General features: G+C 53.7%; 119 protein-coding genes, 3 riboswitches and 2 other annotated features (2 of these 124 cut by a window edge). Of the genes, 41 read left to right on the top strand and 78 right to left on the bottom strand.

Annotated features, from left to right (window positions below; translation table 11 throughout):
* The 4 genes from KNP60_RS00970 to KNP60_RS00955 all read right to left on the bottom strand — a co-directional run.
* Positions 1-883 carry the 5' portion of an NAD(P)/FAD-dependent oxidoreductase gene (locus tag KNP60_RS00970; RefSeq protein WP_483299259.1) on the bottom strand. It extends 314 nt beyond the left edge of the window, so only the first 883 of its 1,197 coding nucleotides appear in the window; its start codon is at positions 881-883; its stop codon lies off the left edge, out of view.
* Between the two features lie 168 nt (positions 884-1,051).
* Complete coding sequence (locus KNP60_RS00965; RefSeq protein ID WP_214796600.1) at positions 1,052-2,161, bottom strand: threonine aldolase family protein; 1,110 nt, start codon at positions 2,159-2,161, stop codon at positions 1,052-1,054.
* Positions 2,162-2,211: 50 nt separating this feature from the next.
* Positions 2,212-3,192 carry a zinc-binding dehydrogenase gene (locus tag KNP60_RS00960; protein ID WP_214764414.1) on the bottom strand — a complete coding sequence of 327 codons (981 nt, stop codon included), beginning with the start codon at positions 3,190-3,192 and terminating at the stop codon, positions 2,212-2,214.
* A 2-nt stretch (positions 3,193-3,194) separates the two neighbouring features.
* The gene (locus tag KNP60_RS00955) at positions 3,195-3,686 is read right to left on the bottom strand and encodes a lactoylglutathione lyase family protein (protein ID WP_021066026.1); all 492 of its coding nucleotides are present in this window, start codon (positions 3,684-3,686) and stop codon (positions 3,195-3,197) included.
* A gap of 117 nt (positions 3,687-3,803) precedes the next feature.
* On the opposite strand from KNP60_RS00955, the gene KNP60_RS00950 reads away from it, so the two are divergent.
* Complete coding sequence (locus KNP60_RS00950; RefSeq protein WP_138858700.1) at positions 3,804-4,109, top strand: winged helix-turn-helix transcriptional regulator; 306 nt, start codon at positions 3,804-3,806, stop codon at positions 4,107-4,109.
* 28 nt (positions 4,110-4,137) lie between these two features.
* Here the strand turns inward: KNP60_RS00950 and KNP60_RS00945 are convergent, their stop codons facing one another.
* On the bottom strand, positions 4,138-4,518 hold the full coding sequence (locus KNP60_RS00945; protein ID WP_034779425.1) for a VOC family protein: 381 nt from the start codon (positions 4,516-4,518) through the stop codon (positions 4,138-4,140).
* 79 nt (positions 4,519-4,597) lie between these two features.
* On the opposite strand from KNP60_RS00945, the gene KNP60_RS00940 reads away from it, so the two are divergent.
* Positions 4,598-5,083: a GNAT family N-acetyltransferase gene (locus tag KNP60_RS00940; RefSeq protein ID WP_214796598.1), complete on the top strand. Its 486-nt coding sequence runs from the start codon at positions 4,598-4,600 to the stop codon at positions 5,081-5,083.
* Between the two features lie 9 nt (positions 5,084-5,092).
* On the opposite strand, the gene KNP60_RS00935 is transcribed toward KNP60_RS00940, so the two are convergent.
* The 5 genes from KNP60_RS00935 to mtnK are packed head-to-tail and all read right to left on the bottom strand — an operon-like array spanning position 5,093 to position 10,723.
* On the bottom strand, positions 5,093-6,094 hold the full coding sequence (locus tag KNP60_RS00935) for an ABC transporter permease (protein ID WP_052090187.1): 1,002 nt from the start codon (positions 6,092-6,094) through the stop codon (positions 5,093-5,095).
* Between the two features lies 1 nt (position 6,095).
* A complete protein-coding gene (locus KNP60_RS00930) occupies positions 6,096-7,469 on the bottom strand; it encodes a sugar ABC transporter ATP-binding protein (protein ID WP_214796596.1) in 1,374 nt (457 codons plus the stop codon).
* Positions 7,469-8,545 carry a sugar ABC transporter substrate-binding protein gene (locus tag KNP60_RS00925; protein ID WP_034779430.1) on the bottom strand — a complete coding sequence of 359 codons (1,077 nt, stop codon included), beginning with the start codon at positions 8,543-8,545 and terminating at the stop codon, positions 7,469-7,471. Before KNP60_RS00925 ends, KNP60_RS00930 begins: the two co-directional genes overlap by 1 nt.
* Positions 8,538-9,572, bottom strand: a complete 1,035-nt coding sequence (mtnA, locus tag KNP60_RS00920; protein ID WP_214796594.1) for an S-methyl-5-thioribose-1-phosphate isomerase — start codon at positions 9,570-9,572, stop codon at positions 8,538-8,540. Before mtnA ends, KNP60_RS00925 begins: the two co-directional genes overlap by 8 nt.
* Complete coding sequence (gene mtnK / locus KNP60_RS00915) at positions 9,569-10,723, bottom strand: S-methyl-5-thioribose kinase (protein WP_214796591.1); 1,155 nt, start codon at positions 10,721-10,723, stop codon at positions 9,569-9,571. Before mtnK ends, mtnA begins: the two co-directional genes overlap by 4 nt.
* An 81-nt stretch (positions 10,724-10,804) precedes the next feature.
* Positions 10,805-10,907: riboswitch (SAM riboswitch) on the bottom strand.
* Between the two features lie 205 nt (positions 10,908-11,112).
* Positions 11,113-11,214, top strand: a riboswitch (SAM riboswitch).
* Between the two features lie 69 nt (positions 11,215-11,283).
* On the opposite strand from mtnK, the gene KNP60_RS00910 reads away from it, so the two are divergent.
* The 4 genes from KNP60_RS00910 to KNP60_RS00895 are packed head-to-tail and all read left to right on the top strand — an operon-like array spanning position 11,284 to position 14,249.
* Positions 11,284-12,441 carry a 2,3-diketo-5-methylthiopentyl-1-phosphate enolase gene (locus KNP60_RS00910; protein ID WP_214796589.1) on the top strand — a complete coding sequence of 386 codons (1,158 nt, stop codon included), beginning with the start codon at positions 11,284-11,286 and terminating at the stop codon, positions 12,439-12,441.
* Complete coding sequence (locus KNP60_RS00905; protein WP_214796587.1) at positions 12,438-13,088, top strand: 2-hydroxy-3-keto-5-methylthiopentenyl-1-phosphate phosphatase; 651 nt, start codon at positions 12,438-12,440, stop codon at positions 13,086-13,088. Before KNP60_RS00910 ends, KNP60_RS00905 begins: the two co-directional genes overlap by 4 nt.
* Complete coding sequence (locus tag KNP60_RS00900) at positions 13,085-13,702, top strand: methylthioribulose 1-phosphate dehydratase (RefSeq protein WP_214796586.1); 618 nt, start codon at positions 13,085-13,087, stop codon at positions 13,700-13,702. Before KNP60_RS00905 ends, KNP60_RS00900 begins: the two co-directional genes overlap by 4 nt.
* 13 nt (positions 13,703-13,715) lie before the next feature.
* A complete protein-coding gene (locus KNP60_RS00895) occupies positions 13,716-14,249 on the top strand; it encodes a 1,2-dihydroxy-3-keto-5-methylthiopentene dioxygenase (protein WP_021066014.1) in 534 nt (177 codons plus the stop codon).
* Positions 14,250-14,285: 36 nt separating this feature from the next.
* Here the strand turns inward: KNP60_RS00895 and KNP60_RS00890 are convergent, their stop codons facing one another.
* A complete protein-coding gene (locus KNP60_RS00890) occupies positions 14,286-15,119 on the bottom strand; it encodes a TerC family protein (protein WP_034779447.1) in 834 nt (277 codons plus the stop codon).
* Between the two features lie 256 nt (positions 15,120-15,375).
* Here KNP60_RS00890 and folE2 point away from each other — a divergent pair, with 256 nt between their 5' ends.
* Complete coding sequence (folE2, locus tag KNP60_RS00885) at positions 15,376-16,284, top strand: GTP cyclohydrolase FolE2 (protein ID WP_021066012.1); 909 nt, start codon at positions 15,376-15,378, stop codon at positions 16,282-16,284.
* Between the two features lie 36 nt (positions 16,285-16,320).
* Here the strand turns inward: folE2 and KNP60_RS00880 are convergent, their stop codons facing one another.
* From KNP60_RS00880 to pta, 4 genes are all read right to left on the bottom strand, one after another.
* Entirely contained in the window at positions 16,321-16,485 is a 165-nt protein-coding gene (locus KNP60_RS00880; protein WP_214796584.1) for a hypothetical protein, read from the bottom strand.
* Positions 16,485-16,784 (bottom strand): rhodanese-like domain-containing protein, encoded by a 300-nt coding sequence (locus KNP60_RS00875; protein WP_034779449.1) that lies wholly within the window; start codon positions 16,782-16,784, stop codon positions 16,485-16,487. Before KNP60_RS00875 ends, KNP60_RS00880 begins: the two co-directional genes overlap by 1 nt.
* 36 nt (positions 16,785-16,820) lie before the next feature.
* A complete protein-coding gene (locus KNP60_RS00870) occupies positions 16,821-17,540 on the bottom strand; it encodes a DUF2711 family protein (RefSeq protein WP_034779452.1) in 720 nt (239 codons plus the stop codon).
* Between the two features lie 77 nt (positions 17,541-17,617).
* Entirely contained in the window at positions 17,618-18,607 is a 990-nt protein-coding gene (gene pta / locus KNP60_RS00865) for a phosphate acetyltransferase (protein ID WP_034779454.1), read from the bottom strand.
* A gap of 338 nt (positions 18,608-18,945) precedes the next feature.
* On the opposite strand from pta, the gene hemQ reads away from it, so the two are divergent.
* Complete coding sequence (hemQ, locus tag KNP60_RS00860; protein ID WP_034779456.1) at positions 18,946-19,725, top strand: hydrogen peroxide-dependent heme synthase; 780 nt, start codon at positions 18,946-18,948, stop codon at positions 19,723-19,725.
* A 239-nt stretch (positions 19,726-19,964) separates the two neighbouring features.
* On the opposite strand, the gene KNP60_RS00855 is transcribed toward hemQ, so the two are convergent.
* The gene (locus KNP60_RS00855) at positions 19,965-20,900 is read right to left on the bottom strand and encodes an ATP-grasp domain-containing protein (protein WP_034779459.1); all 936 of its coding nucleotides are present in this window, start codon (positions 20,898-20,900) and stop codon (positions 19,965-19,967) included.
* Between the two features lie 155 nt (positions 20,901-21,055).
* On the opposite strand from KNP60_RS00855, the gene KNP60_RS00850 reads away from it, so the two are divergent.
* The gene (locus tag KNP60_RS00850) at positions 21,056-22,552 is read left to right on the top strand and encodes a potassium/proton antiporter (protein ID WP_034779461.1); all 1,497 of its coding nucleotides are present in this window, start codon (positions 21,056-21,058) and stop codon (positions 22,550-22,552) included.
* A 113-nt stretch (positions 22,553-22,665) separates the two neighbouring features.
* Positions 22,666-23,109: an Hsp20/alpha crystallin family protein gene (locus tag KNP60_RS00845; RefSeq protein ID WP_214796582.1), complete on the top strand. Its 444-nt coding sequence runs from the start codon at positions 22,666-22,668 to the stop codon at positions 23,107-23,109.
* Between the two features lie 26 nt (positions 23,110-23,135).
* Here KNP60_RS00845 and trpA read toward each other — a convergent pair whose 3' ends face one another.
* Genes trpA through trpD form a run of 5 tightly spaced genes read right to left on the bottom strand, consistent with a single transcriptional unit; the run spans position 23,136 to position 27,370 of the window.
* Positions 23,136-23,912, bottom strand: a complete 777-nt coding sequence (trpA, locus tag KNP60_RS00840) for a tryptophan synthase subunit alpha (protein WP_214753825.1) — start codon at positions 23,910-23,912, stop codon at positions 23,136-23,138.
* Positions 23,912-25,093 carry a tryptophan synthase subunit beta gene (gene trpB / locus KNP60_RS00835; protein WP_214753571.1) on the bottom strand — a complete coding sequence of 394 codons (1,182 nt, stop codon included), beginning with the start codon at positions 25,091-25,093 and terminating at the stop codon, positions 23,912-23,914. Before trpB ends, trpA begins: the two co-directional genes overlap by 1 nt.
* Entirely contained in the window at positions 25,075-25,647 is a 573-nt protein-coding gene (locus KNP60_RS00830) for a phosphoribosylanthranilate isomerase (RefSeq protein ID WP_214753569.1), read from the bottom strand. The genes trpB and KNP60_RS00830 overlap by 19 nt, the downstream gene beginning before the upstream one ends.
* On the bottom strand, positions 25,623-26,384 hold the full coding sequence (gene trpC / locus KNP60_RS00825; protein ID WP_214753567.1) for an indole-3-glycerol phosphate synthase TrpC: 762 nt from the start codon (positions 26,382-26,384) through the stop codon (positions 25,623-25,625). The genes KNP60_RS00830 and trpC overlap by 25 nt, the downstream gene beginning before the upstream one ends.
* Entirely contained in the window at positions 26,381-27,370 is a 990-nt protein-coding gene (gene trpD, locus KNP60_RS00820; protein ID WP_034779475.1) for an anthranilate phosphoribosyltransferase, read from the bottom strand. Before trpD ends, trpC begins: the two co-directional genes overlap by 4 nt.
* A gap of 56 nt (positions 27,371-27,426) precedes the next feature.
* Positions 27,427-27,651, bottom strand: a binding site (T-box leader).
* Positions 27,652-27,701: 50 nt separating this feature from the next.
* Positions 27,702-27,931 (bottom strand) — a binding site (T-box leader).
* A 195-nt stretch (positions 27,932-28,126) separates the two neighbouring features.
* On the opposite strand from trpD, the gene KNP60_RS00815 reads away from it, so the two are divergent.
* Entirely contained in the window at positions 28,127-29,488 is a 1,362-nt protein-coding gene (locus KNP60_RS00815; RefSeq protein ID WP_214796580.1) for an amino acid permease, read from the top strand.
* A 95-nt stretch (positions 29,489-29,583) separates the two neighbouring features.
* On the opposite strand, the gene KNP60_RS00810 is transcribed toward KNP60_RS00815, so the two are convergent.
* The 3 genes from KNP60_RS00810 to KNP60_RS00800 all read right to left on the bottom strand — a co-directional run bounded on the left by KNP60_RS00810 (position 29,584) and on the right by KNP60_RS00800 (position 32,559).
* Positions 29,584-31,113: a murein hydrolase activator EnvC family protein gene (locus tag KNP60_RS00810; RefSeq protein ID WP_214796578.1), complete on the bottom strand. Its 1,530-nt coding sequence runs from the start codon at positions 31,111-31,113 to the stop codon at positions 29,584-29,586.
* 461 nt (positions 31,114-31,574) lie between these two features.
* Entirely contained in the window at positions 31,575-31,940 is a 366-nt protein-coding gene (locus tag KNP60_RS00805; protein ID WP_034779481.1) for a DUF423 domain-containing protein, read from the bottom strand.
* 13 nt (positions 31,941-31,953) lie between these two features.
* Positions 31,954-32,559 (bottom strand): trimeric intracellular cation channel family protein, encoded by a 606-nt coding sequence (locus KNP60_RS00800; protein WP_034779483.1) that lies wholly within the window; start codon positions 32,557-32,559, stop codon positions 31,954-31,956.
* Between the two features lie 94 nt (positions 32,560-32,653).
* Here KNP60_RS00800 and KNP60_RS00795 point away from each other — a divergent pair, with 94 nt between their 5' ends.
* Positions 32,654-34,291, top strand: a complete 1,638-nt coding sequence (locus KNP60_RS00795; RefSeq protein WP_034779485.1) for an ABC1 kinase family protein — start codon at positions 32,654-32,656, stop codon at positions 34,289-34,291.
* On the opposite strand, the gene KNP60_RS00790 is transcribed toward KNP60_RS00795, so the two are convergent.
* A complete protein-coding gene (locus KNP60_RS00790) occupies positions 34,230-35,822 on the bottom strand; it encodes a GNAT family N-acetyltransferase (RefSeq protein ID WP_214796575.1) in 1,593 nt (530 codons plus the stop codon). The genes KNP60_RS00795 and KNP60_RS00790 overlap by 62 nt on opposite strands.
* On the bottom strand, positions 35,815-36,330 hold the full coding sequence (locus KNP60_RS00785) for a glycerol-3-phosphate acyltransferase (RefSeq protein ID WP_214796573.1): 516 nt from the start codon (positions 36,328-36,330) through the stop codon (positions 35,815-35,817). The genes KNP60_RS00790 and KNP60_RS00785 overlap by 8 nt, the downstream gene beginning before the upstream one ends.
* An 88-nt stretch (positions 36,331-36,418) precedes the next feature.
* Between KNP60_RS00785 and KNP60_RS00780 the strand changes: the two genes are divergently transcribed.
* The gene (locus KNP60_RS00780; RefSeq protein WP_214796571.1) at positions 36,419-37,831 is read left to right on the top strand and encodes an NAD-dependent succinate-semialdehyde dehydrogenase; all 1,413 of its coding nucleotides are present in this window, start codon (positions 36,419-36,421) and stop codon (positions 37,829-37,831) included.
* 37 nt (positions 37,832-37,868) lie between these two features.
* Here the strand turns inward: KNP60_RS00780 and KNP60_RS00775 are convergent, their stop codons facing one another.
* From KNP60_RS00775 to KNP60_RS00750, 6 genes are all read right to left on the bottom strand, one after another.
* On the bottom strand, positions 37,869-38,501 hold the full coding sequence (locus tag KNP60_RS00775) for an HAD family hydrolase (protein WP_214796569.1): 633 nt from the start codon (positions 38,499-38,501) through the stop codon (positions 37,869-37,871).
* A 149-nt stretch (positions 38,502-38,650) separates the two neighbouring features.
* Complete coding sequence (locus KNP60_RS00770) at positions 38,651-39,016, bottom strand: rhodanese-like domain-containing protein (RefSeq protein ID WP_035385631.1); 366 nt, start codon at positions 39,014-39,016, stop codon at positions 38,651-38,653.
* A gap of 104 nt (positions 39,017-39,120) precedes the next feature.
* The gene (locus tag KNP60_RS00765; RefSeq protein WP_214796567.1) at positions 39,121-39,393 is read right to left on the bottom strand and encodes a DUF5327 family protein; all 273 of its coding nucleotides are present in this window, start codon (positions 39,391-39,393) and stop codon (positions 39,121-39,123) included.
* 68 nt (positions 39,394-39,461) lie between these two features.
* On the bottom strand, positions 39,462-40,757 hold the full coding sequence (locus KNP60_RS00760) for a DUF2252 domain-containing protein (RefSeq protein WP_029594569.1): 1,296 nt from the start codon (positions 40,755-40,757) through the stop codon (positions 39,462-39,464).
* A 13-nt stretch (positions 40,758-40,770) separates the two neighbouring features.
* Positions 40,771-41,721 (bottom strand): peptide-methionine (S)-S-oxide reductase MsrA, encoded by a 951-nt coding sequence (msrA, locus tag KNP60_RS00755; RefSeq protein ID WP_029594568.1) that lies wholly within the window; start codon positions 41,719-41,721, stop codon positions 40,771-40,773.
* Positions 41,722-41,802: 81 nt separating this feature from the next.
* A complete protein-coding gene (locus KNP60_RS00750) occupies positions 41,803-41,985 on the bottom strand; it encodes a hypothetical protein (RefSeq protein ID WP_029594567.1) in 183 nt (60 codons plus the stop codon).
* Positions 41,986-42,073: 88 nt separating this feature from the next.
* Between KNP60_RS00750 and KNP60_RS00745 the strand changes: the two genes are divergently transcribed.
* The 3 genes from KNP60_RS00745 (at position 42,074) to KNP60_RS00735 (ending at position 44,241) form a co-directional block, all read left to right on the top strand.
* Positions 42,074-42,409, top strand: a complete 336-nt coding sequence (locus KNP60_RS00745) for a hypothetical protein (protein WP_029594566.1) — start codon at positions 42,074-42,076, stop codon at positions 42,407-42,409.
* 90 nt (positions 42,410-42,499) lie between these two features.
* Positions 42,500-43,570 (top strand): GGDEF domain-containing protein, encoded by a 1,071-nt coding sequence (locus tag KNP60_RS00740; RefSeq protein ID WP_214796565.1) that lies wholly within the window; start codon positions 42,500-42,502, stop codon positions 43,568-43,570.
* A 146-nt stretch (positions 43,571-43,716) separates the two neighbouring features.
* Positions 43,717-44,241, top strand: coding sequence for a hypothetical protein (locus KNP60_RS00735; RefSeq protein WP_138858668.1), 525 nt, complete (start codon positions 43,717-43,719; stop codon positions 44,239-44,241).
* 247 nt (positions 44,242-44,488) lie between these two features.
* Here the strand turns inward: KNP60_RS00735 and cydC are convergent, their stop codons facing one another.
* The 8 genes from cydC to arcA all read right to left on the bottom strand — a co-directional run bounded on the left by cydC (position 44,489) and on the right by arcA (position 56,175).
* Positions 44,489-46,204 carry a thiol reductant ABC exporter subunit CydC gene (gene cydC, locus KNP60_RS00730; RefSeq protein WP_214796564.1) on the bottom strand — a complete coding sequence of 572 codons (1,716 nt, stop codon included), beginning with the start codon at positions 46,202-46,204 and terminating at the stop codon, positions 44,489-44,491.
* The gene (gene cydD / locus KNP60_RS00725) at positions 46,201-47,925 is read right to left on the bottom strand and encodes a thiol reductant ABC exporter subunit CydD (RefSeq protein WP_214796563.1); all 1,725 of its coding nucleotides are present in this window, start codon (positions 47,923-47,925) and stop codon (positions 46,201-46,203) included. Before cydD ends, cydC begins: the two co-directional genes overlap by 4 nt.
* A 124-nt stretch (positions 47,926-48,049) precedes the next feature.
* Positions 48,050-48,739, bottom strand: coding sequence for a Crp/Fnr family transcriptional regulator (locus tag KNP60_RS00720; protein WP_214753547.1), 690 nt, complete (start codon positions 48,737-48,739; stop codon positions 48,050-48,052).
* Positions 48,740-48,870: 131 nt separating this feature from the next.
* Entirely contained in the window at positions 48,871-51,213 is a 2,343-nt protein-coding gene (locus KNP60_RS00715) for a glycoside hydrolase family 31 protein (RefSeq protein WP_214753545.1), read from the bottom strand.
* 179 nt (positions 51,214-51,392) lie between these two features.
* Positions 51,393-52,355 (bottom strand): carbamate kinase, encoded by a 963-nt coding sequence (gene arcC / locus KNP60_RS00710; RefSeq protein ID WP_214753543.1) that lies wholly within the window; start codon positions 52,353-52,355, stop codon positions 51,393-51,395.
* Positions 52,356-52,370: 15 nt separating this feature from the next.
* The gene (gene arcD / locus KNP60_RS00705; RefSeq protein ID WP_214753541.1) at positions 52,371-53,846 is read right to left on the bottom strand and encodes an arginine-ornithine antiporter; all 1,476 of its coding nucleotides are present in this window, start codon (positions 53,844-53,846) and stop codon (positions 52,371-52,373) included.
* Between the two features lie 54 nt (positions 53,847-53,900).
* The gene (gene argF / locus KNP60_RS00700) at positions 53,901-54,929 is read right to left on the bottom strand and encodes an ornithine carbamoyltransferase (RefSeq protein ID WP_214796562.1); all 1,029 of its coding nucleotides are present in this window, start codon (positions 54,927-54,929) and stop codon (positions 53,901-53,903) included.
* Positions 54,930-54,945: 16 nt separating this feature from the next.
* Entirely contained in the window at positions 54,946-56,175 is a 1,230-nt protein-coding gene (gene arcA, locus KNP60_RS00695) for an arginine deiminase (RefSeq protein WP_034780161.1), read from the bottom strand.
* Positions 56,176-56,517: 342 nt separating this feature from the next.
* Here arcA and mgtE point away from each other — a divergent pair, with 342 nt between their 5' ends.
* On the top strand, positions 56,518-57,876 hold the full coding sequence (mgtE, locus tag KNP60_RS00690) for a magnesium transporter (protein WP_034779515.1): 1,359 nt from the start codon (positions 56,518-56,520) through the stop codon (positions 57,874-57,876).
* Positions 57,877-58,019: 143 nt separating this feature from the next.
* Positions 58,020-59,801 carry a solute:sodium symporter family transporter gene (locus KNP60_RS00685; RefSeq protein WP_214796561.1) on the top strand — a complete coding sequence of 594 codons (1,782 nt, stop codon included), beginning with the start codon at positions 58,020-58,022 and terminating at the stop codon, positions 59,799-59,801.
* Positions 59,802-59,840: 39 nt separating this feature from the next.
* Here the strand turns inward: KNP60_RS00685 and KNP60_RS00680 are convergent, their stop codons facing one another.
* The gene (locus tag KNP60_RS00680; protein WP_052090191.1) at positions 59,841-60,743 is read right to left on the bottom strand and encodes a sensor domain-containing diguanylate cyclase; all 903 of its coding nucleotides are present in this window, start codon (positions 60,741-60,743) and stop codon (positions 59,841-59,843) included.
* 150 nt (positions 60,744-60,893) lie between these two features.
* On the opposite strand from KNP60_RS00680, the gene KNP60_RS00675 reads away from it, so the two are divergent.
* The 4 genes from KNP60_RS00675 (at position 60,894) to KNP60_RS00660 (ending at position 63,214) form a co-directional block, all read left to right on the top strand.
* Positions 60,894-61,820, top strand: coding sequence for a serine hydrolase domain-containing protein (locus KNP60_RS00675; protein WP_214796560.1), 927 nt, complete (start codon positions 60,894-60,896; stop codon positions 61,818-61,820).
* Complete coding sequence (locus KNP60_RS00670) at positions 61,817-62,203, top strand: GNAT family N-acetyltransferase (RefSeq protein ID WP_138858658.1); 387 nt, start codon at positions 61,817-61,819, stop codon at positions 62,201-62,203. The genes KNP60_RS00675 and KNP60_RS00670 overlap by 4 nt, the downstream gene beginning before the upstream one ends.
* An 11-nt stretch (positions 62,204-62,214) precedes the next feature.
* Positions 62,215-62,919, top strand: a complete 705-nt coding sequence (locus KNP60_RS00665; protein WP_214796559.1) for an SDR family NAD(P)-dependent oxidoreductase — start codon at positions 62,215-62,217, stop codon at positions 62,917-62,919.
* 88 nt (positions 62,920-63,007) lie between these two features.
* Entirely contained in the window at positions 63,008-63,214 is a 207-nt protein-coding gene (locus KNP60_RS00660; protein WP_214796557.1) for a hypothetical protein, read from the top strand.
* Positions 63,215-63,233: 19 nt separating this feature from the next.
* On the opposite strand, the gene KNP60_RS00655 is transcribed toward KNP60_RS00660, so the two are convergent.
* Complete coding sequence (locus KNP60_RS00655; RefSeq protein WP_034779522.1) at positions 63,234-63,665, bottom strand: hypothetical protein; 432 nt, start codon at positions 63,663-63,665, stop codon at positions 63,234-63,236.
* A 146-nt stretch (positions 63,666-63,811) separates the two neighbouring features.
* Here KNP60_RS00655 and KNP60_RS00650 point away from each other — a divergent pair, with 146 nt between their 5' ends.
* On the top strand, positions 63,812-64,807 hold the full coding sequence (locus KNP60_RS00650; RefSeq protein ID WP_138858656.1) for an MDR family oxidoreductase: 996 nt from the start codon (positions 63,812-63,814) through the stop codon (positions 64,805-64,807).
* A 58-nt stretch (positions 64,808-64,865) separates the two neighbouring features.
* Here KNP60_RS00650 and KNP60_RS00645 read toward each other — a convergent pair whose 3' ends face one another.
* The 5 genes from KNP60_RS00645 to KNP60_RS00625 all read right to left on the bottom strand — a co-directional run bounded on the left by KNP60_RS00645 (position 64,866) and on the right by KNP60_RS00625 (position 68,782).
* Positions 64,866-65,210 carry a YflT domain-containing protein gene (locus KNP60_RS00645; RefSeq protein WP_029594538.1) on the bottom strand — a complete coding sequence of 115 codons (345 nt, stop codon included), beginning with the start codon at positions 65,208-65,210 and terminating at the stop codon, positions 64,866-64,868.
* A 143-nt stretch (positions 65,211-65,353) separates the two neighbouring features.
* Positions 65,354-66,490: an RNA-guided endonuclease TnpB family protein gene (locus tag KNP60_RS00640; RefSeq protein WP_214796555.1), complete on the bottom strand. Its 1,137-nt coding sequence runs from the start codon at positions 66,488-66,490 to the stop codon at positions 65,354-65,356.
* A 245-nt stretch (positions 66,491-66,735) separates the two neighbouring features.
* The gene (locus KNP60_RS00635) at positions 66,736-68,196 is read right to left on the bottom strand and encodes a UDP-N-acetylmuramoyl-L-alanyl-D-glutamate--2,6-diaminopimelate ligase (RefSeq protein WP_214796554.1); all 1,461 of its coding nucleotides are present in this window, start codon (positions 68,194-68,196) and stop codon (positions 66,736-66,738) included.
* 155 nt (positions 68,197-68,351) lie between these two features.
* Positions 68,352-68,552 carry a helix-hairpin-helix domain-containing protein gene (locus KNP60_RS00630; protein WP_214796553.1) on the bottom strand — a complete coding sequence of 67 codons (201 nt, stop codon included), beginning with the start codon at positions 68,550-68,552 and terminating at the stop codon, positions 68,352-68,354.
* Entirely contained in the window at positions 68,549-68,782 is a 234-nt protein-coding gene (locus KNP60_RS00625) for a hypothetical protein (RefSeq protein ID WP_029594535.1), read from the bottom strand. The genes KNP60_RS00630 and KNP60_RS00625 overlap by 4 nt, the downstream gene beginning before the upstream one ends.
* Before the next feature lie 129 nt (positions 68,783-68,911).
* Between KNP60_RS00625 and KNP60_RS00620 the strand changes: the two genes are divergently transcribed.
* Together KNP60_RS00620 and KNP60_RS00615 are read left to right on the top strand one after the other, a co-directional pair.
* Positions 68,912-69,127 (top strand): hypothetical protein, encoded by a 216-nt coding sequence (locus tag KNP60_RS00620; RefSeq protein ID WP_235420224.1) that lies wholly within the window; start codon positions 68,912-68,914, stop codon positions 69,125-69,127.
* Between the two features lie 165 nt (positions 69,128-69,292).
* The gene (locus KNP60_RS00615) at positions 69,293-69,565 is read left to right on the top strand and encodes an RNA polymerase sigma factor (RefSeq protein ID WP_214796552.1); all 273 of its coding nucleotides are present in this window, start codon (positions 69,293-69,295) and stop codon (positions 69,563-69,565) included.
* Here KNP60_RS00615 and KNP60_RS00610 read toward each other — a convergent pair.
* Complete coding sequence (locus KNP60_RS00610) at positions 69,548-70,360, bottom strand: HAD-IIB family hydrolase (RefSeq protein WP_214796551.1); 813 nt, start codon at positions 70,358-70,360, stop codon at positions 69,548-69,550. The two genes, KNP60_RS00615 and KNP60_RS00610, sit on opposite strands and share 18 nt — an antisense overlap.
* A 62-nt stretch (positions 70,361-70,422) precedes the next feature.
* Between KNP60_RS00610 and KNP60_RS00605 the strand changes: the two genes are divergently transcribed.
* From KNP60_RS00605 to KNP60_RS00585, 5 genes are all read left to right on the top strand, one after another.
* On the top strand, positions 70,423-70,674 hold the full coding sequence (locus KNP60_RS00605) for a hypothetical protein (RefSeq protein ID WP_214711245.1): 252 nt from the start codon (positions 70,423-70,425) through the stop codon (positions 70,672-70,674).
* A 115-nt stretch (positions 70,675-70,789) separates the two neighbouring features.
* Positions 70,790-71,350: an RNA polymerase sigma factor gene (locus KNP60_RS00600; RefSeq protein WP_214796550.1), complete on the top strand. Its 561-nt coding sequence runs from the start codon at positions 70,790-70,792 to the stop codon at positions 71,348-71,350.
* A complete protein-coding gene (locus KNP60_RS00595) occupies positions 71,347-72,072 on the top strand; it encodes an anti-sigma factor (protein WP_214796549.1) in 726 nt (241 codons plus the stop codon). The genes KNP60_RS00600 and KNP60_RS00595 overlap by 4 nt, the downstream gene beginning before the upstream one ends.
* A gap of 84 nt (positions 72,073-72,156) precedes the next feature.
* Entirely contained in the window at positions 72,157-73,068 is a 912-nt protein-coding gene (locus KNP60_RS00590; protein ID WP_214796547.1) for a Gfo/Idh/MocA family protein, read from the top strand.
* Positions 73,069-73,083: 15 nt separating this feature from the next.
* Positions 73,084-73,269 carry a hypothetical protein gene (locus tag KNP60_RS00585; RefSeq protein WP_021065953.1) on the top strand — a complete coding sequence of 62 codons (186 nt, stop codon included), beginning with the start codon at positions 73,084-73,086 and terminating at the stop codon, positions 73,267-73,269.
* Between the two features lie 37 nt (positions 73,270-73,306).
* Here KNP60_RS00585 and KNP60_RS00580 read toward each other — a convergent pair whose 3' ends face one another.
* Positions 73,307-74,224, bottom strand: a complete 918-nt coding sequence (locus tag KNP60_RS00580) for a DMT family transporter (RefSeq protein WP_214796545.1) — start codon at positions 74,222-74,224, stop codon at positions 73,307-73,309.
* A 326-nt stretch (positions 74,225-74,550) separates the two neighbouring features.
* Here KNP60_RS00580 and abc-f point away from each other — a divergent pair, with 326 nt between their 5' ends.
* Entirely contained in the window at positions 74,551-76,389 is a 1,839-nt protein-coding gene (abc-f, locus tag KNP60_RS00575) for a ribosomal protection-like ABC-F family protein (protein ID WP_214796543.1), read from the top strand.
* A 15-nt stretch (positions 76,390-76,404) separates the two neighbouring features.
* On the opposite strand, the gene KNP60_RS00570 is transcribed toward abc-f, so the two are convergent.
* Positions 76,405-76,566 carry a hypothetical protein gene (locus KNP60_RS00570; protein WP_034779568.1) on the bottom strand — a complete coding sequence of 54 codons (162 nt, stop codon included), beginning with the start codon at positions 76,564-76,566 and terminating at the stop codon, positions 76,405-76,407.
* A 97-nt stretch (positions 76,567-76,663) separates the two neighbouring features.
* On the opposite strand from KNP60_RS00570, the gene KNP60_RS00565 reads away from it, so the two are divergent.
* Positions 76,664-76,996, top strand: coding sequence for a hypothetical protein (locus tag KNP60_RS00565; RefSeq protein WP_214796541.1), 333 nt, complete (start codon positions 76,664-76,666; stop codon positions 76,994-76,996).
* Between the two features lie 558 nt (positions 76,997-77,554).
* Here the strand turns inward: KNP60_RS00565 and KNP60_RS00560 are convergent.
* Positions 77,555-78,409: an HAD family hydrolase gene (locus KNP60_RS00560; protein WP_138858645.1), complete on the bottom strand. Its 855-nt coding sequence runs from the start codon at positions 78,407-78,409 to the stop codon at positions 77,555-77,557.
* A 164-nt stretch (positions 78,410-78,573) separates the two neighbouring features.
* Here KNP60_RS00560 and KNP60_RS00555 point away from each other — a divergent pair, with 164 nt between their 5' ends.
* From KNP60_RS00555 to kynB, 4 genes are all read left to right on the top strand, one after another.
* Complete coding sequence (locus KNP60_RS00555; RefSeq protein WP_034779574.1) at positions 78,574-80,088, top strand: BCCT family transporter; 1,515 nt, start codon at positions 78,574-78,576, stop codon at positions 80,086-80,088.
* Between the two features lie 120 nt (positions 80,089-80,208).
* Complete coding sequence (gene kynU / locus KNP60_RS00550) at positions 80,209-81,486, top strand: kynureninase (protein WP_138858643.1); 1,278 nt, start codon at positions 80,209-80,211, stop codon at positions 81,484-81,486.
* Positions 81,487-81,497: 11 nt separating this feature from the next.
* Positions 81,498-82,337: a tryptophan 2,3-dioxygenase gene (gene kynA / locus KNP60_RS00545; RefSeq protein ID WP_214753495.1), complete on the top strand. Its 840-nt coding sequence runs from the start codon at positions 81,498-81,500 to the stop codon at positions 82,335-82,337.
* A 14-nt stretch (positions 82,338-82,351) separates the two neighbouring features.
* Complete coding sequence (gene kynB, locus KNP60_RS00540; RefSeq protein WP_214796539.1) at positions 82,352-82,975, top strand: arylformamidase; 624 nt, start codon at positions 82,352-82,354, stop codon at positions 82,973-82,975.
* 30 nt (positions 82,976-83,005) lie between these two features.
* Here the strand turns inward: kynB and KNP60_RS00535 are convergent, their stop codons facing one another.
* Positions 83,006-83,875, bottom strand: a complete 870-nt coding sequence (locus tag KNP60_RS00535) for a MurR/RpiR family transcriptional regulator (RefSeq protein WP_214796537.1) — start codon at positions 83,873-83,875, stop codon at positions 83,006-83,008.
* Positions 83,876-84,078: 203 nt separating this feature from the next.
* Between KNP60_RS00535 and KNP60_RS00530 the strand changes: the two genes are divergently transcribed.
* Positions 84,079-85,476 (top strand): 6-phospho-beta-glucosidase, encoded by a 1,398-nt coding sequence (locus tag KNP60_RS00530; RefSeq protein WP_034779585.1) that lies wholly within the window; start codon positions 84,079-84,081, stop codon positions 85,474-85,476.
* A 38-nt stretch (positions 85,477-85,514) separates the two neighbouring features.
* On the opposite strand, the gene rbsB is transcribed toward KNP60_RS00530, so the two are convergent.
* The 7 genes from rbsB to KNP60_RS00495 all read right to left on the bottom strand — a co-directional run bounded on the left by rbsB (position 85,515) and on the right by KNP60_RS00495 (position 91,812).
* Positions 85,515-86,426 carry a ribose ABC transporter substrate-binding protein RbsB gene (gene rbsB / locus KNP60_RS00525; protein ID WP_214796535.1) on the bottom strand — a complete coding sequence of 304 codons (912 nt, stop codon included), beginning with the start codon at positions 86,424-86,426 and terminating at the stop codon, positions 85,515-85,517.
* Between the two features lie 22 nt (positions 86,427-86,448).
* Positions 86,449-87,414: an ABC transporter permease subunit gene (locus KNP60_RS00520; RefSeq protein ID WP_214796533.1), complete on the bottom strand. Its 966-nt coding sequence runs from the start codon at positions 87,412-87,414 to the stop codon at positions 86,449-86,451.
* 1 nt (position 87,415) lies between these two features.
* Entirely contained in the window at positions 87,416-88,894 is a 1,479-nt protein-coding gene (locus KNP60_RS00515; protein WP_214753483.1) for a sugar ABC transporter ATP-binding protein, read from the bottom strand.
* An 11-nt stretch (positions 88,895-88,905) separates the two neighbouring features.
* The gene (gene rbsD, locus KNP60_RS00510; RefSeq protein WP_214796531.1) at positions 88,906-89,295 is read right to left on the bottom strand and encodes a D-ribose pyranase; all 390 of its coding nucleotides are present in this window, start codon (positions 89,293-89,295) and stop codon (positions 88,906-88,908) included.
* Entirely contained in the window at positions 89,292-90,179 is an 888-nt protein-coding gene (gene rbsK, locus KNP60_RS00505) for a ribokinase (protein WP_214796529.1), read from the bottom strand. Before rbsK ends, rbsD begins: the two co-directional genes overlap by 4 nt.
* Positions 90,176-91,159 carry a LacI family DNA-binding transcriptional regulator gene (locus KNP60_RS00500; RefSeq protein WP_214796527.1) on the bottom strand — a complete coding sequence of 328 codons (984 nt, stop codon included), beginning with the start codon at positions 91,157-91,159 and terminating at the stop codon, positions 90,176-90,178. Before KNP60_RS00500 ends, rbsK begins: the two co-directional genes overlap by 4 nt.
* A gap of 101 nt (positions 91,160-91,260) precedes the next feature.
* The gene (locus KNP60_RS00495; protein ID WP_214796525.1) at positions 91,261-91,812 is read right to left on the bottom strand and encodes a GNAT family N-acetyltransferase; all 552 of its coding nucleotides are present in this window, start codon (positions 91,810-91,812) and stop codon (positions 91,261-91,263) included.
* 67 nt (positions 91,813-91,879) lie between these two features.
* Between KNP60_RS00495 and KNP60_RS00490 the strand changes: the two genes are divergently transcribed.
* Positions 91,880-92,326, top strand: a complete 447-nt coding sequence (locus tag KNP60_RS00490) for a DUF4385 domain-containing protein (RefSeq protein ID WP_138858638.1) — start codon at positions 91,880-91,882, stop codon at positions 92,324-92,326.
* Here the strand turns inward: KNP60_RS00490 and KNP60_RS00485 are convergent, their stop codons facing one another.
* From KNP60_RS00485 to KNP60_RS00420, 14 genes are all read right to left on the bottom strand, one after another.
* Positions 92,327-92,764: a GNAT family N-acetyltransferase gene (locus tag KNP60_RS00485; RefSeq protein WP_214753473.1), complete on the bottom strand. Its 438-nt coding sequence runs from the start codon at positions 92,762-92,764 to the stop codon at positions 92,327-92,329. It abuts the gene before it with no gap.
* 87 nt (positions 92,765-92,851) lie between these two features.
* Positions 92,852-93,301, bottom strand: a complete 450-nt coding sequence (locus KNP60_RS00480; protein ID WP_021065934.1) for an OsmC family protein — start codon at positions 93,299-93,301, stop codon at positions 92,852-92,854.
* A 45-nt stretch (positions 93,302-93,346) separates the two neighbouring features.
* Positions 93,347-94,912, bottom strand: a complete 1,566-nt coding sequence (locus KNP60_RS00475; RefSeq protein ID WP_214796523.1) for a diguanylate cyclase domain-containing protein — start codon at positions 94,910-94,912, stop codon at positions 93,347-93,349.
* A 133-nt stretch (positions 94,913-95,045) separates the two neighbouring features.
* Positions 95,046-95,678, bottom strand: a complete 633-nt coding sequence (locus tag KNP60_RS00470) for an SDR family oxidoreductase (protein WP_214796521.1) — start codon at positions 95,676-95,678, stop codon at positions 95,046-95,048.
* Positions 95,679-95,701: 23 nt separating this feature from the next.
* Entirely contained in the window at positions 95,702-96,340 is a 639-nt protein-coding gene (gene thiE / locus KNP60_RS00465; protein ID WP_214796519.1) for a thiamine phosphate synthase, read from the bottom strand.
* The gene (thiD, locus tag KNP60_RS00460) at positions 96,312-97,148 is read right to left on the bottom strand and encodes a bifunctional hydroxymethylpyrimidine kinase/phosphomethylpyrimidine kinase (RefSeq protein WP_214796517.1); all 837 of its coding nucleotides are present in this window, start codon (positions 97,146-97,148) and stop codon (positions 96,312-96,314) included. The genes thiE and thiD overlap by 29 nt, the downstream gene beginning before the upstream one ends.
* A complete protein-coding gene (thiM, locus tag KNP60_RS00455) occupies positions 97,148-97,936 on the bottom strand; it encodes a hydroxyethylthiazole kinase (RefSeq protein ID WP_214796515.1) in 789 nt (262 codons plus the stop codon). The genes thiD and thiM overlap by 1 nt, the downstream gene beginning before the upstream one ends.
* Entirely contained in the window at positions 97,933-98,607 is a 675-nt protein-coding gene (tenA, locus tag KNP60_RS00450) for a thiaminase II (RefSeq protein ID WP_214796513.1), read from the bottom strand. The genes thiM and tenA overlap by 4 nt, the downstream gene beginning before the upstream one ends.
* 82 nt (positions 98,608-98,689) lie before the next feature.
* Positions 98,690-98,794, bottom strand: a riboswitch (TPP riboswitch).
* Positions 98,795-98,855: 61 nt separating this feature from the next.
* A complete protein-coding gene (gene pelG / locus KNP60_RS00445; RefSeq protein ID WP_214796511.1) occupies positions 98,856-100,304 on the bottom strand; it encodes an exopolysaccharide Pel transporter PelG in 1,449 nt (482 codons plus the stop codon).
* On the bottom strand, positions 100,285-101,703 hold the full coding sequence (gene pelF / locus KNP60_RS00440) for a GT4 family glycosyltransferase PelF (RefSeq protein ID WP_214796509.1): 1,419 nt from the start codon (positions 101,701-101,703) through the stop codon (positions 100,285-100,287). Before pelF ends, pelG begins: the two co-directional genes overlap by 20 nt.
* The gene (locus KNP60_RS00435; protein ID WP_214796508.1) at positions 101,700-103,547 is read right to left on the bottom strand and encodes a DUF2194 domain-containing protein; all 1,848 of its coding nucleotides are present in this window, start codon (positions 103,545-103,547) and stop codon (positions 101,700-101,702) included. Before KNP60_RS00435 ends, pelF begins: the two co-directional genes overlap by 4 nt.
* Positions 103,529-104,467, bottom strand: a complete 939-nt coding sequence (locus KNP60_RS00430; protein ID WP_214796491.1) for a tetratricopeptide repeat protein — start codon at positions 104,465-104,467, stop codon at positions 103,529-103,531. Before KNP60_RS00430 ends, KNP60_RS00435 begins: the two co-directional genes overlap by 19 nt.
* A gap of 4 nt (positions 104,468-104,471) precedes the next feature.
* Positions 104,472-105,641: a GAF domain-containing protein gene (locus tag KNP60_RS00425; RefSeq protein WP_034779626.1), complete on the bottom strand. Its 1,170-nt coding sequence runs from the start codon at positions 105,639-105,641 to the stop codon at positions 104,472-104,474.
* Between the two features lie 159 nt (positions 105,642-105,800).
* Positions 105,801-106,628 carry a glycoside hydrolase family 191 protein gene (locus KNP60_RS00420; RefSeq protein WP_235420226.1) on the bottom strand — a complete coding sequence of 276 codons (828 nt, stop codon included), beginning with the start codon at positions 106,626-106,628 and terminating at the stop codon, positions 105,801-105,803.
* A gap of 104 nt (positions 106,629-106,732) precedes the next feature.
* Here KNP60_RS00420 and KNP60_RS00415 point away from each other — a divergent pair, with 104 nt between their 5' ends.
* Positions 106,733-107,134 carry an ion channel gene (locus KNP60_RS00415; RefSeq protein WP_084592883.1) on the top strand — a complete coding sequence of 134 codons (402 nt, stop codon included), beginning with the start codon at positions 106,733-106,735 and terminating at the stop codon, positions 107,132-107,134.
* 12 nt (positions 107,135-107,146) lie between these two features.
* On the opposite strand, the gene KNP60_RS00410 is transcribed toward KNP60_RS00415, so the two are convergent.
* Genes KNP60_RS00410 through KNP60_RS00400 form a run of 3 tightly spaced genes read right to left on the bottom strand, consistent with a single transcriptional unit; the run spans position 107,147 to position 108,786 of the window.
* Positions 107,147-107,299: a hypothetical protein gene (locus tag KNP60_RS00410; RefSeq protein WP_034779628.1), complete on the bottom strand. Its 153-nt coding sequence runs from the start codon at positions 107,297-107,299 to the stop codon at positions 107,147-107,149.
* Between the two features lie 48 nt (positions 107,300-107,347).
* Positions 107,348-108,187: an aminoglycoside 6-adenylyltransferase gene (locus KNP60_RS00405; protein ID WP_034779630.1), complete on the bottom strand. Its 840-nt coding sequence runs from the start codon at positions 108,185-108,187 to the stop codon at positions 107,348-107,350.
* Complete coding sequence (locus KNP60_RS00400; protein WP_029594498.1) at positions 108,184-108,786, bottom strand: pentapeptide repeat-containing protein; 603 nt, start codon at positions 108,784-108,786, stop codon at positions 108,184-108,186. Before KNP60_RS00400 ends, KNP60_RS00405 begins: the two co-directional genes overlap by 4 nt.
* A 53-nt stretch (positions 108,787-108,839) precedes the next feature.
* On the opposite strand from KNP60_RS00400, the gene KNP60_RS00395 reads away from it, so the two are divergent.
* Positions 108,840-109,286, top strand: coding sequence for an NUDIX hydrolase (locus KNP60_RS00395; protein ID WP_021065918.1), 447 nt, complete (start codon positions 108,840-108,842; stop codon positions 109,284-109,286).
* Here KNP60_RS00395 and KNP60_RS00390 read toward each other — a convergent pair.
* The gene (locus KNP60_RS00390; protein WP_034779634.1) at positions 109,257-109,967 is read right to left on the bottom strand and encodes a YjjG family noncanonical pyrimidine nucleotidase; all 711 of its coding nucleotides are present in this window, start codon (positions 109,965-109,967) and stop codon (positions 109,257-109,259) included. The two genes, KNP60_RS00395 and KNP60_RS00390, sit on opposite strands and share 30 nt — an antisense overlap.
* Positions 109,968-110,039: 72 nt before the next feature.
* Between KNP60_RS00390 and KNP60_RS00385 the strand changes: the two genes are divergently transcribed.
* Positions 110,040-110,882: a GNAT family N-acetyltransferase gene (locus KNP60_RS00385; RefSeq protein WP_034779636.1), complete on the top strand. Its 843-nt coding sequence runs from the start codon at positions 110,040-110,042 to the stop codon at positions 110,880-110,882.
* 11 nt (positions 110,883-110,893) lie between these two features.
* Here the strand turns inward: KNP60_RS00385 and KNP60_RS00380 are convergent, their stop codons facing one another.
* Positions 110,894-111,288: the 3' portion of an alpha/beta hydrolase gene (locus KNP60_RS00380; RefSeq protein WP_034779639.1), read on the bottom strand. Its footprint extends 550 nt past the window's final position; only the last 395 of its 945 coding nucleotides appear in the window; the start codon falls outside the window, past its right edge; it ends in the stop codon at positions 110,894-110,896.

Raw genomic sequence — 111,288 nt, 5'->3', positions numbered from 1 at the left:
AGACGTTTTTATATTGTTTATGTTGAAGCGTGTACATATCGACATCGACCCATCCACCCGCGTCTGCAAGCTTGCTCTCTCGAATGAATGCCGGTGCTTGCATCGGTGGCGTGACATGAATCATGTCATAGCGCACTTCGAACGTTTCACCACTATCCAAATTCTCGAAGACGGCCAGTTTGTCATCCGCTTGAATCTCGATCAGATTGACGCGGAAATGTGTATCAATCCGTTTTCGTTCGAGTACTTTTTCGAGCGCCTCCCGATACTTAACAACGTCAAAGATGGCCGGGTTGGCCGACCCGAAGACGATTTTACTGTGATCACGGACACCTGTTTTCACAAAATAGTCTTCTGCCAAGTACATGATTTTTTGTGGGGCTCCGCCACACTTCACGGGTGATGCCGGGTGCGTGAACAACGCGGTACCGCCCTCAAAACCCCTAAGGGTATCCCACGTGTAGTCGACGTGTTTATACGAGTAGTTGCTGCATACTTGTTTCGTGCCGAGCGCTGCTTCTAACCCTTTGATTCGACCCCAATCGATCTCAATCCCCGACGCGACGACCAAGTAATCGTAGTGAATCGTCCCATTGACGGCGGTTTCGACCTGATTGGTTTCTGGGTCGAAGCTGACCACCTTGTCCTGAAGCCACTTCGCACCTTTTGGGATAAGTGTCGCCATGTCCCGCTCCGACTCTTCTTTTTCTACTGCGCCTGCTCCGACGAGCGTCCAAAGCGGCTGATAGTAGTGTTTCGTTTCAGGATCAATCAACAAAACTTCATCGACTAAATGATGTTTTTCGCGAAGCAGGCGAGCGGCGACGCTGATCCCTCCGGTACCGGCTCCGACGATGACGACTCGATAATGTGTACGCATCATGCAGTTCCCCTTTCATTTCTATAAATGATAACCAGTGAATTCCCCCACATCTTCACCCGAATTGAAAGCGCATACATTTAATAAGATAAATCTTTCCACGGACGATATGGATTAACCCTATTATACCATAGGGGGTATAATAGGGTTAATGATTCTCACTCTGCCTCTCTATTTTTTATCTGTACTCGAAAAATCGTTCCTCGATGGGAGGTTGTTATTGTTGATGGAAAGTACCTCGAACAATCTGTCGAGCCGCGCCGTGTCAACCTCTAAAAAGCCGTCACCGATACTGATCTCGGTCGAACAATATCCGTCATGAGGCACGACATAACCAGTGATGCCGATGCCTGTCTCCGTCTGGACACGTTCGATCCAACTTGAAACAGCTTCCGTACTGCCGTTCATATGAAGATGGAACATATTCGTCACTGGCACGTCCGGTGTCGTCCACACCCCGTCAAGCGCATTGAACCGGTGCGCGAGAGCTTTGGCTTGTTCGACATACGTCCCCATCTTGTCTTTCCGTAGCTCATAGTAATAGTCGGCCGGGATGATGTATGGATATAGTCCGATCAAATCACCGCCGTAACGCCGCTTCCATATTCTCGCCTCGGCACAGAACGGTTTAGGTCCGGCCAAGATGGCCCCGGCGATTCCGCCGATGCCTTTGTAGAACGAGATGTAGACGCTATCGAACAGCGCGCATACGTCCTCCGCCGTCTTCCCATAATACGGGAGCGTCTCGAGAAGGCGTGCTCCGTCGAGATGCAGACGAATCCCCCGCTCCCGGCAATACTGACTGATTGTCTCAAGCTCTTTAAACGGGGGCAAATAGCCCCCGAGTTCCCGTTGCGGCAACTCGATCAACAGGCAAGCGACGTCCGGTAACGACCTCACTTCGTCGAGCGTCATCAACCGGTCGTCGTCCCCAATTAAAATCGGTTCGAGGTGATGCAACTCCTTCAACCCGTCCTGTTCGTGAATCTCCAAGTGACAGAGCGGATGATAGGCGACGTTTCGATTTTCGGTCTCGTCCGCCCAAATCCGTAAGGCGATTTGTTGTGCCATCGTGCCGCTCGGGAAGAAAATCGCATCCTCCATGCCCAGTTCTTGCGCCATTTTTTGCTCGAAGCGCGCGATGACCTCGCCCGTCCCGTAGTGGTCGCTCGCCTGATTCGGGTCGACCTCGGCGAACGCCTGCTGCAACACGCCGACGGTCCGTTTCCCGTGACCGCTCAGTTGATACGACGTCTGTTGATATGATGTCCGTAAATCCATGTCATTCCCTCCACAAGAAGCCCCCTGTCTACAGACAGGAGGCTCCCAAGTTAGTCGCGCATGCGGACGATTAATTTGCCGCGCACTTTGCGTGTTTGTAGCTGTTCCAAACCATCTTTTAACCGTTCGAACGGCAAGACGTCCGTGACGAGGTCGTTCAATTCACCCGCCTCGAGCAGCTTCATCATCTCTTCGGCCATATACGACAAGTTACGGATGGCCCGCTCGTTCTCACTCGCATGGGCCGCACCAAGGGCGACTTCATGAATCGACGGTGACAGCGTGAACCCTTTCATGTTCGACATGTCAGGTGGACCGGCGATATAAGCGAGCTGTCCACTGAATGCGAGCCGGTCGAGATCGGCCGTCGCCACATCGCGTCCGACCGTGTTCAAAATCAGGTCGACACCGCGACCGTCTGTCAGTTCCATGATTTTCTCCGTCACGTCCTCGACGTTGTAGTCGATGGCGACATCGGCACCGAGTGATGTGACCCAGTCAAAGTTTTCCGGCGATGCGGTCGTGAACACTTTAAGCCCAAGTTTTTTGGCGAGTTGAATCGCGTAACCACCGACTCCTCCCGCTCCGGCGTGGACGAGAATCGTCTCTTTGTCGCGCGTGTTCAACTTCTGCATGATAGCCTCATACGCTGTCATGCCGGCACAGAGGATGGCCGCAGCGGCCTCGTCGCTCACTTCCGGCGGAACGACGGCGCAAGCACGCGCATCGACGACCGCATACTCGGCGAAGCCGCCGTTGTTTCCAAGACTCGTATGGACGGCGACACGTGAACCGGTAATGATATTGGCGATGCTCGAACCGACTTCGACGACTTCCCCGACGAGGTCGACGCCGAGAATGTGTGGGTACGACCAGTTCGGGTTGCCGTTCGTGCCGACTTTATAGTCGACCGGGTTCAACGCGACCGCTTCGACTTTGATGAGCAGTTCGCCCGCATCTGGTGTCGGCCGCTCCACCTCACCGATGTGTAGATGTTCTAATCCAGGTTGATCAAGTAGCCAAGCCTTCATGCTCAATACGCTCCTTCCGAATACGTCAGTTCATAGGAATGCGAGTAGATTTCGACGAGGTTGCCGAACGGGTCTTCACAATACACCATCCGGTACGGTTTATCGCCCGGGTAATATTCCCGGATTGGCATCCGTTGTTTTCCGCCATGGGCGACGATTTTCTCAACGAGCCCTTCGATGTCCGGGTCTTGAACACAATAGTGGAAAATACCCGTCTTCCAAAACTCGAAATTATTCTCCGGCTTCTCATTGTTTGGGAACTCGAACAGCTCGATGCCAATCTTATCACCCGTCGACATGTGGGCGATTCTGAAGCTGCCCCAGCCCGGTCCGAATACGTCCGTGCACATGACACCGATCGGCGAGTCGTCCTCGACGACGTCCGATGGTTGCATGATGGTGTACCAGCCCATCACGTCCTCATAAAATTTCACTGCTTCGGTCACACTCGGGACCGATAGCCCGATATGTGAGAATGTACGTGGATATGTCACTGTCATCCGCTCCTTTTTGTTTGCTCAATTTGATGGATAACGATACGATACCTTCATCGAAGCAATAAAAAAAGTACGCACATTCAAGTAACTACCCGAAAGCGAGGCGAATTGAACATGACGACCCCGTTCCCCGTCAATAAGGCGCTCGACATCATCGGCGGTAAATGGCGGCCTCAAGTGTACTGTACGCTCGAGAACGGCCCGCGCCGCTTCTCGGAGATTCAGCGCGCCATCCCTGACGTCAGCCGTAAAGTGTTGACCGACCAACTCCGTGAACTCGAACAACTTGGCATGGTCCGCCGCATCGACTATTCGACCGAGAAACAGCTTCACGTCGAATACTCGCTCACCGAGGACGCACTCAGCCTGCAACCAGCCATGAAGGCGCTCTGCTCTTGGGGCGAGACACACGACGAATAAACCCGCGCCGAATCCGGCGCGGGTTTTGTCATGCCGCGAATAGGCTGATCAGGTTTCCGTCCGGGTCGATGACGATGGCGTAACGTTGTCCCCAAAACGCATCCCACGGTTCGCGGTGCGAGGCATGGCCTTGCCCGACGATCGCTTCATAGCGCGCATCCAGTTCATCCCGACTGTCGCACAAGAAGGCGAGTTCGACCCGGTGCCCCGTCGCCGGTTTCCATTCCCCATACACCGATTCCGCCACTTCGACCGTATCGAAGGCGAGCCGGACACCGCCATCATCGATTTCGACGTGCGCTTCCCCATCCATCGCTTCCGGGATCGACAGGCCGAGCAAACGGTAAAAATCGAGCGCCCGTTTCATGTCTTCGACGACGATGCCAATCATATCTAGCTTGATTCCCATGTGATCACCTCATTTTCCAAGTTGGTGGTGCTATGATGAGTGTAGCACTACATCCTGCTCGTGAAACGAGGAAATTCAAATGACCCATCAATTCGCTGTCCTGACCCAGCCACAGGCGGAAACGATCGCCTACACGTGGCATTACGAAGGCGATTATGCGTTTTATGATATGGAGGCCGACCAGGACGATTTGGCCGAATTTTTAGACGTCGAACAGCGCGAACAGTCGGTGTTCGCCATCACCTCAGACGAGGAATTGGTCGGCTTCGTGAGCGTCGCGCAAGCGGATGCCGAGACGGTCGATATCGGGCTCGGCATGAAGCCCGATTTGACCGGGAACGGGAGCGGACGAGCGTTCGTCACATCGATTCTCGACTTCGTCAAAGCGACGTACTCACCTCATCGCATCACCTTGTCCGTCGCCGCCTTCAACGTGCGGGCAATCCGTGTCTATGAGTCGTGCGGGTTCACGCAGACCGGTTCGTTTCCACAACCGACGAACGGGAGCACGTTCACTTTCATCCAAATGGAACGTCAAGAAAGTCCTCAGAACCAACCGTTCTGAGGACTTTTCCTATGTGAGCTGTTTCTTTTGGATGTATGACAAGCCGAGCGCCGCAATCAAAATCACCCCTTTGACGATGTCTTGGGCGTAATACGGCACGTCCCACATCGTCAGCCCGTTCAGCAAAATCCCAATCAAGATGGCACCAATCAACGTACCGACGACGTTCGGTCGCCCGGTCCCGAAGACGGCGTAGCCGATATATGCGGCCGCGACGGCGTCCATGAGGAGCGGTGCTCCGGCCGATACTTGTCCGGTACCGATGCGCGACGCCAAAATGATGCCGCCGATGGCCGCGAACAGACCGCTCAACACGTACGCGTACAGTTTGATCCGTGTGACGGCGATGCCGGAGCGGCGGGCCGCCTCGACGTTCGAGCCGACGTAATAAAATTCGCGTCCCGTCTTCGAATACGTCAAAAATAGATGGGCTCCGGCGAAGAAGAGAATCATCAAGATGGCGACGAATGGAACGGGACCAATCGAGCCTTGGCCGATGAAGAGGAACGACGGGATGAATCGTCCCGGTGCCGTCCCTCCTTCAATCGGCATGTTGTCGTAGATTGAAAAACCTTTCGTATACGTCAATTGGACCCCGTTGATGACGTACATGATGGCGAGCGTCGCGAGCAAATCCGGTAACCGGAACTTGATTGTCACGAGCGCGTTCAACAGCCCGACGAGCACGCCGAGGGCAATCGGGACGAGCAAAGCGACGAGCAGTTCTTGACTATGTAACACGAGACTCGACGCCGCCCCGATTGTCGCGAGGCTCGCCGTCGAGCCGACCGATAAGTCGAATCCGCCGACGATGAGCGAGAACGTCACCCCGAGGGCGAGAAGCGAGACGATTGACACGGACTTGATGATGTCGCTGAAGTTCGCGTACGTCAAAAATTGGTCGTTCGTCACGCCGAAGACGGCGATGAGTGCGAGAATCGCGAACAACGTCCCGTATTGACCGATGCCACTGAAGCGTTTCGTGCGTTGTTTGATGACGAGTTGGGCCATGTTAAACCCCTCCTTTCTGTTGCCAACGGCCGCGGTCGAGCCAAAGCGTCCGGTTGGCGACCAATTCTAATTCATGCGGTTCGCTCGAGGTGAAGATGACAGTCTTTCCACTTTTCGCGAGGCGGGTGACGAGTTCATAAATATCCCGTTTCGCCGTCACGTCGACGCCTTTCGTCGGTTCGTCGAGCAAATAGACGTCCCGGTCCTCGAGGAGCCATTTGCTGAGGACGACTTTTTGTTGATTCCCCCCGCTCAGCTCTCGGACCGGTTGCCCGACCTGGTCGTATCTCACTCGCAGCGAGGCCAAGACGCGTGTGACCGCGTTCGCCTTCCCTTCAATCGCGAGGACGTTTCGTTCAATCGAATCGTCGAGGAAAAGCCCCTGTTTCCGGCGTTCTTCCGGTACGAGGGCGAACCCGGACCGGACCGCCTGACGTGGTTCACGAATCTTGATTGGTTTCCCCTCCAACGTCACTTGTTGTTCGACACCGGAGAGACCGAATAGCGCCTCGATCAACTCCGTCTTCCCGCTCCCGGTGACGCCGCCGATGCCGACGACTTCACCTTTATACGCCGTGAACGACAACCTCGTCCCAAACGTCGGTAACGTGAGCTCTGCCTGAATCCGCATCTCGGTTTCCGGAACGGCTTTCGCTACCGCTTCTGCCATGTCGGATCCGCTCAAATACGTATGGATCTCCTGTTCTGACAATGCCTGAAATGGCCCTTCGTAAGCGATGCGCCCGTCCCGGAGGAACGTCGTCGTCGTGGTGACGCGCGACAGTTCGTCCGACCGGTGCGTGATGAGAAGAATGCCGACACCGTCCTCTGCGAGCGACTGCAGTAATTTGAGCAGTGACGTCGCATCATCTGTCGACAGTGCGGCCGTCGGTTCGTCGAGCAAGAGGTAGGCCGCATCACTCGCGAGCGCCCGGGCAATCAAGACACGTTGCTTGACGCTGAGCGGGAATCGTCCGACCGGTTCGGTCACATCAAGATCCAGTCCGACGCGCTCCAAGTAGGTGGCCGCTCGCTGTTTTAGCTCACGAGGACGAATCCGTTCGACCGCCTGCCACGGCACGACGTTTTCATAAATCGGTAAATCGAGATAGAGGGCGTCATCGACTTCTTGCGACACCGTGATGATCCCACGGCGTATCGCCTCGGCCGGTGTGAATGTGACCGGTGTCTCATCGAGCTCGATCGTCCCGGATGTGGGGGTGATGGCGCCACTCAACAGCTTCACGAGCGTGCTCTTTCCGGCCCCGTTCAATCCAAGCAAGCCATGAATCTCGCCACGTCGGAGCGTGAAGTTGACATCGTCGAGCACGGTGACGTCGCCATAACGTTTCGTGACGCGTTCCAACCGTAACATCAGTCCGTCCCTTTCATCCAGTCCGACCAGGCCGCGTCTGACGCGCCCCAGTTCGGGACGTATTGGCCGAGGTCGTCCATCGTCACTTTTTCGTCCGGCAAGACGTCACGGTCGACGAGATACGGATCGACCGAATGAATCGACGGCGTCTCTTCACCCGCCAGTTTTTGATACGCGTAACGGACTTGGATTCGTCCGATTTCAGCCGGATCCGTCGCCGCCGTCACTTTCCACGGGCTGCCGTCCTCTTGCATGAGTTGAAGGTCTTCGTCACTCAAATCGATGCCATAGACGGCGATCTCATCGCGTCCGGCCTGTTTGATGGCACGGCTCGCTCCTTTGGCGAACTCGTCCCACATCGCGAATACGGCATCAATCTCGCCTTCCGGATACTTCTTCAAAATCGCTTCCATCTGGCTCTGTGTGTCGAGCGCCGTATTGTTCGTCGCCGAACCGAACTTGGCGACTTCCGTGATGCCTGGGTAGCGTTTCAAGAACGCATCATAAATCGTGTGGCGTCGTTCCATCGGTGTGAAGCCCCCGACCCAAATCGTGACGATTTTGCCTTCGCCGTCCAAATCTTCGGCCAGTGCCTTGAGCGAACGCCAAGCGAGCGAATAGTCGTCCTGGTCGATGACCGTCACCCCGTCGTTCGTCAAATCATTGTCGAACGCGACGACTTTGATGCCTTTGTCGAGTGCGCGTTGGACCGGTTCTTTCAATGCATCGGCGCGTCCATGGTCAATCAAGATGACATCGACGCCTTGCGTCGTCGCCGTGTCGACGTAACTCGCCATCTTCGACAGATCGTTGTCGGCGTTGTACACTTTCACGTTGCCGCCGAACGATTCGACTTGTTCCGTCACCCCATTGATATACTGCGACGAGAACGTCCCAATCGACATCTGCATGATGAGGGCGACGTCGATATCTTTCGGCAACGTCCCGTTCGAGACCGAGACGGGTTTCGTCTCTGCCGTCTTCTCGGCCGGCTTCGATGGAGCCGCTTGCTCGTTCGTGCAACCGACGAGCGCCAAGACGAATGTGAATAATAAAATCAATAGTTTTTTAGACATGAATCGTTCCCCCTACATGATGTGTGATGGCGGTTTCTGTCGGTTCGAATACACCCGCCTCGGTGATGAGTCCGGTGATGAGGTCCGGTGTGGTGACGTCGAACGCCGGATTGAAGACGGTGATGCCGACTGGCGCCGTCGGTTGACCGCCGATATGTGTCACTTCTGACTGGTTCCGCTCCTCGATTTCAATCGTGTCATCCGCCGTCAAATCGAACGTCGAATGCGGCGCCGCGACATAGAACGGGATGCCGTAATGCTTGGCGAGGACGGCGAGCTGCAACGTCCCGATTTTATTGGCGACGTGCCCCGTCCGTGTGATGCGGTCGGCTCCGACGATGATGGCATCGACTCGTTTCGACTGAATCGTCCAAGCCGCCATATTGTCGGTGATGAGCGTCACGTCGATATCGGCCCGGTCGAGCTCCCAGACGGTGAGGCGTGCCCCTTGCAGGAGCGGCCGCGTCTCACAGGCGAAGACGTTGAAGGATACACCGCGTTCTTTTCCAACGTAAAACGGGGCGAGCGCCGTCCCGTAACGCGATGTCGCGATGGCACCGGCGTTGCAAATCGTCAACACGTTCCCCCCGGCCGGCAACACCGTCAGTGCATGCTCGCCGATGGCCCGATACGTATCGACGTCCCGGTCGTACAAAGCGATGGCGCGGCGTTTGATTTCCTCGGCAATCGCCTCGAAGTCGTCCCCGACATTTAAATCAAGGAGCGATTCGATCACGTTTTGCAGATTGACCGCCGTCGGCCGGGTCGCGATCAAGCGGCGTCCGACGAGGTCGAGCCGACGCGTAAAGTCCGGATCGTCGACTAACCGGCCCGCCTCTTTGGCGAGGACGAACGCCCCGAAGTATGCGATGGCCGGGGCGCCGCGGACTTGGAGCGTCTCGATGGCATGTTCGGCCTGTTCAAGCGTCTCGATCGTCACGTAACGCTCTTCGTGCGGCAACAACGTCTGATCCAATACGATGAGTTCGTTCGTCTGCGGATGGAAACGGATGTTTTGGACCGTCATACGCGCACCCCCGACAAAAGCGTCACCAAGTCGTCAATCGATTCGACGCTGTGGCGTTCTTTAATGAGCGCCGTCCCGAGAGCGAGCGCGTCACGTTTTCGTTCGAGCCGCGTCGCTTCCGGCAACGTCTCGAGATCGGCGACACCGGCCAGTCCGACGGCACGGCGAATGAGCTCGCAACCGGCGTAGCCGATCGTGTCGCTGAAAATCGTCCGCAACAACTCGTCGACAAAACCAATCGTGTTGAACGGCTCGACGGCGCGCTCAAAGTTGGCCCGAAACGTCTTCTCAAACGTCTCCCACACCGTCAAGACGTCCGTGAAACGCTCGAAGCGCTTGAGTGGGTCATGGAACGTCGACAGCGTCAAATGGGCGATGATTTGGCCGAGGTCGAAACCGAACGGTCCGTAAAACGCGAACTCTGGATCGATGATTTTCGTCTCTTGTTGAGTCGCGAAGATGCTGCCCGTATGTAAGTCTCCATGCAGGAGTGCCTCATGTTTCGTGACAAAGCCGACTTTCAGTTTCGTCACCTCGACTTTGAGCGCTTGGTCTTGCCAAAGGCGTTCGACATCTTCTCGCAGCGCCGTCTCGATGTTGTTCGACTCCGCGTCTTTGAACGGGTCGGTGAAGATGAGTTTCTCGGTGATGTCACACAGTTCCGGGTTGTAATAGTCACGTTCAATCCGCTTCTTCGCGATCGGTCCGGCCGCATAATCCGACGTCGCGAACAGCGTCTCGCCTAAAAATTCCCCAACATGGCGGGCGAGTTCCGGATAGCTCTCCCCGTTCAAATAACCGGTGCGGACAATCTCATAATCAGACAGATCTTCTATAATCGTGTAGGCGAGTGTCCGATCGCTGCCGAGGACGGCCGGGACGAACCGCGGCGCGACCGTCGCAAACTCACGGAGTGCCAACTGTTCAATCCACGCCCGTTCGAGCGTGAGCGGCCAACTTTCGCCGACGACTTTCGCGTATGGGAGCGCCTGTTTGACGATGAGACTCGTTTCGCCTTGTCGGATGCGGAAAACGAGGTTCAAATTGCCGTCCCCGATCTCCTCGCAATGCGTGATGCCTCCGTCTTCGATTAACCCCAACGTTTTCACATGTTCGACGACGGTCTGTTCTGTAAATGGTTGATATGACATAATGTTTTCCCCTTCCTGTACGTTGCCCACAAAAAAAGCCCCTTTCTCCGCGAGAAAGAGGCACAGCCAAACTGGTTGTTCCTCTCATCTGTCAGACATTCGTCTGGTGGATGTAGCACCGTGCCTAGTGGTCGGTTGCTGCGGCGTCATCGGGCCAATTCCCTCTGCCAACTCGCGATAAGAGTGGTTTATTCGATTCGGTGAACTTATGTGCTGAATATTACGGACTCGACGTCACAATTGTCAACGTCATTTTCTCGGTGCACCTTCGTCTTTTTTTGTGCATATATGGAAACAACTTTCCAAAATATTTTTTTTGGAAAAAAAGGAATTGACGATGTGACGATTCTGTGCAAAAATTCAATTAAATTTCACAACTTCAAATCACATTCTTATCAAGAGCAGACGGAGGGACAAGCCCGATGATGTCGCAGCAACCGACCAGAAATGGCACGGTGCTAATTCTTGCAGCGTAAGCTGAGAGATAAGAGTTCATTTTTTTATGATGACCTCTTGCCTCGGCATGGGGTCATTTTTGTTTGCCTGGAAGGAGGAACCATATGAGTATCACTGCCACATATGAAATCAAACGGACGGACGCGGTCGCGACCGTCGCCAACAAGATCGCCCTCGAGCTGACCGTCGGCACATGGACGGACTTGCCTCACTTAGAGCAAGAGCAGTTACAGGCGTTCCGAGGTGAGGTCGTATCAACCACACATACGGACACGACGAGCCGCTTCACGATCCGCTATCCGTTACATAATGTCAGCCCTGACTTTTCATCCATCTTGACGACGACGTTCGGGAAACTGTCCCTCGATGATTCGGTCCGATTAATCGATTTGACGTTGCCGGAGACGCTCGCCTCTGATTTCAAAGGCGCCAAGTTCGGTGTCGACGGGATTCGTGAGTTGCTCGGCGTTCAGGATCGCCCGCTCGTCATGAGCATCTTCAAAGGCGTCATCGGCCGTGACCTCGCGTTTCTCGAGCAGCAACTCCGCGATCAGTTCGCCGGTGGCATCGATATCGTCAAAGACGACGAGATTTTATACGACAACCCGCTCACCCCGTCGCTCGAACGGGCCCGGATCGGAGCGGACGTCATTCAAGCCCACTTCGAGGCGACCGGGAAACGTGTCCTGTACGCCATCACGCTGAGCGGCCCCGTGTTCGGTCTGCGTGACCAGGCGCTCCGTCTCATCGAGGCCGGTGCGACGGCGCTCCTGTTCAACGTCTATACGTACGGGCTCGACGCACTGCGCGAACTCGCGAACGATCCGGATATCCACGTCCCGATCTTGGCACATCCGGCCTTTGCCGGCGCCTTGACCGGATCAATCAGTCATTCGCTTTTGCTCGGTAAACTCCCTCGCCTCGCCGGGGCCGATTTGACGCTCTTCCCGTCACCGTACGGCTCACTTGCGACACCGCGCGACGAGGCGTTCGTGATTCGTGACCAGAGTGCCGAACCACATTGGTCGAAGCCGATTTTGCCGGTCCCGTCCGCGGGGATTCATCCGGGACTCGTCGCCGATATCATTCGGGACTTCGGGACGGATGTCGTCATCAACGCCGGCGGTGGCATTCACGGTCATCCGGACGGTGCAGCCGCCGGGGCTCGTGCGTTCCGACAAGCCATCGCTCACGTACTCGGTCAAACCGAAGGGCAGACGGACGAGCTCGATACCGCGTTGAAGGCGTGGGCGTCACGATGACGGCCCATATCCTCTGCGACTTTGACGGGACGATTACGGCGGAAGACAATATCATCGCGTTGATGAAGGCGTTCGCCCCGCCGGCTTGGGTCGAGTTGAAAGACGCGGTCCTCGAGCAACGGATTTCCATCCGATCCGGGGTCGGTCAAATGTTTCGACTGTTGCCGAGCGAAGCCGCCCCGGCTTACCGTGATTATTTGTTGGAGCGCATCACGCTCCGCCAAGGGTTCCCGGCATTTTTAGAAGAAGTTCGGGTCCATGGCTGGAAGTTTGACGTCGTCAGCGGCGGGATGGACTTCTTCGTGCAACCGGTCTTGGACGGGCATGTCGCCCCCGAGCATATCTTCTGCAACGTCGCCGACTTCTCCGCTGAGACGGTCACCGTCGCTTGGCCGCACGCTTGCGATGAACAATGTACGAACGATTGCGGCTGTTGCAAGCCGACGCTCGCTCGCCGCCTTGTCAATCCCGCCGATCGCTTGATTGTCATCGGCGACTCGGTGACCGACTTCGAGGTCGCGAAGCGTGCCGACTTCGTCTACGCCCGAGGTCAACTCATCACGCTCTGCGAAGACGCAGGCATCCGTTACGCCCCGTTCGAGACGTTTGACGACATCACCCATCACTTGAAGGAGGTTGCCGTATGAGCCTTGCCGCACGTTGGCTCGAACTGGCCGACATTAAAGACGAACTCGCCGCCCGCGACTGGTTCCCCGGAACGAGTGGGAATTTGGCGATTCGCGTTTCCGATGACCCGCTCGAATTTCTCGTCACGGCGAGCGGACGCGATAAACGAAAACGAACACCGGACGACTTTGTTCACGTCGATGCGGCCGGACGCTTGATTGGCAAACAGAACGGTCGTCCATCCGCCGAGACGCTGCTTCACGTCGAAGTGTTCAATCGGACGGACGCGACGTGTTCGCTCCACGTCCATACGGTCGACAATAATGTCATCTCCGAGCTCCATGCCGCCACCGGCGAAGTCATCTTCACCGGCCAAGAAATCATCAAGGCGCTCGGCTTCTGGGACGAGGATGCGGTCGTCCGCGTACCGATTATCGAGAACCATGCGGACATCCCGACGCTCGCAGCCGCCTTCGCCTCTCATATCCGGGCAAACGCCGGCGCCGTCCTCATCCGCAATCACGGCATCACCGTCTGGGGCGAGACCCCGGCCGCGGCCAAACGTTATTTAGAGGCTTACGAGTTCTTGTTCAGCTATACGTTAAAACTACGCGCCCTAGGCGTCCATTCATAAGGAGGAACCAACCATGGCAACTGTCTATTTCCAACAAACCGAAGAACGTTACGTCGATCAAACTGAAGTGAGTGCCTTTTTAGAGTCACGCGGGATTTTATATGAGCAGTGGGATATCACAAAGCTCCCGGAAAACCTGCAAGAGAACTATCAGTTGACGGACGAGGACAAACAAGCGATCTTGTCGACGTTCCGTGACGAGATTCGTGACGTGTCGGAGCGCCGTGGCTATGAGACGGCAGACGTCATCTCGTTGTCGGATGCGACGCCGAACTTGGACGAACTGCTCGTCAACTTCCAAAAGGAACATCATCACACAGATGACGAGGTCCGCTTCATCGTCAGTGGCCATGGCATCTTCGCCATCGATGACGCCGAGCGCGGCTACTTCAACATCGAGCTTAACCCGGGTGACCTCATCTCGGTGCCGGTGAACACACGCCACTACTTCACGCTCCAAGACGACCGCAAAGTCGTCGCCGTCCGCATCTTTGTGACGACCGAGGGATGGGTGCCGATTTACGAGAAACAAGACGTGACAGCATGAAAAATGGTCTCTCGCCCAAAGGCGAGAGACCATTTTTTAATGTTTGGCAGCGGCTGTCGGTTTTGAAGAGAACCAACCCCATGCCGCGATCCCGACCATGACCGACCAGAAGAACACGGTCCACGCCGTCGAGTGGACGAATCCGTCCGGAAGACCCATGAATTCGAACGGTGTGCCGGCAATCAATTTCTTGAAGCCAGGGTGTTCGAGGACGAGCACCGTCAACTTCACGCCGACCCAGCCGACGATGATGAAAGCAGCTGTTTCGAGTGATGGGCGTTGATGCAACAACTTGACGAAAATACGTGCGGCGAAACGCATCAAGATGACCCCGATGAGTCCACCTGTCAAGACGACGAAGAACTGACCAGAGTCGATGCCGCCGATCTCACCGAGCCCGAGTGGCGGCAAGCTGACCGCGAGCGCGACTGCTGCGAGAATCGAATCGACCGCGAAGGCGATATCGGCGAACTCGACTTTAGCAACCGTCCACCAGAACTCTTTCTTCGTGACCGGCTTCTCCGTGATGGCCGTCTCTTCTTTCGCCTCAGCGGCGAGGTCTTGTTTCGGATCCATCTTACGGGCCTTATAGGTCATATACAGATGCCGCGCACTCATCCCGATCAAATAAAGCGCACCGAGCGCCTGGACTTGCCAGACGTTGATCAAGAACGAGATCAAGAACAAAGCGATGAAGCGGAAAACGAACGCTCCGAGTAATCCGTAAAATAGTGCCTTCTTCTGCTCTGTCCGTGGCAAGTGCTTGACCATGACCGCCAAGACGAGCGCGTTGTCTGCAGAAAGCAGCCCTTCAAGACCGACGAGTACGACGATGATCCAGGCGTACTGCAGGATTAACTGCCAATCCATTAAAACATCCCCTTTTTCTGTTGTGTTCCTTCATATTTAACAGTGATCTATATTTTAAGTTCACAGGAACATTTTATTCCCCATTTAGATTGAAATCAATCTTCTTTTCTTCAATTGCTGAAGTTTTTTCATTTGTGAGCACGTTCAAAGCATGTTCAAAGAGCAAAATGGTACCCGGTCGATGTACATTTCGTGATAAAATCCTAACAAGAACGAGTGGCAGTCATTTGCCCTCTCAAAAAAGGAGAATCCGATTATGTCTACAAGCCATGTCGCTTTACCTACTAAAGCAGAACGACATAAATTATTCGGTTCGGTCCCGCCGATCAAAGGCACGAAGCCAACTGAAAAAGATAAAATGGTCGATCTACAAAACACACCAAAAAACTTCTTGTTCGCGCTCGACAGCGTCGGCATCTCAAACGTCAAACACCCGGTCAACATCGAGACGCCAGACGGCATCCAAGCGACGGTCGCCACATTCGAGTTGACGACATCGCTCGTCCAAGACCGTAAAGGCATCAACATGTCGCGTCTCACAGAACAGCTCGACGCGTACCATACGCAAGGCTGGACGTTATCGAACCGCTCGCTCATCGAGTTCGCGCAAGAACTCGCCGAGCGCATGGAACAGACGGAAGGTCAATTGACGGTCCGTTACCCATGGTTCTTTAGCCGCAAAGCCCCGGCGACAGGTCTCAGCGGTCTTATGAACGCGGACGTCATGCACAACGTGACGTATAACTTAGAGACAGGTATGGCGAGCGTGACGGTCGGTCTCGTCATCAACGTGACGACGCTCTGCCCATGCTCGAAAGAAATCAGTGAATACAGTGCCCACAACCAACGCGGCTACATCACGATCGAAGCCGGTCTCGATGAAGCATCGCTCGACGGTTTCGACTGGCGTCTCGCGCTTCTTGAGGCAGCTGAGTCGAACGCATCGGCCCCGCTTCACCCTGTCCTCAAACGTCCGGACGAGAAACGTGCGACAGAAATTGCGTACGAAAACCCGCGTTTCGTTGAAGACATGGTCCGCTTGATCGCGGCTGACTTGTACGAAATGAAACAAGTCGTCAATTTCTTCGTCGAATGCCGCAACGAAGAGTCGATTCACCAACACGATGCGATCGCTTCGATCACATTTGATAAGCGCGATAACTAAAAACGAGTGAAGCCTACGCGGGCTTCACTCGTTTTTCTATAGGCTTTGGACGAGTCGAATCGTCAACATCATGACGATGACGATGATCCAGACCGCCCAGACGAGCCGCCACTTGTCCCCATCGACTCGTTTGACGAACGTGTAGACGGTCAAGTAGAGCGCGATCAACAGCGGGATGACGACCAATGGATTGTCGAGCATCACGCTTCGACGTCACCGTCCCACGCAAGCATGCCGCCCTCGACGTTGATGACCTTGTAGCCTGCTGACTCCAAATAATCACATGCTGTCACACTGCGGCCGCCTGAGCGACAGATAACGTGATAGACGTTGTCTTTCGCGAGCTTGTCCGTCACATCAGGAAATTCAGACAGCGGATAGAGCGGTACGTTCGGGATATGACCCGCATCGTACTCATCTTGTTCGCGGACGTCGATGATATGGAGCGATTCGCCGTTCTCGAGTTTTTCACGTAATTCGGTTGCGTGGATGTTTTGCATGGTAGTTCCCCCTTAAAAGTGTTGTCCCTTACTAGTTTACCTCAGTTTCCGATGAAACAAACTCCAATTGATTGACGTGTTTTCATCACAATAGAACCCTTCGAGTTCGCACCGCTCGACCACCTGCTCGACCCAAGCTCGGCTGCCGCAAATCAACGTGAAATGGCTATCCCAAGGCGGTACGATGAGCCAATCATGTAGATGTCCGAAGAACGTCCGATGCCGCATCCCCCACGTATCGGAGGTTAGCGTCTCCCGAATGTTGATGAGATGCCGTTCCGTGCAGAACTCGTCCCCGCTCCACATCCACTCTTCTCCCATCTCAAGAAGTGCTCGTAACACCTGATTCTCTAAAAGATTCGACAGCTCCCCTTCGCCTGGTGGAAGTACGTTCTCGCTATCGCAAAATTCGATGATTCGATTCGCACCTTCTTGATCTTCGGCGTGCGGTTTCAGCGCCGCAATCATCGTCCGGAGCGCGTGATCGATGCGTTTGATGTCATCGAAACCAAGTCGGCGACGCATATCTGCCCATGTGATGGCCCGAAATTGCTGTTCGACCTCATTTTTATCCATCTCGACATAACGGTCAACCGCGGTCGGGTCGTCTTTCGGGACTAGAAACGGATGAAACACGACGAATACTGTTTCGAACACCCCTTCGTAATACGTTTTGATCGGATAATCATCTCCGCCACCGAACATGGCGTACCGATGCCCTTCCGGCAATGTGATGATACCTTCCACTTCATCCATTTCCTCGCCCCCTTTTCCAATAGTTTACAATGGGACCACAGAAAAAGCATCCTCCGCTCAGGAAGGATGCTTGCGACTTACGCTTCGTTGCGCTCGTCGATCGCTTGTGCCGCTGTGATGAGCGTCAATTTATAGACGTCCTCTTCGTTACAGCCACGTGATAAGTCGTTGACCGGCTTGTTGAGACCTTGAAGGATCGGTCCGATCGCTTCGAATCCGCCGAAACGTTGAACCATCTTGTAGCCGATGTTTCCGGCTTCGAGGCTTGGGAAGACGAAGACGTTCGCATTTCCGGCTACTTCAGAGCCTGGTGCTTTCTTCGCCGCCACGCTCGGGACGAATGCCGCATCGAATTGAAGTTCGCCGTCGATTGGAAGGTTCGGTGCCTTCTCTTTGGCGAGACGTGTCGCTTCGATGACTTTCTCCGTCTCTGGCGACTTCGCTGATCCTTTTGTCGAGAAGCTGAGGAGCGCGACTTGCGGCTCGATGCCGAACGTCTTCGCTGTCAACGCTGACAAGTAGGCGTTTTCGGCGAGGTCAGCCGCGTCCGGTGCGATGTTGATCGCGCAGTCCGAGAAGACGTACTGCTCGTCGTCACGTACCATGATGAAGACGCCTGACGTCTTTTTGATGCCTGTTTGCATCTTGATGATTTGTAGGGCCGGACGGACCGTGTCGGCTGTCGCGTGCATCGCGCCTGAGACGAGACCTTCTGCTTTTCCTGTGTGGACGAGCATCGTACCGAAGTAGTTCACGTCTGACGACAACAATTCACGTGCTTGTTCCGGTGTCGCTTTACCTTTACGGCGTTCGACGAACGACTCGACGAGTGTGTCGATGTCTTCGTACGTCGCTGGGTCGTATTGCGTCAAACCTGAGATGTCAAAGCCATGCTTCGCAGCGACCGCTTCAAGCTCAGCTTTTGGTCCGATGACGATTGGTTCGACCATGCCGTCATTCTTCAAACGAACAGCGGCGCCGAGGACGCGCTCGTCAACGCCTTCTGGGAAGACGATGGTCGGGCGAATCGGGCTGACTTTTTGTTTCAACGTGTCAAATAGTTTCATAGTGAATGAACTCCTTTTCGATTAGAAGAAATCGGATTTTTTCTCTCTCGGACGCTCTCGTCCATATGCGAGTTTTATTATACACAGTACGTTTTTTAAAATAAACTATTCTGCCCATTTCGTCATAAATCGCTTGAAATCAATCATTATATGGATAGAACAGTTTATCGTTTTCGACTGATACAGCCCGTTGTGAAGCCGTTTTCATAAAACTTGCTCCCTATCTCTTTACCCGGCCCGAAGTGTGACTACCCTCACAACGGCGTCAAATTTGCCAGGCGGTGATTCGTGTATGGTAAAATAGTCAGCGAAGCCTAGTCTCGAAAGGAGTTTTTTTAATGTCAGAACGTCCAGCACCAACACCGACAACCGATACGCAACACGCAGCCGCCACGTTAGACGGTTGGTATACGCTCCATGATTTCCGCTCCATCGATTGGACTCGTTTAAAAGCAGTCGACCCAACCGCCCGTCAAGAGATGATTGACGAGTTCGTCGCCTTCCTCGGCTCACTCGAAGATGTCGAGACACGCGGTGAAGGAAGCCACGCCTTCTATTCAATCCTTGGCCAAAAGGCGGACGTCGTCTTGATGGTCCTTCGCCCGACGTTCAAAGAGCTCGAGCAAGTCGAACTCGCCCTCCGCAAGACGAAATTGTACGATTATATGATTCCAAGCTATTCATACGTTTCCGTGATCGAACTCGGCATGTACCGTGGTTCAGGAGACGGTGACCCGTACGAGAACCCTCACATCCGGGCCCGCCTCTATCCGACACTCCCGAAAGCGGCCCACATCTGCTTCTACCCGATGAGCAAGGCTCGTCGCGATGGGGACAACTGGTATACGTTGTCGATGGATGAGCGCAAAGACCTCATGTATCGCCACAGCATGATCGGCCGCAGCTATGCCGGTAAGATTCAACAGTTCATCGGCGGCTCGACTGGTTTCGACGGTTGGGAATGGGGCGTCACGTTGTTCGCTGAAGACTCGCTCCAATTCAAGAAGATCGTCTATGAGATGCGCTTTGACGAAGTCAGTGCCAAATATGGCGAGTTCGGTGACTTTTACGTCGGGAATATCCTTCCTAAAGAAGAACTGGGCACATTCCTCGGCTGAACGAGGTTTACGCCATCACGCCCTCGGGAATCATTGTTGTAGAAGCAACATTACAATGATCAATGAGGTGAACAACGATGCGCGTGTTCAAGGAATCAGATCGAGACACGGCGAAACGTTTAGATTCGTTCATTGAACGAATGGCACCGACGGCAGAACTAGTCCAACTTCGATTTGAACAGCAATTACAACATACACAGCGAAAGGGTCAGGCAAAAGCCTGACCCTTTCTTCTGTCTTTATTTAGTCGTGACCGTCAAGGCGTCCCCTAGGAACGTCGCGAGTTCGAGCATACCGTACTGCCCTGCTTTCGCTTCGGCGTCCGAGTTGTAGTTCGTGTTCGTGTTGACGTCATACGCGTACACGTTTCCATCCTCGTCTTCGATGATTTCAATTCCAGCAACGGCAATGTGATTGTTCTTCAGAAACGCCTCTAGCTGCTTGATAATCGGGTCGTCGAAACCGGCAACAATCTCGAACTTCGCCGGCGGCGTCTCGCCGACCGGGCAAAACTGGTCTTCAATCGAGCAGGCGTCGGCCGGGCAGAGTTCGAAACCGTCTGACGTATCGACTCGCACCGCGTAAACGAACTTGCCACCGATGAACTCACAGCGCGTGATGTATGGTTTCGGCGCCTCGATATATTGTTGGATGAGCGTAATCCCGTCAATCGATTCCTCGAACGTCGGTCCGTTCACGTATGCCTTCAACGCATCAACGGAATGAAACAACTGAACCCCGAGCCCTTTACCGGCCCGGTTGTGCTTCGTGATGAATGGCGTCATCCCGAGCTTCTCGGCCGCCTCGATGATTTGGGCTTTCCCGACGGCCGCAATCGTCTTCGGCACCCGAATTCCCTCTTGGCGGAGCGCCGTATACTGATTGACCTTGCTCACTTCGAGCCGAATCGCGCGTGTGCCGTTGAAGACGGTCCGTCCGTACGCCTCGAGCCAAGCGAGCACACCTTCCGTCAACTCCGGCGCGTACCGATGCCCCCGTGTGTGCGACGACGCACTCATCCGGTTATAGAAGACGCCTTCGGGCGGCTCGGCCGCGATGTCGATGATGCCTTGATCGAGATGCCACAGTTCATATGGAAGTGATAATTCCTCGAGTCGTCGGACGAGATGGTCCGTCCATTCGTTGTTTTCGTGGAGTACGTGAATTTTGGCCATGTGAATCCCCCTTTTGATTGTCCTTACTTTACCACATCCATATCCGATTATTCCAATCTGCATAATCGACAGTGCGTTGATTCTTAATTCATAACCATTTCATGGTATAATGAACTTAATAATACAATGCGACTATTAACGTGAAGAAGGAAGTGATGTGTTTGACCGCACCGATTTTGAGTACCGATTTTTTGATTCTTTTATTTGGTCTGCTCCTTGTCGCCGGCGTGTTAGCCACACGCGTATCGACTCGTTTCGGCTTGCCTGCCTTGATCCTGTTTATGGGCATTGGCATGCTGATGGGTAGCGATATCACCGGCCTGATTTTCTTCGACGACACCAATCTCGCTCAAATGATCGGTGTTGCCGCACTCGTCGTCATTTTGTTCGAGGGTGGACTGCAGACGAAATGGTCGTCGATTCGAAGTGTGCTTGCTCCGTCCGCTTCGCTCGCCACGATCGGCGTCTTGTTGACGACCGGACTTATCGCCGTGGCCGTTCGTTTCGTATTTGGTTTCGACTGGATTGAATCTTTCCTGTTCGGCGCGATCATCGGTTCAACCGATGCGGCTGCCGTCTTCGCCGCCTTTAAAGGAAAGAATATCTCGCCGAAAGTCGGCGCGACACTCGAAGCCGAGTCCGGCACGAATGACCCAATGGCAATGTTCTTGACGATTCTCGCCCTCGATTTCATGTTAAAACCCGACACGACGATTTGGGACGGTCTCTGGATGTTCGTCCTACAGATTATCGTCGGGGCGTTCGTCGGTTACATGCTCGGGAACTTATCCCGTCTCATGCTCAATCACTTACGACTCGAGTCGAGTGGTCTCCATGCGGTCCTCATGATTTCGATGGCGTTCATGACATACGGAGTCGCTGCTTATTTTGCGGGCAGCGGTCTGCTCGCGGTCTACCTTGCCGCGATGATCGTCGGAAATGCGCATACGGCCCACGAAGTAACGATCGTTCAATTTTCCGAGGCGCTCGCCTGGATCATGCAAATCATTATGTTCGTCATCCTCGGACTGCTCGTCTTCCCGAGACAGTTGCTCGACCCTGATCTCATCTGGAAAGGCTTGTTGATTTCGTTCATCCTCATGTTCATCGCCCGGCCGATCGCCGTTTATTTATCGACGATCACCATGGAATTCACGAACAAGGAGAAGTTGTTCATCTCTTGGGCCGGACTAAAGGGCGCCGTCCCGATCGTCCTTGCCACGTTCCCACTCATCGCCGGAATCGACAACAGTCAGATTATCTTCAACGCCGTCTTCTTCGTCGTCGTGACGAGCGCCTTGATTCAAGGAACGACACTGACACCGCTCGCGGCGAAACTCAATTTGCTCGGGCCGGATAAAATTCGCTCGCCGTATACGATCGCTCTCGTATCGAGCAAACAGTCGCAGCATCAGCTCGTCCCTTACGTGGCGACCGAGGAATCGTCGATGATTGGCAAGACGCTCGCCGATATCACCTTGCCACCGAACACGGTCGTGAATGCGATCGTCCGTCAAGACTATCTCATCCCACCGACGGGCCAGACGAAAATCGAACCCGGTGACTTGTTGTACGTGCTCGCCTCGACGTATCGCCATGACCAACTCGACCGAAAATTCGGGGAGGACGGGTTAGAACGCGTCGAATTGTGACTCTCGTTTCTTCAATAAACTGTCACGTCGATTACGTTTATCCTTAGCTAAAAACGGACAGAGTAAAAGTGACAACACTTCTACTCTGTCCGTTTTTTGAAGGGGGAATTTGTATGTTCGATTTGACGCCATTCCGGAAGAATGAACTCGATCGATTGCGCAAAGACTTGTTCGGAGATGTCTTTGACCGGATGAATCATCTGTTCGACCCGAAAGACGGGGCGACGTCGTTCCTCGACTCGTTTAAACTCGACGTCCGGGACCAGGATGGTCAATACGTCATCGAGGCCGAGATGCCAGGTATCAAAAAAGATAATATTCACATCCGCTACGACAAAGATTATCTCATCCTCTCGGTCGACCAACGTGAAGAGAAGGAAGAAGACAAGGACTACGTCTATCGGGAACGCCGCGTCACGTCGATGCAACGTTCACTCTATCTGCCGAACGTGAAAGAAGACGCCATCAAAGCGAAACTGTCAGACGGCGTGCTCCACTTGACCGTACCGAAAGCCGATGACGGCTCGAGCACCCGCACCATCGAAATCGAGGAATGAATAAGGATCGTGCCGAGGCACGATCCTTATTTTTTTACGCTGACCGTCCGCGCCGATGCAATCAACGCGGCCACGTCTTGTTCACGTCCCGCATGGAGCGCCTCGACGATAAAACTGCCGACGACGACCCCGTCACAGGCTGCCCCGAGCGTCCGAACCTGATCGGCGCGATGGACACCGAATCCGGCGAGCACCGGTACCGGTGACCGCTCCGTCAACGAACGCAAGTGGTCGAGTAACTCCTCCGGGAACACGTCCGTTTTCCCGGTCGTCCCTTTGAGCGTCACCGCATAGACGAATCCTTCCGCCTGGCTTAAAATCGTGTCGATGCGAGCCTGACTGCTCGTCAACGTGACGAGCGGTACGACCGCGACCTCGTGACGATCGATGCCGGCGAACAAATCGAGGCTCTCTTCAAACGGCAAATCGGGAATGATGACGCCGCTGACCCCAGACGCTGCCGCTCGCTCGAAGAAGCGCTCGACCCCGAACCGGAACACCGGATTCAAGTACGTCATCAGGACGATCGGGACCGAAAAACGACCCGTTCCTTCTATTAAACGGTCCAACACGTCCGTCAACGTCACCCCTTGTTCGAGGGCGCGCATTCCAGCCGCCTCAATGATGGGGCCGTCCGCTACCGGATCGGAAAACGGGATACCGAGCTCGATCGCCGTCGCACCCATCGCCTCCAACCGTTCGATCGTCGGGATCAAGCTGTCGAGACCGTCGTCCCCGGCCATAATGTACGGGACGAACGCCGTCCCTTCACTCCGCTGTCGAATCGCTTCATCTAATCGCATCATTGTGTCACCCTTTCTCGAATCGTATGAACATCTTTATCCCCGCGACCAGATAGACAGATGACGAGCACGTCATCCGCGTCCATCGTTTGGGCGAGCGTTTCCGCATAGGCGAGCGCATGCGATGACTCGAGTGCCGGGATAATCCCTTCTTGGCGACTGAGCGTCATGCAGGCCGCGAGTGCGTCTGCGTCCGTTACCGCCGCGTAGCGAACCCGCTCAATGTCTTTTAAGAAGCTGTGCTCTGGTCCGACGCCCGGATAATCGAGCCCGGCCGAGATCGAGTGCGCTTCCTGGATTTGTCCGGCCGCGTCTTGCAAGACGTACATGAGCGACCCGTGGAGCACCCCGACCTCACCTTTCGTGAGCGTCGCCGCATGCTTGTCTGTATCGACGCCACTCCCTGCTGCCTCGACACCGTACAAGGCGACCGTTTCGTCATTCAAGAACGGATAGAACATGCCCATCGCGTTGCTCCCGCCACCGACACAAGCGACGACCGCGTCAGGGAGACGACCTGTCTTCTCAAGCACTTGGCGACGCGTCTCCGTCCCGATGACGCTTTGGAAATCGCGGACCATCGTCGGGAACGGGTGCGGTCCGAGCACCGACCCCATCACGTAATGCGTGTCATCGACGTGTTTGACCCAGTAACGGAGCGCCTCGTTGACGGCATCTTTCAGCGTTCGGCTCCCCGACTTGACGGGAACGACGGTCGCACCGAGTAGCTCCATCCGAAACACGTTCAATTCTTGACGTTCGACGTCGACCTCACCCATGAAAATCGTACATTCGAGATTGAGGAGCGCACATACCGTCGCCGTGGCGACACCGTGCTGCCCGGCCCCTGTTTCGGCGACGACTTTTCGTTTGCCCATTCGTTTGGCGAGGAGTGCCTGACCGATTGTGTTGTTGATTTTGTGGGCACCGGTATGGTTCAAATCTTCTCGTTTTAAATAGACGTTCGTCCCAAGACGGCGACTCATGTTCTCCGCATAATAGAGCGGCGTTTCCCGTCCTACATACTCACTGAGGAGATCGTTGAAGCGTTCCTGGAACTCAGGGTCTTGTTTCGCTTCCTCGTACGCCACTTCGAGCTCTTCGACTGCTTGCATGAGCGTCTCCGGTATATATTTCCCTCCATAGGGGCCGAACTTTCCGTTCACTGGTTGTGTATACATCGTGTTTCCTCCTTGGCGCGTCCGATGAACGCGCGAATTTTATCATGATCTTTCTGTCCATTCGTTTCCACACCGCTCGAGACGTCGACGCCGTCCGGTCGCATGGCGCGAATCGCCGCGCCGACATTGTCGACTGTCAATCCACCGGCGAGCCAAAACGTTCGCTCCGGACGTTCCAGCGTCTCCCAATCGAGCGCCTGCCCACTGCCCGGTGTCGGCGCGTCGAGTAAAATGACGTCAGCCTCCGACTGGTGATCCGCTTCGATGAGCGGAAGCTCGAACTGACGGAACGCTTCAAGCGGACGCGTCCGACGGTGCAATTGAATATCGGTCAAACCACAAGCGACGGCAGCTTCGACTTCTTCAACTGTCGGGTCGAGAAATACGCCGACGACCCGAACTTCATCTGGAATCAACCGTCGCAACCGCTGCGCCGTCGCGATATCGATTTGGCGCGGGCTATCCGCAAACACGAACCCGATGGCGTCCGCTCCCGCCTCTACCGCCGTGACGACACTGGCCTCGGTCGTCAGTCCACATATTTTAACGAACATGACGTCAACTCCTCGATCAAGGCTGTCGGGTCGTCCTGTCGCATAAGCGCCTCTCCGACAAGAATCGCCCGGGCCCCGGCTGTCTGTAACCGACGGGCCGCCTCTCCTGTGCTGACACCACTCTCGCTGACGAACGCGACATCGGGATACTTCGTCATCAAGTCGACCGATGTATCGAGCGATACCTCGAACGTCTTCAAGTTCCGATTATTGATGCCGATCAACACATCTCCGAGTTCGAGTGCCGTCTGAAGCTCGGCCTCATCGTGCACTTCGACGAGGACGTCGAGACCGATTGATCGGGCATACTGTTTTAACGTATGGAGCCGGCTCGGATGAAGCGCCGCGACGATTAACAATGCCGCACTCGCCCCGGCCGCTTTGGCCCGGTCGAGTTGCCGTTCGTCGATGATGAAATCTTTACAGAGGACCGGGATTTCAACGGCAGCCGCGACGTCGCGCAAGTCGTCGAACGAACCTTGAAAATACGTCGCGTCCGTCAAGACGGAAATCATTGTCGCTCCCGCCCGTTCATACGTCCGGGCCCGGCTCGCGACGTCCATTTCGCCGCGAATCAACCCTTTCGACGGGGAAGCCCGTTTAATCTCCGCGATGACATGAAACCCTTCCCCCATCAATCGCTGTAGCGAGATCGGTGTCGTCTTCGCCACCTCGATGTCTTCCATTTGATTGACCTCTTCGATTTTCGTTCCGATGATTTTCGTCAAGTAGCTCATGCGCCAACCTCCGTTCGTTGTAATTGTTTGAGTACGCGGATGGCGTGCCCTTCATCGATGCTTGCCATTGCCACGGCGACGCCTTCGCGAAGCGTCTGGACCGTCCCGTACGTACAGAGGGCGAGTGCGGCGTTCAATAAGACGACGTCTCGCGCCGGTCCCTGCTCTCCATTCAAGACGGCAAGGAGCGTCTCGGCATTCTCAGTCGGTGTCCCGCCTTGCAAGGCCGACAGCGGCGCTCGCATCAATCCGACGTCGCGCGGGTCGACGGTGTAGCGGGCCACTTTGTCGCCGTTGAAGAACAAGACTTCGTTTCTTCCGGCGAGACTCGCTTCATCCAGTCCGCCTGCCCCATGGACGACCATGCCGCGCTCGACGCCGAGGTGGCGCATCGCCGTCGCCATCTTCTCGATGAGCGATGGATGGTACACGCCGATCAATTGCCGCTTCGGCTTGAGCGGGTTCGTCAACGGGCCGATTTGATTGAAGATGGTCGCCGTGGCGAGTCGTTTCCGGACCGGCATGACGTGTTTCATGACCGGATGGATGTGCTGGGCGAACAAGAAACTCAAGTTCGTCCGCTCGAGGTCGGCGAGCATCGCCTCATGACTTTGGACGATTGGGATATTCAATGACTCGAGGACGTCGGCACTGCCTGACCGGCTCGACACGCTGCGATTCCCATGTTTGGCGACCGGGATATCGAGCCCCGCCAAGACGAACGCGACCGTCGAGCTGATATTGAACGTGTTCGCCCCGTCGCCGCCCGTGCCACAGACGTCGAGCACAGGAAGCGCCGTCTCGGGGAACGTTGCCGCCTCACGGATGTAATCAGCGAGTCCGGCCATCTCCTCGGCCGTCTCACCGCGCGCTTTCATGGCGAGTAACACCTCGGCGATTTGCGCTTCGTCGGCTTGGAACAACTCGGCCGCCGCCCGTTTCATTTCATTCGTCGTCAATGGGTTCGTCAATAGTCGTGTTAACATGTCCGTTCCTCCTCAAGCATTTTGGGTATAAAAAAACTCCATACGACGTCTGTCGTATGGAGGACGGTATGGACCGCGGTGCCACCTCTCGTTGGATCGATCGATCCCACTTTCCGATGCTATCACATCGTATCCCGATAACGGAGGAAACCGTCATGACCTACTTGATTCAGCCATGCTCTCATGAGCCCATTCACGTAAATGTCTCGGCCAGGATCCCACCACCCCCGGCTCTCTTGACGAGACTTGTTCACGCTACTCTTCTCAATCACTGATTTATTATGCGTTGAAACGAAAAAGGGTTACCCGCCCGACTCATAGCTTGCGCTATGAGAAGGACGAGTAACCCCGTGGTGCCACCTTCGTTGGTTCCGTAGAACCCACTTCACGGACAATCATCCGCTTTCCCATGGTAACGGTGGGTGACCCGCTAAAGCCTACTAAAAGTTTCGGTTTAGAGCTCGGAAGTCCATTCGCGACGTCCCGCATACTGATTCACACCAACCATCAGCTCTCTGTCATACGGGGACCGTCGTTACTTCTCTTCGTCGACGCCTTTATTCGTTTCAGTTAAGTTAACTCGTACTATACAGGGCAGGAAACTCCCTGTCAAACAAAAGCGTGCAAAAAAACTTTGCTTCTATAGGTGCGGCCGAATCGATACCGCTTTTTACGATTTCGCGAGTTGACACCCGATTTTTTTGTCTGCTATAGTCGTCCCCAACAACACTTCACTCAACTAAAGGAGAATCAACTTTGGAAACTAGCAAATTAAAACGTGAACTGTCTACACGGCAGTTGACGATGATTTCGCTCGGTAGCGCCATCGGGACGGGCCTCTTCCTCGGAAGCGGGCTCGCCATCCAAACGGCAGGACCGAGCGTGCTCGTCAGTTACGCCATCGGGGCGTTCATCGTCCTCTTACTGATGGGCTGTCTCGCCGAGATGACGGTCGCCCATCCGACCTCAGGCTCATTCGGCACGATCGCCGAGCGATATGTCCATCCACTCGCCGGCTTTTTGGTCCGCTACTCGTACTGGGTCGCCAACGTCCTCGCCATCGGCGTCGAAGTGAGCGCGATCGCCATCTATATGCGCTACTGGTTCCCCGATGTGAACGGATTCGTCTGGGTCGCCGTATTCGGCGGTTTGCTCATCTATGTGAACGCCCGGCACGTCCATACGTTCGGGACGACCGAATACTGGTTATCGTTCATCAAAGTGACCGCCATCATCCTCTTCATCGTGCTCGGGGCAGCCACGCTGTTCGGTCAACCCGGTTCACCAATCGAATCGATCACGACCGGTGATGAAGGTTTCTTCGCCTTCGGGTTTTACGGGATGTGGGTGACGATTTTCATCTCCCTCTTCAGTTTCCTCGGGACCGAGCTCGTCGCCGTCACGGCCGGCGAAGCGAAAGACCCGGACCGTGCCGTCCCGAAAGCGTTGCGCGCGACCGTGTTCCGCTTGACGTTCTTTTATCTCATCACGATTGGCATCATGCTCATGCTCATTCCTTGGCAGCAGGCCGGGATCGATCAAAGCCCATTCGTTCTCGTCATGCAGCAGTTCGATGTGCCTGGCGCAGCCGGCATTTTAAACTTTGTCATCTTGATCGCTGCCTTGTCGGCGATGAACGCTCAGCTCTATGCTTCAACGCGAATGATGTATTCACTCGCCGAAGCCGGTGATGCTCCGCGTATCTTTAAAAAGGTCAGTGGCAGCGGGATTCCAATGCCCGCCTTGCTCGTCTCGACAGGCGGAATCATTCTCGCGGCGCTGCTTCAAGTGTTCATGGAAACATCGTATCCGTTCCTCATGGGGATCTCGATGTTCGGAGCGATTTTCACATGGTTCATGGTGTTCGTCTCGCATTTGTTCTTCCGCAAAAAATGGACCGGGCGCAAATTGCCGGTCCGCATGATCGGATATCCGTTCCTACCGTTACTCGGTGCCGGGCTGTTGCTCAGCCTCATGATCACGACATGGTTCACCGATTTCAACATTTTGCTCAAGTTCGGGATTCCGTGGTTGGTCGGATTGACCATCATCTATCTTGTCCGTGAACGGTTCCGTAAAGCGAACAATCAATCAGACGATATCGAACAAGCCAACTGAAACAAGCGCCTCTCCATTGCGGAGAGGCGCTTGTTTTTGGTTTCATCGAGCACAAAACGAGGACCTGTCACGATTGACGGGTCCTCGTATATTCATCAGAAGAACTGACGTGGGTTAACTGTGCTTCCCGCGTCCGTTCCCGAGTACGAGTAGTTGCCTTGATGGATCTCGAAGTGAAGGTGCGGGCCTGAAGAGTTACCCGTGTTACCAAGTCCACCGATGTTTGATCCTTGCGTCACACGTTGACCGGCACTGACTGAGACCGAGTTCAAGTGAGCATAGACCGTTGTCCATACTTGTCCGTTGATGACGTGGGCGATCATGACGTGATTCCCATATGCTCCACCCCAGCCGGCACGGATGACCGTTCCGGTTGCCGAGGCACGGATTGGCGTCCCGACAGGTCCTGCAATGTCGACACCGTTATGGAACGAGTAGCCGAATTGACCGCTTGCCGGTCCCCATCCTTGTGAGAAACGACCCGTTGTCGGTTGAATGAACATCGCGCCAGATGGTGCTGGTGCTGATGTCGTCGGTGCAGTCGGTGCTGGTTTCGGTTTTGGCGCTGGTGCTGGTTTCGGTGCTGCCGGTTTTGGCGCTGGTGTATTATTTTGTGTCGTCTGGTTTGAAGATGCAGATGACTGGGTATTATTGTTACTGTTCTGCTGTTTTTGAGCTGCTGCTCGTTCTGCCTCGGCTTTAGCCGCTGCCGCTCTTGCTTCTTCTGCTTGACGCGCTGCTGCTGCCGCTTGAGCCGCTTCCGCTTGACGAGCTTCTTCAGCCTTACGTGCCGCTTCTTGACGAGCCGCTTCTTCAGCGCGACGACGTGCTTCTTCTTCCTCACGACGCTGTGCTTCAATTTCAGCCGCAATCGCTTCTTCTTGGGCGATTAACGTCGCTTCGATTTCTTGAAGGTCGAAGATTTGCGATTCAAACTTAATATTCTTCTTCTCGAGCTCTTTGATGCGGGCTTCGCGCTCTTTCATCTTCTTCTCGAGTTGAGCTTGGCGCACTTCAAGCGCTTTTTGTTGTTTCAAGAGCGAAGCACGCTCTTCTTTGAGCGAGGCTTGCGCTTCTTTTAACGATTGGCGCGTCGCTTCGTAATCTTCAAACAACTCTTGGTCGCTCCGTTGAATCGTTCCGGCCGTGATCATGCGTGTGATCAAGTCCGAGAAGTTTTTCGAACCGAAGATAAACTCCGCCCAGTTGATTGAGCCGCCGCCGTTCGTTTGCATCGTGGCCATGCGCTCTTTCATCATCTCTTCTTGGGCTTTCATCTTCTTCTCGTAACCTTTAATATCTTTCTCGAGGTCTTCAATCTTCAATTCAGTCCGCTTGATTTCTTGGCGTTTTGCCGCGACATCGTTGATGATGTCTTGAAGCTGGGCGTCCATCTTGTTGACTTCCGTTTGGACTTTCGAGATTTCATTTTTGTTTTGCTTGATTTTCGAAGACGTGTTCGATTGGTTCTGTTTGACGTTATTTCGTTGCTCTTGCACTTTTTTCTGCTGTTCTTGTTTCTCCTTGATTGACGTCGAGGCATCAGCCACCGAGTGCGTCCCAAGAAGAAGCGCGCTAAGCGTAAGTGTCGAGACGGTGCGTTTCCAATTGATCAATGGGGACATCCTTTCTAGTTTAAGGGGTTGGCGTTCACGTTCTATTTAAGGTCAGTCGTTTTGCTATGTAACAAAAACGATTAATTTTTTAGTTTCAACACGACTAATTATATCGAAGTGTCGAATGTTTTCCTGTTAAAGTTATATTTCACTTTTATTACGACTGATGATGCGAAGACCTCATGTAGCTCCCAACCTCTTTATATTTCAACATTTTTTCACTTTTCTTTTCTCGAAACACTTTTGTAACAATAGTTGAAAATAGGAAATCATTGACCTTATATTTAAATAACGTTATCCAGTCGTTTTTCTAAGTCTAACCATTCCCAAAAAACGTAAAAAAGGGCCCGGTTGGTGTCTCGCTCAAGGCGAAGAAGCCAACCGGGCCAATTGTTCGTTGTCGTGTGAAGACGAGGGGTCTCACACTTAGAATGTTACACGACGACTGTTAATCACACGTTAACGTTTGATTACAGTTTGAGCGCACCGATGATGACGAACACCCAGGCTGCGATAAACAAGACGCCGCCAATTGGCGTGACCGCCCCGAGCTTCGTAATTCCAGTCAATGCCATGACGTATAGACTGCCTGAGAAAAAGAGAATTCCCGCAAACATGAGCCAGCCTGCTGTGTTGAACTGGCTAATGCTCACTTTCATCAAGATGCTCGCTAACGCGATGATGCCGATGGCGTGAATCATATGGTAGAGCACGCCGGTCTGCCAGTTGGCGAGCATGTTCGGTGCCAGACGTTCTTTCAAAGCATGGGCCCCGAACGCACCGAGAGCGACGCCGAGCGCCATTAAGGCAGCGCCGATGATGAGCAATAGTTTCATACTAATTTCCCCCTTATCGCACTTTCCGTGCAGGTAAATTCCACTTCCGATAGTAGGATATCACTCGAAGCGCCGCGACGACAACGAGTAACGTATAGACGGGGAGTCCCCCTTCAAGACGAAAATAATACGTGACGACCGCGATGATGATCGCCCACATCGCGTACACTTCAGACTGGAGGACGAGCGGTTTCCGGCCGGCCAATAAATCACGGACGACCCCCCCACCGACACCTGTCAGGACGGCAGCCGCAATCGCTGCCGACAATGGTAAATCCAGCTTGATGGCAACTTGTGCGCCTTGAAACGCGAAAGCCACGAGCCCGATGGCATCGACGATGACACCCCAGCGTTCCCAATGGGGCAAGACGACACTCGGCAACAGGAAGATGAGCAACGCGACAAGAAAACAAAGGATGAAGAGATCGTTTTGTTGCCAAATCAAGCTGACGGGGTTCCCGAGCAAGACGTTTCGGATGGCACCGCCACCGAAAGCCGTCGTAAAGGCGAGCAACCACACCCCAAAAATATCATATTTCTCGTCCATCGCGATGATGGCACCGCTCGCCGCGAATGCGATTGTTCCGACGACGTTGAGTAATTCCCACTCCATAAACATCCCTTGCCCTTTCTTGAAAGCATTCTGTGGTAAAGTTAAGATACAAAAAATCAGATCAGTCGAGCGACTGCTTGTAAAGGATGTCGGTACTTTTATGAAACGAATCGCCTTGTTCCGCATATGGATTATCGTCACGATGTTCGCCCGATTCATCATTAAAATTTATGCATTCTCCCGCAAACAGCAGCAAGGTCTCGCGTCGACCGAAGAGTACGAGGCGCTCATGTTGAACCTTGCCCGCGAGTATAAACGGAACGCGCTCCGGCTCGAGGGGCTGTTGATCAAGCTCGGGCAGTTTCTATCGATTCGGGCCGACTTGTTGCCTCCGTCCGTATTGAACGAGTTATCCGAGCTTGTCGACCGCGTCCCGACATCGGGCTGGGACAAGTCTCGCGCCATCTTGGAAGCAGAATGGGGCGTCCCGTACACCCAAGTCGTGAAGGACGTCGGCATCGACGCCGTCGCCTCTGCCTCGATTGGGGAAGTGTACGGCGCCACACTCCTGGAAACCGGGAAGCGTGTCGCGCTGAAAATCCAACGTCCGGATATCGAAAAAATCATTCGGACCGACTTCAAAGCGATGCGAATCGTCACGACGATGCTCAAGCGGACATCGCTGGCAAAATCGACCGACTTAGATAGCTTATATCGCCAAATGATTTTTGTCATCGGGGACGAGTTAAATTTCCAAACCGAATTGAAGAACGCCCATTATTTCAAAGCGAAATACGCCGATAACCCCGACGTGTACATCCCGGACTATTATGACCACCTTTGTACGAATCGGGTGTTGACGATGGATTGGGTCGAAGCCCGCCGCATCACCGACCTCGCTTTCTTAAAAGAAAATAATATCGACCGCTCCGCACTTGCCGAACGGTTGTTCACGATGGCAGCCGAGCAACTGTTGTTCGGTGGGCAATTCCACGCCGACCCCCACCCCGGTAACGTCCAGATCCGGGCCGACGGGACGATCATCCTGCTCGACTTCGGAATGGTCGGGTCATCGACTGCCCAAGACATGGCGACGATCCGTAAAATCTTGCAGGCGTTCATCTCGCTCGATTATGACGGTGTCGTCGACGGTCTTGAAGACTTGCGTTTTCTGTTGCCGACGGCGAACAAGCACAACATTCGTCAAGCGCTTGAAAAAGCGGTCACGTTCTATTTAGAGACCGATATCGATACGGTCGATACGAAGCTGATCGAAAAAGTGTTGCAAGATATCCAACTGCTCGTCAAAAACGAGCCGATCCAACTGCCGGCCGAGTTCGCCTTCTTCGGTCGGGCCGCTTCGACGCTGCTCGGGATTCTGCAAATCCTCGACCCGAAAATCGATTTGTTCACGCTCGGTAAACCGATCGTGATCCAATGGCTCGAGTCCGATGGGACGACGATTCAGAACCGTTACGTCATGACGGCGCTCAACTACGGGAAGAAGTTACTGAACGTCCCGCCGCTGCTCGATAACTATTTGAAAGAACCGACCCGGAAGCGCCTGTCCGAGCAGGCGATGTTCCAACGCGACCTCGAGTCCAAAGAACTGCTCCACCGCCAGACGTTCAACTCAGGGGTCATCATCCTCGGCCTCGTCGTCGGCCTGTTCGGCTATATCCGGCCTGACGAGTGGCTGTTTTGGTCAGGTGGGGTCGTCGCCGTCGTCGCCTACTTCAACTCAAGACGCCTCGGTCGTAAGATTCGTCATTTGGCACGCCAAGATTTCCGTGTTTGACCCCGTCACTCTCTCGAGTGGCGGTTTTTTTCTGGAGCCACGTCCCGATATAGGCGGCGACTTGCTGCAAATCCCGCTCGGTCGTCCATCCCATCGTGGAGACTTGGAGGCAGTTCGCACGCCGTAAATAGGCGCTCTCATATTGCACTTGATAGCCCTGGAACATCAACTGGCGCCCCAGTTCAAGCGAGGAAAGATGTTCCGGTAACGTGAGCGAAAAAATACCCGGTGCTTGGTCGTCTCCGATTTTAACCGGTGCGCCTCGGCGCAAAAGTTCATCCACGAACACATCGAGTTTTGATTGATGCGTCCCAATCTCCGCGTCTGTCAGTTCGTCCAACGCGATGTCCATCGCTTGAATGAGCGGGACCGATTGCGTGAAGGCAATCGGGTCATAGCCCGCCAAGTCCAAATAGCGTGAAATCGACGGGTTCGGGACGGCTCGATGTCTCATCGCGACAAACGCCAATCCCGGTGCATTGCGAAGCGCCTTTCCCGACACGAACGTCACCATGTCCGCAAAGGCATAGGCCGTCTCAAGCGTACCGACTGCGCTGATCGCATCAATCGCAATCACCGTTTCACACTTGCGTGCATAGTGACGCAACGCCTCCAAGTCGACCATTCTCCCCGTCGACGTCTCGCAGTGGACCGTCCAAATCCAATCCGGCCGTTGCCGCTCGAGTTGCTGGACGTCAATGCGCTGCCCCCCAGAGAGCGACAAGACCTCAAATTCAAGCCCGGCCCGGTTGGCATGGTCGATGAGTCGTCGACCGAACTCACCTGTATCGAGAATCATCCCTTGTCCAGTCAACTGGGCGGCAACTGCATCGTTCGCGATCGTCCCGCTCCCGAGTAACGTGTAAATATGAGGTAACTTGATGAGGGCGCTTAACTTCAGCTGGACCGAATGGAGCAAACGGCTGGCCTCGACTGACCGGTGTGATAACGGCTGCATGGCCAAGGCCGAGCGAACGCGGGATGACAGTTCGACAGGACCGGCGAGGAGTTGCTTCGGACGCAACGTTCGTGCGGTCTCGGATTGCATAAACCCAGAGCGGGTCAGCTTCATCGGCACGTATAACGCTTCCACCGTCCCGACCGGTTCTGCGAACGGGGTAAATCCGAAGCGTCGATACAACTTCTGTTCACGTACGGTGCCACTGATGACAATCCCTTCGACGCCCCGCTCTGTCGCTTCCAAGAGCATCCCACGCATGAGTCCGGCAAACGTCCGCGTGTTCCGATAGGCGGGCGTCACCGCCAATAGCCGGACTTCAATCCATTCCCCCGGTGGTAACGTCACCCCTTTTTGTTCGAGCGAGAACGGTCGCTCGTCACGGATGGCACACATGGCGACAAGCTGCCCGTCTGCCAATCCAATCCAGTATGTATTCGTATCATGGAAGCGATCGACGAGTCGTCGCTCCTCGTTCGGATGGTGTTGCGGGATTTCTTCGACAAACGTCTCATAGTTCAATCGATGAATCGCTTCCGCATCCCTCGGCGTCGCTCTTCGAAATTCAAGCACGTTGTTTCCCCCTTATATGATGGTACATGATCAAAATCATCGTCAAACTGGCCACACCGACATCTGTTGCGTCCCCCCAGGCCGCGAGCGGCAAGAGCATGAGCATGACGAGCCCCGTCTCGCGCGAGTTACGCGTCAGTTTGATGAGAATGAGCAACATGGCAAGTCCTGCTAAAAACCATAACGGGCTGTACGCTAATATAATTCCAGAAAATACGGCGTACCCCTTCCCACCGGTGCGAATATGCCACATCGGATAAATGTGCCCGAGCGTCAAGGCGAGCCCGGTCTCAAAAAAATATGGACCGCTGATCGACAACACGAGTACCGTCTTCAAGACGTCGAATCCGTAAACGAACAAGAACGCTCGCTTCCCGCCAATCCGTAACGCATTGCGGGCACCGGTGTTTCCCGACCCACTCGTTGCCAAGTCTTGACCGCTCCACCTGCCGTATAAGCGCCCGCCGAGTATACTGCCGACGACATAGCCCAAGATGATGACCCACATAGCGATCCCTCCCCCGTTGTAAAATTGTGTATGATTTTTGAAATCGGGTACCTTCTTAATGTGCACCTAGACGAAAGGGGAAATCAAGATGCGAGTGGAGAACAATTTCATCAACGGAGAATGGATTGATACATCGGACACAATCGAGGTGCGGAATCCCGCGACCGGCAACATTATGGCCACGGTGACAAAGAGCGACACCGCCGAAGCGAAACAGGCTGTCGATGCCGCCCACGACGCCTTGAAGGACTGGCAAGAGAAAACGGCAGAAGAACGAGGCGTCCTCCTGCTCGAATGGAATCGACTGATCGATGAACATACGGAAGCCATCGCTCGGACGATGGTCGAAGAGCAAGGCAAACCGCTTCAAGAAGCGATCGGTGAAGTCCGCTATGCGAACGGCTTCATCGAGTGGTACGCCGCGGAAGGTCGGCGCGTGTACGGCGAGACGATTCCGGCCTCGTCAAACAAGAAACGCATCTTTGCCATTAAACAACCGGTCGGCGTCGTCGCCGCCATCACCCCATGGAACTTCCCGGCCGCCATGATCACCCGAAAATTGGCGCCGGCGCTTGCCGCAGGTTGTACCGTCGTATTGAAACCGGCATCAGCGACACCATTGACGGCAATCGAACTCGTCAAACTGGCTGAGAAAGCAGGCTTCCCACCCGGTGTCATCAATCTTGTCACCGGGAAAGCTTCTGACATCGTGAACACGTGGCAACACGACCCCCGTGTCCGCAAATTGACGTTCACCGGTTCGACCGAGGTCGGCAAGACGCTCATGCGCGGCGCCGCCGATACGATGAAGAAAATCTCGCTCGAGCTCGGTGGTCACGCCCCGCTCATCGTCACGGCACAGGCAGATCTCGACAAGGCTGTCCCGCAAGCGGTCGCGACGAAATTCCGTAACGGCGGACAGACGTGTGTCTGCGCCAACCGGATTTATGTCGAGCAGTCCATCGTCGATGCGTTCTCCGAAAAATTCATCGAGGCCGTCGCAGCGCTCGAAGTCGGGAACGGGCTCGACGAAGGGACGGATATCGGTCCGCTCATCGACGAGGCCGCGGTCGAGAAAGTGATGAAGCACTTGGAGGACGCTCAAATCCGCGGAGGCGAGATCACGGGCGGGGAGCAGCTCGACGGCCTATTCGTCCGGCCGGCCGTCGTCCGCTATGCGAATGAGGACATGCTGTGCATGAACGAGGAGACGTTCGGTCCTGTCGCCCCGATTGCGTCGTTTGACTCGCTCGAGGAAGTGATTGAACGAGCGAACGCGACCCCGTTCGGTCTTGCCGCCTATGTATTCACGCAAGACATCAATGAAGCCCTCTATTTGGCCGAAGCGCTCGAATACGGCATCGTCGGCGTCAATGACGGCCTCCCCTCAACGCCGCAAGCCCCGTTTGGTGGCTGGAAACAGAGCGGTCTCGGCCGCGAAGGTGGGCACCACGGCATCGAAGAGTTTTTAGAAGTAAAATATATTTCGCTTGGACTCTAAAAAATCCGGTTGAACGTCGCGCGTTCAACCGGATTTTTTATTTTTCGACCAAGGCGATCAAATCGTTCGGCGTCGCGATCACATGATCGGCGAGCGCCCACTCGTCTTCGTTGCCGAAGCCGAAACCGGTCAAGACGACCGGGAAGTCATGGGCCCGAGCCGCTTCGACGTCAGATTTACGATCCCCGACCATCACATAGTCGTTCTCGCCGTGACGGAGACGATGCGCCGTCAAAATGTCGGCTTTCTTCTCCCCGCTCACGGATTCAAGACATTCCGGCGCCGTCATGAACTGGCGGATATTTTGCGAGTCGAGCATGAGGTTCAAGTAATGGACCCCGCAGTTACTCGCGGTCGTCAACGTGTGTCCTTTCGCGTGGAGCGCCTCGAGCATCTCGTAAATCCCTTCGAACAAGACGTGTTGGCCTTCCATCGCTCGTTCGAGCGTCTCATGACGAAGTTTGCGAATTTGGCGGATCTCCTCGATTGTCGCCTCCGGGATGACGTGCTCCCAAAATGCGTTACCGGCCAATCCGTATCCCGATCGGACCGCTTCCTCGCTCGGTTTCGGTAAATGTGGAAGTTGCTCCAACGCCTCGTGGATTGCTTGCGTCATCGGTCCGGTCGTGTCAACGAGCGTCCCATCGATATCAAATAAAATGACTGCCATGTCTGTATCCCCTCTCTCTTTCCTATGCTCCTACCGTAGCAGAATCCCCTCAATTCCGAAAGCGGAAACGTCACACGCAAATCTCACCTCTAAAAGTGAAATTCAGAGTCCATAAAAAAACGGCTGAACAAATGTTCAACCGAGAACTGTCAGCCGCGCCAGAAACTCATACCGCCTTTGACCGAGTAGACGTCCGTATAACCCGCGCTTTTCAACATGGCCGCGGCCCGTTGACTTCGCATCCCGCTTTGACAGATGACGTAGACCGGACGTTCTTTATCTTTCGGATATTGGGCACTCGCGTTCCCGAATCCCGATAACGGCACATTTTTCGCTTGCTTGATATGCCCGCCCCGGTATTCGTGTGGTTCACGAACGTCGAGCAGTTGAATGTTTCGCTCTTCGGCAATCTTCCGTTTCAATTCATCCGTCGAAACTGTTTTGACGCTGTTTCGCTTCGTCCACCAAAAATAAATCAATCCGATCACTACTGCGACAAACAAGAAATCAAGCATAGTCACGCCTCCGTTAGGTATAGTTTAGTTAACCCCATTATACCCCCTATGGTATATAAGTCAACGCGAACGCTCGCAAAAAAAGCTGTGCCCCGGGGCACAGCTTAGAAGTCGAGCAATGAATCGGTTTTCGATTTGTCTTCCTCTTCTAAAGGAATCCCGAGAAACGCTGCCATCTGCCGATCAAGCGGCGGTTTCGCCTCGGTCGGTTGGGCCACGGGAGCCGCAGTGGGCTGCGTTGGAGCCGAATCGGCGAGCAACAGCTCGCAATACCCCATCAGTTTGGCCAAATGGCGTTTCTGGGTCTCTCCGCTCGACTGTTCAATTTGGCTCATCACTTGTTTCATCTGCGTGATGACCTGTTGTTCTGTAATCATACGTCGCACACATCCTTTACCGTTCCATTCTGAGGCAAACGTGGGGCCGACCGCAAGTCCGGTGCTCGTCAGACGTGGGTCTCCGCACGCGTCTTAAGCCAAGATTGGAACGCCTCAAAGTCGAACCTGACTTGATTGGCGTAAAATTGGGACCAACGCGAGATTTGACGAATGAATAGCGGTCGCGACGCCCCGATGGCCGCCGCAATCCGTTCACTCGCCTCGTAATCGAGCACGTTCGCATCCGCGTCCGCCCGGGCATGGATCTTGGCCGTGATCTCCGCCTGTACTTTCAACGTCTCAATGAGCGATTCTTCATTTTTGATGTGCTTCGCTTTCACTTTCCGCTTATACGGTGACCGTTGCCGCACGTAATACTCGTTCCCGTCCATCGTCAAGTAGCCGAGATACGGGTCACGACTATGCACCATGGCGCGCTGAGCCGCGATGACACGGGCTCCTTGATGTGATAAGCCGTCCTCAAATAACGGATGCGTCGGCAAAAAGAGTGAAGGGACAGCTGATTGCGCCTGCTTCATTTCGAGAATGATATCCTCGTCATGTTCAGCGTCCGCACCTTCAATCAAAATATAATACCGTTCGAGCCCGATTGAAGCGGTACCGCTCTCCCGTTTGATGGCGATGTCTTTAATCTCATAATGGTCGGCGTGGTGACGATGCTTTTCCGACAAGGATGCCAAATAGTCAGGCCATGCCTGTTTGATTTGTTTGGCAGTCTTCGGGCTGACCGGGACAAGGTCGTCACTTGTCGCGAAGTAACGCTCCTCATCCCGGACTTCCGTTCGCTCCGCCATGAATGCGTCTTTCTTCTTCTCTGCCTTTTTAATCACTTTCTTGATTGCTTTGCACGTGTTCGCTTTCGTGAATTGGACATCTTCATCCTTCCCATTCGCATAGCGTTCCATCGCACGCGCGTATGTCTCTGCATACGTCTCAATGGCTCGTCTCGCATCAAATCCTGACTCCGCGGCAAACAAATCGACCGAGATCGCCATGCGAAGGACGTCAAACAAATAAGACCCGAGATACGCCTCGTCAAAATCGTTCACGTCATAAATGATGGTTCCGGCCCCATCCTCGAACACACCGAAGTTTTCAAAATGCAAGTCCCCTTGAATGAACGTCGGATGAGACGCGTCGGTATCGAACGCGAGCGGCACTTTCGCAAAGTCATAATAGAACAAGTGGGAGCTCCCCCGGAAAAACGAGAACGGGGTCGCGCTCATCTTGTTGTACTTCTCATCTCTAGCCGCTTCAGACAAGTTTCGAATCGATTTGTCGTAGTAATCCAAGACGGTCGCGAGCGTCTCACGACGGATCTGTTGTTTGACGGATGTGAACATGACCTTCTCCCCTTCACGCATCGAATAAGTGCTTGTACTCTCCATAACCTGCAGACTCTAACTCTTCTTTTGGAATGAAACGGAGTGCTGCCGAGTTGATGCAGTAGCGCAGACCCCCTAGTTCTTTCGGGCCGTCATCGAATAAGTGACCGAGGTGACTGTCGGCTCCCTTCGAGCGGACTTCAGTCCGGACCATATGGTGCGTCGTGTCCATGTTCATGTCGATACGCTTTTCCTCGATTGGACGAGCGAAGCTCGGCCAGCCGCAATTCGACTGGAACTTGTCGCGCGACGTGAAGAGCGGCGTACCATCAATCACGTCGACATACAATCCTTCTCGTTCCTCGTCCCAATACTCATTTTGAAACGGGGGCTCGGTCCCGTTCTCTTGCGTGACTTTATATTGGATCGGCGTCAAGCGGTCTTTCAGTTCTTTCTGAATTTTCTTGTCGCTCCACGCCTCTTTCACAAACTTGGCACGGCCTGAACCGACCCGATACATTTCGTAGCGGAACGGATTTTTCTTATAGTAGTCTTGATGATAGTCTTCGGCTTCCCAAAACGTTTTCGCGGGACGAATCTCGACTTCAATCGGTCGGTCGAATCGACCTGAGTCCTCGATTTCTTGCTTTGAACGTTCCGCTGCCACGCGCTGTTCTTCCGAATGATAGAAGATGGCCGGTCGATAAGACTCACCGCGGTCGTTGAATTGTCCGCCGCCATCGGTCGGGTCGATTTGACGCCAATAGATGCGCAACAGTTCCTCATATGAAATGACTTCCGGGTCAAACGTGACCTCGATCGCCTCAAGGTGACCGGTCGTCTCCGAACAGACTTGTTGATAGGTCGGGTTGTCGACGTGCCCGCCCGTGTAACCGGAAATGACACGCTCGACCCCTTCGTATTTATGAAACGGTTTGACCATGCACCAAAAACAGCCTCCCGCAAATGTAGCTTTTGCCATAATAAATCCCTCCTTACTATGTAGTGTACCCAAAAAATCTCGTCGACAACAAAAAACGAGAACCACGAACGTGTTCTCGTCTTAGTCTTCCTCGACCTGATTCATGTGCCGCATCACTAAAAATAAGATGACGCCGACGATAAGCGCCCCGAGAATAGTCAACGCCATATTCCCTCGAGCCGATAATGTATAAAAGATGGCCAACCCGATCAAGATGAGCGCGATCGGAATGAACGCTCGCTTAAAATGATCCCAATACCGCACGGACAGTCCCCCTTTTTTTCTATCATACCAAATTTGTTTGCTATGATAGAGAGGAAGATGATGTTTCATTTCGAAGGAGGCACTTAGTATGGAGGTTGAACGGTTATGGGCCAATCGCCCGACACTGATGTGGGAAGACCGGATGAATGAAGGCGATGACGTGTATACCGTCGAGATCATCTTTGCCGTTGACGCCGCGCTCCGACGGTACGTGACCGCATTGACACATGCAGACGGAACGGAAGCAAGCGTCTTAGCAGCGGTCCGCGACGTCGTGTTGCGCTTGAACGAGCTCGATACCGAGCACGACCATTTCATCGAGACGGTTGAGCGTGAGGAACTGTACGATTTCATTCAAGCCGGGGCAATTCTAGCCGGTTATGAGACTGACGAGGACGTGACGGAAGAATGGCGCGACTGGTGAACACATTGCACTCCTCCATAAGCAGTCAACGCTGTTTGAATATGCTAAACTGAAACTAATTATTTCCATTTCACGCAAGGGGATAGAGCCATGCTAACCATCATCAACTCGTTCTTTCTGAACTTGTGTATCCTATTCACCCTCTTCACAATCTCATTTCTTCCGTTCCGCAATCGTCCGCGTCTGACGCCAAAATCGCCTTTGAAAGGTCGAATCTTGCTTGGCGTCCAGACAGGGATCGTCGCCTTGATTTTACTCGCGAACGCACTGCCGCTCGAAGGGATTTTGATCGACTTGCGCTCCATCCCCATCTCGCTTGCCGTCTTGTTCGGCGGGTGGGTCAGCGGGATTGTCGCTGCCGTCATCTTTCTGACCGCCCGATTTTTCATGGTGACCGACGGGGCGTATATCGGCTTTTATTTGGCGGTCTTGACGATGATTGGACTCGTCCTTCCCATCAGTCTATTGCGGCTAAAACTCGATAACACTCGCAACACGTTACTCGTCTTCACGACGATCAGTGTCACCGTCTTCGGTGCGGCCATCTATTATGCGTTGCCGCTCGAACTGTTCTATCCTGTCATTCTCGCCTACGTCGTCATGGCGTACGGCGGCGCCTGTGCCGCGTATCGTTTGCTCCAAGAGTTGCGTCGTCACTTCGAGAACGTCCAACATCAGCAACAACTCGCCCGGACCGACGCGTTGACCGGCATCGCCAACCGGCGTCTATTGAACGAGGCGATGGCCAACTTGAACGTCGAAGCCAAAGAATACGCCTTGATCCTCGTCGACATCGACCACTTCAAGCGCGTGAACGACACGTACGGTCATGACGTCGGGGACGACGTCTTGCGGGAGCTCGGCATGTTGCTCGTCGCCGAGAGTGAAGAGCGTCATCTCGTCGGCCGCTTCGGCGGAGAAGAATTTTTAATCATCATGCCGAACGCCAATCGAGATGAAGTGACTCGCCTCGCTGAATCTATACGAGAAAAAGTCTCGACGTTCCCGTTCGAGACGAGTGCGGGGACGCTTCATATCACCGTTTCGCTCGGGGCCTGCCATTCGAACGACATCGAAGTCGACAGCGTGTTGAAACATGCCGACGAAGCGTTATACCACGCAAAGGAATCGGGACGAAATCGATTCATTCTGGCGTCGTAAAGCGCCTCATGTTCGCAAAAGATTGCGATTTTCCGCAGTTTTCCCGCTTTACTTTCAACTAGTGAATCGGTACACTAGGCTAGACTTTGATTCGACTATCCTTACAGTGATCATAGATTTGGACAGAAAAAGGGGAAACACATTTCATGACAGTATTGTTATCACTATTCGGTTTGATGTTTGTGGGATCGTTCATCCTCGACTATCAACGTGGCAAGACGTTCCGGCAGTCGCTCTTCGGGGGAGTCGATACGATGAAACGGAACTTGTTTATCTTTTTACGCACGTCCCTCTCGATGATGATTTTTATCGGTCCGCTCCTACTCATCTCCATGTTCGCCTTCTCAGAACTCGTATCGTTCGAGACGGTCGCCGCCTTCATGATTGCCGTGCTCAGCATCGGCTTCGCGGAACGCATCATCGGGATGATCGTCGCACCGCTCGTCCGGACGTTCTGGCACCAACGCGGAAAATTGATGCCGCTCTATCTTGATGCAGGTCTTTATATTTTCTTGCTGTCGATTCTCATCCTCGAGTTCTTGATGAACATTCCAGGTGTTGAACTCGGTGCTTCTGCCATCGCGGTATTTTATGCGTTCGCGCTCTTCTATACTCGTTACTTGTTCAGCTTGCTTCGCTTCACGCTTCGTAAGGGCGTACCGTCGAGCTGACAACGATCCGCAAACAGTTTGGTTTGCGGTTTTTTTGTACAATTTACTAATTGACAATGAGAATCGTTATCACTTATACTCTAGTTGTAGCTCCCAAAGCTTGACGTAAACGTTCCCCAAACCAATACGTCACGTGGATTCCCCTCCACGACACTCTTTTTGAAAGCAATGCGACAACCCCCATTTGTTGCACCCAAATTTGCCATCCAAAAAAACGAGCGGCTCTCCGACGGAGCCGCTCGTTTTTTCATGCAAAGATATCTTGTTCGATTTGTTTCAATCCATAAAACACACCGTGTGCCTGCATCAGTTCATCATACGATCCGGTCTCGACGATGCGTCCGGACTCCATGACGATGATGTGATCGAAACGTTCGAGCCCAGTCAGACGATGGCTGACCATGACGAGCGTCGCTTCATCGGCTTGACGCAAAATCTCGGCGAACACGTCCGCCTCGGTCCGCGCATCGAGCGCCGATGTCGCTTCGTCAAGTATCCAGAGCAATCCATTCTTCAACAAGGCTCGGGCGATGGCAAGACGTTGCCGCTCGCCGCCCGATAAGTTCGCCCCTTTCTCAAGGACGGGCTCGTCGAGCGAGAAACCGAGGCGGACACTCGCGAGCGCCGCTTCCATCTCAGCGTCCGAGAAATTACCGGCGAGCTCCAGGTTCTCTCGCACCGTCCCGAAGAAGAAATGGTTCTCTTGAAGGACGACGCTAGCTTCACGCCAGACCGATGCTTGGGTCACATCGTCCAACCGCTGTCCATTCAATCGGACCTCACCGGAATCGGGTCTGACAAAAGCGAGCAACAGTTGAAGCAGTGTCGATTTCCCTGAGCCGCTCGGTCCGACGATAACGGTCTTTGAACCGCCTCGTAACGTCACGTCGACGCCGCTCAGCACGTCACGGAACGTGTCCGGGTAGCGATAGCTCACGCGTTCGAACGATACGTCAGGTGCTGTCTCGAGCGCCACGTCGGTACGGGCCGACTCGGCAGCGACAATCGCTTCGCTCGGCTCGACCACTTCGAGCAGTCGATCGGCCGCTTGCTTGCTGTCGGCATAGTGACCTGGGAAGACTGCCATCGGTGTCGCGTTCTCAAACGCGGTGAGCGACATCATGATGAGCATGGCCAAGAAGAGGCCATTTAATTCCCCGTCGACGACAAGATAGGCCCCGATGGCCAAAACACCCCATGAGACGAGTAAGGACGCCGCCACGACGAGCGAGGAGTTGAAGAACTGGTTCGTCACATCTCGTTTTTGGGCATCGGCGTAGCGGTCGCTCTGTTCAAGCAGTTCGTTGCGCGTTTGACCAAGCCGATGGTGCAACAACAGGTCGCGATAGCCGTACATCATCTCCGTCATCCCACTCGACAGGTCTCCTCGCAAGGTACGGAGTTCCCGGTCATGCTTGGCACGGACACGGGCGAAGAAGGCCGGGATCAAAAAACCGGTCACGAAGACGCCGAACAAGATCCAAACGCTGACCCAGACCGAGAAGTATGTGACGAAGAAAATCGTGCTCAAGAAGACGAGTACCAAGATAATCGGCGGGTAGAACACCCGTAAAAAATAGTTCTGCAAGCTCTCGACGTCACCAACGACGCGAGCGAGCAAGTCCCCACTCCGATATTTGGCAAAGATGCTCGGGACGAGCGGCTCGAGTTGACGATAAAATCGGACCCGGAGTTCGCTCAAAATCGTGAACGTCGCCCGGTGCGAGGCGAGACGCTCCTGATAGCGAGCACTCGCCCGAATCACACCGAACAGTTTAATCAAAACGACAGGCACCATGAGCGCATACAGCGGCGGCACGAGCCCAGCCCGTGAGACGAGGTATCCGCTCGCCGCGAACAAAGCGACGGCTGCGATGCCAGCGACATAACCAAAGAAGATCGAGAGGATGATATCCTTTTTCTCTCGCATCATCCATTTCGTGATCGTCCAAAGGGAATTCATCCTCTCACCCCTTTCTGTAGCGTGAATAAGTCAGCGTATTGCGGAACGCTGAGCAGTTCGTCATGTGTGCCTTGGGCGACGAGACGCCCTTCGTCCATGAACCAAATCGCATCGGCTTGTTTGATCGTATGCAGACGATGCGCGACCGTGACGAGCGTTGACTCACGTGACAACTCATCGATTGAGCGCCGAACGATTTGTTCGGTCACTAAATCAAGTCCGGTCGTCGGTTCATCGAACAAGATGATGCCGGGACGTTTCAAGAAGGCCCGGGCCAAGGCGAGCCGCTGCCGTTCACCTCCGGATAAGCCGTAACCCCCTTCACCGAGTTCGGTATGAAGACCGTTCGGCAACTGAGCGATGACATCGTTCAGTCCGGCTGCCGTCGCCGCCTCGAGGATGCTCGCTTCGTCCGCCGCCTCACCGAGGGCGATATTATCGGCGACGGTGCCGGCGAACAAATACGGGTTTTGTGAGATATAGCCAATCGTGTCATACCATGACGTATCGGTGTACGTCTCGAGCGGTTCACCGTCCACGAGGACACGTCCGCTGTCAGGTTTGACGAGCCCCGATAACACGTTCAAGACGGTTGTCTTCCCGGACCCGCTCGCCCCGACGAGCGCCACGTGGGCACCGGCAGGAATCATGCCGCTTAAAGGCTGGAGCGTGAAACGCCCCCCTTCATAGGCGAATGATGCTTCGTCGAGCTCGAGGTCGGGTGTCCGGCTCGTCAACGTCCGGTCGCCCCACTGCAGACGTTCATCCGGTGCGTCGAGCGCCTCGAAAATACGATCGGCCGCCCCCATGCTGCCGCGTCCGGTATGGAACGCACCGCCGAGGTCTTTAATGGCCAAATAGTATTCCGGAGCCAAGACGAGAATCAAAAAGCCGGAGAAGAACGTCAAGTTCTGCCAGACGACCATTTGCAGCGCCACTTCGAGCGCCACGACCCCTGTGCTGAGCATCGAGATGAACTCGAGCATGAGACCCGATAAGAACGCCGTCTTCAAGACGACCATCGTCGCGTCGCGGAAGTCGAGACTGCTCTTTTCAATCGCTTGCGCCTCACGCTCGGTCCGACCGTAGAGTTTCAACGTCGTCAATCCTTGCAACACGTCCAAGAACTTTCCGGAGAACTGGTTCATCTTCTCCATCTGTTGTTCGGATTTTTTCTGCGTCGCAATCCCGATGATAATGAAAAAGATTGGGATGAACGGCGCCGTCACCATCATGATGATGCCCGAGATCCAATGTTGGCTGAAGACGACGACGAGAATGAGCAGCGGAATGATCGACGTTTGAATGACTTGCGGCCAATATTGGCTGAAGTAGGCGTCGACTTCATCGACCGCGTCCATGAAGACGCTGACTTTCTTTCCGGACTGGCCGGACAAAGATGTCTCGATCGGATTCGATGTATAACGGTCAAGCAACTGCAACCGGAGTGTCCGTTTCGCTTTCTCCGCTAGACTAGCTCCGATTCGTCCTGACATGTAGCCGAACAAAGCACGCGTGACGAGGGCGAGAATGAGCCAGCCGAGCGCCGGGATGATGCTTTCAAACGATGCATTTTTTAAAAAGACCTGGTCGACGATATCGACGATTAAATACGCCTGCGCCAAAATCGACAATCCGATCATCACCGCGGCGATGACGAGTCCGACGATATGGCGTTTTTCAGCTAAAGCGAGAGCTTGCAGTCGTTTCACTGCGTTCATCCTTTCTATACTATCCAAAACTTTTCTTTGTGAGGATTCTCACTAATTATAACTGATGCACACGACCATGGCGAACGCTTCGCTTAGCCAGACATGCAAAAGACGCCGCGTATATCACGTGGCGTCATACCGTCGTCTGTTCAAAGTATTCGGGATGGCCAATCATCAATTCACGCGCATCGAAGTGAAGCACCTCTTCTTTTCGTAAGCGCGATAAGATGTTCGACACGGTCTCCCGTGACGTACCGGATAAGCGTGAGATTTCAATCGTCGTGAACGGACACCGGACGCGAACCCCCTCTGCTTCCGGTTCCCCGAGGTCTTCAATCAAGTAATGGATCGTGTTGAGCACGCGTTCGGTCGCACTCGGAGTGATGATATCCTGCACCCGTCGTTCGTGCAAGTCGAGAATCCGATTCATCTGTCCGACGATATGGAGTAACATCGACGCGTTCCGAGAGACGAGTTGTTCGAATCGGTCCGTCGGCATATAGATGACCTCGATATCGGTCAACGCCTCCGCCGAATGTTGATAATACGGTTCCGTCATCAAGCCACGATACGGGAACAGTTGCTTCGGTTTCAAGTAGTCCGTATATTGATGGGTCGCCGTCTCGTTGTTGCGCTCGAGCTTCACGTAACCGCTGATTAAAAAGTAGACGCGCTCCCGAGGATCGCCTTCCATGAATAAGAGCTGTCCTTTCCGGTACGTTCGACAATAGACATGGGGCAACAGTGCCTCGAGCTCACGGGCGGTACATTTGGTGAATACATCGAGTTGCCGCAAGTCGTCTACGGTCCATTTCGGTTTCATGTTGAACCCTCCAATCTATCTTGCCTCTCCTTTTAGTATAGTTGGATTCAATTTGAAAACGCTTACAAAATCCAACGATTTTCTGACAAAAAAAAAGAGGGGCTTTCACCCTCTTCGTCACAGCACGTTATTCAATCGAGCATCAACTCCATGATCGCATCTTGCAGGTCACGGTCGAGTTCAAGCGCGTGCAAATCGAACAGCCATGCCTCGAGCCGCGTCTTCGCTGCCGCCGATCGATACAACTTGTCTTTTAAATCATAAGAAATCTCGGCGCGGTCCAAGAAACGATACAAACGATCGAGCCGGTGATCGTTCGCCGTCAGTTCGACCGGGAGAGACACCGTCATCTCTTCATCAATCGGACCGAGTTCGAGGCGCAGTGTCTGGGTCTCTCGATTGTATTCACCAGAACCGGTCACGCCTCGGAGGAGTAACGTGACGTTACGGTCAGACGGCAAGACGGTCCGGTCACCTGTAACGTGAATGTGGAGCTTCCGTTCCTCCCAATCAAGCGTGAACGTCGTCTCAGCGTAAGCACCCGTCTCATAGTCACGGTCCGACCCGTTGTCTTCATAGAGCGTGAACGTATTCGACGCGCCCGGGAAGACAAGAACTTCCAATTCGCCCGGGTTATCCGTATCGTTACGGCCCGAGTAATGCCGTGCCATCGGGATGATTGCCCCTGCTTTCGCGAACACTGCTTGTTCGTCAAGTCCCCGGAACACCCGAACCGACTTCTCTCCCGCATAGCGATGACCGGTAAAGAAATCGAACCAGTCACCTTTTGGTAACCAGACGTTCGTCGCTGCGACGTGGAGCTGTTTATTCATCGGCTCGACGATCGGAGAGATGATGAGTTCACTGCCGAAGTAGTATTCGTTCGGTACTTCATACGCCGCGTCCTCGTCCGGATGTTCATAATACATTGGTAAGATGAGCGGCAAGGCACCCGCGTGGTTCCGCCAGTTCATCGTATAGATGTACGGGATCAATTGATGGCGCAGACGCAAGAACGTCTTCATCGACCGCTCCGCCTCGAGACCGAAGCGCCACGGCTCTTTCCCGTTGAACGTACTGAACGTCGAGTGCAGGCGCATGATCGGACTGAACACACCGAACGCGACCCAACGTGCGGCGAGCTCATCGTCTTTTGAGCCTCGGTAATGGCCACCGATATCGTGACTCCACCAACCATAGCCGATATTGGAAGCGGTCGCCGTAAAGTACGGCTGGAACGCAAGCGACGCCCACGAAATCAACGTGTCTCCCGAGAAACCGACCGGATAGCGGTGACTGCCCGGGCCCGAATAACGGGAGAAGATGATTGGTCGATCGCCATCCCGGGCGATGTCGGCCGCATGATAGTGGTTCAGCATCCAGAGCGGGTCGAGCCCTTCCATTTTCGACGTCGAGCCTTGTTGCCAGTCGATCCACCAGAAATCGACGCCGTCGTCTTCATGCGGATGATGCATCTGCTCGAAATAGGCTTGAATGAAGCGTTTATCGGAAAAGTCGAACGGGATGCGGTCGCCTTGGGACGGATCGATGCCCATCGCCTCGGCCATCGCCACATATTGGTCTTCGAACGCACGCACGCCATCCGCCGGATGCAAGTTCAACGTGACGAGCAACCCTTCTTGCTTGAGCCACGTCAAGAATCCTTTCGGGTCCGGGAACAAGTTCTTATTCCATGAATAACCCGTCCATCCGCTCCCGTATTCTTCCGGGACGTCGGTGACGTGCCAATCCATGTCGATGACGCTGACCGAGAACGGGATGTCCTCTGTCTTAAACCGACGCATGAGTTCTTTATATTCCGTCTCGTCGTAGCGCCAATAGCGGCTCCACCAGTTGCCGAGCGCTTTTCGTGGCAACAGCGGCGTCGGGCCGGTCAATTGATAGAAGTCACGGAGTGCGCGCTTATACTCATGCCCATACCCGAAGTAGTACAAGTCATGGATATGTTTACGCCGCGGTTCGACGAAACGGTCCTCGGTCATGATGAACGAATCAGAGTCATCGATGACGGCATACCCTTGTTTCGAGGCGATGCCTTCACCGAGTTCGGTCGCCCCGTCGACATGGTCGAGCGTTCGCGCCGTCCCTTTCAACGTCCGCTCCGGTCCGTTAAACGTATAGCGGCTATAATACGTACTGAAGTTCCCTTTCACGTCGACGTAAAGCGTGTTCGGCGCGAACGGCCCTTTCGTGTAGTAGAGGTGGACGTGCTCCGTGATGATTTGCAATTCCGTCTCATTCTCAATCACGCGAAACTCTGGGACTGCGAACGCCCGGTTAAAGACGACTTGGGTCGGCCGGTCTTCGAACACCCCATCCTCGGCATACTCCATCCGAATCAGTTGGCTCGTCAGTACCGTGAAGCGATAGCAGCTCCCTTGGACGATTGCCCGATCATCTGCCTGCGGTTTCATTTGTTGCGTATAGACGTTCTCCTCTTCAAATAGACGCATAAGATCGAGCGTTGCCGCTCTTCGTCACTCCCCTTCTTAATTGTGCAAACGTTTACACTCAAAATGATAGCAATGTCTAAATCGACATACAACATTCCTTCCCCATGTCGGACCATAAAAAACGACGAGCAGCCAATTCAGGAAAAAAGCCACAGACGCTGATGTCTGTGGCGTTGAGCTTATTGTTGGAGCGTCGCGGCGAGTCGGACGCGCGTCCCGACCTCACCTCGGACCGCCGCAAGGGCTTGTTCGAGCGACGTGATGACGGCAACCCGGTCGTGTCCTGATTCGGCGAATTGAAGGGCGGCCCGAACTTTCGGCAACATGCTGCCCGGTGCGAACTGGCCTTCGGCGATAAACGTCTCGAGTTGTTCTTTCGTAGTCTCCTCGAGCGCCCGGGCCGACGGTGTCCCGAAATCGACGAACACGTGCTCGACGGCCGTCAAGATGAGGAGCATGTCGGCGTCGACGAGATCGGCGAGTTTCGCAGCGGCAAAATCTTTATCGATGACCGCCTCGACGCCGATATAGCCATCGGCTGTATCGATGACAGGAATCCCCCCGCCGCCAGAGGCGACGACGATGTGCTCATGGGCGACGAGGTCACGGATGACCGCGTGCTCAAGAATCGCCACTGGAAACGGGCTCGGGACCACGCGGCGATAGCCGCGACCGGCGTCTTCTTTGAACACATAACCGGTCGTCCGTTCAAGCTGCTGCGCTTCCGCCTCGTCATAGAAAGGACCAATCGGCTTCGTCGGGTGACTGAAGGCACTATCGTTCGGGTCGACGACCGACCGCGTGACGATCGGTGCGACCGAACGTTCCAAACCACGAGATCTCAGTGCTTTCGTGAGGGCGTTCTCGAACCAATAGCCAATCATCCCTTGTGTCATCGCCCCGCAAACGTCGAGCGGCAAGGCCGGCGTCGCCGGACTGTCCGACGCAGCCTGCTGCAACATCAAATTTCCGACTTGCGGCCCGTTGCCATGGGTGATGATGACCTCAATCCCTTCGGCGACAAGCGCGGCCAGTGATTCCGCCGTCGCCTCAACGGCTCGAATTTGAGCCTCGGCCGTCGCATCTTTACCTTGTTGAATCGCATTTCCACCTAGTGCGATGACTACTCGTTTATTCCGCATATTGGTTTCCCCCGATCAAAAGACTGAGATATTTCCTGAGACGATGCGCACGACGGCCAAGATGGCGAGCGCGGTCAAGACACCGGCCACGATCCACTCCGTCTTCGTCAACGTCTTGATGCCGTTCTCACGTTGCGCCTTGATGTAGAGCAACGTACCTGGTGCGTACAGTAACGTCGTCAAGAGCAGATAGTCGATTCCGGCCGCATAGATGAGCCAAATCCCGTAAATCGAGGCGACGGCTCCGATGATGAGGTCGCGGGTCCGACGTTCACCGGCATTGTAGCCGATGCCGTTCTTCGCGACTTTGACTTGATAGAAGGCCGAGAAGACGTACGGGATCAAGATGGCGCTCGAGGCGAGCGAGAACGCGAAATTATACGCCGCATCCGAGAACAGGAACGTGAAGAGGAACAGCTGGATCAACCCGTTCGTGAGCCAAAGCGCGTTGGCCGGCGCATTGTTTTTGTTCTCTTTCGTGAACCATTTCGGGAACACGCCGTCTTTCCCGGCTACGAATGGGATCTCAGCGGCGAGCAACGTCCAGCCGAGCCATGCTCCGAGAACTGATATGACGAGACCGCCATTGATGAGCATCGCGCCCCACGGTCCGACCGCTGACTCGAGCAAGTACGCCATCGCCGGTTGCGAGGCGTTCGCCACGTTCTCTGGATTCATGAGACCGAGCGACATGACCGAGATGAGCAGATAGATGATGAGCGTCCCGAGCAATCCGATGACCGTCGCTTTCCCGACGTCCGAGCGCTTGCGGGCCCGTCCAGATAAGACGACCGCCCCTTCGACCCCGATGAACACCCATAGTGTGACGAGCATCGTCGAGACGACCTGGTCTCTCACACTACCCCATGAGAAACCACCCTGTCCCCAGAAATCGAACGTGAAATTATCGAGGTTGAAGAAGAATAAGGTGATGGTGATGAAAGCAAAAATCGGTACGAGTTTGGCGATCGTCGTGATGATGTTGATCATCGACGCTTCGTGAATACCACGTAAAATCAACGAATGCACGAGCCATAGCATAATCGAGGCACCAATGATCGAAGCGATGTTTTGACCGCCTTCAAAGATTGGGAAGAAATAGCCGACCGAACTGAACAGAAGCGTCGCATAGGCGACGTTGCCGAGCCACGCGGAGAGCCAGTAGCCCCACGCCGAGTTGAACCCGACAAACTGACCGAAGCCGGCCCGGGCGTAACTGTACACCCCACCATCGAGATCCGGACGACGCATCGTCAAATTTTGAAAACTGAGGCCGAGGGCGATAATCCCGATTCCGGTGATGACCCACCCAATCAAAATCGCTCCCGCGTTCGCACCTTGGGCCAAGTCAGCCGCCAAGTTGAAGGCGCCGCCGCCGATCATTGAACCGACGACGAGTGCCGTCAGCGCCCCGAGCCCTAAACGTCGATCTTTCTTCTCTGGTTGCACGCCAGCCGTTCCACTTGAGTCATGCGCTATTTTCGTAGACATTGAACTCATCCCTTTCGTTTAGTACGGGCCGGAGGGGAGGTCCCCTCCCATCCGTCAGCGTTCAAGCCATTCGTTCGTGTCGGTGAGCGTCGCGGCCATCACCGCTTTAATCGTATGCATCCGGTTCTCGGCTTCGTCAAAGACGAAGGAGTGACGGCTCCGGAACACTTCATCCGTGACTTCCATCTCGCTCAATCCGTACTCCGCATGGATCGCCCGGCCGACTTCGGTCTCCAAGTCGTGGAAGGCAGGCAGACAGTGGAGGAACATGACGTCCGGATTATTCGTCTTCATGAGCATATCCATGTTCACTTGATACGGGTGAAGCAGTTTGATGCGCTCGGCGAACTCGGCCTCTTCGCCCATCGACACCCAGACGTCCGTGTAGATGACGTCGGCGTCGGCGACCGCTTCGTCGATGCTTTCGGTCAACGTGATCTTCGCCCCTGTCTCGGCAGCGACCGAGCGGGCAAAATCGACGACTTCATCCGACGGCCAAAGCGATTTCGGCGCACAGATACGCATGTCCATCCCGACTTTGGCACCACCGATGAGGAGCGTGTTACCCATATTGTTGCGCCCGTCACCAACGTAGACGAAGCGGATGCCAGACAGCTCGCCTTTCTGTTCTTTGACGGTCAAGAAGTCGGCCAAGATTTGCGTTGGATGATACAAATCCGTCAACCCGTTCCATACCGGGACACCGGCGTCTTTGGCCAGCCCTTCGACCGTGTCATGGGCGAAGCCGCGGAATTGGATGCCGTCAAACATACGCCCGAGCACGATCGCCGTGTCGCGCACCGATTCTTTTTTGCCAAACTGGATATCCGATTTCCCGAGGTATTCCGGATGCATGCCTAGATCGATGGCCGCCACAGTGAACGCACAACGCGTCCGCGTCGAAGGTTTCTCAAACAACAGCGCCACATTCTTTCCTTCACAGATTCGATGCGGGACGCCTTGTTTCTTTTGACGTTTGAAGGCGGCCGATAAATCGATCAAATAGTTCAACTCATCCCCTGAAAAATCGTTCAATGATAGAAAATGACGGCCTTTCAAATCAAAGTTGTACGTTGTAGACATGCTCGTTTCCTCCTCGTTAAATGTCTTTGCGGATAATCGGACAGCTCATGCAGCGTGGGCCCCCACGGCCACGCGACAATTCACTCGACATGATCTCGATGACTTCGACGCCCTCAGAGCGAAGCAACTCGTTCGAGACGTAGTTACGGTCGTACGTGACGACGACGCCTGGAGCAATCGCGAGTGTGTTCGACCCATCGTTCCATTGTTCGCGGGCAGCGGCGATCGGGTCTCCGCCGCCACATGGGATCAAGACGATCTCATCGAGACCGAGTGCGGCTTTCAACACGTTCAACAGATCCGTATGCTGGGTGATGTGAAGTTCACCCTCGGCGTTCAACGTCAGTTCAAAGATGTTCATCTTGCCTCCTGGCCCTTGGATGAACGGGTGAATCGTGAACTTGTCATGGTCGACCATCGTGAAGACCGTATCGAGATGCATGAACGCGCGCGACTTCGGAATCTCGATGGCGATGACTTTCTTGAACGTGCCGCCGTTTTTCAACAAGTTGAGAGCGACCCGTTCAATCCCTTGGGCCGTCGTCCGCTCGGAAATCCCGATGGCGACGACTTCTTTCGAGAGAACGAGTTCATCTCCACCTTCCATCGCGAAGCGGTAGTCGCGGTCCGACCAGATCGGGATGTCGTGTTTCGCGAATCGCGGATGATAGCGCATAATATATTGCGTAAACAACGATTCGCGGCGGCGAGCCGGCTCTTTCATCCGGTTGATGGATAGCCCGTTCCCGATGGCTGCCGATGGGTCACGAGTGAAATATAAGTTCGGCATCGGGTCGAGATAGAACGGGTATGTGTCCTCAATCATCTCGTGCAAGTGGCGCCGTTTCTCTGGCTTAATCTCAGACTTGCGAATGCCGGCCATAACGGTTTCAATCAATTTTTCGTTGTCGTAGGCGAGCAAATATTCTTTAAGTGTCTCGTACGAGCCGTTGATATTCGATTTTGACTCCGCCAAGATATCGGCGACGAATCGTTCGCGCACCCCTGGTAGTGATAACGTTTCCGCCATCAAATTTTCTAGATAGAGTACTTCGACGCCGCGATTTTGGAGCACGCTCGCAAAGTAGTCATGTTCTTTTTGAATGACCGGAAGATGAGGAATGTCGTCGAACAAGAGTCGTTCCAAATATTCTGGGGTCAAATTTTCGAGCTCACGCCCTGGTCGTTTCAATAGTACCGTCCTAAGTTCACCAATTTCTGAATACACGTGGATCGGATGTTTCAGCGTTGTATCCCGTGCGGTTTGTTGATCCGTCATCGATATCATCTCGCTTCCTCCTTGTGATTCGGGTGTGTTTCTACCCTTACATTATCAACTTACCCAATTCCGAGGTGGGCAAGTCCGACGTTTGGACTGTGGTGGATTCCACACTAAAGTGCATAGATGATGACGTGGCATGAATGAACAACCACTCGAGAAACGGTGCGTCCCCTCAAATCGGAGGAGAGAGACGTATACACACTGTATAGATTGTGAAAAAAATTCATAACATTTTTTTGATTTTGTTTGAGCCCGACTAAAGTCGTGACATAATATAGACAAATGATGTGAAAAGGAAGTGAGTCGATGGCAATCGAACGTACAGAACGCGCCCGTCATGAAGCCCAAGTGACAGCGCTCATCCAAAAAGGGGACCCGGTCGATTTCCGCGACGTGTTTCTCACACTCCATCCGGGCGAACAAGCCGACCTCTTCATTGAGCTCGAGCAACCGGGTCGCCAGTTCGTCTACGATGCCTTGTCCCCGGAAGCGTTCACCGACCTATTTGAAAAGCTCGAACTCGATGAACAAGAACAGTTCATCCAAGAGATGCCACGTCCGTTCGCCGTACGCGTGTTGAACGACATGTTCTCGGATAACGCCGCCGACTTGATGACCGAGCTCCCGGACGATTTCATGAACGAACTGTTCGAGTTGATGGACGAGACCGAGGCGACCGAAGTTAAAGACTTAATGCGCTATCCGGATGATACGGCCGGCGCCATCATGACGACCGAGTTTATCGTGTTGAAAGCGGACAAGACCGTCGGTGCGACGCTCGAAGACTTGCGCGAACTTGGACCGGAAGCCGAGACGATCTATTACCTGTATGTCATCGACACCGATCGCCGGCTCGTCGGCGTCGTCTCGCTACGCGATTTGATCGTCTCCCCTCTCGATGTGCAAATTGCGGATATCATGGGCCGACGCGTCGTATCGGCCCACGTCCTCGCCGACCAAGAGGACTTGGCGCGGACCGTTCAAAAATATGATCTATTGGCCTTGCCTGTCATCGACAGCGAGGACCACTTGCTCGGAATTATCACGGTCGACGATGTCATGGATGTCATCGAACGGGAGACGACCGAGGACTTTGAGGAGCTGTCAGCGACAAAAGGATCGTCCGACATCAACATGGGACCGGTCGAAGCAGCGATGAAACGGGCCCCTTGGATAATTAGCCTCATGTTTCTCGGGATGATTACCGCGTCGACGATTGGTGGCTTCGAGGATACACTCGAAGCGATCGTCCTGCTCGCTGTCTTCATGCCGCTCGTCATGGGTTCGGCCGGGAACGCCGCCACCCAATCGCTCGTCGTCGCCGTCCGTTCAATCGCACTCGGGACGATCAATCGAAAGAACGTGTTGAAGATGATTCGCCGTGAGTTCGGGACGGGCGTCTTGCTCGGTCTCGCCTGCATGGTCGTCATCTTTGGGGTCATCACCGTTTTGTATGACAGTGCCTTGATCGGGATGATCGTCGGTCTGTCGATCTTTGCGTCACTCAGCGTGGCGACCATCGTCGGGACGCTCGTGCCGCTCCTCATCAATCGATTGAAACTTGATCCGGCCGTGGCGTCGGGTCCGTTCATCACGACGGTCGTCGACAACCTCGGCTTGATCATTTATTTCACGGTCGCGACTTCGTTGCTACGCTTTTTCTGACACCTGACATCTCAGGTGTCTTTTTTGTCGTGATGTTTATTACAGTTCTTTTACAAAAGAGAAAATGGGAAATAATCATGATTTAGGACGGGTATTCATGAAAAGTACTTATAAATAAGAAGAGATTGAGGGAGGGATATTCGTTGACCATTCAACAAGTTGTTTACATATTGATCACAGGGGCTCTCTTCATGGGTCTCGTCGCATACGTGTCATACCGCATGACGAAAGGAAAAGTCGAGAGTGCCGACGATTATTTCTTGGCTGGACGTGGTCTCACCGGTCTATTCATCGCCGGATCGCTTTTATTGACCAACTTGTCGGCCGAGCAATTGATCGGCTTGAACGGCCAATCGTTTGCCGGCAATATGTCCGCTATGGCATGGGAAGTCACGGCCGGCATCGCCGCCATCATCATGGCCCTCTTCTTACTTCCACGTTTTCTCGGCATCGGAATTTCAACGATTCCCGAGTTTTTGAGCCAGCGGTATGACGAGGACGTCCGCCGCTTGACGGTCCTGTTGTTCTTGTTCGGCTATATGTGCGTCACGATTCCATCGATGCTCTATTCAGGCGGCTTGGCCGTCCTGCAACTGTTTGACGTACCAGCCCTGCTCGGGATCAGCTTCGAGCAATCACTCTGGATGGTCATTTGGTTCATCGGGATTATCGGTGCCGTGTATGCCATTTTCGGAGGCCTCCGTGCGGTTGCCGTTTCTGACACGTTGAACGGAATCGGCTTGATTATCATCGGATTCCTCGTCCCGACGCTTGGCTTTATCGCGCTCGGTGACGGCAATCTTGTCGATGGGATGAAGACGATCGCAACCGAGAATCCGGAGAAACTAAACGCGATCGGTTCAGAGAACGATTCCGTTCCGTTCTTGTCCATCTTCACGGGGATGATTTTTGCGAACTTATTTTATTGGGCACTCAACCAATATGTCATCCAACGTGCACTCGGGGCGAAGAACTTGGCCGAAGGTCAAAAAGGGGTGCTTTTCACCGGCTATTTGAAGTTGCTCGTCCCAATCTTCATGTTGCTGCCGGGGATTATCGCATTTCATTTGTATGGCACGAACGTCGACAAGGCCGACCTCGCTTATCCGAGCTTGATTGCCGACTTGTTGCCGATGTGGCTCATGGGCTTTTTCCTCGCCGTCTTGCTCGGTGCCGTGTTCAGCTCGTTCAACTCGCTGTTGAATAGTATCGCTACCTTATTCGTGCTCGATATTTACAAGCCGAAATTCAAACCGGACGCATCAGACAAAGACTTGATTCGAGTCAGCAAATGGTTTGGGACGTTTGTCGCGCTCGTCTCGTTCTTCGTCGCTCCAAACTTGATGTATGCACCGGACGGCCTTTGGGACTTGATTCGCCGTTTCACCGGCTTCTTCAACATCCCGATTCTCGTCATCGTCTTAATTGGGATGCTCGTGAAGCGGGTGCCACCGATCGCCGCGAAACTCGTCATCGGCTTCCACGTCGTCACGTATTACTTCCTCGTTTGGGGAACGGAGCAGTGGTTCGGCTTCGACCTCGGCATTAACTTCATTCATATTTACGGGATTTTGTTCGTCCTCGAGACGGCCATCATGCTCGTGTTCGCGAAAGTTCGTCCGATGCAACACATCAATCCGATTCGCATCGACCTCGGTCGCGTCAAACCTTGGCGCCATGCCATCTCGACGTCAATCATCCTGATTGCTTCGATGATTTTCGTCTACTTCGTCTTCTCACCGATCGGTCTCGCCTATGCGGACGGGATCGTCTCGAGCTGGTTCTGGCCAGCGACGCTCGCTTTGGTCGCGACGACGAGTGGGCTCGTCTGGACATCGTATCGCTACTGGTTGCCGCGTTATGAGGCATACTTGAACAATCTCGATACGACAGACACCGAGCGTGAAGAAGCGATGGGTGAATAATATATTTAGACAAACAGACACGTTCCTTGCTGATATCTTTTAGCAAGGAACGTGTCGATTTGTCTTACTTCTATTCTTCTGTTCATACATGTTTTGATCCGCTTGATCATACAATTTCTTGAAATCGTTTAACTGTTCCTCCCAAGCTGCACCGACAGCGGCTGAAATATCATTCGATTCAAACACGCTTCTAATGGAAACTGTCAAATCTAGCAATTTATCTTGTTGTAGTTGATCAGTTAATACAACAAATTCGTCGCCTCCAATCCGATAAACGTTTGTGCTTAACCCTTGCAAGAGGAGTCCCGCTTTCTGAAGTAACAAATCACCAGCCGAATGACCTTGATGGTCATTAATTTTCTTCAAGTCATTTAAATCGATGACTATCAACCCTACTTTTTTAAAAGAGAGACAATCAATTGTTTCATTAAAGGCACGTCGGTTCAAAACCCCAGTGAGTTCATCATGACGGCTCACATATTCTAACTCCTCACGTTTCATTACAGCCGCTTCTACATTCCTAATGATTCCTTGTACAGCTACAATCTCACCATTTTTATAAATCGGAGTCGTGTATTCTTCAAAACGCAAGTAACGACCGTCATTAGTTCGCCAACGTTGCGAGATAGCCTCATCGTAACTCATCTTTCCTGAGACTTTATTCATGAGAATTTGATAATCATCTGGGTGAATACGACGAAAACAATCATCTGGATTTTCATAGTTTTCCGCTACAACACCCTCACCTAAATACAAATCAAGGGAAGGACTTATGTAACGAAAACGAAACGTTGGTTTGACTTCAAATATATAAATGACGTCTTTAACGTGGTTACCGAAATGTGCAAACGCCCCGTCCACCTCTTTACGTGATTGAAGTATCTTCTGCGCAACAAGTACCAAAATCAATCCAACTAATAAACCTAACCAAAATTGTTCCATGTTTTCCCGCTCCCCATCTAAACGTACTATTCTATCGTATCATGTTAGCGAAACGCCGCCTGTACCTTTTCCATTATTTAGGTTAATGTTTAAATGTAAAGTTCATTTGTTGATGAATGTAAACTTAAAATTAGAAGTTGGAGGTCAACCATGAGTCCTGACTGGTCACGCTATGAAGTCTCATCTACTTTTTCTGGATCGGCGCTCGTCATGCGACAAGACGACATCCTGTTCGAACTTCAGCAAGGCTACGCGAATCGGGCCGAACAAATCGAAAATCAAACGTCGACACTCCGCGAGAGTTTGGACATCGACTTCCCCCGATTTGACCCAGCCGTGACAGTTGAACAGTTGCTCACCCACACGTCCGGCATCCCCGACTATTTCGACGAGTCTGTCATGGACGATTTCGAGGAATTGTGGCGACAGCGTCCGATGTATCACATCAGGCAGCTACGTGACTTTCTCCCAATGTTCCAGCACGAACCGATGCGACAAGAACGGGGCGTGTTCCAATACAATAATGCCGGGTATATCCTGCTCGGCCTCATCATCGAACAAGCGAGCGGGTTGACGTTCTCGGATTATATTGAACGATTCGTATTCAAACCAGCCGACATGACCGATTCGGGGTACTTCTCCCTCGATGCCTTACCAGCCCACACGGCGCTCGGGTATATCGACCACGCGGACGGCTCTTGGCGGACGAACCACTATTCGATTCCCGTCAAAGGCGGCGCGGACGGCGGCGCGTTCGTGACGGCACAAGATATGGCCAAACTTTGGAACACCCTGCTCGGTCATCGCCTGCTTGGGGAGGCGATGACGTCACGGTTGCTCACGCCTCACGTGCCAGTGAACGAAACAGGCGCACATTATGGATACGGTCTGTGGATTCAATTGGATGCGAAGCGACACGTCTTCAAATATCATGTCATGGGTTATGATCCCGGCGTCAGTTTTCATTCTGCTTACTATCCGGCCCCAGACATCGTCTCGGTCGTCTGTTCGAACGAGTCAGACGGGGCGTTCGACCTCATGAAAGTCATCGAACAGAAAGCAGGTGTGTCTTCTTGAACATCCGCCCATACGAAGAACGTGACTTCGAACAGATTCAAGCGTTGAATGAAGCGGAAGGTTGGAGTCAACTCGTCCGACAACACGAGTTGACGAAACAGGCGTGGCGGCAATCGAACGTCGCCTATGTCGTCGAGTCAGAAGGACAGGTGATCGCCTACTTGCGTGGATTGACCGACACGACCGTGAGCCTGTACGTGTGCGAACTGCTCATCGCGGCCTCGCACCGTCGCCTCGGGATTGGCGAGCGACTTCTGTCACACGTGCATGCGCTCTATCCCGAAACGCGCCTCGAGATGCTCGCGAGCGCTTCATCCCACACGTACTACGAGAAATTGAATTTCCGCCCGTTTTACGGATATCGGAAGACGATTCACGAATAGGAGGAACTGCCATGAAACTAGCTATTGTGACCGGTGCATCGCGCGGCCTCGGCCGTGCCATCGCCGAGGAACTATTGAAGCGTGATTACGAGGTCGTCAATTTTTCACGGACGCAGGCGACCGATGCCTCGTTCCGTCACGTCAAGGTCGACTTAGCTGATCCGACAAGCACACTGGCCGCGATTGGACAGATGAATCCGCTCATCGAGACGGCGACGTCCTTGCTCGTCGTCCAAAATGCGGCGTTGATTGAACCGATTCACCGGGCCGGTCAATTGGATGCTACGCAGCTTATCGCTCACGTCCAAGCCAACTTGCTCGCCCCGATGCTCTTGACGAACGCGGTGCTTGCATACGACTTGCCCGTCTCGCTCATCCATGTGACCTCTGGGGCCGCCAAGCGCCCCATCTCGGGCTGGAGTGCCTATTGTGCGACGAAAGCCGGGCTCGATCATTTCACCGAGACGGTCGCCCTTGAATTGACCGATACGGACGACAAAGTCGCCTTGTTCAATCCAGGCGTCATGGACACCGCGATGCAGGAGAGCATTCGGGCCTCGTCAGAAGACGCGTTCCGTGACGTTGAACAGTTCCGCTCCTATGTGACGGAAGGACGATTGCGCACCCCTGAGACGGTCGCCCGCATCTTGGCGAAACACTTGCTAGACGAGCCGTTTGAGAATGGCAAGACGTATTCGGTGTATGACCTAGACTGATTTTTCACCTGGTATAAAATTCAGCCACCCTTTTTAGGCTCAACCGCCTACACTAGAGACAGATGAAACGAGAAAGGGTGGCTAAGTCATGAAGACGATTGCAGGAGGATTATTATTTTTCGGCTTGTTCAGTCTCGGATTGTCGTTCACGATGATTGGGGACACGGCGATTGTCGGAGCGATGGTGAGCGGTGTCGCCGTCTTATGTAGCGTCGGGCTTTGGTTCGGAGCGACAGAAGTAACGCGCATCCGTGTTGCTCTCCTCGACAGCAAAAAAACGTCTTTCCCCGAATGAGGGAAAGACGTTTTTGGATTCATTGATTGTCTTCTTCTTCGTAATCATCATCAGCATATTCCTCGAAATCATACTCTTCGAAGTCCGCTTCATCGATAAAGATGTCGCGGTCATTGACGACGTGAATCGGACCGTTGGCCACATCGATTCGAATCGTCCATGCCCATGGAATGCGCAATCGGCTATAAACGCCTGTCCAGAATTCCATCGATTCTTGCTCGTATCGTTCGAACTCTGCCAGCAACTCTTTAAAGGTTACCCCTGACAACTGAAAGTTTGAGTCTTGGATTCGCTCGAGCGCATTATGTGTCGCCTCGAGTTCCGCCGCACGTACCATCTCTTCGGCCGTTGCCATCTCAAGAATGGTACCATCCGGTGGCAGAATGTCGTATACGTTAAACAATTCGCCTTCTTCTACTTCTTCATCAAACTCATAGTCGTCGTGCCGCATGCTTCATTCCTCCTCACTCTAGTTGAATCTCTTTCATTGTACCATTCCACTCCCTGTTAGAACGAAACATTCGTGTATATATTTTGGCAGGTAGGGAATCATAACAAAGGAATAGAATACGTATCAGCGAAAGGGGCCAATTGACCATGAACGAATCATTTCAAGCACTCGTCCTCGACAAGACGGATGACCATCTTCACGCCAAGGTGACGGACGTCAAACTCGACGCGCTTCCAAAAGAAGAAGACGGTAACGTCCTCGTCGAGGTTCATTATTCCGCACTCAATTATAAGGACGCCCTCGGTCTTACCGAACCCGGAAAAATCATTAATCAATACCCGTTCATCCCTGGATGTGAATTTGTCGGCAAGGTCGTCGAGTCCGATCATCTCGACTTCAAAGCCGGCGATGAAGTCATCGCCACCGGTTTCGGGATCGGCGAACGACATTTCGGCGGATTCAGTCAATTTGCACAAGTTCCCGGAAACTGGCTTGTAAAACTGCCTAAAGGTATGGACATGCGTGATGCCATCACGATCGGGACACCTGGATTGACAGCTATGCTTTCAATCGATGCGCTTGAGTCCGCTGGCGTTCGACCAGGGGAAGAAGTGCTAGTTACAGGTGCAACTGGAGGCGTAGGCAGTTTTTCGATTATCTTACTTCATAAACTTGGCTATCACGTCATCGCATCCACAGGAAAAACAGACTCCCCTTACTTGCAAGCACTTGGCGTTGACACCGTCATCGATCGACACGAGCTTGAGGGAGCGGTTCGTCCGTTAGCTCGACAGCGGTTTGACGCGGCAATCGATTCGATTGGCGGGGCCACTCTTGCGAATATTTTGAGTCAAACGCGTTATGAAGGTGCCGTTGCAGCTTGCGGACTTGTCGGCGGTTCCGACCTTCCAACAACTGTTTATCCGTTTATTTTGCGCGGAGTCAAATTAATCGGCATCGACTCGGTCATGCAACCCATCGTACGTCGTCTGAAGGCGTGGGAACGACTGGATGAGCTGCTTGATTCTAACGTGCTCAACCATATGATTCATGAGATTCCGTTGCATGACGTCCCTCGCCACGCTGAGGCGATGATGCGCGGCGAACTGAGCGGCCGGACCGTCGTTCGGATCCATGACTAACAAACAGGGCTGAATCCATCGATTCAGCCCTGTCTCTGTATTCTCCATGGTGGTGGAATTATAACGTGAATCCGGCTGGTGCGTCTTTGACGACGACAATCACCTTGCCTTGGTCTAATTTTTTCTCGAGTTGATCCGCTTCGGTCGATGAGAAGCCGAGCTGTTCGAATTGGGCTCGAAGCTCGTCCCCTTTTTTACGGAACACATTTTTCGCGGCTGTCCCTAAGCCGACGTCTGATGCCGATACCGTATTCGCGTCGGCGTTATCGGCCACACGGTCGGTCCGGTCATCGTCATGGGTGACGACATAAATGTGCTTGTCTTCAATCCCTTTCGCTTTCATCGATTGAATGGCGGTCACAACTTCTTCATCATTTGTAAACTCTTTGTACAAAACTGACATGTCTGTTCTCCTCCTTCGATAGCGTTACATTAAGAGTTATTACCCTCTTCTGCAAAATTTACACAGTGAACTACTCACCACTTGCTTGCTTCGCAACCTGAAGTGGGAGCTTCTTGGGAAGACCGTGCTTTGAACAGCCACGGTTATGGGCCAAGCTCGTCGGGCAGTCCCTGCCCTAAAGACATGATATCCTCAGCGAGGCGCAACAGGTTGAGGCTCGCGTTGACGTCGCGGTCGTGGTGCGCGCCGCACGCGGCACACGTCCACTCCCGGGTTTGTAAGTCCTTCCTGCCGCCGTTCTCGCCGCAGCTCGAGCAGACCTGGGTCGAGGCGAACCACGGGTCGGCCTTGATCAGCGTCCGCCCGTGGAACTTACATTTATATTCGAGTTGTCGGACGAACTCGCCCCATCCGGCGTCCCCGATCGACTTCGCCAGGCGGCGGTCCTGCATCATCTCCCTCGTTCGGAGCGTCTCGACCACGACGACTTGGTTCTCGTCGACGATGCGTCGCGACAGCTTGTGGAGGAAGTCATGGCGTCGGTTCCGTACCTGTTCATGCTTTTTGGCCAACAGGAGCCGGGCCTTCTCGCGGTTCCGGCTGCCGGGCTTCTTGCGGGCGAGCGCGCGTTGCGCCCGTTTGAGCCGCGCCTCGGCCTGTCGCAGGTTGCGCGGGTTCGCGATTTTCTCCGTGACGAGCGCATCGTTCGTCATGGTGGCGAAGTGTTCCAGCCCGAGGTCGATCCCGACCTTGTGCTCGGCCGGGACCCACGGCTCGTCAGCCTGCTCGACGAGGAGCGACACGAAGAACGTGCCCGTCCTCGTCATCGACACGGTCGCCGACCGGATCTCCCCGTCGAAGCCGCGATGCTGTGTGAACCGGATGAACCCGACCTTCGGGAGCCGGACGCGGTCTCCCTCGATGCGGACCGTGCCGTGCTGGTTGTTCGTCGTGTAGGACGCGCGCGCCTTCCGTCTCGACTTGAACACCGGGAAGCCGGCCGTCCCGGCGAAGAACTTCGCGAACGCCGCGTCGAGGTGCAGCTTCGCGTTGGCGAGCGCGAGGCTGTCCGCCTCGCACAGGAACGGGAACAGCGGCTTGTAGGAGGCCGGCGTCGGCGGTTTCCGCTGCGGCCCGCCGCTCGCCTTCGCCTCCTCGCGGATGGCGATGCGGTCCTCGAGCAGCTTGTTGTAGATGAAGCGGGCGCAGCCAATCGTCTTGACCAGGAACTCGGCTTGCGCCACGGTCGGATGGAGCCGGTATTTGTAGCCCTTCAGCATGTCCGTTCCTCCTTCACACCCGGTATCAGGATGATGCTCGTCTCATTCCGATACCCACGGAGGGGACGAGGAAATCTGACGGAATCGCGAACTTTTGTTCGTTATATTTGTCACAGGGACATTCGAAGGGTTCGCAAGCAGGCGATTCATCACCCACTTTCGCCCGGCCATGCCCCGAGACGCTTAGAGGTGGGCGAATTCTCGCTTAATTATGTAAAAAAACGATGACAATTGTCATCGTTTCGTTAAACGGCCGGTTCTTGGCCTTTTAATTTTTTTAATTCATCGAGCAAAATGTCCGATTCGTTGAATGGAATCGACTCTTGTCCGACTCGTTCGACATGGTCATGACCTTTTCCGACGACGACGATCCGTTTCCCGACGAGCGCTTGTTGCGCTGCATGGCGCAAAGCATCTCGCCGTTCCTCGAACGTCACGTAATGCGTGTTCGAATCAACACCTTCGAGCAATCCATCGATGATGTGCCTCGGGTCTTCCGTCCGCACGTCATGTACCGTCACGATTAAATCGTCTGAATAGCGGCTCGCGATTCGACCCATCTCTGCCCGCTTCGTCGGATCTCGGTCTCCGGCCGCGCTCAAGACGACCACGAGCTCTCGCTCACCTTGCTGAAACGTCGACAAACATTTTTCGAGTCCGTCCGGCGTATGGGCATAGTCGATATAAATCTCGCCATCTTCCGTATCAAGTCGCTCGAGACGACCTTTTGGAAGCGTGAGTCCTGGCACGTTGGCGATGATGGAGCGCAACATCAGTTCCGACGTCGAGACGAGACCGATGGCCGCAGCCAGGTTGGCGGCGTTGAATGCGCCCATGAAGCGGACCGGCGCCTCAATCGTCAGTGCGTTCATTTTGACGACTACCGTTTGGTCATGCCAAATGACTTGGATATCGGCCGGTACGTCCGCATGCGTGCTATACATGATACGTCGACGGGTCGGGGCAAAGGCGGCCATCGTTTTACTGGCCGGGTCTTCGGCGTTCAAAATAATGGCGTCCCCGTCTGTCGTTTCGACTTGTTCGAATAATCGGGCTTTGGCCCGGGCGTACTCGTCCATTGAGCGATGGTAATCCAAGTGGTCATGCGTCAAGTTCGTGAACGCCGCCGCGTGAAATCGGACGCCTTCGACACGTCCTTCCATCATTGCATGCGAGGAGACTTCGACGACACAGTCGGTCACGCCGGCATCCGCCATCTCGGCCAAAATACGATGTAAGACGACGGCTTCCGGCGTCGTATTTGGTGTTTTTAATGTTTGATCTTTATAACGTGCTCCAATCGTACTGACAATCCCGACCGGCCGTCCGGACAGACGAAATAGATCATATGTCAATGTCGCGGTCGTCGTTTTGCCATTCGTACCGGTGACACCGTAAATACGCATCCGATGTGAGGGGTGGTCATAAAAGGCACTGGCCACCACGCCGGCTGTCCGCTTCGTGTCCGCGACGACAAGGTTCGGCACCTCAAGATCAAGCGGGTATTCCGAGATGACAGCAACCGCTCCTTTGGAGACGGCGTCCTCAGCGAATTCATGTCCGTCCACCGTATAACCGCGGATACAGATAAATAAATTCCCTGGACTGACCTTTCTGGAATCTGTCTCAATTCCGGTCACCCATGGATCGCGTTCGATGTCATCCATCTCATTTTCTAGAATGGCGGATAAACGTTTCGTCCTCATGCTGTGTACTTCCTTTCTCATGGGTGTCGCTAGGTTCGCAAACCTTATCGTCATGGTACTAGATATTAGGCTGTAATGGAGATGACAAATATATTACTTCCCTTTTTACGTGCAATGCAATCGCCCAACCAAAAAATTCCTAGTCCAGGACGGGACTAGGAATGTGTTTCGCTGTCGGTGAACCGAAGTCCTTGCTCATGAAGCGCGGTTTCCAAGATTCGCAGCACACTTGGCCCGACCCCATGTAAGGCCGCAATCTCTTGCTTCGTATACGTGGCCAACTGTTCGAGCGTATCGATATAGGCGGCCTTGAGCGCCCGTTCGGCCGGCGCCGAACATTTCGGAAGTGGTGTCATCCAATTCCCTCCTCTCGTCCTGAATCTCGTTCGATCGTCGGGAGACAGGCGAGGACACGTTCCATACAAAATGTCCGACGGGCCTTCTTGCGTATATCCCACGCGACAAGTCGATCGCCTTGCAGCTTCATCAGTTTGACGCGTCGCTTTGAAATGACCCCGTTCCGATCGATATACACCATTTCCACGACTTGTCCGTTCCGCATCCAACGCATGACCTCTTGCCTCATCTGATCTCCCTCCTTTGTTACCTTTATTATATCGAACATTTGTTCGTAATTCCAGTCTAGAGGTGTGCGTTCGAGCGATTTGCCGTATGCTAGAAGAAATGAATCTTTTGCGAAAGGGGTACGCCCGTTATGACATATGTCATGTTGGCCGTTTTGGCCATCGTCCTATTCATCTCCATGATTTATGCCGCCAAAGCCTTGCCAAATTTGCGAAATGTCTTATTCAACCGCGGCAGCCTGTTCGGCCAAGACACCGAGACCGTCACGTGTCCGAACTGTAAGAAAACGTTCAAACGGTCCGGTGGGAACACCCAGACATGCCCTCACTGTTATACGTCGTTTTAACTACAAAACAGCCAACATTCCGCTCATCAGCGGAACATTGGCTGTTTTTGAATGTGCTCGAATCGGAAAGTAACCGTTTACGTTCACCCTATAAGTGAAATAAGAAGGTTACGTCATTTGCCCGCAACCCAACCACGAGAGAGTCTCATTCTGAAGGAGTCCACCATGTCATTCATATCCGATCACGATTTATACGCACGCATGTTAAACCGCGACACTTCTGCGCTCGAACTGCTGTACGACCGTTATGAGCGCATCCTATATTCACTCGCCCTCCGCTTGACGATGCGAGCCGACTTGGCCGAGGCCGTCCTCTCCGAAGTGTTCACCGAGCTTTGGAAACGTCGTCTGCCGCTCGATTTGACGACCCATCGGCTGAAAACTCATTTGTTCGAACGTGTGGAGACCGCAGCGCTACGTCTAGTCGCGAGCGCTTAAACCCGTCTGCTCTACCGCTCGATGCAACACTTCTAGAATCCCATCCGCATACATGCCCTCGGTGACACGACCATGTTCTCGTTTGGCTTCTTCCGTCCCGTTGCCAAGTACATAGCCGTTGCCGACATACCCCAACATTCCTAAATCGTTCCCACTATCACCGAACGCGTAGACGTGCTCGGTTTGAAACGTATATCGGTCGCACACGTAGTCGACTGCAGCGACTTTCCCCGCCCCTCGTGGAATGAAATCAATATCGTAGGCGCCGTCTGGGTCTCCGGCGAGCGGATTGCAACGACTGACGTTGACGGCGATCTCGAAGTCATCGGCACTCGAACGAATGTGCTCGAGCTCCTGTGCGCTCTCGCCGAAGTAATAATAATTGTGCATCCAGCCGCTTGTGCCAAGATTCGTCTGTGGTTCAATCGTGAGTGTCCGCCCTAGCCTGTCGACGACTTGGGTAACGCGGTCTGAAAAATCATCGGGAAACCGTGACGAATAACCGGGATCGAGCTCCAGTTGCCCGGACGCCGTCACTTGATACAGCTCTGTCCCGAGACTCGCCGCGATTCGATGTGGGAAGTAACGCATCTCGGCCCGCTTCACTTTCTCCATAATCGTCTCGAGCGAACTCCCCGTCACCCACATCGTCGATAAGCGATGCGAGTACATATCGAGAAAATCTTCGAGTTGGCGCAATCGTATTAACTGGTCAACAGAGCAAGCATGCGGGAAGTACGTCTCGTCGAAATCAAAACAGATGAGCGTCCGACCTTCCTTTGTAAATCGTTTCATGGTCATCCTCCTTGTGTCGCCATACCCCTTCTCGTATAGTAAAAGGAGAAAGGACGTGCAACATGAAAAATCGTTTAAGCCGCTACTACTGTCAGTATAGCGGAATCGTGATCGGGTTCGGACTTGTCTTCGCCTTTTTGTTCGGCATACGGACATATTCATTTTGGCAACAATGGCTCTCGAACGGACCCGCACTTCTCGTCACGCTCCTCACGGCGACGTTCATTAGTTTTATGACGTACCGACTGCTCAGCGCCTTGAATTTGAAACTCTTCCGCCGCCTCGGCGACGCGACGTCGACATGCTCCCGTTAAATACGGGACTACATAACGACCGTTCACAAAATAGTCACCTCAAATAGGCATCCATTTCACGGTTTCATCCGTTAGATCAATACAAGGGATTCCCTTATGGATAAAGGAGACAGCCATGACTGATATTGAATTGTACGAGCGCGTCAGGCAAAAAGACAAACAAGCGCTCGAGGCACTTTATGATCGCTACGAACGAATCCTGTATGCCTTTGTCATGCAGTTGACGAAAGACCGCGACCTCGCCGAAGAAGCGATGCAGGAAGTATTCATCAAGCTGTGGCGCGGCGGCGGCGTATATGATGACTCAAAAGGAAAATTCAAATCGTGGCTGTTCACGATGAGCCGTCATGTCACGATCGACTTGATTCGCAAACGAAAACCCGACCTGCAACTAGACGAGTCTTACGCTGAAGCCATCCCGTCCCCGGCCCCGTCCGTCGAGACCGAGGTCGAATGGCAAGAAGAGCGAACGCAAATCGAGACGGCGATGGCCGAGCTTCCGGTCGAGCAACAACAAGTCGTCCGTCTCATGTATTTCCAAGGGCTCAGCCAACAAAAGATCGCCGATGCGTGTGGCATCCCGCTCGGCACCGTAAAAGGAAGGATTCGATTAGCGTTGAAACAGTTACGAAGGCATCTATCCCATGATTTGATCGATAAGGAGGTGGAACGATGAACGCTTGTGACCAATTGATTGATTATTTCAACCAGCATTTGACGGAAGACGAACGCATCCGGTTTGAAGCGCATCTCGCGACATGTCAAACGTGTCAAGAAGAGCTCGAACAACTCGAGGCCCTCGTCGGCGGCGTCGCGTTCCTCTCTGAACCGGCTGAACCACCGAGCGGGATGAAGGCACGCATCCTCGACAACGTGTTCGCTGAAGACGATACGGATACGGATACGGAGACAGAGTCGAAACAAGACGAACCGACCCCGGTCACACCGTTCACGGCCACGAAGAAGAACCAGAAGACGCCATGGGGAGCGCTCGCTCTCGCAGCCGCACTCATGCTCTCCTTGATCGGGAACGGCTACCTGCTATTGAACCAAGATGACCCGAGCGGCATCGCCTTGACCGAGACCGTCCCGCTCGAAGGCGAATCGGAAGGCGTGGCTTACCTCGCCGAACAGGACGGCCAGCGCCAGCTCATCGTCCAGACGAACGGACTCGATGCGCTCGAAGCGAACGAAGTGTATCAAGTTTGGTTGTTAAAAGACGGCTCGCCGATTCCGACCGGGGCGTTCGTTACGGACGACAAAGGGAACGGGACCGTCATCTATACGCTCGATTCGACCGAATCAGAGATGGACTGGGATACCGTTGCTGTCACGAAAGAACCCGAACGGGGCAATACGGCGCCCGAAGGCGACATCGTGCTCATTGCCAGCCTATAAGCAAGGACCGAATGACCTGACGCACTATGCGCACGTGTCATTCGGTCTTTTTTTCGTTATGATGAAAGCAAAGGAGTGGTACATATGCGTCAGCCTAAAATTGGTGTCGTCGGTCTCGGCGGCATCGCTCAGAAAGCCTACTTACCGATTTTGACGAACAGCACATCGTTCGAACTGATCGGTGCCTATTCTCCGACCGTCGCCAAGCGCGACGCGATTTGTCGGGCCCATCGGATGGAGTCGTTTGCGGGACTTCCCGAACTCGCGGCGTCCATCGATGCGGCGTTCGTCCACAGTTCGACCGAGACGCATTACGAGATCGTCTCGTATCTACTCGCGAACGGCGTCGATGTGTATGTCGACAAACCGCTCGCCGCGACGATCGAGCAGGCGGAACGTCTCGTCGAGCTGGCCGAACGGACGAACCGGAAGCTTATGGTCGGTTTCAATCGCCGGTTCGCCCCGATGTATCAGCAAGTGAAAGAAGCAGCCCCATTCCACACGCTCGACTTCGTCAAGCATCGCGGGGACGGATTGCGCGGCCACGACTATCAGTTCACGTTGCTCGACGATTATTTGCATGTCGTCGACACGCTCCGGTACTTCGCCGGAAGCGAGTTGCGCTTAGTGACGGGCCAAATCGCGACGACCGAGGCGAACGGTCTCCACTTCGCGCGCCATATCTGGCAAGACGAATACGGACTGCACACGACATCGATGCACCGCAAGGCCGGGACCAATCACGAAGGGCTGAGTGCCATCCGGGACGGACTTCGCGTGACGGTCGATGAGATGGTGACGCTTCAACGGTTCGAGCACGGCGCCCATTCAACGAAGACGTTCGGGTCATGGGACACGCTCCTGACCCAACGAGGCTTCCAAGGGGCGATCGACCACTTTATCTCGGCAGTAACCGAGGATACGGCCATCATGACGGACGGTCGTGAGGCGCTCCTCACACAACAGCTGGTGACGGATTTGTTCGGCTCACACTGAAAGGAGGCGTATCAAATGGATTTCTTTTTCTACATCATGGTCATCGTCGTCGTGTCCATCGCCGCAGACACGTTCAACAAGACACGGAAGGCGCGTTTAGAAGAACTTCGACTCAAAATCGAGCAAGAGAAACTCGCGATTCAGCGGCTCGAACTCGAGATGAAGCGCGACGAAGACAAACTCGATCATCACGGATTTTAAAAAGACGATCGGCCCAGAGCGGGTCGGTCGTCTTTGGTTATAAGATATGGCGCTCCTCAGCTTGACGTGTCTCGCGGACACGCTTTTGCCGTCGTTCGGTGAGTGTCGACCAGGTGACGGCCGTGATGATGCAGGCGGCACCGATGAAGAAGTTGCGGTCGAGCCGTTCGTCGAGGACGAGCCAGCCGAGGTAACCCCCGACGAGCGGTTGGAAGAAGAAAAACAGCGACCCGACGCTCGCATCCATGAGTTCGATCCCTTTGTTCCAAAAGAAGAACGCCCCGGCCGTCGAAATGATGCCAACGTATAACACACTGAGCCACAACACCGTGGTCATATCCGGCAAACCGGATGCGGCCACTTCCATTCCCATGAGCGGCGTCATCAATACGAAGGCGATGCCGATGGCGAACGTCGTGATCGTTAACGACGACATCGTCTCGGAAGCGATTTTCACATAGATGGACATGAGCGCCCACGTGATGGCGGCACCGACCAAGACGAGGCTACCGATGAAATACGTGCCTTCGACGTGCCAGCCGACGACGATGATGACCCCGAGCGTCGCCAACAGAAGTGACCCGATTTTGACAGGTGTGAGCCGCTCTTTCAAGATCAACCGGGCGAAGATCACCATGAACGCCGGCGTCGCCGCCGTCACAAGCGATCCCGTATGGGCGTCGGATAGTTTCGTGCCAATGAACTGAAACGAAATCGAGGCAACGTATCCGATGACGCCGACGAGCGCGATCCACTTCCAGGCGCTCCTGGTAATCTGCTCGCGTCCGAATGCCCACCACATTATAAACAGAACGACAAAGGCGACGGCGTAGCGCATCCAGACGAGCGTGAACGGTTCGATATAGCCGAGCGCATACTTACTGACGACGTACATCCCGCCCCAAATGCTGGCGGCGAGCGTTAAACTGATAGCACCGAGCCATTCCTTGCGCATAGCGTCTCTCCTTTCTGATGCCTAAACAATACGACACCGTTTCCTGAAATTCCTGTCTCTCTAGTTGTCGAACTGACCGAAATCGCTTACAATAACTCTAATGATGATTGAAAGGAGGGAGAAAGGTGAACTTTGTCGGACGTACGCATTGGTCAACAGAACATTTGTACATTTTGCGTGCGATTTTTCACGATGTCGCGTAACCACAGGACCCGTCTGTCCTTTTTTAGACATTGCTGAAATACGACAAAGCGCCTCTCTTTCTTGCCGAGCGCTTCTTTGCGCTCGGTTTTTTTGATAGGCCTCTACTTTAGGAGGAACCATCTATGTTAATCGAATTACAACATATTCAAAAACAATTCGGCGGCCACGCCGTCTTAATCGATGCCAATCTTCAGGTAAACGCAGGCGAGCGAATCGGGCTCGTCGGACGGAACGGGAGCGGCAAGACGACACTCCTACACCTCATCGTCGGCGCCGATTCGCCCGACGAAGGGACGATCTATCGAAAACAACGGCTGACGATTGGCTATTTGGCCCAGATTCCTGCCCATCCCGGTAAATCAGGGCGAGACGTACTCTATACCGCGTTCGCCGAGTTGACGAGACTCGGTGACGAGATGCGACGACTCGAGGAACAGATGATCTCAAGTGACGACATCGACTCACTCCTCGAGACGTACGGCGCCCTGCAGATGCGCTATGAGAACGGCGGCGGCTATGCCATCGATTCGAAAGTGAATGCGATGATCGATGGATTACGGCTCACAAGTTTCGTCGACCGCCCATTCGACACACTCAGCGGCGGAGAACGGACCAAAGTCGGGCTCGCCTTGGCGTTGCTCCAAGAGCCGGAACTGCTCATCCTCGACGAACCGACGAACCATCTCGATTTAGAAGCGATGACTTGGCTCGAGTCATTCCTGCGTGACAGTCCGTCCACGCTTCTCCTCGTCTCACACGACCGCGTGTTTCTCGACGCCGTCGCCACACGCATCGTCGAATGTGAGGACGGGGAGTTGGGTAGTTTTGATGGCAACTACAGCGCGTTCGTCGCCCAAAAAGAAAAGAAGTTGCTCGATCAATTCCATGCCTATACGGAGCAACAAAAGAAAATCAAGAAGATGAAGGAAACGATTCGACAGCTAAGACAGTGGGCGAACGAAGGCAATCCACCGAACGAGAAGTTTTATCGGCGCGCCAAATCGATGGAGAAAGCGCTCGCCCGCATCGAGACGATCAAAAAGCCACGACTCGAGGCCGTTCAACCGGACATTCAGTTCACGGCTCAGGGGCGGACCGGACGCGAGGTGTTCGAGGCGACCGACGTGACGGTCACTTACGACCGGACCGTCTTCGAACACGTCTCGTTCTACGCCGGTCATGGCGAACGCATCGCCATCGTCGGCCCAAATGGGAGCGGCAAGTCGACCCTGTTGAAAGTATTGCTCGGTCACCTCGAACCGGCGACAGGCGAGGTGCGACGAGCGGAACGGGCCCAAATCGGCTACTTGTCCCAACACATCGACTTTGATGACTCCCATCGGCTCATCGAGGCGTTCCGTGACCGCATCGCTGTCGATGAAGGGAAGGCCCGTCAATTGCTGGCCCAATTCCTCTTCTATGGCGCGAGCGTCTTCAAACCGGTCAAAGATTTGAGCGGCGGTGAGAAGATGCGGCTCATGCTCGCCATCCTCATGCACGAGGACATCAACGTGCTCGTGTTAGACGAACCGACGAACCATCTCGACATCGAAGCGCGTGAGGCACTCGAAGACGCACTCGACCGTTTTACCGGCACGCTCGTCGCCGTCTCACACGACCGCTACTTCTTGAACAAGCTGTTCCCGATCACGTATTGGCTTGATGGGACAGCGACACATTTCCCGGGAAACGTGTCGTATGCGCTCGAGAAACGGCAACATGAAATGACCACAGAGGTCGCCGTTCCTAAACCGAAACTCGTAAAACCGAAGCAAGAAACGACTCACGACACCTCAGTTGATGAAGCTCGCCTGACCGATCTCGAAGCAGCACATCAAGCACTCCTGCACCAGATGAATGAGACGAACGATTTAGAAGAATTAATGACGTTGCAGCAACAAGCCGATGCGCTCCAAGCAGACATCGACACATTGTTGAATCAGTTGCTCGAATCGATTTAATCAAAAACGACGCCCTTAGCGGCGTCGTTTTTGTTCGAACCAAGCTTGGACGAGAAAGCCCGTCACGCCAAGCGCCATCAAAAAATAGGGCACGATACGTGGGACAGCACCCGTTTCCCCCATCATCATGAGAATCAATCCGCTCACGAACGTCCCGAGCCAATATATTTTCGGCATGTCGTCACTCCTCTACAATTTTTTCTTGTAATTTGTCAGAATTTTTCGTAAAATATTTTGAAATTCTTATTTACAGATATGGAAAGGAGACGCGCTCATGCCAAAACGAAACTGGGAGACGATTCTCCGATTCACCCTCGTCGTCACCATCACGGCCGCTACGTTCCTCTACGTCCGCTACTCGACCGAAATTAAAGAACGCGAGCGGGCTTTGGAGCAGTATCTTGCGACTCATTATAACATTTCGGCGGAAACCTATTCGATTGACGGTACCCTTTCCTTAAGCGGCTACGTCTATGATTTGACGTTCGAAGACGAACCTGACGCCGCTTACACGTTTCAGGTCGAACAGGCCGCAGACGGCCATCGTGTGAAGTTTGAACGAGCAGATGGCAAACAACCGGACCGGGTCGCCACGTTCGCCCCATAAGAAAAAGCGCCACGTCTGTGGCGCTTAACGGTGAGCGTTTCTAGTAGAGCGGACTTTCACCCGACCGAGAAAGTTCCCGGCCGACCGTCCCATGCAATCAATCGATACGTGCTAGAAAATGGACGCGGTTCAGAACGCGATTTCGGAGCGTTCGTTCGTCTGAACATCAATCTGGCCCTGCACAGAGACATTGCCTCCAAAACGGCCATGACTGCGTTTCGACGTAATAAGGTTGAAATCCATCATGAACCTCATCATGCCCACCTGTTTTGAAACACCGAGCTTCCTAGACGTTTTGCCTCCCACATATCCTTTTTGTCTGCCCCTCACCTCTCGCTCGAGGTCAGGTGGACGACAGTTTGAATCAGGAGATCACCTAGTCCGCTGGTCTTTCAACCAACTTGTCTCTCGTTTCACCGAGCCGGCCTCAGTCAAACAACGATTGAATCTTCGTTTCATCCGTTGCCCCCTTTCAGCTCAACACGTTGAATGAGGACTACACTAATACATTAACCGTTTTACGTGACATCGAATCCCTGTTCACCATTTCTTCAAAATTTAGTCGTCGATATAATGGTCGAGCGCATAGGCGACGCCATCGTCCTCAACATCCTTCGTGATATGGGTGCTGATGTCTTTCAACGGATCGACGGCGTTCCCCATCGCAATCCTCGTTTCCGCCACTTCGAACATCGAGATGTCGTTCAAATTGTCCCCGATGGCCACAATATCCGCTTGTGGAATGCCGTGATGCTCTGCCAACTGCGTCAAGGCCATCCCTTTGCTCGCATTCGGATGACCGATCTCGATTTTTGTCCAGCCTGCCGTCGTGATCAAAATGTCGGTCCGGGGCTCATACAGTTTCCGGAGCTCGTGCAGTTTGCGCCGATCGAACGAATAGACAAAGACTTTGTACACTTCGTCGGCCTCAAAATCGATGTCCTCGATCGCATCAACATATGTCAGCCCGAACTGTTCGTTTTGAATTTCAATCTCTCGCTCGCCCCATTCCCGTGAGAACGATTGGTCGTGTGGCAACACCTCATCCAACTCGCCCTTCAGTAAATCGGTACCCGAACGGAGTACTTTCACCCCGGCATTCGTATAAAATTCGACGTACGCTCCGTGCTCATGGGCCACATCCCACAACTCCTGTACGACGTCTTTCGGGAGCGCGTGGTAATAAATGCGCTCATTCTCATAGAAAGCGATCGCCCCGTTCCCGGACAAGATTGGACAAGTCAATCTGCTCCGTCGCAGCAACTCTTCGATATCGTGAATCGATCGGCCCGAAGAGATGGCGACCAAATCTCCCTCGGCTTGGCGACGCCGGATTGCGTCTTGGTTCGTTTCTGTGATGACACCAGTTCGAGACAATAACGTCCCGTCTAAATCGATGGCAATCAATTTCATGTTCCAATCTCCTTTCAAACACGTCTCATCATTCCATTCCCCGAATTCATCCATCTCAACGCAAAGAAGACACCATTCTGGCATATAGGCGTTTTCCTTTCACGCAAATAGGGAAATATTTATTAGTCCTAAATAATAATTTGTGCGTTTGGAAAGGAGTCCTCATGAACACTTCACCTGAAAAGCCACGCTTGAATCGCGTGTTCTACATTTCGGCGAGTCTCATCGCTCTCCTCGTCCTGTTTGGTGCGATTCGTCCGACGTTGTTCGCGACGATTGCCGGGAACATCTTCAACTTCACGACCCGTTCGTTCGGTTGGTTTTACTTACTCGCCGTCTTCTTATTCGTCGTCTTTCTCGTCTTCCTCGCGTTCAGTAAATACGGGAAGATTCGGCTCGGGACGGACCAGGACCGTCCGCAATACCCGTTCTTTACTTGGATCGGGATGCTGTTCTCCGCTGGTTTCGGGGTCGGACTCGTCTTTTGGGGCGTTGCCGAACCGATGAGCCATTTCATCACCCCTCCGTATGCGGATACGACCGAGCTGACCGTCGAAGGAGCTCGATTGGCCATGGCATATTCCTTCTTCCATTGGGGCGTCAGCCAATGGTCCGTCTTCGCCATCGTCGGCTTGATTATCGCGTATTTCCAGTTCCGCCGAAATGCGGACGGCCTTATTTCGACGAGTCTGTCTCCGCTCATTAAAGACCGGGCTTATAAACAGCCGCTCAATCAAACGATTGATATTTTAGCCGTCATCGCGACCGTCATGGGTGTCGCCACGTCACTCGGTCTCGGCGTGCTCCAAATCAACGGTGGTTTGAACAGTGTCTTCGGGTTGCCGAACACGGCGCTCGTGCAAGTGTTGATTATCGTTGTTTTGACCGTCTTGTTTTTGACTTCGACGACGACCGGTCTCGACCGTGGCATCAAATGGCTCAGTAATATCAACCTCGGGACCGCGCTCGTATTGATGGTATTCGTGTTCTTTGCCGGCCCGACCATCTTTATTTTAGAGACGTTCACGCTTGGGTTAGGGGATTACTTACAGAACTTTATCCGCTACAGTCTTCGTTTGCAGCCATACCAGCAAGGGACGTGGGTGCGTGATTGGACCATCTTCTACTGGGCATGGGCCATCGCTTGGTCGCCGTTCGTCGGTGCATTCGTCGCCCGCGTCTCACGCGGCCGAACGATTCGTGAGTTTATCGTCGGGGTGCTCATCGTGCCACCGTTCATCGCGCTCTTGTGGATTGCCGTGTTCGGCGGAACGGCCCTTCACCTCGACTTATTCGAAGGAACATCGATTGCGCAAGCGGTCGATGCCGATGTGACGAGTGCCTTGTTCGTCACGTTCGCCGAACTTCCGTTCAGCTTTGTTTTATCCGTCTTGTCGATTCTGTTGATTCTTACTTTCTTGATCACGTCAGCCGATTCGGCGACATACATCATCAGCAGTATGACGACGAATGGTAGTTTGAATCCACCGCTCACTGTCCGAATCGTTTGGGGCATTTTGCTCGGCGGAATCGCCGCCGTTCTATTGATCGCGAGCGGACTCGAGGGATTGCAGACCGCTTCACTCATCTCCGCCCTCCCGTTCACCGTCATCTTGATTTTGATGGTGTACACGCTGTTCAGTCTATTACGCAAAGAAAATGTCCGTAAAATCAAATAGGAATTGGGGTCGCCTCAAGGCGGCCTTTTCTTTTGAGGATGCGTCCCTTCATATTGACACGTGCAAAGGCGATTGCTACGCTTTTGTCAGCATGACACGCAAGTCAAAGGGGGAAATGATATGGCTCAAGATTTCACACGGGCGTACGCGGAAACACGCGACGCCAGCGACTCGCTCGCACCATACCGGGGAGAATTTTATTTGCCGCAAGACGGCATTTATATGGACGGTAACTCGCTCGGCCTGTTATCGAAACGGGCCGAACGGACGTTACTCGAATCACTGAGCGATTGGAAAGAGCTCGGAATTGATGGCTGGATGTCGGGACGCCACCCATGGTTCAACTTATCGGAACAATTGGCCGCACTCAACGCCCCGCTCGTCGGAGCCAGAGCCGAAGAAGTGATGGTCACCGGGTCGACGACGGTCAACTTGCACCAACTCGTCGCCTCATTTTTTAAACCGGAAGGCAAGCGGACGAAGATTTTAGCCGACACACTCACCTTCCCATCTGATATTTACGCTTTGAAGAGTCAACTCGAGCTCCGCGGACTCGACCCGAGCGAACATTTGGTCCAAGTCTCGAGCCCGGACGGACGCTACTTGAAGGAAGAAGACATCATCGCAGCGATGACAGACGACATCGCCTTGATCGTCTTGCCGACCGTCCTCTATCGCAGCGGACAAATCCTCGATATGGCCCGTCTCGCCAAGGCGGCGCATGAACGGGATATCTTGATCGGCTTGGACGCCTGCCATTCGGTCGGCGCCATCCCACACGCATTCCACGACTGGGGTGTCGACTTTGCCTACTGGTGCAACTATAAACATTTGAATGGCGGACCTGGCAGCGTCGGCGGTCTATTCGTTCACGAGCGTCACTTTGGGACAACGCCTGGCCTGGCCGGTTGGTTCGGTTCACGCAAAGATAAACAGTTCGACATGGATCATACGATGACGCCGGCCGATGACGCCGGTGCGTTCCAAATCGGGACGCCGCACGTTTTGAGCCTGGCCCCGCAACTTGGTGCCCTCGAGATGTTCAACGAAATCGGGATGGACGCCATCCGCGAGAAATCGCTCGCCTTGACGACGTATATGACCGCACTGATTGACGAAGTGCTCGCACCATACGGCTTCGTTATCGGCAGTCCGCGCAACGAGATACAGCGTGGTGCCCATTTGAGTCTCGAACACCCTGAGGCGGCCCGCATTTGTAAAGCGCTCAAACAGCATCGCGTCATCCCGGACTTCCGGGCCCCGAACATCATCCGACTCGCACCGGTCGCGCTCTACAACACGTTCACCGATGTGTATGATGTCGTGATGACGTTACAGACAATTATGGAAAACAAAGAATACGAGGCGTTCGAGAACGTCCGCGAAGTCGTGGCCTAAGGAGAAACAATATGAGTGAACGGATTGAACACAAAGTCGAGCAATCGATTCAGACAGACTTTTCGAAAGACATGTCTTACGGTGACTATTTGCAACTCGACCCGATTTTATCGAGTCAACACCGCTTATCGGACCATCATGACGAGATGTTGTTCATCATCATCCATCAGACGAGTGAGCTCTGGATGAAATTGATTTTGCATGAACTGACGGCAGCCGTGACCGCCATCGAGACGGGAGAGCTCGAGCGTTCGTTCAAGATGCTCGCCCGTGTCTCGAAAATTCAACAACAGCTCATCCAGTCGTGGAGCGTCCTCGCGACGTTGACTCCGGCCGAGTATTTGGAGTTCCGCGACAAACTCGGTTCGTCTTCTGGATTTCAATCGTACCAGAACCGCCAAATCGAGTTCGCCCTCGGCTTTAAAAACGCACGCACGCTTAGCGTCTACGCCCATGACGAGAAACTGTATCCGCTTCTCGAGTCGTCGCTTCAGGCACCGAGCATCTATGACATGACCGTTCGCGAAATGCACCGCCGTGGCCTTGCCATCGATGACGCCGTGCTCAACCGGGACGTCACGAAAGACTGGGAATGGAACGAGAGCGTCGAAGCGGCTTGGGCCGATGTGTACCGGGACGTGGACAAGTATTGGGACTTGTATGAGCTCGGTGAGAAACTGCTCGATATCGGCAGCCAACAGCAGATGTGGCGCTTCAACCATATGAGCACCGTCGAACGGATTATCGGTCAAAAGATGGGGACGGGTGGATCGTCAGGCGTCAATTACTTGCGCCGCGTCCTCGACCACCGTTTCTTCCCTGAACTTTGGACCGTCCGGACAAAACTGTGAGGAGGACGAACACGATGACATGGATTGATGTTTCGCAACCGCTTGAAGACACGATCACGACATGGCCGGGCGACACGGCATTCTGTTACGAGATCGCTTGGCCGATGGCCGCCAGCGGTTCGGTCAATGTCGGGAAAGTGACGATGAGCCTGCATACCGGGACGCATATCGATGCCCCGTTCCATTTCGACGACGCCGGACAGCGCGTCATCGACCTTGATCCCGGGCTCTATATCGGTCCGGCCCGAGTCATTCATCTCCCTGCCCGCGAACGGATCGAAGCGACGGACTTGGACGGCTTTGACTTGACCGGCGTCGAACGATTGATTTTAAAGACGGACGGCTGGCCGAACAAGCAGGAGTTCCCGAGCCACATCCCTGAACTCACGCCGTCACTTGCTGATCGTCTCGGCGAACTTGGGATTTACTTGATCGGTCTCGATTTGCCGTCGGTCGACGCAATCGACAGTAAAGAGATGGCGGCGCATCATGCACTCGCCCGGAACGGGGTCCACATTCTCGAAGGTCTCGTCCTCGACCATATCGCCCCTGGTGATTACGAATTGAACGCCGTGCCGCTCCCGATTGTCAAAGGAGACGGCAGTCCGGTGCGCGCGCTCTTGCGTTCGCTCGATTGAACAAACACCCCTTCGCTCGAAGGGGTGTTTTCAGTCTTCCTGCATGACCTCACTCGAACTTTTACGATGGTCGAACCGTTTCGAGATTTGCACTTTGTAAGCCATGTTCGCCTCGTAGTCTGTCGAGAACACACCAGCGTACAACAGGTCGAGCAGGCAATGAATCGAATCGTTCGTCGTGAAGCTCCCGATTTTCGAATAGAGGCGCTCACGGGTCGTCAAACGGAGCGTACAATCCGCCTGGTTCGAGATGGCATTCTCCCCTAGACTCGTCAAGGCGAGCACCGGCACACGTTGTTTTTTTAAGTAAGGAATAAGTCCGACCGTATAATCACTTTCTCCCGTATAGGAGATCAGGAGCGCACATGTCGTTTCGTCCGAGTTGGCCGCCTCGAATTCGGCATCGAATTCACAGAGGCTGACTTGTTTGCCGATCCGGTTCATCTTTGACTTGAAGTCGTGACAAAGCAACAAATTATGGATGACAGAAAAGACCTTGATATGGCGCGCTTCACTCAACATCATTACGGCCTGCTCGTATGCCTCATGATCGAGCAACGACAGCGTGTCCTCGATCGTCATCTGTTTGAGGGCCGCCAGCTTGTTCGCCACAACCATCAAGTTATCCTTAGCCGAGAATGGCTCATTGGCATCGATATCCGAGAAGTGACGATTCAAATACTCGATTTCCTCCAAAAACTGTTCCTTCAACTCGAGCCAACCCGCAAACTCCAGTTTCGTGGCGATGCGACTTAACATCGATGGGTGCGTATACGTCGCCTCGGCGATTTGTTTCATCGTCTTGTCGTGGATCCGCTCCCGCTCGACGAACAAATAGTCGATGACGGCCCGTTCTGATTTAGAGAACAGGTCTTGCTTCATTTTCTCGGTCAATAGCATGTCCGGTCTCCTCTCGTGAATTGAATTCACAAAAATAAATGTCTATATGTTTCTTTTTGTAAACGCTTTCGGAGTTATCTTCAAATCTATTGTGTTCATTTTTCTATATTTTATACTGAATGAGAAATGAGAAGATACATTCAGCGCTGATATTCATTTACACATCTGAGACTATTTTGTGAACATATGAGGAGGAGATTGGAATGACAACGGGAATCAAGCTCGTCACCATCGGGGGCGGCAGCAGCTACACACCAGAATTGATGGAAGGGTTCATCAAGCGTTACGAAGAGTTACCGATTCGTGAGATTTGGCTCGTCGATATCGAGGCCGGGAAAGACAAACTCGACATCGTCGGACAGATGGCGCAACGGATGTGGGACGCTTCTCCGTATGACGTCAAAGTACATTTGACGCTCGACCGTCGAGAAGCGTTACAAGACGCCGACTTTGTCACGACACAGTTCCGTGTCGGTTTGCTCGACGCCCGCATCAAAGACGAACGGATTCCGCTCTCGTACGGTATGGTCGGCCAAGAGACGAACGGGGCCGGCGGTATCTTGAAGGCGTTCCGTACCATTCCTGTCATCCTCGATATCGTCGAAGACATGAAACAGCTCTGTCCGGACGCCTGGCTCGTCAACTTCACGAACCCGAGCGGAATGGTGACCGACGCGGTCATCCGTTACGGCAAATGGGACAAAGTTATCGGACTGTGCAACGTGCCGGTCAATGCGATGATGGCTGAACCTGAGCTGATCGGCAAGAAGCCAGAGGACTTGATCTATTCGTTCGCCGGGTTGAACCATTTCCACTGGCACCGCGTCCACGACGTGAGCGGACAAGACGTGACACGTGACATCATCGACAAGATGTACGACGGCGATTCGGGGATTCCCGCCAACATTCACGACATGCCGTTCTTCCAAGAACAACTGCAACAGATGAACATGATCCCTTGCGGCTATCACCGGTATTACTATCGTGCCGAGGAAATGCTCGCCCACATGCTCGAGGAATATCGGGACCCGGCCGTCGGCACGCGGGCCGAGCAAGTGAAGCAGACGGAAGCGGAGCTATTCGAGCTGTACAAAGACCCGAACCTCGACCATAAACCGGAGCAACTGTCTAAACGCGGCGGTGCTCACTATTCGGACGCGGCGTGTGAGACGATCGCCTCGATTTACGCCAATAAGAATACACACATCGTCGTCTCGACAAAGAACAACGGGGCCGTCCCTGACCTCGCTCCAGACGATGTCGTCGAAGTGTCCGCCTATATCGGCGCGACCGGTGCGAAACCAATCGCGTTCGGCGCGCTCGCCCCGGCTGAAAAAGGATGGCTCCAAGTTATGAAGAACATGGAGCTGTGCGTCGAAGAAGCGGCCGTGACCGGTGACTACGGGCTCGCCCTTCAAGCGTTCATCATCAATCCGCTTATCCCGAGCGGCGAGACTGCGAAACGGGTGCTCGATGAACTGCTCATCGCCCATAAAGATTACTTGCCTCAGTTCGCCGATAAAATCGCCGAACTCGAAGCGAGCGGCGTCACAATCAAAGACGAAGTCGTTCAAGCGCTCCGCCCGATTCAACAAGCATAAAAACAGCCGACGCACCTCGAATGCGTCGGCTGTACTCATTATTTGATCAATTCGAGGTCGACCGGGATGTTCTCTTCCACTGTCTCCCCTTTTAAGTAGTTCACAGCAGCTTCGACACCGAGCTTTCCGATTTCGGTCGGTTTTTGCGCGACCGTCGCAGCCATCGTTCCTTCTTCGACCGCCTTGACCGCATCGTCCGTCGCATCGAATCCGATGACTTTCACGTCTTTCAATCCAGCACTGCTTAACGCCTGCACCGCACCGAGTGCCATTTCATCGTTGTGCGCGAACACAGCAACGATGTCTTTGTTGTCTTGAAGGATGTTTTCCATGACCGTCAACCCTTGGGCCCGGTCAAAGTTTGCTGATTGCTTGGCAACAACGTCAAGTTTCCCATCAATCGCTTCGTTGAACCCTTGACCACGGTCACGTGTCGCTGACGCTCCAGGAATTCCTTCGAGCTCGACGACTTTTCCACCTTCGCCGACAAGTTCAATCATGTATTCGCCCGCAAGTTTCCCACCAGCGACGTTATCTGATGCCACGTGTGCGACCACGTCGCCTGACTCGGCATTCCGGTCGACTGTGATGACCGGGATTCCGGCATCGTTCGCACTTTGAACGGCCGCGCCGACTGCTTCTGAATCCGTTGGGTTGATGAGAATCAAGTCCATCCCTTTTTGAATCATGTCTTCGACGTCACTCACTTGTTTGGCCGCATCGTTTTGCGCATCGGCGACTGTAAGTGTCGCATCGAGTTCAGTTGCTTGCTCTTCCGCACCGTCTTTCAACGCGACGAAGAACGGGTTGTTTAGTGTGGAAATCGAGAGCCCGATTTTGAAGTCCCCGTCTTTTGTCTCTTGCTCCGAACTTGTCCCCGGTTGTTCCGTCGAACAAGCCGCCATGACGACCATTGTCAATACGAGTAGCCAAGCTGTCCATTTTTTCATCTTCCGTTTCCCCTTTCGATGTTTACGCGTTTTGTTTTCGATCGAGCAATACCGCGAACAAAATCACGGCCCCTTTGACGACGAGTTGGAAAAATGACGAGACACCAAGAAGGTTCAAGCCGTTGTTCAACGTTCCGATAATGAGCGCCCCGATGAGCGTCCCGACAATCCAGCCACGTCCTCCGGCAAGACTCGTTCCCCCGAGAACGACGGCCGCGATGGCGTCGAGTTCATACGACGTGCCCGCGGTCGGTTGGGCCGAGTTGAGACGCGACGTCAAGATGATTCCTGCGAGCGCTGCCAGCATACCTGACAACGAATAAATCATGACTTTGACTTTATTGACCCCGATGCCCATCAGTTTGGCGGCTTCCTCGTTACCGCCAATCGCGTACGTGTGACGACCGAACGTCGTCTTTTTCAAAATGAAATAGAGGACGCCGAACGCAATCAACATCGTCACGGCTGGCACTGGGATGATCCAGAAGTAACCGCGTCCGAGCATCTCGAACCATGTCGAGTCGCCTAGACCGGTAATCGGCCGACCATCCGTATAGACGAGCGTCAACCCCCGGTAAATCGTCATCGTCGCGAGCGTCGCGATGAACGGCGCGACTTTTCCGTACGTGATGACGGCACCGTTGAATGCACCGAGCACAGCTCCGGCAATTAATCCGAGTGCGATCGCCATGACCGCATGTTGCCCGTCGACCATCATGCCCGCAACGAAAGCTGACGAGAGCGCCAGAATCGAACCGACCGACAAGTCGATGCCGCCTGTTAAAATGACGAACGTCATCCCGAACGCGATCAACGCATTGATTGAGACTTGGCGTAATACGTTAAAGATGTTGTTCAATGAGAGAAAACCTGGCTCGAGCGCCGTCACCACAACGATGATGGCGAGCAGACCGAACAACGGCCCAAGTTTTTGCCCCCAACCGAGCTTTTGCGGTCGCCCTAATGCAGTCGCTGCTTTCAATTCCATATCATTGTCCTCCTGTCGCATATGTCATGACTTTTTCTTGCGTCGCCTCGTCTTTCGTTAACGTCCCCGTGACGACGCCTTCTCGCATGACGACAATCCGATCACTCATCCCGAGCACTTCGGGTAAATCGGATGAGACCATGATGATGGCGACACCCGATTCGGCCAGCTCACTCATGATCGTATAGATCTCTTTCTTCGCCCCGACATCAACGCCCCGTGTCGGCTCGTCAAGAATGAGCACGTCGGGCTCGGCGCCGAGCCATTTCCCAAGGACGACTTTTTGTTGGTTCCCGCCCGAGAGCGACTTCACTTTTTGTTCCATCGAATGGTGCTTGACGCGCAGTTTTTTCAAATAACCGTCCGCGAACTGCTCCTCTGCTTGGCGTGAGATGATTGTTCCTTTCGCCCGTTTATCGAGCGTCGGCAACGACAGGTTTTCGCGCAATGAGAAATCGAGGAGCAATCCCTCGCCTTTCCGGTCTTCCGTCAAGAAGGCGATGCCGTGTCGAATGGCATCGACCGGCTGTTTGATTCGGATTTCGGTGCCCTTCAATTTGACGACTCCGCCCTTGGCCCGGTCGGCCCCGAACAAGGCGCGCATCACTTCGGTGCGTCCGGCTCCCATGAGTCCCGAGAAACCGACGATTTCACCGGCCCGAACATCGAACGAGACATTGTGGAACCGGTTACCTATCAATCCATCGACTTCAAGGACGACGTCTCCGATGGTCGCGTTGCGATCCGGATAACGTTCGCCAATCTCACGTCCGACCATCTCTTTCACGATTTCTTCAAACGACGTCTCGGCGATGCGGTGTGTCCCGATTGATACGCCGTCGCGGAGGACGGTGATGCGGTCGCATAGTTCAAAAATCTCTTCCATCCGGTGCGAGATATAAATGATGGATACGCCTTGGTCACGCAGCGCCCGCGAAACCGAAAATAGCGCCCGAATCTCTCGGTCGGTCAAGGCGGCGGTCGGTTCGTCCATGACGATGACTTTCGCATCCGTCATGAGCGCCTTCGCGATCTCGATCATCTGTTGTTGTCCGACAGATAATTGTTTGGCAAGCTGGTCGACTTCCATGAACACGTTCAGTTCCGCTAAGTACTCGCGTGCCCGTCGCTTCATCTCTTGCTGCTTGATGACACCGAATGGACCGGTCAACTCTCGACCGAGGAACAAGTTTTCCATCACGGTTAGTTCCGGTAGTATGTTCAGCTCTTGATGGATGAACGCGATACCCGCTCGCTCGGCTTCTTTCGGATGTTTAAATTGCCGGACGGCACCATCGATGACGACTTCACCTTCATCGAGCGGATGAAGCCCGGTCATGACCTTCATGAGTGTCGATTTACCGGCCCCGTTCTCTCCCATCAATGCATGGATTTCGCCGGGCAACAATTCGAAGTCGACGCCCTTCAATACACTGACCGGACCGAACGACTTATGGATGCGCTTCAACTGGATGTGCATCGAACCCCTCCTTAAAAGATGACGCCGGCATGTAAAATGACGTTCGCATACGGAGTCGCTTCGCCTGTCCGAATAACGACTTTCGCTTGTGCGACCTCACGCTTGAACGCCTCGTGCGAGCACGTCTTCACCGTGTCAAATCGATCGGTCAACGCTTTGGCGATCGGTTCGTTCTCCGTGAACACCTCATCGGCTACGGTGATCTGTTCGATGACCATGTCCGCCTCGACGGCATCCAATACATCGAGGAACGACGGTTCACCGAGACGAAGCGCCAAATCGACTCGCGCCACGCCGTTTGGAATCGGTAGTCCACAGTCCGCGATGACAACCGTGTCCGTATGCCCAAGGTCCGCAAAGATTTTCGTCAAATGGCTATTCAATATCCCATGTTTCTTCATCGCACTCGCTCCAATCGTTTCATGACGTCATCTCGGTTCGGCATGCCGCCTTGGGCCCCGAATCCTTCCACGCTCAATCCTGAAGCGACGACGGCGAAGCGTACCGCTTCACGTAACTCGCTCCCTTCCATCAGGGCGGCTGCGAGGGCGCCGTTGAACGTATCCCCTGCCCCCGTCGTATCGACGACGTCTGCTTGAATGGCTGGAACGTGCTGAATCGTCTCGCCATCAAAGAAGCGGACACCGTTGACCCCTTCGGTCACAATCAGTTTGTTCGGATAGCGACGCAATACGTCTTCAAGCGAGACATCGCCGAACAAGTCACGGCACTCATGCTCGTTCGGTGTCACGTATGTCACGTTCTCAAGCAAGGTCTCCGTGAGCGTTTGTGACGGCGCTGGGTTCAGTAGAACCGGGATGTTGCGGGATCGACAGTACGCACTCACTTGTTCCACTGTCGCGATCGGGATTTCGAGCTGGAGCAAGACGAACGTTTCTTCATCGAGCAATTGTTCGAGCTCTGTTTCTGTAAAACGCACGTGTTTGTTTGCCGACTGGACGACGACGATTGAGTTATCCCCTTCGGCGAGCACGATGTGCGCCGTCCCGGTCACTTCATTGTCGATGGTTCGTAAGTGAGATGTCCCGACTCCGTTTAGGTCAAAGTTTTGTCGGATGCGTTGGCCGAACTCATCGGACCCGATACAACCGACCATCTCGACTCGTCCTCCGAGTCGGGCGGCAGCCACCGCTTGGTTGGCCCCTTTTCCGCCGGGTACCGTTTGGAACGTCTGTCCGATGACGGTCTCTCCTGCCTGTGGACGTTTATCTGTCGTGACAACTAAATCCATCGATACACTCCCGATGACCACAATTCGGCTCATGTGTCATGCCCCTTTCGTTTCGTCGTCTGTCGTTCCGTCAACGTGACGGGTAACAAGATTTCTTTTGTCATCGTCTCTTTCTTTTCAATCAAATCAAGGAGTCGCTCGGTCGCACGGCGACCCATCTCATAAATCGGTTGCGCGATCGTCGTGAGCGGCGGCGATGTCATCTCACCGAGCTCGATTCCATCGTAGCCGATGATTTGCAAGTCTTCCGGCACACGCACGTTTCGACGCAATGCTTCCTGCAACACGGCGGCGGCAATGACGTCATTGGCGGCGAACACCCCATCGAACGGCCAATGTTCGTCAAACAGCATCTGTGCCGCCGTGAGCGCTTCTTTGAACGCGAAGCTAGAATACGTCATCCCGACGAGCCGGTCGCCCGCGACATCAAGAAAGCCGTCGGTCCGCCGTTTCACCGTTTGAAGATTCTCTGGACCCCCGATATGGGCCAGCCTCGTCGCACCACAGCTCAACAGCGTCTCCGCCGCCAGGCGACCGCCTTCATACCCATCCGAAATGACGGCATCGATCCCGGATTTGACGATGCGGTCGAGTGCGACCATTGGCAGTTCTAATTTTTCATAATTCGGATTGTCCGAATGGTTCGTCGTGATGATCAGTCCGTCGACATGCATCGTCTGGAGCGCGACCAAATATGTCTGTTCTTTCGCCAGTTGTTCGTCTGTGTTGCACAGGACGACTTGATAGCCATGTTGATTCGCCACATCTTCGATCGCTCGGGCCAGCTGTGGGAAGAACGGGTTCGTGATATCCGGCATAATCAATCCGATCAAACCCGATGTTTTTGTGAATAAAGAACGAGCGACTCGGTTCGGCGCGTAGTCGAGTTCGGCGATGGCACGTTCGACGGCTTCCCGCGCCTCTGCGCTCACATAACCGTTGTTGTTCATGACACGGGACACGGTCGCGACAGAAACGTTCGCCCGTTTGGCCACTTGTTTGATTGTCGCCATCTCGGCCCCTCCTTTTTTGGTAACGCTTACAAAACCATCATAATGTGTAACCGGTTACATATCAAGTGTTAATTTTCCGGCATCCAAAAACGCCCGGCTCATCATTGAGCCCGGCGTTCCTCATACTCGTCTTTCGTCACGACGTAAATGAGGCTCTGCACAGTGCGCCCATCTAAGCGCGTCAACTGCTGAGACGTCGTGAACGCGTACGTGAAGCCTGTCTTTTCGACGACGCGGCGCGACTGGTCGTTGAAGTCGAAATGACCGCACCAGATGTGTTCGAGTCCGAGGTCGTCAAAACCGTGCCGCATCACTTCATGGACGGCTTCCGGGATGTACCCTTGCCCCCAACGGTCCGGGCTGAGGACATACCCGATCTCGCGCTGCCGGTCATGCTGAATCTCAGGGTCCGGTCGGCGGTCGTGCAACCCGAGGCTGCCGATCACCTCACCTGTCTTTTTCAGTGTGATGGCCCAGACGTCTTGGTCTTGCTGGAACAGCCGGATGACGTCACGCGTCTCCTCGACCGATTGGTGCGGCGCCCAGCCTGCTTTCGGTCCGACCCGCTCGTCTTTCGCATAGTGAAACATCTGTTCAGCGTCCTCGAGCTGAAACGCCCGCAACCGGAGCCGATCTGTATCAAGTTGAATCATCTTGTTCTTCCTTTCTGTCGTTTCCCTCGGATTCGTTCCGGGAATGAATCCATGAGGAGGGATCACGATGCCATTTGATTATGATTTAGATTTTGAAACGATTGATTTCCGCGAACACCCCGAGCTGTATCGAGTCGGACGCGGCGAGCAAGGCGTCCTGCTCGTCGAACCGTATAAAAGTGAGATTCTCCCCCATTGGCGCTTCAAGACGCCTGACATCGCCAAACAGTCCGCCGATGAAATCATGGAGCTATTCGAAAAATACCGGGCCAACGATGATTTCGTCGGAATGGATATGGCCCGCAAATTCATCCAGATGGGCTATACCCGGGCGAGACGTTACGCCAACTATAAAGGTGGACGAAAATATAAGGACGACGGCGATCTCCACGACCGACAAATCGACGAGGAGAAAGCGGAATCGGCCCGCATCTTCAAAGAGCGATGGGACCAGCTTCGGGCGGACGAGGACTATTTGAAGCGAAAGAAAGCCCATCAGAAACAGTACGGCTGATTATCGGGTCATGACGAGAAAACGGGTCGCCCCTTTTTCAAACGAAGTGACCTGTCGAAACCCGAGCTGCTCATAGAGATGGATGGCCCGCTCATTGAACGCGGCCACCGTCAACCGGAGCGGTTTGCCTTCGTGCGCCGCTTCTTGCATCACCAACCGGACGAACGTACGCCCGTGTCCCCGTCCCGTTCGATCCGGGCGCATGCCGAGCCCGAGGTCGACGCATGTGTCATCGTAGACGTATGTATCGTTCGGCACTTGTGCGTACGTGCCGAGACAATAGAAACCGATCAACGCCTCGTCATGGACGGCCTGATACGCCATCAGTTCATCCAGCCCTTCCGCTGAAGCTTCTTGGTTATAGAAATCATACGGTGCCTCGTACGTCCACGCTTGAATCGCGCGGGCGTCTTGCTGTGTCATCGGGCGAATATCCATGACAACCTCCTTTCTCACGTCTCTTTTTGTTCGTGCTCGTCGGCAAACATTCCTGTCTACATCAAAAAAGGATGGGTCGCCCCATCCTCACTTCCGTGTCCACGTCGCCGTGATGTCGACGTCGGCCGCATGCATTAAATTGTGGATTGGACAACGAGCCTCAACGCCTTTTTGGAGCGCCGCAATCCGTTCATCCGATTCGGTCGTATCGAGGACGATGTTGACGTGTACTTTCTCAAAATACGTCCGTACTCCTTCAACGCCTTGGAAGCCGCGCGGGTCGAGCGTTCCTTCGGTCACGAACGTCACCCCGTCATAGTTGAAATCTTGGTCTTGCGCCACGTAGGCAATCATGATTGTCGTACACGACGACAACGCCCCGAGCAAATATTCGAGCGGGTTCGGACCGGCGTCCGTCCCGCCGAGACGTTCCGGTTCATCGACGACGAACGGTTCGAGGTCACGCACATGCACCGTCGTCTTCACACTCGTCGCTTCCCCTTCGGCTCGCATCGTCACTAATGGTTTTTCAGTCATATTGTCTCCTCCTCTATCAAATTGCCATCTTCATTCTCGTTCCCGTTATTTCGGTCCATGTAACACTTCGTCATAAATCGCATAGTCGTTTTTACCGTGTTGCTTGATTTGATACATCGCCTGATCAGCTTTATGAATGAGCGTGTCCAAGTCCTCCCCTTGATCCGGTGCGACGCTGACCCCGATGCTCGCTCGAATCGGAATCGTCTCTCCTCCGAGCCGGAACGGCCGCTCCGTCAGTAGCAACTGCAAGCGCTCGACGAACGCAACGATGTCATCTGCATCGACGTTCGGCACATACATATAGAACTCATCCCCGCCGACGCGCGAGGCTAGTCCCGCTTCCGGCGTCGCCATCTCAAGCAACTCACCGAGATGAATGAGAAAATCATCGCCGACTTGGTGGCCGTACGTGTCGTTGATTCCTTTAAAGCCGTCGAGGTCGATGACGACAAGCGCGACCGTGTCCGCTTGCAATAATGCCTGGTCGGCCTGCTCATAAAACGCCCGACGGTTCGCGAGTTTCGTGAGCGGGTCATGATAGGCGAAGAAGCGAATCGACTGTTCGGCTTCTTTGAACGAATGGACGTCTCGAATCAAAATCATGCCGTGTATTTTTTGATCGATATAGACGAAATCACCATCGATGACGACGTACCGTTCTTGTCCCGATTTTGTCTGAATCTTCGTCTCGAACTCGAGAAACTTTTTTTGCGCATGGAAATGTTGGTCGTAATGCGCACTCCATTCGTCCCGCTTTTTCTCGGGCAACAAATCGACAAAACGTTCATTGACGACACGGACCGTATGAAACAATGTGCGCGCGGCCGGATTCGCACTCTCAATCTGTCCCTGATCATCGACGAGCAGAATCGCCGACGGGTTCAAGTTATAGAGCGTGCCATACCGTTTGACGTAAGACGCTAGGAAATCAAGTCGATTCATCGCGACGACGAGAGCGACCGCCCAGACAAGTCCACCGTACATATACGCGTAAGGCGGCATGATTCCGCGGAGCTGGACGTATCCGAAGACGATGTCCCAGACAAGAACGGCGACGGCCGTCCAAATGAGCATGCGCAGCACCCGTTGATGCTCGAAGCGCTCGGACCGCTTAAGGGCATACATCAATAATAGGATCACAAGAAAATGAAACACGTTACCGACGGTCATCGTCGTCAAATAAGACGCGTTGAACTCAGGATAAATCCAGACACCGACTTGGTCGAACCGCTGACTGTTCAAGATGTTCTCTTGACGGATGAACGTCAAGGCGACCGGGACGAGCGGCAAATAAATGGCATACGGATAAATCCATCTCGGTAACTTCGCCCCGACGCCCGTCACTTTGACAATGAAGTGGACCGAACAGACGAAAATCAAAATTCCGGCGTTACCGAACCAATACGTCACGAAGGCCGGACTCGCTTCGATCGGGGACAAATGACGCCCGAACTCGGCCAAGAACAGCATCGCATAACCGAACACGAACAGACTGAGCAACCGATGCTCGACTTGGCGCGGGTTGCGGAGCAATACGTCAAGAGCAAGGTGACTCAATAGAAAAGCCGGAAGCAAATAAACGGCCATATAGAGAAATAATGCGGTCATGGATAGACCCCTTTCTTCTGACAAATCCATCTCTTACTTTCTCTATCGGTCGAAGCGATTCCTTTGTCGAGTTCACGGACACATCCATACAAAAAGCGAGCGGAACCAAGTCCGCTCGCTGTCGTCATCTCGTTTATAATGTGTCCTCAATCGCCGTGTCACCTTTGACGAGGTCAATCGCTTGATTGTGGGCTGCGTCATGACCAATGAGATGTGCCAAGAAGGCCGCCACGTCTGCACGCGGAATCTCACCAGTCGATACGTCACCCGTTTTCACTTTGCCGGTACCGGCGTCATCTGTGAGAGCGCCCGGACGGACGATCGTATACGTAAGCCCGCTCTCCTCGAGCAGACGATCCGCATGGTGCTTCGCCACATAATATGGTTTCATCTCTTCCGGCCATGCCGAACGATCTTCTGCTTTCAAGGCGCTCACCATGACGAACTGTTTAACATTCCCGTTCTTGGCAGCCTCGATGCTTTTCGCCGCGCCGTCAAGGTCAATCAGGAGCGTCTTGTCGGCTCCGGTGCTACCACCTGAACCGGCTGCGAAGACGACCACGTCCATGCCAGACATTGCTTGTTCAAGTGACGAGACGTCACCTTCGAGGTCGCCTAGGACGGCCTGATAGCCTTTTGATGTGAAGTTATCGAGTTGCTCTTGTTTTCGAACCATCGCCGTGACTTGGTGTTTCCCTTCCTCGTGCAATCGTTCCACGAGCTGTTTTCCAATCTGTCCATTCGCGCCTATTACAAATACGTTCATCTGTCTTCCTCCTCGATTTGAATTCAGAGACAAGCGAAACGCCGTGTGGCTATGGCCACATCCGGTGCAGAAGCGATGGCTGAGATGACGGCGACGCCGTCCGCCCCGTCGTTCCGAATCATCGGGACATGTTCCGGTAAAATGCCGCCAATCCCCACGATTGGCAGCTCTCGATACATGTCTCGGACTTGGCGGATGAGTGTCGTCCCGTTCACTGCCCCGGCATCTTCTTTCGAAGTCGTCGGGTAAATTGGGCCAATGCCTACATAATCCGCATGCTCGATGGCTGCTGCCGCTTCTTCGAGCGTGTGGACCGAGACACCGAGCCACTTATCTGGACCAATCCGCTCCCGAACGATTGCGGCCTCGGCATCGTCTTGTCCGATATGCACGCCGTCCGCATCAATGCGCGCCGCCAGTTCGACATCGTCGTTGATGATGAACGGGACGTCGTACGAACGACAAAGTGCTTGCAGGGTCCTTGCCATCGCTTCTTTTTTATCCCCATACAGTGCCTCTTTACCTTTTTCACGAAATTGAAAACATGTCACGCCACATTGGAGTGCCATTTCGACCGTCCGTAACATGTCTTTCGTGTTCGGTGTCCCGCATACGAAGTAAAGCCGCAACTGTTCAGCGAGTGCCCGCCTTGATGGATTCAATCGTCACACCCTCCTCTCCATACGCCACATATGCCCAATGGTTCGTCGGTCCGTGTCCGGCGCCGATCTCGAGGCCATGGGTGATGGCGCTTTGAATGAACCGCTTCGCCGTCACCGCCGCCTCCATGATAGAACGACCTTTGGCAAGTTCCGCTGTAAGCGCCGCCGAAAATGTACAACCGGTACCGTGCGTATCGCTCGTCTGGATGCGCGGGGCCGAGAGAAGGAACACTTCCGACTCCGTCATGATCAAGTCTTCGGCAGTTTCACCTTCGAGATGGCCGCCTTTTAAAATAACCGCGCGCACGCCGTACGCTAACATCCGCCGAGCCGCCTCGAGACGATCATTAAACGATCGAATCGTCAACCCGGTCAGCACTTCCGCTTCCGGCACGTTCGGCGTGACGACTGTCGCGAGTGGCAACAAGGAGGTCTTGAGCGCATCGACCGCCGTGTTCTGTAAAAGCGGAGCCCCTCCTTTCGCAATCATGACCGGGTCGACGACGAGTCGGTTGAAGACATGACGTTTCACCCCGGTAGCGACCGCCTCGATGCGCGCCGCATCAAATAACATCCCGGTCTTACATGCTGCGATCGAAAAGTCCGAACCGATTGCATCGAGTTGTTGCGTGATGAGTTCCGGCGACACCGCTTCGACCCCATGCACCCCGCGCGTATTTTGAGCGGTGACGGCCGTCAGAACGCTCGTCCCGAACACCTCTAGCTCTTGAAACGTCTTCAAATCGGCTTGGATTCCTGCTCCCCCGCCAGAGTCCGAACCGGCAATCGTCAATACTTGCGGCCGCATCATGACACCACCTCAATGCGGTCGCTCGGCAACTCGACGGCTGTCATCTTGCCGAGTTCATTCAAGAAATGAACGGGGAAGTCGCCCGGTCCTTCCGCCAAAGCGGTAGCCAGTTCGCCGCACCGGGCATATCCGGCGAGCGCTGTCGCCGTGGCCGTCAACGCGTCGGATTCGACCGCAAGGAGCGCACCGACGACCGCACTGAGTAAACAACCGGTCCCTGTCGTCCGGGCCATTGCTGCGGTGCCGCCTTTGATTTCAATCGTCGCGTCCCCGTCGCTGACGACATCCGTCTCTCCGGTCACGGCAACGACACAGTTGTAGCGTCGTGCCGCCGCGCGCGCGATGTGATTCAAATCAATCCGCGTTTCCCCAGCGTCCACGCCGCGCGCCGCCGCGTCGAGACCAATTAATGTCGCGATTTCTCCGGCATTGCCTCGGATGACCGTCACGCGGACGTGTTGCAAAATGGATGTAGCGACGTCACGTCGAAACGCGGTCGCCCCGACACCGACCGGATCGAAGACGACCGGCCGGCTCGATTCATTCGCCGCCTGTCCGGCTCGAATCATCGTACGTTCCGTCGTCGCATCGAGTGTGCCGATATTGAGTACGAGCGCATCGCTCGCAGACGCCATGTCCGCGACTTCTTCGACGGCTGACGCCATCACCGGCGCAGCGCCGATGGCGAGCAACCCGTTCGCCGAAAAGTTAGCGACGACGATATTCGTAATGTTATGGATGAGTGGCCGTTCGGCTCTGACTTTGTCCCATAAGTCGCGCTTCATCGTGTCACCCCCGCCGGTAAATCCCACGACTCGAGCGTCCACGCCATTTCCCAAAACGCATGTTCATAATAACAACTCTTCAAGAACAGCTGTTGATACCGGACCCGTTCTTCCGCTGTCGCTTGTCCGGCGAGCACGTCGAGCCGTTCAAGCTGTTCCTCGACGAGATCGCGGAACCATTCCGAACCGTACGTCGCAATCCACGTCGCATAGATCGGATGATCGGGTGTCGCATCTTTCAATCGCTCCCCAATCTCATAATAGACCCAGTAGCACGGCAAAATCGAAGCGAGCACATCACCGAGCGTCGGACCGGCCTGTTGCATATGGAGCGCATAGGCGTAAGCCGTCGGGGCCGGCTCAAACGTCGCCCACTCCGCCTCCGTCACGTTGAGCAAGGTGAAAAACTCACGGTGCAACGCATGCTCTGCTTCGATGGTATGGAGCGCATGCGTCAAAAAGCGGCTCGCGACTTCCATGTTCGGGGCGAGGGTCGCGCCTTTCGCCTGTACTTTGGAGAACTGGTTCAAATAGTATGAATCTTGCATGACGTAATGCCTAAATTTCGCCTCGTCGAGTTCGCCTGTTCCGAGCTCGCGGACGAACGGATGGTCAAAGCTGGCTTGAAACAAGGCATCTGCCTCTTGTCGAAGATGTGCGGTGAATGTCATTCATGTATCCTCCTTTGTGATCAAAAAAGACGCCGCCTCCCATAACGGAAGCGGCGTCGGATTTACACAAAGTGTACGAGAACAATCGGTTCGCCCACTTCCCTACGCTAGCGTGAACTAGATCAGGTTCAAAGGGTCTGGACCTCGTCCATCTCAGCCGCGTCACGCGACTCCCCTAGTGGTAAACATTATGAAATTCGGTCGTCTACGACCACATCATATCAGTCTTTTTCCATGTTGAAAACCCTTTATCGCGAGAAGCGACGGTTCAACAACGTCCCCATTTGGGAGAACCGTTCGGTACCGAGCTTGCGTCGATTCGAGGCCGCGAACACGTAATAATCGACTTTGCCCATGTAATAGATCAAACGCAGGCCGGCCAAGAAGAACGTGATTGTCGTGCTGACAGCAAAGCCAACGCCGTACCAATCGATGCCGCGCGGCAAGAGCAAGAGCGTGAACAACGCATTCAACGTGAAGAACGAGATGTTGACGAACAATGCCCCGCGTCGATCCTCGAAATAGAGCAACAACAACGTCAAAATAAGGATCATCGCGTTCGCGAACGCCGCGAGCGTCGTCATCCGAAAGATTTGACCGATTTCGTCCGGCACACCGATCCAACCGACGAACACGCCTGCCATGAGGATGGCGAACAACGTCACGACGCCTTGGCTGCGCGCGAGTCGAATCAACTCATTTTTCAATACGGACGTCATCGTCTGTTTCGCCTTCTCGATTTGATGGAGCGCCCCTCCGTAATTGATCAATCCATAAAACGTGCGATAGCGCTCATAAAACCGAGTCTCGACGGCGACGACGAACAGGAGTTGCGTCGGGATAATCGTCAAGTACGACCAAAAGATGGCCGTGTCATAATACGGATTAAACAAGAAGGAGTCTGCGATGATGACGCGTCCTTCTCCGAACCAGATGATAAAGTTCGTGACCCAAATCCCGAGCACGTATAACACGCCGATGGCGAACAAGTCTGGATAGCGGTCGAAGTACTTGAAGTACGAGAACTCTTTCACCGCGTAACGGAGCGGGAACGTCCGGAGCATCGCGAAGAACAACCCGAACAACGTCACAATCATCCCGACCGTGAAACCGAGCAACAGCTCGAGACTCGACGGATTGACCATGAGACGGCTAATCGCATAGACGCTCCCGACCGAGATGAGTCCGCCGAGCAAGAAGCTATAGGCCACCGCTTGATAATACTTGGCGGCACTCAAGAACAAGAACATGACCCAGATGACATTGATCGTCATGAATAAAACGAACAACGTCAGTTTGTACAGAAAATCGAGCGGCGACAATAGCCAAAAGATACTGTACAGAATCGTCGCGGCGAGGATCGTCACTTTGAGCATCCCGGTGAAGACCGGGAAAATCTCATGTGCCTTCTTCTCGTAAAACAAGTCCGCCACATATCGGGTGACGACGAGCTGTTGGAAGCTGAACAAGATTTGCGAGAAGATGAACGCGTACGAGACCGAGATCATGAAGAGCGTCCGTTCGGCGAGCGATAACGTCGGCATTTGGAACGCCAACCATTGAATCGTCCCGACGACCAAGATGACGATCAACCACGGTCCGGATGTGACGAGGCCCGAGAACGTGTACGCCTTCAACCTGGACGAATAGTAGTCTTCTTGGAACAACTTCTGCAGCTTAAACCCGATGCCCGCCATACTGTTCCCTCCTCGTTTCATAGATGGCTTTGTAGCGGTCCACGACTTGTTGGAGACGATAGTATTGACGGACCCGCTCCCGCCCGTTCTTACCGAAACGCATCCGCTCCTGCGGATAATCCATCATCCACTCGACCTTGTCCGCGACCGCTTCCGGATGAACCGGGGGCACGATAAACCCGGCTGGACCGAACGGGTCGTCTTCTCGGCCGTACAAGAGCTCGGAACAAGCCCCGACATCGGTCGCGACCCACGGGATGCCGGCTGCCATTCCTTCAAGAATCGCGAGCGGTTGACCTTCCGAGATACTCGTCAACAGAAGTAAATCAAACTTCGGCAAATAGGCTTGGACATCAACCTTTCCGACAAGCTCGACATAATCGGTCAGTCCGCTCTGTTCGATGAGCAGACGGCACTCTTCCGCATATTCTTCATCCTCATCGAGCGGACCCATAATCGTCAGTTTGAACAGACGATGCCGCTCCTGCAAAATCTTGGCGGCGTAAATCATCGTCTTCAAATCTTTGATTGGCACCAAGCGGACGATAGCACCGATTTGAAAGAGGTCGTGCTCCGGACGGTCGACCGTCGCCTGGATTTGTCGGTCGGCGATGCCATTGGCGATAATTTTCGTCTTCTCGCTCGGGGCGCCAATCCACTCCTGATATTCGCGGTTCCGCTCGAACAAGGTGATAATCTCATCGGCCGCGTTATAGGCCTCACGCGACAAATGGTGAAAGAAACGGACCCACCTCGGCTTATACGGCGCTGGAATCCAATACGACTGTAGAATCTCCTCTTCGCGTTCCCGCGAGTAGATGCCGTGCTCCGTCAAGATGAACGGAATCCCTTGCGTCTCTTTCATGTAGGACGCGACCACACCGGCATAACCCGTTGACACGGAATGAACGAGGTCGACTTTCGGGAGCGGTTGATGGAGCACCCGTAAAATCGGAGTGTACATACTCTGCCACATCCAGAAATAGTCGATGAACGAACCTCCGTTCATTTCCTCGGCGTAGGCCGCCTTGACATTTTTCCAAAAGAACTCGCTTGCGAAAAACGCCTGACTTGAAGGCACTTCTTTCCCAAGCAAACGAAGCGCTTGCCGGTTCGGACTTTTCAACATGAGCCAGTCCGATACGTTCTGTTCGTCCTCAGTGCCCCACTTCAATCGCCCTTTCGCTCGCTCGCCCACGTCGCTCAAATACAAGTGAGTGATCCCTGAAACGTTCGGCGGGAACACATATTTCATGTCTTCCGGACGCTTCTCTGTCGGTTGAATCGAAATGATTTCAAACGACACTTCGGGCATCGCCTCAATCAACGTCTGCGTCCAACTTGAGACGCCTCCGCTCACGTACGGATAACTCCCCTCTAATACGAGCCCGATTCTCATTGCGCTTCCCCCTTGATGGCGATTTCAGCGTTCGCCGATGTCAGTTTGACGAGGTAGAGCGGACGGTCGGCTTCCCACTGTTCGACCGTCCCGAAATCGAACTCTCCTGTCTCAAGTGACTGGCCTGGTTTGAGGCGAATCGTGAAGTGGGACGGGTTGATGAGCCCTTCCCCGGCCAAATAGACGGTCGACTCATCAAACGTGACGTTCAAATCAGCTTGTTGGTATGTGACCATCTTTTCGGTCGCGTAGTGTTGCGTATACGCCTCGAGGTGAGGATATTGATCTTTCACGTCATGGACGATTTTACGCAGACTCGCGAACATCGTATCCCAGTCCCGACCAAAGGCCCGGTCTGGGTCGATGACATCATCGGGGTGAATGAAGTGTGAAAACACACCGAAATTGGCGATCGCGTCGACCATTTGGAAAATCGATCCGCGCTCTTCCCCGTAATCGCTTGTCACACGCGGGAAATGGTACAAGTTCGGATGCGTCCCATCAAATTCGAATTCTTGGACGAAGTCCCCGCTCTCCGGCTCCCCCGTGTAGAGCGAAGCAATCGTGCGCAGTTCTGGCAACGCTTCGGCGATCGCATCGACCCCAGTCCGGTTGAGCGCGTTCGACGGCGGGACATATGACTTGAGCGTCTCGGCCGGGAAATAGTTCTCAAACACGGACTCGGCTTGAAGCAATGACCGTTTCATCTCGTCTTTATCTTGCCAGGGGATGTACCCGTACGTCGGGTCAATCGGTTCATCGGCCGTGACGAGCGACTGGTGGTTATAGCCATGGAGTCCGATTTCCCCACCGTGGGCGATCAATTTGCGACCGAAGTAGAGCATTGGGAACTCACCCCGTTTGATCAACTGTTCGTCGACGAGCTCCATCTCCTCTTCATACGTCCCGATCATGGCACCCGTGTAAATCAAATCGTCATCTTTCGCCAAATCGACCATATCTTCCCACCAATCCTCGGCGAAGAAGTCTTTGACCGATTTATCGAGCGGGGTCGAGGACACGTCTTTCATTTTCCCGTCCATGACCGGTGCCGGGAAATCATCGATGTACATGAGCTTGATTGCTGCTTGTGCCGTGACGAACGCCGGCGGCATCGTGCCGAGCGTCTGCACGAACAGACCGCGGATCATCTTTTGGTTGGTGATTGTCGTATTCCAATAAAGGACGTTTCCCTCGCCGACTTCGTATTCCCAAAGGATTGGGAAACCTTCAGCTGACAACATGACGTTGGCCTCGTCTGCAATCGCAAAATCGACGACGCTATGGACAAATAAGTCGTCTGGTGGATTCAAGTCGACATAGCCCGGAAAAATCGACTCCTCGAAATTCAAGCCGTATACATCCGGCACATACTCACCGATTTCTTCAATTCCGGTCAACGCGTTCCATGCCGGATCTTTAAACCGATTCGCAAAGACGAGGTTCCCGCCTTGTTCGACATAACGTTTCATTTCCACGAACGGCCATCTTGTCGTATCTTCACCCGTGAAAATGATGATGGTGTATGGAGATGGCGCAATCGATCCGACGGCGCCTGGGTTCACTTCGCGAACGTCAAGTTTCGCATACTGCAGACCGTACAGCAGGTTGTCTGCCGTTTCGACCGCCAAATCACCTTCATCCCGGACGAGATAAACTTGAAGCTGATGCTCACCCGCTTTTGCCGAGGCATCACTCTTCAACTGGTCGATGTTCATCTGTTGCTCGGCGACGTTTGGCAACAACGTGTGTAGCGAGTGGATCCGTAAGTATTGAATCGCACCGACGACGACTAAAAATAAGACGATGAAGAGCGAGAATGAGATTACAGTTCGTTTTTCCATGATGTCGTGTCACTCCATTCTTCAAACAACAGTCGGTACTCATACGGTACGTCCTCCAGTGAGAATTGGGTCTGCATCATAAACATGACCGCCTTCACTTCGTTCCAACGTTCGCGCTCATAATAGTAATTGATAAGCATCAGATGAGCCTCGATGCGTTCCGGGAAATGATGGACGTACTCTTTTAAAATGTTCAATTGCTCTTTGGGGCGCTCTAACGTGAGATAAATCTCGTTCAAGTCTTCGTAAATCCAGGGCGAAGGCGGATAGAGCGTCTTCGCTTTCAATAATTCTTCCAGCCATGCGCCTCGCTTGTCCTTCAACATGACCTCGGTGATGAGTTCACTATGGATCATGCGTTTATAAATCGTCGCAAGCCGTCGAATCGTGTCTGGGTTACCTAAGTCGTACTCGCGTTTGGCGTGTTTCAATTCTTGTTCATATTGATCGATCAAGATGTTCATTGTCGCCGCGGCGTAGTGGACAGTCTCGCTGTCCGTGCTCTCAAGTCCCATCTGCAAATACTTGCCTTGCTGGTCAATCGACTGATTGACGTGCGTCAAAATCGAGTGTTTGCGGATAGCTGGATCTTTCGAGTTGATGGCGTCGGCGAGCGGTAACAGATTGGTGCTGCTGCTCGCTTCATGACGAATCTGTTCATAGTTGACGACCTTGAAGTCGATATAGTCGTCATAGTCTTCAATCAGACCGCTCCGACCGAACCGTTCAGCAAGCCGATACACCGCATAGACGGCAAGTTCGGCTAGAAACGGTAAGAACAGACCGAAGCTGAGCGCCACCACCGCGATGCCATAATCCGGCGCTTTCATTCTTCGTTTCAACGTGATCAATAATCCGAAGGCGAGCAGTGCATGAACGACATAAATCCCGATCAATACGAGACGAATGGTAGACTCCATCCCGTCACACTCCCTTCTGGATCAAAATCCCTTCGATCCGGTCATAGATCCGTTGACGGTGTTCTTCACTCGTTCCTGGGAGTAAGAGCAACAGCTTGTTCTCATCCGGGTCATACCCGACGACATCGATCTCCCGTAAATACGAATGGACGATGGCCTCGATACTCTCGAGCGAGACAGGCTCATACCCGAGCGGATATTCGAGGACGATATACGGCTGTCCATGGTGAATCTTCTTTTGTTCTTGGATGGCGACGAGTTCTGTGAACGCTGTTTTCTTATAAAACGAGGTGCCTTTATGCATCTTCTCGTGCTGCTCTTTACGAATCAGGTTCTCGGCATTTTGAATGCGTGTGCCAATCCACGAGAAGAGGATGTTGAGAACGTGCAAGTCATCGGTCGTCAATTTCCGAAGCGGCAACCGTTTGATGACGACGACTTCTCGGGTCGTCCCGTCCACGATGATCGGTGCGAGCAACATCGGGTCCGTGTCTTCGTCGTCGAGTTGACGGAGCGTCGTCTCTTGCACTTGGAAGAACCGTTTGAACATACTCGATGCCTCATCGAGAAAAATCGTTTGCGGAAACTCTTTCTTGTCCGTTTGGCGAATCAAGAGGCGCATCGACTTCTGGGAACGGTCGACGTGGTAAATGGCGACGTCACTCGCCAGGAACGTTTTTTTCAATAGACGAATCGTCTCGCTCCGAATCAATTCTGGATGCGGCAAATCAAGCGATACGGCCAGTTCATACAATTGGTTCAAGCTGTACTCGGATTGAAGTAGTTTTTGACGAAGTGTGGTTTGCGAAGTGTTGAGTAAATCGACGGTCTCTTTCAAATACGTGTTTTCATCTTTCAGTTCTTCGTTGCGGAACTGGCTGATTTCGTAACGCTCTCGAAATGAGGTGCTGAACAACCCGACGATGACAGTGATGGCGAAGTAGTAAAACAGTGTAAGAAGTGAGTTTGTATCGTAGAACAACAGGAAGATGTCTCCTCCCATTAAGCCGGTGTATAACACTTTATAGAGGAGCAAAATGCCGAAACTGATTAAGCCGAAAATCGTTCCATACCTGAGCGCGAACAGGATGGCGGCCACATAAAACAAGTTCAGTTCATTTTGAATCGTGCCTAGGCTGAAGAATAAATCGATTCCGATCAATAGTGCGAACACGACAAGAATCTCGACCCATTTGAGCCATGGACGGTCTTGAGCGTACAGAATGATAATCCCCTCCTCATGGATAACATCTCTTCAGTTTTTAATGCGGGATGGTCCCCTGCCCTCGGACAGGTATACATAGTCCTTATCTTCCCTTACCCTAATTACCCCCTAAAAATCCCACGTATTGTAATAAGTTGGTTCGTGATAATGGATGAATCCGTTCGCTTCGGCCATATCCCGACTTGTCGCCTCTTCTTGGTCTGAGACGGTGAGGACAGCGATTCCGTATTCGTCTTGAATCGCGTTCATTCGATCGAGCATCTCCATCGACCAAGAGTCGGACGTGATTTCCGTGTAGTTAAAACCTTCCCACATGAAGCCTTCCACGTAAGGCGCACTCGTTCGTTCAAGCGTCTCGATGCCCCAGTTTTGGACGACTGGGACGCCCGGATATGCCTTTTCAATCGCTTGTAAAAAGGCCTCGAGCCCAGCCAGCTGTTCTTCTAAGTCGTCCGGATAATCGAGGTGGACGTCATCGATATCACCGACCGTGTCGAGGAAAATTCCGTCCAGATGTTTATTGATGACTTGTTTTTGAATTTCACGGATTAAAATTTTACGGAAATCGGACGAGCTGATATCCGTCAAATACGAATCCCATTTCGGGAAATAGATGCGTTCCCCGTCCCGATAGAAGAAATCGTCTTTGTCCATTTGGCCGATGAGCGCGCGATTCCACGTATCTGCTTCCATCACGTTAATATAGCCGAGCACTTTCGTCCCGTTCGAGCGGATCGTCTCAATCTGTTCCGGCGTATACCAAATCGGTTCGATGATGACGAGGTCGTATCGGGCCATGTCTTCAATGATCGCCTCGGTCGGCATGTTATAAAAAATCTTATAGGAATGGATCTCATCAAAATCAAACGGCTCTTTCGTCGTACATCCTCCTAAAAAGAAGACGAACAATAAGCCGCTCACTAAACATCGTCGCACTCGGACACCTCCTTGTTGAATGAATCCGTCTTGGTGTGAATCGGTCCGTTTGACGGTGAACGATCAGGGAAACAACATAGTATAGACTGTCACAGAAGGGGGAAATGGGCGTGAATACCATTTTATTGACGATTGCCCTATTATTCGTCGGCTTGAACGTGTTTACCTTCTTTCGGCGCCAAACGTATAGACAGACCGGCTTCGACATGCGCTTGTTCAGCCACTTGTTCGTCAGCCTACTCGGCGTCATGATCGGGTTTGCCTTGATTTACTACGCGCTCTCACGCGATGGCGTCATATTGGTGACGTCACTCGAGACGATGAACGCGGTCGATCCGAACTGGCGCAATCTGCTTTACTTCAGCGGGGTCACGTTGCTGTCTATCGGATTCGGCGACCTGCTGCCAATCGGTCCGGCCCGGTTGTTCGCCTTGCTCGAAGCGGCCATCGGGATTTTGTTGCCGACAGCATTTTTTGTAAAATCGATATACAAAAAAGAAGACTGAAGAAACAGTCTTCTAACGTCCAGTAATCAGCAAATACATGTTGAAGGCGACAAGTCCAAGCGGAAATAAGGCCACGACTAAAATCGGCCATTTTTTCGTCCGGATGCCGACAAATAAAAGTAAACTCCCCACTAGGAGCGCGATGAACGTCGTATACGGATTCAAGCGTCATTCCCCCTTCTATAGAGGGGCTTTTCCCGACTCAACCGAAAACTAATCGTTTGAACACCAAAGCGTCGAAAAGGCGTCACGAATTCGTCGGGCTTCCATCTCCGCAAACGGATATCCGGCTTGGTCGGCCACGCGGCGACTGACACGTTCAAATTGTTCCACCAACGTCGCATGGGCCGTTTCCATCGCTGTCACTTCGACCAAAGTGTATGTATCAAGATAAGCCTGCCATACTTCAGGGGCCAGATGCTTCTCAAGCCCATCCCCGGACTTTCCTCCGTTCGCCGTAAAGTTTGTCGCAAAGCCAACGTCCCATACAAGCATCTGCCGGAGCATCGTTCGCATGATCGTCACATGGTCGAAAGCGTATAACAGTTGACCCCGCTTGATACCTTTGACGACGTAAAGCGACACCCACCAAAACTCGTTCCAACACTGCTCATAGTCGAATCGGCTCGGTCGTTTGATGCGGTACGTGTCATCAGATGGGATCGGTTGACCGGCAATCTCGTCTTTATCAATGAGGACGAGTCTGAGTGAGTCAGCGTGAATCGCTTCCTGCACGTCACGCATAGGACGGACGGTCAAATCGACGCGATGACCGGCTGCAAACTGGACGAGAAACGCGAAACGCTCATATTCGTCGCCTCCTGGCACCTCGTCCGGCGTCTGCATAATCAAGACGTCCCCGAGCGGCGCCATCCACGAACGGTCCTCGATGAACGCGGTCACGTCTTCGACGAAACAAGTAACATCGACGTCTTGAAAACGGTCTGGTTTTACGTGCGGATTGACGAGCGACCCGTTCAAGACGAGGACGCGGACGTCTTCCCGCTCCGCGGCCATGGCCGTCAAGTGCTCGAGCACTTGCTCATTGGTCATATGACGTTCGCCCCGAGCGAGCGGGCGACTTGGACGGCCTGCATGACGTCAAGCGTCGCTTGTTTCAGAATGACGTCCGAGAAATCGACCCCATCCATCTCCGCCCCTACAAAATCGGCCCCCGTGCAATCCGCGTGTTGCAACACGGCGCGGGACAAGACGGCGTTCGTCCAGCGTGATTCTTTCAAATCCGCACCGTATAAATCCGCCTCCGTCAACCGGACACCGGACCAATCCATCTTCCGGAGCGGGGCGTGACGCAGATTGACGAACGACCAATCTCCTTCACGCACGACGACCCCTTCAAACGTGCATGACTCGAACGACGAACCCGTCATCTTGCACTGATCGAACTCGCTCAAAAACAGATTCGCCCCGTTGAACTGACAATTCAGGAATGAGCTGCCGCTGTGGCGCGAGGCGTTCCACTTCGAATCGGTGAAGTCACAGTTGATGAAACGACACTGTTCGGTCTCAAACTCGGTCGCATCGATATAGGTGAAGCGACAGTTCTCGAACGTCGTCTGCGTGAGTTGGATGTCACGGAGCGTCTCGTCGCGGAAGTCCTCGCCTTTATAACTCTCATTTGATTGAAACATGACCTGCCTCCTTGGCGTATACTTGATGTAGCTTAAGGAATGGAGTGATGAAGATGGATATCGTATTTCCGACCGAGCACGGCACGTTCAATTATCGCGTCGCCGGCATCTGGGTCCAGGACGGTCATTTGCTCGTTCATCGGAACGTGAACGATGACTTTTGGGCGTTACCGGGCGGTCGTGTCGGCATCGGCGAAGAGGCCGAGCTTGCCTTGACGCGTGAACTGCAAGAAGAACTCGAAGCGACACTGACGGGAACGACGTTCGCTTTCGTGTCCGAAAATTTCTTCACGTATTTGGAACGCACGGTCCACGAGATTGGCATGTACTTTTATGTATCGGGTGACCTCCCGCTCCGGCATGGAGACTTCCACGGACCGGAAGGCGATCACCTCATCTATCGTTGGCAGCCGCTCGACGCGCTCCGGGACTTGAAACTCTTCCCGGAGACACTCTATGCGTTGCCGCAATCATTGCCGCCCCACTTTATCGATCGCTGAGCTTGATAGAATCGACTTCAATTCGTGCAAGTCTTGAATTTCATACGTCGTCTCGACCGACGCCGCAATCTCGTGCGGATTGTACCAGCACGTGTCGAGCCCATACATGCGCCCGCCGGCGATATCTGCCGTCAGCGAGTCCCCGACGATGAGCCCGCGTTCCGGTGCCACATTCGGAACCCGATCAAATACATAGTCAAAAAATGGTTTCATCGGCTTTTGTGAACCGGTCGCGTCCGAGACGAACACGTCTTGGAAGTAAGGGAGCAGTCCCGAGGCTTCGAGCCGCTTGAACTGAGTCTCCGTCACCCCGTTCGTGACGATATAGAGCGGATACTGTTCACTGAGTGTTCGGACGAGTTCGAGTGCCCCATCGATGATGTGCACCCCGGCGTGCAAATGGTCCCGATAGCGCTGTTCGACTTCATGCGCATCGATCGTGATGCCGAGCGTGTCGAACAGTTGCGTGTGCCGGCCCATCAAGACGTCTTCCCGTCCGACCTCGCCGCGCTCGAACGCGCGCCATAATCCGTTATTGATCGTCACATACTGTTGTTTCAATTCATCCGTCATCCGAACGTTGTGTGCCGCGAGCAACTGCTCCAAGGCGACGTGCTCGCTCTGTTTAAAGTCTAACAACGTATCGTCGACATCGAATAAAATAGCTTCATATCGTTTCATAATCTGTATTACCCCTCTCTGCCTCTAATGTACAGGAACGGACCGATAAGTTCAAAACAAGGAGTGAGTCATATGGCTAAACGACCTATCAGCAATCTCGAGTATTCAGGGGAAGAATTCGCGTCATTTTTCTATTTGGCCGATGAGATGTTCGGCATCGATTTTGGTGAATGGTACATGGCCGGCGAATGGACCGACCGCTATCGTTGTTACTCATTGACGTTTTATCGGAATGTCATCTCGAACGTCGGCATGAGCCGGATGACGATCGTGGCTGACGGAACCGCTCGCGAGGCGTATCAGATTGGGACAGTCATGACGGACGAGGACCGACAAGGACTAGGACTTGCCACCCGTATTTTCAAGCATGTGTTCAAACAGCATGACGCCGATGGCTTGCCTTATTTTTTGGCTTGTGACGAAGGGGTTGAACCATTTTACGAGCAACAGGGGTTCTCCGTCCAACTTGAACCGGAGCTATTCGTTTCAGTATCGGGATCTGCGGCTCCACTCGAACGTGTCGATGTCGATGCCGAGCAGTGGCGTCGTTTCAAGCTGGAGTCGCTCCCGTTTTCGCCACGCCTCTATGCGACGGACGACATGCATATTTGGATGTTCCACTACTATCAAGGCATGAACAAAGACGTTTATCGCTTCGACGATGTGCACGTCATCTATTTGATTGAAGGCACGCGTCTGAAGTTATTCGCGGTACTGTCATCTCGGCCTGTCGACATGCGTGACGTTGTGGCCCGACTCTCTTTCGAAGGCATCACCGAGATCGTCTTCGAATTCACGCCTGAGCTGGACGGTGTGGAACAGCGCCCATCCCGGGACGGGCAATGGATGATTCGCATGAATGAAGAACAGCTCTTCCCGGAAGACTGTCGCTTCCCAAGCTTATCGAAAGCATAAAAAAACTCGCCTCATGGACGAGTTTTTTTTATGAATGCCGTTCCGAGCGCCTGTGCTGCTTCTTTGACGGCTCGTCTCGCTTCTGGGACATACGTGTAATAGTTGACGAAGCCGTGAATCAAGCCATCGTAATTTTGATACGTCACCGGGACACCGAGGCTAATCAATTTGTTGGCGTATGCGCGTCCGAGGTCGCGGAGCGGGTCGTATTCGGCCGTCAACAACGTCGTCGGGGGAAGGTCCCCTAAGTGGTCCGAAAAAATCGGCGAGGCGTACGGATGCATCAATTCCGACTCATCATGGAAATATTGTTGCTGGAACCACCGGATGAGCCCTTCATCGAGCAGATAACCGTTCGCGTAATCAATCAATGACAGCGGCAAGTTCTCCTCGGTCCCGGTAACCG

It is taken from the genome of Exiguobacterium sp. s5 (assembly GCF_018618075.1).
GTDB classification, from domain to species: domain Bacteria; phylum Bacillota; class Bacilli; order Exiguobacteriales; family Exiguobacteriaceae; genus Exiguobacterium; species Exiguobacterium mexicanum_A.
The sequence above is the reverse complement of the archived record's forward strand: the minus strand, read 5'-3'. Positions and strand labels throughout refer to the sequence as shown.

What these genes read in the sequence shown, in the direction of transcription:
- KNP60_RS00530 (WP_034779585.1), top strand. Translation starts at nt 84,079, where the DNA reads ATGACAACGGGAATCAAGCTCGTCACCATCGGGGGCGGCAGCAGCTAC.
- thiM (WP_214796515.1), bottom strand. Translation starts at nt 97,936, where the DNA reads ATGAAGCGCGACTTATGGGACAAAGTCAGAGCCGAACGGCCACTCATC.
- KNP60_RS00480 (WP_021065934.1), bottom strand. Translation starts at nt 93,301, where the DNA reads ATGACTGAAAAACCATTAGTGACGATGCGAGCCGAAGGGGAAGCGACG.
- KNP60_RS00925 (WP_034779430.1), bottom strand. Translation starts at nt 8,545, where the DNA reads ATGTCTAAAAAACTATTGATTTTATTATTCACATTCGTCTTGGCGCTC.
- KNP60_RS00515 (WP_214753483.1), bottom strand. Translation starts at nt 88,894, where the DNA reads ATGCACATCCAGTTGAAGCGCATCCATAAGTCGTTCGGTCCGGTCAGT.
- KNP60_RS00605 (WP_214711245.1), top strand. Translation starts at nt 70,423, where the DNA reads ATGAAAAATCGTTTAAGCCGCTACTACTGTCAGTATAGCGGAATCGTG.
- KNP60_RS00940 (WP_214796598.1), top strand. Translation starts at nt 4,598, where the DNA reads ATGACCCATCAATTCGCTGTCCTGACCCAGCCACAGGCGGAAACGATC.
- KNP60_RS00830 (WP_214753569.1), bottom strand. Translation starts at nt 25,647, where the DNA reads ATGTTCGTTAAAATATGTGGACTGACGACCGAGGCCAGTGTCGTCACG.
- KNP60_RS00740 (WP_214796565.1), top strand. Translation starts at nt 42,500, where the DNA reads ATGCTAACCATCATCAACTCGTTCTTTCTGAACTTGTGTATCCTATTC.
- KNP60_RS00945 (WP_034779425.1), bottom strand. Translation starts at nt 4,518, where the DNA reads ATGGGAATCAAGCTAGATATGATTGGCATCGTCGTCGAAGACATGAAA.
- pelF (WP_214796509.1), bottom strand. Translation starts at nt 101,703, where the DNA reads ATGAGAATCGGGCTCGTATTAGAGGGGAGTTATCCGTACGTGAGCGGA.
- KNP60_RS00640 (WP_214796555.1), bottom strand. Translation starts at nt 66,490, where the DNA reads ATGCTGAAGGGCTACAAATACCGGCTCCATCCGACCGTGGCGCAAGCC.
- KNP60_RS00910 (WP_214796589.1), top strand. Translation starts at nt 11,284, where the DNA reads ATGAGTATCACTGCCACATATGAAATCAAACGGACGGACGCGGTCGCG.
- KNP60_RS00520 (WP_214796533.1), bottom strand. Translation starts at nt 87,414, where the DNA reads ATGGAATTGAAAGCAGCGACTGCATTAGGGCGACCGCAAAAGCTCGGT.
- KNP60_RS00645 (WP_029594538.1), bottom strand. Translation starts at nt 65,210, where the DNA reads ATGTCAGTTTTGTACAAAGAGTTTACAAATGATGAAGAAGTTGTGACC.
- KNP60_RS00760 (WP_029594569.1), bottom strand. Translation starts at nt 40,757, where the DNA reads ATGTTCACATCCGTCAAACAACAGATCCGTCGTGAGACGCTCGCGACC.
- KNP60_RS00395 (WP_021065918.1), top strand. Translation starts at nt 108,840, where the DNA reads ATGGATATCGTATTTCCGACCGAGCACGGCACGTTCAATTATCGCGTC.
- KNP60_RS00435 (WP_214796508.1), bottom strand. Translation starts at nt 103,547, where the DNA reads ATGGAAAAACGAACTGTAATCTCATTCTCGCTCTTCATCGTCTTATTT.
- KNP60_RS00635 (WP_214796554.1), bottom strand. Translation starts at nt 68,196, where the DNA reads ATGAGGACGAAACGTTTATCCGCCATTCTAGAAAATGAGATGGATGAC.
- KNP60_RS00870 (WP_034779452.1), bottom strand. Translation starts at nt 17,540, where the DNA reads ATGGATGAAGTGGAAGGTATCATCACATTGCCGGAAGGGCATCGGTAC.
- KNP60_RS00680 (WP_052090191.1), bottom strand. Translation starts at nt 60,743, where the DNA reads ATGGAACAATTTTGGTTAGGTTTATTAGTTGGATTGATTTTGGTACTT.
- KNP60_RS00785 (WP_214796573.1), bottom strand. Translation starts at nt 36,330, where the DNA reads ATGTGGGTCATCATCTTGGGCTATGTCGTCGGCAGTATACTCGGCGGG.
- rbsK (WP_214796529.1), bottom strand. Translation starts at nt 90,179, where the DNA reads ATGAGCCGAATTGTGGTCATCGGGAGTGTATCGATGGATTTAGTTGTC.
- KNP60_RS00625 (WP_029594535.1), bottom strand. Translation starts at nt 68,782, where the DNA reads ATGAGGCAAGAGGTCATGCGTTGGATGCGGAACGGACAAGTCGTGGAA.
- KNP60_RS00490 (WP_138858638.1), top strand. Translation starts at nt 91,880, where the DNA reads ATGCCATTTGATTATGATTTAGATTTTGAAACGATTGATTTCCGCGAA.
- KNP60_RS00675 (WP_214796560.1), top strand. Translation starts at nt 60,894, where the DNA reads ATGAGTCCTGACTGGTCACGCTATGAAGTCTCATCTACTTTTTCTGGA.
- KNP60_RS00475 (WP_214796523.1), bottom strand. Translation starts at nt 94,912, where the DNA reads ATGACCGCATTATTTCTCTATATGGCCGTTTATTTGCTTCCGGCTTTT.
- KNP60_RS00895 (WP_021066014.1), top strand. Translation starts at nt 13,716, where the DNA reads ATGGCAACTGTCTATTTCCAACAAACCGAAGAACGTTACGTCGATCAA.
- KNP60_RS00630 (WP_214796553.1), bottom strand. Translation starts at nt 68,552, where the DNA reads ATGACACCACTTCCGAAATGTTCGGCGCCGGCCGAACGGGCGCTCAAG.
- KNP60_RS00735 (WP_138858668.1), top strand. Translation starts at nt 43,717, where the DNA reads ATGACAGTATTGTTATCACTATTCGGTTTGATGTTTGTGGGATCGTTC.
- KNP60_RS00650 (WP_138858656.1), top strand. Translation starts at nt 63,812, where the DNA reads ATGAACGAATCATTTCAAGCACTCGTCCTCGACAAGACGGATGACCAT.
- kynA (WP_214753495.1), top strand. Translation starts at nt 81,498, where the DNA reads ATGAGTGAACGGATTGAACACAAAGTCGAGCAATCGATTCAGACAGAC.
- KNP60_RS00485 (WP_214753473.1), bottom strand. Translation starts at nt 92,764, where the DNA reads ATGGATATTCGCCCGATGACACAGCAAGACGCCCGCGCGATTCAAGCG.
- KNP60_RS00855 (WP_034779459.1), bottom strand. Translation starts at nt 20,900, where the DNA reads ATGGCCAAAATTCACGTACTCCACGAAAACAACGAATGGACGGACCAT.
- KNP60_RS00415 (WP_084592883.1), top strand. Translation starts at nt 106,733, where the DNA reads ATGGGCGTGAATACCATTTTATTGACGATTGCCCTATTATTCGTCGGC.
- KNP60_RS00775 (WP_214796569.1), bottom strand. Translation starts at nt 38,501, where the DNA reads ATGGCAGTCATTTTATTTGATATCGATGGGACGCTCGTTGACACGACC.
- KNP60_RS00390 (WP_034779634.1), bottom strand. Translation starts at nt 109,967, where the DNA reads ATGAAACGATATGAAGCTATTTTATTCGATGTCGACGATACGTTGTTA.
- cydC (WP_214796564.1), bottom strand. Translation starts at nt 46,204, where the DNA reads ATGAATTCCCTTTGGACGATCACGAAATGGATGATGCGAGAGAAAAAG.
- KNP60_RS00610 (WP_214796551.1), bottom strand. Translation starts at nt 70,360, where the DNA reads ATGAAACGATTTACAAAGGAAGGTCGGACGCTCATCTGTTTTGATTTC.
- abc-f (WP_214796543.1), top strand. Translation starts at nt 74,551, where the DNA reads ATGTTAATCGAATTACAACATATTCAAAAACAATTCGGCGGCCACGCC.
- KNP60_RS00560 (WP_138858645.1), bottom strand. Translation starts at nt 78,409, where the DNA reads ATGAAATTGATTGCCATCGATTTAGACGGGACGTTATTGTCTCGAACT.
- KNP60_RS00875 (WP_034779449.1), bottom strand. Translation starts at nt 16,784, where the DNA reads ATGCAAAACATCCACGCAACCGAATTACGTGAAAAACTCGAGAACGGC.
- cydD (WP_214796563.1), bottom strand. Translation starts at nt 47,925, where the DNA reads ATGAACGCAGTGAAACGACTGCAAGCTCTCGCTTTAGCTGAAAAACGC.
- kynU (WP_138858643.1), top strand. Translation starts at nt 80,209, where the DNA reads ATGGCTCAAGATTTCACACGGGCGTACGCGGAAACACGCGACGCCAGC.
- KNP60_RS00845 (WP_214796582.1), top strand. Translation starts at nt 22,666, where the DNA reads ATGTTCGATTTGACGCCATTCCGGAAGAATGAACTCGATCGATTGCGC.
- KNP60_RS00655 (WP_034779522.1), bottom strand. Translation starts at nt 63,665, where the DNA reads ATGCGGCACGACGACTATGAGTTTGATGAAGAAGTAGAAGAAGGCGAA.
- pta (WP_034779454.1), bottom strand. Translation starts at nt 18,607, where the DNA reads ATGAAACTATTTGACACGTTGAAACAAAAAGTCAGCCCGATTCGCCCG.
- KNP60_RS00405 (WP_034779630.1), bottom strand. Translation starts at nt 108,187, where the DNA reads ATGACCAATGAGCAAGTGCTCGAGCACTTGACGGCCATGGCCGCGGAG.
- KNP60_RS00565 (WP_214796541.1), top strand. Translation starts at nt 76,664, where the DNA reads ATGCCAAAACGAAACTGGGAGACGATTCTCCGATTCACCCTCGTCGTC.
- KNP60_RS00590 (WP_214796547.1), top strand. Translation starts at nt 72,157, where the DNA reads ATGCGTCAGCCTAAAATTGGTGTCGTCGGTCTCGGCGGCATCGCTCAG.
- KNP60_RS00430 (WP_214796491.1), bottom strand. Translation starts at nt 104,467, where the DNA reads ATGGAGTCTACCATTCGTCTCGTATTGATCGGGATTTATGTCGTTCAT.
- KNP60_RS00890 (WP_034779447.1), bottom strand. Translation starts at nt 15,119, where the DNA reads ATGGATTGGCAGTTAATCCTGCAGTACGCCTGGATCATCGTCGTACTC.
- tenA (WP_214796513.1), bottom strand. Translation starts at nt 98,607, where the DNA reads ATGACATTCACCGCACATCTTCGACAAGAGGCAGATGCCTTGTTTCAA.
- KNP60_RS00715 (WP_214753545.1), bottom strand. Translation starts at nt 51,213, where the DNA reads ATGCGTCTATTTGAAGAGGAGAACGTCTATACGCAACAAATGAAACCG.
- arcD (WP_214753541.1), bottom strand. Translation starts at nt 53,846, where the DNA reads ATGTCTACGAAAATAGCGCATGACTCAAGTGGAACGGCTGGCGTGCAA.
- hemQ (WP_034779456.1), top strand. Translation starts at nt 18,946, where the DNA reads ATGTCAGAACGTCCAGCACCAACACCGACAACCGATACGCAACACGCA.
- KNP60_RS00745 (WP_029594566.1), top strand. Translation starts at nt 42,074, where the DNA reads ATGGAGGTTGAACGGTTATGGGCCAATCGCCCGACACTGATGTGGGAA.
- KNP60_RS00880 (WP_214796584.1), bottom strand. Translation starts at nt 16,485, where the DNA reads ATGCTCGACAATCCATTGGTCGTCATCCCGCTGTTGATCGCGCTCTAC.
- pelG (WP_214796511.1), bottom strand. Translation starts at nt 100,304, where the DNA reads ATGGCGGGCATCGGGTTTAAGCTGCAGAAGTTGTTCCAAGAAGACTAC.
- KNP60_RS00570 (WP_034779568.1), bottom strand. Translation starts at nt 76,566, where the DNA reads ATGCCGAAAATATATTGGCTCGGGACGTTCGTGAGCGGATTGATTCTC.
- trpD (WP_034779475.1), bottom strand. Translation starts at nt 27,370, where the DNA reads ATGTTAACACGACTATTGACGAACCCATTGACGACGAATGAAATGAAA.
- KNP60_RS00905 (WP_214796587.1), top strand. Translation starts at nt 12,438, where the DNA reads ATGACGGCCCATATCCTCTGCGACTTTGACGGGACGATTACGGCGGAA.
- KNP60_RS00810 (WP_214796578.1), bottom strand. Translation starts at nt 31,113, where the DNA reads ATGTCCCCATTGATCAATTGGAAACGCACCGTCTCGACACTTACGCTT.
- KNP60_RS00400 (WP_029594498.1), bottom strand. Translation starts at nt 108,786, where the DNA reads ATGTTTCAATCAAATGAGAGTTATAAAGGCGAGGACTTCCGCGACGAG.
- KNP60_RS00720 (WP_214753547.1), bottom strand. Translation starts at nt 48,739, where the DNA reads ATGAAACCGAAATGGACCGTAGACGACTTGCGGCAACTCGATGTATTC.
- KNP60_RS00615 (WP_214796552.1), top strand. Translation starts at nt 69,293, where the DNA reads ATGTCATTCATATCCGATCACGATTTATACGCACGCATGTTAAACCGC.
- msrA (WP_029594568.1), bottom strand. Translation starts at nt 41,721, where the DNA reads ATGGCAAAAGCTACATTTGCGGGAGGCTGTTTTTGGTGCATGGTCAAA.
- KNP60_RS00850 (WP_034779461.1), top strand. Translation starts at nt 21,056, where the DNA reads ATGTGTTTGACCGCACCGATTTTGAGTACCGATTTTTTGATTCTTTTA.
- KNP60_RS00935 (WP_052090187.1), bottom strand. Translation starts at nt 6,094, where the DNA reads ATGGCCCAACTCGTCATCAAACAACGCACGAAACGCTTCAGTGGCATC.
- KNP60_RS00595 (WP_214796549.1), top strand. Translation starts at nt 71,347, where the DNA reads ATGAACGCTTGTGACCAATTGATTGATTATTTCAACCAGCATTTGACG.
- KNP60_RS00805 (WP_034779481.1), bottom strand. Translation starts at nt 31,940, where the DNA reads ATGAAACTATTGCTCATCATCGGCGCTGCCTTAATGGCGCTCGGCGTC.
- trpB (WP_214753571.1), bottom strand. Translation starts at nt 25,093, where the DNA reads ATGTATACACAACCAGTGAACGGAAAGTTCGGCCCCTATGGAGGGAAA.
- KNP60_RS00950 (WP_138858700.1), top strand. Translation starts at nt 3,804, where the DNA reads ATGACGACCCCGTTCCCCGTCAATAAGGCGCTCGACATCATCGGCGGT.
- KNP60_RS00470 (WP_214796521.1), bottom strand. Translation starts at nt 95,678, where the DNA reads ATGAACGTATTTGTAATAGGCGCGAATGGACAGATTGGAAAACAGCTC.
- KNP60_RS00765 (WP_214796567.1), bottom strand. Translation starts at nt 39,393, where the DNA reads ATGATTACAGAACAACAGGTCATCACGCAGATGAAACAAGTGATGAGC.
- KNP60_RS00795 (WP_034779485.1), top strand. Translation starts at nt 32,654, where the DNA reads ATGAAACGAATCGCCTTGTTCCGCATATGGATTATCGTCACGATGTTC.
- KNP60_RS00600 (WP_214796550.1), top strand. Translation starts at nt 70,790, where the DNA reads ATGACTGATATTGAATTGTACGAGCGCGTCAGGCAAAAAGACAAACAA.
- trpC (WP_214753567.1), bottom strand. Translation starts at nt 26,384, where the DNA reads ATGAGCTACTTGACGAAAATCATCGGAACGAAAATCGAAGAGGTCAAT.
- KNP60_RS00535 (WP_214796537.1), bottom strand. Translation starts at nt 83,875, where the DNA reads ATGCTATTGACCGAGAAAATGAAGCAAGACCTGTTCTCTAAATCAGAA.
- KNP60_RS00800 (WP_034779483.1), bottom strand. Translation starts at nt 32,559, where the DNA reads ATGTTTATGGAGTGGGAATTACTCAACGTCGTCGGAACAATCGCATTC.
- KNP60_RS00960 (WP_214764414.1), bottom strand. Translation starts at nt 3,192, where the DNA reads ATGAAGGCTTGGCTACTTGATCAACCTGGATTAGAACATCTACACATC.
- KNP60_RS00495 (WP_214796525.1), bottom strand. Translation starts at nt 91,812, where the DNA reads ATGATTCAACTTGATACAGATCGGCTCCGGTTGCGGGCGTTTCAGCTC.
- mtnK (WP_214796591.1), bottom strand. Translation starts at nt 10,723, where the DNA reads ATGTCATATCAACCATTTACAGAACAGACCGTCGTCGAACATGTGAAA.
- KNP60_RS00900 (WP_214796586.1), top strand. Translation starts at nt 13,085, where the DNA reads ATGAGCCTTGCCGCACGTTGGCTCGAACTGGCCGACATTAAAGACGAA.
- KNP60_RS00500 (WP_214796527.1), bottom strand. Translation starts at nt 91,159, where the DNA reads ATGGCGACAATCAAACAAGTGGCCAAACGGGCGAACGTTTCTGTCGCG.
- KNP60_RS00585 (WP_021065953.1), top strand. Translation starts at nt 73,084, where the DNA reads ATGGATTTCTTTTTCTACATCATGGTCATCGTCGTCGTGTCCATCGCC.
- arcC (WP_214753543.1), bottom strand. Translation starts at nt 52,355, where the DNA reads ATGCGGAATAAACGAGTAGTCATCGCACTAGGTGGAAATGCGATTCAA.
- argF (WP_214796562.1), bottom strand. Translation starts at nt 54,929, where the DNA reads ATGTCTACAACGTACAACTTTGATTTGAAAGGCCGTCATTTTCTATCA.
- KNP60_RS00780 (WP_214796571.1), top strand. Translation starts at nt 36,419, where the DNA reads ATGCGAGTGGAGAACAATTTCATCAACGGAGAATGGATTGATACATCG.
- trpA (WP_214753825.1), bottom strand. Translation starts at nt 23,912, where the DNA reads ATGCGATTAGATGAAGCGATTCGACAGCGGAGTGAAGGGACGGCGTTC.
- rbsB (WP_214796535.1), bottom strand. Translation starts at nt 86,426, where the DNA reads ATGAAAAAATGGACAGCTTGGCTACTCGTATTGACAATGGTCGTCATG.
- kynB (WP_214796539.1), top strand. Translation starts at nt 82,352, where the DNA reads ATGACATGGATTGATGTTTCGCAACCGCTTGAAGACACGATCACGACA.
- KNP60_RS00930 (WP_214796596.1), bottom strand. Translation starts at nt 7,469, where the DNA reads ATGTTACGGTTGGAACGCGTCACGAAACGTTATGGCGACGTCACCGTG.
- KNP60_RS00620 (WP_235420224.1), top strand. Translation starts at nt 68,912, where the DNA reads ATGACATATGTCATGTTGGCCGTTTTGGCCATCGTCCTATTCATCTCC.
- rbsD (WP_214796531.1), bottom strand. Translation starts at nt 89,295, where the DNA reads ATGAAGAAACATGGGATATTGAATAGCCATTTGACGAAAATCTTTGCG.
- folE2 (WP_021066012.1), top strand. Translation starts at nt 15,376, where the DNA reads ATGTCTACAAGCCATGTCGCTTTACCTACTAAAGCAGAACGACATAAA.
- KNP60_RS00385 (WP_034779636.1), top strand. Translation starts at nt 110,040, where the DNA reads ATGGCTAAACGACCTATCAGCAATCTCGAGTATTCAGGGGAAGAATTC.
- KNP60_RS00660 (WP_214796557.1), top strand. Translation starts at nt 63,008, where the DNA reads ATGAAGACGATTGCAGGAGGATTATTATTTTTCGGCTTGTTCAGTCTC.
- KNP60_RS00580 (WP_214796545.1), bottom strand. Translation starts at nt 74,224, where the DNA reads ATGCGCAAGGAATGGCTCGGTGCTATCAGTTTAACGCTCGCCGCCAGC.
- KNP60_RS00770 (WP_035385631.1), bottom strand. Translation starts at nt 39,016, where the DNA reads ATGCTTGATTTCTTGTTTGTCGCAGTAGTGATCGGATTGATTTATTTT.
- KNP60_RS00555 (WP_034779574.1), top strand. Translation starts at nt 78,574, where the DNA reads ATGAACACTTCACCTGAAAAGCCACGCTTGAATCGCGTGTTCTACATT.
- thiD (WP_214796517.1), bottom strand. Translation starts at nt 97,148, where the DNA reads ATGCGGCCGCAAGTATTGACGATTGCCGGTTCGGACTCTGGCGGGGGA.
- KNP60_RS00965 (WP_214796600.1), bottom strand. Translation starts at nt 2,161, where the DNA reads ATGGATTTACGGACATCATATCAACAGACGTCGTATCAACTGAGCGGT.
- mgtE (WP_034779515.1), top strand. Translation starts at nt 56,518, where the DNA reads ATGGCAATCGAACGTACAGAACGCGCCCGTCATGAAGCCCAAGTGACA.
- KNP60_RS00665 (WP_214796559.1), top strand. Translation starts at nt 62,215, where the DNA reads ATGAAACTAGCTATTGTGACCGGTGCATCGCGCGGCCTCGGCCGTGCC.
- mtnA (WP_214796594.1), bottom strand. Translation starts at nt 9,572, where the DNA reads ATGACGGTCCAAAACATCCGTTTCCATCCGCAGACGAACGAACTCATC.